At 63.8% G+C, this 111730-nt stretch carries 104 protein-coding genes and 1 riboswitch (1 of these 105 only partly in view); of the genes, 54 read left to right on the forward strand and 50 right to left on the reverse strand.

Annotation, left to right across the window (positions count from 1 at the left end; all coding sequences use genetic code 11):
* Positions 1-843, forward strand: partial view of a GcvT family protein gene (locus tag ACQK2M_RS10590; protein WP_425417769.1) — the 3' portion only. 1719 nt of this gene lie to the left of the window's left edge; the window shows 843 of its 2562 coding nt (coding positions 1720-2562); its start codon lies off the left edge, out of view; its stop codon occupies positions 841-843.
* A 17-nt stretch (positions 844-860) separates the two neighbouring features.
* Here the strand turns inward: ACQK2M_RS10590 and ACQK2M_RS10595 are convergent, their stop codons facing one another.
* Positions 861-2105: a Mur ligase family protein gene (locus ACQK2M_RS10595; RefSeq protein WP_425417770.1), complete on the reverse strand. Its 1245-nt coding sequence runs from the start codon at positions 2103-2105 to the stop codon at positions 861-863.
* Between the two features lie 205 nt (positions 2106-2310).
* On the opposite strand from ACQK2M_RS10595, the gene ACQK2M_RS10600 reads away from it, so the two are divergent.
* On the forward strand, positions 2311-3105 hold the full coding sequence (locus ACQK2M_RS10600) for a DUF1194 domain-containing protein (RefSeq protein WP_425417771.1): 795 nt from the start codon (positions 2311-2313) through the stop codon (positions 3103-3105).
* A 6-nt stretch (positions 3106-3111) separates the two neighbouring features.
* Here the strand turns inward: ACQK2M_RS10600 and ACQK2M_RS10605 are convergent, their stop codons facing one another.
* From ACQK2M_RS10605 to ACQK2M_RS10635, 7 genes are all read right to left on the reverse strand, one after another.
* A complete protein-coding gene (locus tag ACQK2M_RS10605; RefSeq protein ID WP_425417772.1) occupies positions 3112-4110 on the reverse strand; it encodes a GlxA family transcriptional regulator in 999 nt (332 codons plus the stop codon).
* A 500-nt stretch (positions 4111-4610) separates the two neighbouring features.
* The gene (locus ACQK2M_RS10610) at positions 4611-6653 is read right to left on the reverse strand and encodes an ASKHA domain-containing protein (protein WP_425417773.1); all 2043 of its coding nucleotides are present in this window, start codon (positions 6651-6653) and stop codon (positions 4611-4613) included.
* Positions 6654-6662: 9 nt separating this feature from the next.
* Positions 6663-7613, reverse strand: a complete 951-nt coding sequence (locus tag ACQK2M_RS10615) for a methyltetrahydrofolate cobalamin methyltransferase (RefSeq protein WP_425417774.1) — start codon at positions 7611-7613, stop codon at positions 6663-6665.
* Positions 7614-7625: 12 nt separating this feature from the next.
* Positions 7626-8528: a methylenetetrahydrofolate reductase gene (locus ACQK2M_RS10620; protein ID WP_425417775.1), complete on the reverse strand. Its 903-nt coding sequence runs from the start codon at positions 8526-8528 to the stop codon at positions 7626-7628.
* Positions 8525-8836 (reverse strand): virulence factor, encoded by a 312-nt coding sequence (locus ACQK2M_RS10625; protein WP_223475488.1) that lies wholly within the window; start codon positions 8834-8836, stop codon positions 8525-8527. The genes ACQK2M_RS10620 and ACQK2M_RS10625 overlap by 4 nt, the downstream gene beginning before the upstream one ends.
* A 105-nt stretch (positions 8837-8941) precedes the next feature.
* A complete protein-coding gene (locus ACQK2M_RS10630; RefSeq protein WP_223475487.1) occupies positions 8942-9592 on the reverse strand; it encodes an exopolysaccharide biosynthesis protein in 651 nt (216 codons plus the stop codon).
* Between the two features lie 82 nt (positions 9593-9674).
* Positions 9675-10298 carry a DUF1638 domain-containing protein gene (locus tag ACQK2M_RS10635; protein WP_425417776.1) on the reverse strand — a complete coding sequence of 208 codons (624 nt, stop codon included), beginning with the start codon at positions 10296-10298 and terminating at the stop codon, positions 9675-9677.
* Between the two features lie 113 nt (positions 10299-10411).
* Here ACQK2M_RS10635 and ACQK2M_RS10640 point away from each other — a divergent pair, with 113 nt between their 5' ends.
* Positions 10412-11503 (forward strand): glycosyltransferase, encoded by a 1092-nt coding sequence (locus tag ACQK2M_RS10640; RefSeq protein ID WP_425417777.1) that lies wholly within the window; start codon positions 10412-10414, stop codon positions 11501-11503.
* A gap of 15 nt (positions 11504-11518) precedes the next feature.
* Here ACQK2M_RS10640 and ACQK2M_RS10645 read toward each other — a convergent pair whose 3' ends face one another.
* The gene (locus ACQK2M_RS10645; RefSeq protein WP_425417778.1) at positions 11519-13027 is read right to left on the reverse strand and encodes a glycosyltransferase family 39 protein; all 1509 of its coding nucleotides are present in this window, start codon (positions 13025-13027) and stop codon (positions 11519-11521) included.
* 90 nt (positions 13028-13117) lie between these two features.
* A complete protein-coding gene (locus ACQK2M_RS10650) occupies positions 13118-13816 on the reverse strand; it encodes a corrinoid protein (protein WP_223475483.1) in 699 nt (232 codons plus the stop codon).
* A gap of 281 nt (positions 13817-14097) precedes the next feature.
* Between ACQK2M_RS10650 and ACQK2M_RS10655 the strand changes: the two genes are divergently transcribed.
* From ACQK2M_RS10655 to ACQK2M_RS10675, 5 genes are all read left to right on the forward strand, one after another.
* Positions 14098-15684 carry a trimethylamine methyltransferase family protein gene (locus ACQK2M_RS10655; protein WP_425417779.1) on the forward strand — a complete coding sequence of 529 codons (1587 nt, stop codon included), beginning with the start codon at positions 14098-14100 and terminating at the stop codon, positions 15682-15684.
* Positions 15685-15764: 80 nt separating this feature from the next.
* Positions 15765-16451, forward strand: a complete 687-nt coding sequence (locus tag ACQK2M_RS10660) for a hypothetical protein (RefSeq protein ID WP_425417780.1) — start codon at positions 15765-15767, stop codon at positions 16449-16451.
* 61 nt (positions 16452-16512) lie between these two features.
* Positions 16513-17097, forward strand: coding sequence for an RNA polymerase sigma factor (locus ACQK2M_RS10665; protein WP_425417781.1), 585 nt, complete (start codon positions 16513-16515; stop codon positions 17095-17097).
* On the forward strand, positions 17094-19058 hold the full coding sequence (locus tag ACQK2M_RS10670) for a vWA domain-containing protein (RefSeq protein ID WP_425417782.1): 1965 nt from the start codon (positions 17094-17096) through the stop codon (positions 19056-19058). The genes ACQK2M_RS10665 and ACQK2M_RS10670 overlap by 4 nt, the downstream gene beginning before the upstream one ends.
* A gap of 235 nt (positions 19059-19293) precedes the next feature.
* Positions 19294-19764, forward strand: coding sequence for a glyoxalase superfamily protein (locus ACQK2M_RS10675; protein WP_425417783.1), 471 nt, complete (start codon positions 19294-19296; stop codon positions 19762-19764).
* Positions 19765-19771: 7 nt separating this feature from the next.
* On the opposite strand, the gene ACQK2M_RS10680 is transcribed toward ACQK2M_RS10675, so the two are convergent.
* Complete coding sequence (locus ACQK2M_RS10680) at positions 19772-20398, reverse strand: LysE family translocator (RefSeq protein WP_425417784.1); 627 nt, start codon at positions 20396-20398, stop codon at positions 19772-19774.
* A gap of 125 nt (positions 20399-20523) precedes the next feature.
* Between ACQK2M_RS10680 and eutB the strand changes: the two genes are divergently transcribed.
* The gene (gene eutB, locus ACQK2M_RS10685) at positions 20524-21531 is read left to right on the forward strand and encodes a hydroxyectoine utilization dehydratase EutB (RefSeq protein ID WP_425417785.1); all 1008 of its coding nucleotides are present in this window, start codon (positions 20524-20526) and stop codon (positions 21529-21531) included.
* Positions 21521-22513 (forward strand): cyclodeaminase, encoded by a 993-nt coding sequence (locus ACQK2M_RS10690; protein WP_425417786.1) that lies wholly within the window; start codon positions 21521-21523, stop codon positions 22511-22513. Before eutB ends, ACQK2M_RS10690 begins: the two co-directional genes overlap by 11 nt.
* A 3-nt stretch (positions 22514-22516) precedes the next feature.
* Here ACQK2M_RS10690 and ACQK2M_RS10695 read toward each other — a convergent pair whose 3' ends face one another.
* The gene (locus ACQK2M_RS10695) at positions 22517-23164 is read right to left on the reverse strand and encodes a GIY-YIG nuclease family protein (RefSeq protein WP_425417787.1); all 648 of its coding nucleotides are present in this window, start codon (positions 23162-23164) and stop codon (positions 22517-22519) included.
* 394 nt (positions 23165-23558) lie between these two features.
* On the opposite strand from ACQK2M_RS10695, the gene ACQK2M_RS10700 reads away from it, so the two are divergent.
* From ACQK2M_RS10700 to ACQK2M_RS10715, 4 genes are read left to right on the forward strand one after another with little or no spacing between them, the layout of a single operon-like run.
* A complete protein-coding gene (locus ACQK2M_RS10700) occupies positions 23559-25181 on the forward strand; it encodes a trimethylamine methyltransferase family protein (protein ID WP_425417788.1) in 1623 nt (540 codons plus the stop codon).
* Between the two features lie 2 nt (positions 25182-25183).
* Complete coding sequence (locus ACQK2M_RS10705; RefSeq protein WP_425417789.1) at positions 25184-26440, forward strand: M24 family metallopeptidase; 1257 nt, start codon at positions 25184-25186, stop codon at positions 26438-26440.
* Positions 26441-26465: 25 nt separating this feature from the next.
* Complete coding sequence (locus tag ACQK2M_RS10710) at positions 26466-29018, forward strand: GcvT family protein (RefSeq protein WP_425417790.1); 2553 nt, start codon at positions 26466-26468, stop codon at positions 29016-29018.
* A gap of 2 nt (positions 29019-29020) precedes the next feature.
* Positions 29021-29665 (forward strand): glutathione S-transferase family protein, encoded by a 645-nt coding sequence (locus ACQK2M_RS10715; RefSeq protein WP_425417791.1) that lies wholly within the window; start codon positions 29021-29023, stop codon positions 29663-29665.
* Between the two features lie 53 nt (positions 29666-29718).
* Here ACQK2M_RS10715 and ACQK2M_RS10720 read toward each other — a convergent pair whose 3' ends face one another.
* From ACQK2M_RS10720 to ACQK2M_RS10730, 3 genes are all read right to left on the reverse strand, one after another.
* Positions 29719-30621 (reverse strand): GDSL-type esterase/lipase family protein, encoded by a 903-nt coding sequence (locus ACQK2M_RS10720; protein ID WP_425417792.1) that lies wholly within the window; start codon positions 30619-30621, stop codon positions 29719-29721.
* 100 nt (positions 30622-30721) lie between these two features.
* Positions 30722-31150 (reverse strand): DUF1801 domain-containing protein, encoded by a 429-nt coding sequence (locus tag ACQK2M_RS10725; protein ID WP_425417793.1) that lies wholly within the window; start codon positions 31148-31150, stop codon positions 30722-30724.
* Entirely contained in the window at positions 31122-33848 is a 2727-nt protein-coding gene (locus ACQK2M_RS10730) for a cation-transporting P-type ATPase (RefSeq protein WP_425417794.1), read from the reverse strand. Before ACQK2M_RS10730 ends, ACQK2M_RS10725 begins: the two co-directional genes overlap by 29 nt.
* Before the next feature lie 193 nt (positions 33849-34041).
* Here ACQK2M_RS10730 and ACQK2M_RS10735 point away from each other — a divergent pair, with 193 nt between their 5' ends.
* From ACQK2M_RS10735 to ACQK2M_RS10760, 6 genes are all read left to right on the forward strand, one after another.
* Positions 34042-34890, forward strand: a complete 849-nt coding sequence (locus ACQK2M_RS10735; RefSeq protein ID WP_425420019.1) for a UDP-2,3-diacylglucosamine diphosphatase — start codon at positions 34042-34044, stop codon at positions 34888-34890.
* A gap of 26 nt (positions 34891-34916) precedes the next feature.
* Positions 34917-36140 carry a DUF3419 family protein gene (locus ACQK2M_RS10740; RefSeq protein ID WP_425417795.1) on the forward strand — a complete coding sequence of 408 codons (1224 nt, stop codon included), beginning with the start codon at positions 34917-34919 and terminating at the stop codon, positions 36138-36140.
* A 16-nt stretch (positions 36141-36156) separates the two neighbouring features.
* Positions 36157-36831 (forward strand): class I SAM-dependent methyltransferase, encoded by a 675-nt coding sequence (locus tag ACQK2M_RS10745; RefSeq protein WP_425417796.1) that lies wholly within the window; start codon positions 36157-36159, stop codon positions 36829-36831.
* A gap of 69 nt (positions 36832-36900) precedes the next feature.
* Positions 36901-37581: a dienelactone hydrolase family protein gene (locus ACQK2M_RS10750; protein WP_425417797.1), complete on the forward strand. Its 681-nt coding sequence runs from the start codon at positions 36901-36903 to the stop codon at positions 37579-37581.
* A gap of 154 nt (positions 37582-37735) precedes the next feature.
* Positions 37736-38641, forward strand: a complete 906-nt coding sequence (locus tag ACQK2M_RS10755) for a hypothetical protein (RefSeq protein ID WP_425417798.1) — start codon at positions 37736-37738, stop codon at positions 38639-38641.
* Positions 38642-38921: 280 nt separating this feature from the next.
* Positions 38922-39818: a hypothetical protein gene (locus tag ACQK2M_RS10760; protein WP_425417799.1), complete on the forward strand. Its 897-nt coding sequence runs from the start codon at positions 38922-38924 to the stop codon at positions 39816-39818.
* Between the two features lie 7 nt (positions 39819-39825).
* Here the strand turns inward: ACQK2M_RS10760 and ACQK2M_RS10765 are convergent, their stop codons facing one another.
* Positions 39826-41172: a hypothetical protein gene (locus tag ACQK2M_RS10765; RefSeq protein WP_425417800.1), complete on the reverse strand. Its 1347-nt coding sequence runs from the start codon at positions 41170-41172 to the stop codon at positions 39826-39828.
* A gap of 261 nt (positions 41173-41433) precedes the next feature.
* On the opposite strand from ACQK2M_RS10765, the gene ACQK2M_RS10770 reads away from it, so the two are divergent.
* Positions 41434-42123: a DUF930 domain-containing protein gene (locus ACQK2M_RS10770; protein ID WP_425417801.1), complete on the forward strand. Its 690-nt coding sequence runs from the start codon at positions 41434-41436 to the stop codon at positions 42121-42123.
* Between the two features lie 92 nt (positions 42124-42215).
* A complete protein-coding gene (bmt, locus tag ACQK2M_RS10775; RefSeq protein WP_425417802.1) occupies positions 42216-43229 on the forward strand; it encodes a betaine--homocysteine S-methyltransferase in 1014 nt (337 codons plus the stop codon).
* 4 nt (positions 43230-43233) lie between these two features.
* Here bmt and ACQK2M_RS10780 read toward each other — a convergent pair whose 3' ends face one another.
* From ACQK2M_RS10780 to ACQK2M_RS10805, 6 genes are all read right to left on the reverse strand, one after another.
* Positions 43234-44268, reverse strand: a complete 1035-nt coding sequence (locus ACQK2M_RS10780) for an SDR family oxidoreductase (RefSeq protein WP_425417803.1) — start codon at positions 44266-44268, stop codon at positions 43234-43236.
* A gap of 171 nt (positions 44269-44439) precedes the next feature.
* The gene (locus tag ACQK2M_RS10785) at positions 44440-45504 is read right to left on the reverse strand and encodes a TRAP transporter substrate-binding protein (protein ID WP_223475458.1); all 1065 of its coding nucleotides are present in this window, start codon (positions 45502-45504) and stop codon (positions 44440-44442) included.
* A gap of 28 nt (positions 45505-45532) precedes the next feature.
* Positions 45533-47077, reverse strand: a complete 1545-nt coding sequence (locus tag ACQK2M_RS10790) for a TRAP transporter large permease (protein ID WP_425417804.1) — start codon at positions 47075-47077, stop codon at positions 45533-45535.
* Positions 47074-47577, reverse strand: coding sequence for a TRAP transporter small permease subunit (locus ACQK2M_RS10795; protein ID WP_425417805.1), 504 nt, complete (start codon positions 47575-47577; stop codon positions 47074-47076). Before ACQK2M_RS10795 ends, ACQK2M_RS10790 begins: the two co-directional genes overlap by 4 nt.
* Before the next feature lie 75 nt (positions 47578-47652).
* Positions 47653-48705 carry a helix-turn-helix domain-containing protein gene (locus tag ACQK2M_RS10800; RefSeq protein ID WP_425417806.1) on the reverse strand — a complete coding sequence of 351 codons (1053 nt, stop codon included), beginning with the start codon at positions 48703-48705 and terminating at the stop codon, positions 47653-47655.
* A 61-nt stretch (positions 48706-48766) separates the two neighbouring features.
* Positions 48767-49036, reverse strand: a complete 270-nt coding sequence (locus tag ACQK2M_RS10805; protein ID WP_425417807.1) for a hypothetical protein — start codon at positions 49034-49036, stop codon at positions 48767-48769.
* 472 nt (positions 49037-49508) lie between these two features.
* On the opposite strand from ACQK2M_RS10805, the gene ACQK2M_RS10810 reads away from it, so the two are divergent.
* Entirely contained in the window at positions 49509-50882 is a 1374-nt protein-coding gene (locus ACQK2M_RS10810; protein WP_425417808.1) for an aspartate aminotransferase family protein, read from the forward strand.
* A gap of 15 nt (positions 50883-50897) precedes the next feature.
* On the opposite strand, the gene ACQK2M_RS10815 is transcribed toward ACQK2M_RS10810, so the two are convergent.
* A complete protein-coding gene (locus ACQK2M_RS10815; RefSeq protein ID WP_425417809.1) occupies positions 50898-51437 on the reverse strand; it encodes a DUF922 domain-containing protein in 540 nt (179 codons plus the stop codon).
* 540 nt (positions 51438-51977) lie between these two features.
* Here ACQK2M_RS10815 and ACQK2M_RS10820 point away from each other — a divergent pair.
* The 3 genes from ACQK2M_RS10820 to ACQK2M_RS10830 are packed head-to-tail and all read left to right on the forward strand — an operon-like array spanning position 51978 to position 55288.
* Entirely contained in the window at positions 51978-52973 is a 996-nt protein-coding gene (locus tag ACQK2M_RS10820) for an ATP-binding cassette domain-containing protein (RefSeq protein WP_425417810.1), read from the forward strand.
* A complete protein-coding gene (locus ACQK2M_RS10825) occupies positions 52970-53773 on the forward strand; it encodes an ABC transporter permease (protein WP_425417811.1) in 804 nt (267 codons plus the stop codon). Before ACQK2M_RS10820 ends, ACQK2M_RS10825 begins: the two co-directional genes overlap by 4 nt.
* A gap of 60 nt (positions 53774-53833) precedes the next feature.
* Positions 53834-55288, forward strand: a complete 1455-nt coding sequence (locus ACQK2M_RS10830; RefSeq protein ID WP_425417812.1) for a cobyric acid synthase — start codon at positions 53834-53836, stop codon at positions 55286-55288.
* Between the two features lie 8 nt (positions 55289-55296).
* On the opposite strand, the gene ACQK2M_RS10835 is transcribed toward ACQK2M_RS10830, so the two are convergent.
* On the reverse strand, positions 55297-56112 hold the full coding sequence (locus tag ACQK2M_RS10835) for a GGDEF domain-containing protein (protein WP_223475448.1): 816 nt from the start codon (positions 56110-56112) through the stop codon (positions 55297-55299).
* A 186-nt stretch (positions 56113-56298) separates the two neighbouring features.
* A riboswitch (cobalamin riboswitch) is annotated at positions 56299-56529 on the forward strand.
* 105 nt (positions 56530-56634) lie between these two features.
* On the opposite strand from ACQK2M_RS10835, the gene cobU reads away from it, so the two are divergent.
* Complete coding sequence (cobU, locus tag ACQK2M_RS10840; protein ID WP_425417813.1) at positions 56635-57174, forward strand: bifunctional adenosylcobinamide kinase/adenosylcobinamide-phosphate guanylyltransferase; 540 nt, start codon at positions 56635-56637, stop codon at positions 57172-57174.
* Between the two features lie 4 nt (positions 57175-57178).
* On the forward strand, positions 57179-58234 hold the full coding sequence (gene cobW, locus ACQK2M_RS10845) for a cobalamin biosynthesis protein CobW (protein ID WP_425417814.1): 1056 nt from the start codon (positions 57179-57181) through the stop codon (positions 58232-58234).
* Between the two features lie 19 nt (positions 58235-58253).
* Here the strand turns inward: cobW and ACQK2M_RS10850 are convergent, their stop codons facing one another.
* Positions 58254-58640, reverse strand: a complete 387-nt coding sequence (locus tag ACQK2M_RS10850; RefSeq protein WP_425417815.1) for a DUF1761 domain-containing protein — start codon at positions 58638-58640, stop codon at positions 58254-58256.
* 110 nt (positions 58641-58750) lie between these two features.
* Here ACQK2M_RS10850 and cobN point away from each other — a divergent pair, with 110 nt between their 5' ends.
* From cobN to ACQK2M_RS10875, 5 genes are read left to right on the forward strand one after another with little or no spacing between them, the layout of a single operon-like run.
* Positions 58751-62449: a cobaltochelatase subunit CobN gene (gene cobN / locus ACQK2M_RS10855; RefSeq protein WP_425417816.1), complete on the forward strand. Its 3699-nt coding sequence runs from the start codon at positions 58751-58753 to the stop codon at positions 62447-62449.
* Positions 62446-62874, forward strand: coding sequence for a GNAT family N-acetyltransferase (locus tag ACQK2M_RS10860; protein WP_425417818.1), 429 nt, complete (start codon positions 62446-62448; stop codon positions 62872-62874). Before cobN ends, ACQK2M_RS10860 begins: the two co-directional genes overlap by 4 nt.
* 5 nt (positions 62875-62879) lie before the next feature.
* The gene (locus tag ACQK2M_RS10865; protein ID WP_425420020.1) at positions 62880-63311 is read left to right on the forward strand and encodes a GNAT family N-acetyltransferase; all 432 of its coding nucleotides are present in this window, start codon (positions 62880-62882) and stop codon (positions 63309-63311) included.
* Entirely contained in the window at positions 63308-63916 is a 609-nt protein-coding gene (gene cobO, locus ACQK2M_RS10870; protein ID WP_425417819.1) for a cob(I)yrinic acid a,c-diamide adenosyltransferase, read from the forward strand. Before ACQK2M_RS10865 ends, cobO begins: the two co-directional genes overlap by 4 nt.
* A gap of 1 nt (position 63917) precedes the next feature.
* Positions 63918-65171 carry an NAD(P)/FAD-dependent oxidoreductase gene (locus ACQK2M_RS10875; protein WP_425417820.1) on the forward strand — a complete coding sequence of 418 codons (1254 nt, stop codon included), beginning with the start codon at positions 63918-63920 and terminating at the stop codon, positions 65169-65171.
* Here the strand turns inward: ACQK2M_RS10875 and ACQK2M_RS10880 are convergent.
* The gene (locus ACQK2M_RS10880; protein WP_425417821.1) at positions 65138-65689 is read right to left on the reverse strand and encodes a methyltransferase family protein; all 552 of its coding nucleotides are present in this window, start codon (positions 65687-65689) and stop codon (positions 65138-65140) included. The genes ACQK2M_RS10875 and ACQK2M_RS10880 overlap by 34 nt on opposite strands.
* A 181-nt stretch (positions 65690-65870) precedes the next feature.
* On the opposite strand from ACQK2M_RS10880, the gene ACQK2M_RS10885 reads away from it, so the two are divergent.
* Positions 65871-66854: a hypothetical protein gene (locus ACQK2M_RS10885; protein ID WP_425417822.1), complete on the forward strand. Its 984-nt coding sequence runs from the start codon at positions 65871-65873 to the stop codon at positions 66852-66854.
* Between the two features lie 11 nt (positions 66855-66865).
* On the opposite strand, the gene ACQK2M_RS10890 is transcribed toward ACQK2M_RS10885, so the two are convergent.
* Entirely contained in the window at positions 66866-68443 is a 1578-nt protein-coding gene (locus tag ACQK2M_RS10890; RefSeq protein ID WP_425417823.1) for a DHA2 family efflux MFS transporter permease subunit, read from the reverse strand.
* A gap of 8 nt (positions 68444-68451) precedes the next feature.
* Positions 68452-69666, reverse strand: a complete 1215-nt coding sequence (locus ACQK2M_RS10895) for an HlyD family secretion protein (protein ID WP_425417824.1) — start codon at positions 69664-69666, stop codon at positions 68452-68454.
* A 119-nt stretch (positions 69667-69785) separates the two neighbouring features.
* Here ACQK2M_RS10895 and ACQK2M_RS10900 point away from each other — a divergent pair, with 119 nt between their 5' ends.
* Complete coding sequence (locus ACQK2M_RS10900) at positions 69786-70484, forward strand: TetR/AcrR family transcriptional regulator C-terminal domain-containing protein (protein ID WP_425417825.1); 699 nt, start codon at positions 69786-69788, stop codon at positions 70482-70484.
* Position 70485: 1 nt separating this feature from the next.
* Here ACQK2M_RS10900 and ACQK2M_RS10905 read toward each other — a convergent pair whose 3' ends face one another.
* A complete protein-coding gene (locus tag ACQK2M_RS10905; RefSeq protein ID WP_425417826.1) occupies positions 70486-71271 on the reverse strand; it encodes a TSUP family transporter in 786 nt (261 codons plus the stop codon).
* A 92-nt stretch (positions 71272-71363) separates the two neighbouring features.
* On the opposite strand from ACQK2M_RS10905, the gene ACQK2M_RS10910 reads away from it, so the two are divergent.
* The 9 genes from ACQK2M_RS10910 to ACQK2M_RS10950 all read left to right on the forward strand — a co-directional run bounded on the left by ACQK2M_RS10910 (position 71364) and on the right by ACQK2M_RS10950 (position 79051).
* Positions 71364-71789, forward strand: coding sequence for a TerB family tellurite resistance protein (locus tag ACQK2M_RS10910; protein WP_223475434.1), 426 nt, complete (start codon positions 71364-71366; stop codon positions 71787-71789).
* Positions 71790-72032: 243 nt separating this feature from the next.
* On the forward strand, positions 72033-72278 hold the full coding sequence (locus tag ACQK2M_RS10915) for a DUF6732 family protein (RefSeq protein ID WP_425417827.1): 246 nt from the start codon (positions 72033-72035) through the stop codon (positions 72276-72278).
* Between the two features lie 3 nt (positions 72279-72281).
* On the forward strand, positions 72282-73382 hold the full coding sequence (locus ACQK2M_RS10920) for a sirohydrochlorin chelatase (protein WP_425417828.1): 1101 nt from the start codon (positions 72282-72284) through the stop codon (positions 73380-73382).
* Positions 73383-73391: 9 nt separating this feature from the next.
* Positions 73392-74021, forward strand: coding sequence for a precorrin-8X methylmutase (locus ACQK2M_RS10925; protein WP_425417830.1), 630 nt, complete (start codon positions 73392-73394; stop codon positions 74019-74021).
* Complete coding sequence (gene cbiE / locus ACQK2M_RS10930) at positions 74018-75220, forward strand: precorrin-6y C5,15-methyltransferase (decarboxylating) subunit CbiE (RefSeq protein ID WP_425417831.1); 1203 nt, start codon at positions 74018-74020, stop codon at positions 75218-75220. Before ACQK2M_RS10925 ends, cbiE begins: the two co-directional genes overlap by 4 nt.
* Positions 75217-75957: a precorrin-2 C(20)-methyltransferase gene (cobI, locus tag ACQK2M_RS10935; RefSeq protein WP_425417832.1), complete on the forward strand. Its 741-nt coding sequence runs from the start codon at positions 75217-75219 to the stop codon at positions 75955-75957. Before cbiE ends, cobI begins: the two co-directional genes overlap by 4 nt.
* Positions 75947-77782: a precorrin-3B C(17)-methyltransferase gene (gene cobJ / locus ACQK2M_RS10940; protein ID WP_425417833.1), complete on the forward strand. Its 1836-nt coding sequence runs from the start codon at positions 75947-75949 to the stop codon at positions 77780-77782. Before cobI ends, cobJ begins: the two co-directional genes overlap by 11 nt.
* The gene (gene cobM / locus ACQK2M_RS10945) at positions 77779-78552 is read left to right on the forward strand and encodes a precorrin-4 C(11)-methyltransferase (protein ID WP_425417834.1); all 774 of its coding nucleotides are present in this window, start codon (positions 77779-77781) and stop codon (positions 78550-78552) included. The genes cobJ and cobM overlap by 4 nt, the downstream gene beginning before the upstream one ends.
* A gap of 202 nt (positions 78553-78754) precedes the next feature.
* Entirely contained in the window at positions 78755-79051 is a 297-nt protein-coding gene (locus ACQK2M_RS10950; RefSeq protein WP_223475426.1) for a hypothetical protein, read from the forward strand.
* Between the two features lie 13 nt (positions 79052-79064).
* Here the strand turns inward: ACQK2M_RS10950 and ACQK2M_RS10955 are convergent, their stop codons facing one another.
* Together ACQK2M_RS10955 and ACQK2M_RS10960 are read right to left on the reverse strand one after the other, a co-directional pair.
* Positions 79065-79958: a DMT family transporter gene (locus tag ACQK2M_RS10955; RefSeq protein ID WP_425417835.1), complete on the reverse strand. Its 894-nt coding sequence runs from the start codon at positions 79956-79958 to the stop codon at positions 79065-79067.
* Between the two features lie 17 nt (positions 79959-79975).
* Positions 79976-81175, reverse strand: a complete 1200-nt coding sequence (locus tag ACQK2M_RS10960) for a multidrug effflux MFS transporter (protein WP_425417836.1) — start codon at positions 81173-81175, stop codon at positions 79976-79978.
* A 388-nt stretch (positions 81176-81563) separates the two neighbouring features.
* Here ACQK2M_RS10960 and ACQK2M_RS10965 point away from each other — a divergent pair, with 388 nt between their 5' ends.
* On the forward strand, positions 81564-82511 hold the full coding sequence (locus ACQK2M_RS10965) for a LysR substrate-binding domain-containing protein (RefSeq protein WP_425417837.1): 948 nt from the start codon (positions 81564-81566) through the stop codon (positions 82509-82511).
* Here the strand turns inward: ACQK2M_RS10965 and ACQK2M_RS10970 are convergent.
* The 3 genes from ACQK2M_RS10970 to ACQK2M_RS10980 form a co-directional block, all read right to left on the reverse strand.
* Positions 82453-83562: an alpha/beta hydrolase gene (locus ACQK2M_RS10970; protein ID WP_425417838.1), complete on the reverse strand. Its 1110-nt coding sequence runs from the start codon at positions 83560-83562 to the stop codon at positions 82453-82455. The two genes, ACQK2M_RS10965 and ACQK2M_RS10970, sit on opposite strands and share 59 nt — an antisense overlap.
* A gap of 90 nt (positions 83563-83652) precedes the next feature.
* On the reverse strand, positions 83653-84336 hold the full coding sequence (locus tag ACQK2M_RS10975; RefSeq protein ID WP_425417839.1) for a cobalt-precorrin-6A reductase: 684 nt from the start codon (positions 84334-84336) through the stop codon (positions 83653-83655).
* Positions 84333-85454 (reverse strand): cobalt-precorrin-5B (C(1))-methyltransferase, encoded by a 1122-nt coding sequence (locus ACQK2M_RS10980; protein WP_425417840.1) that lies wholly within the window; start codon positions 85452-85454, stop codon positions 84333-84335. The genes ACQK2M_RS10975 and ACQK2M_RS10980 overlap by 4 nt, the downstream gene beginning before the upstream one ends.
* A 59-nt stretch (positions 85455-85513) precedes the next feature.
* Here ACQK2M_RS10980 and cobA point away from each other — a divergent pair, with 59 nt between their 5' ends.
* The 4 genes from cobA to cbiB are packed head-to-tail and all read left to right on the forward strand — an operon-like array spanning position 85514 to position 89626.
* On the forward strand, positions 85514-86353 hold the full coding sequence (cobA, locus tag ACQK2M_RS10985) for a uroporphyrinogen-III C-methyltransferase (RefSeq protein ID WP_425420021.1): 840 nt from the start codon (positions 85514-85516) through the stop codon (positions 86351-86353).
* On the forward strand, positions 86350-87639 hold the full coding sequence (locus ACQK2M_RS10990) for a cobyrinate a,c-diamide synthase (protein WP_425417841.1): 1290 nt from the start codon (positions 86350-86352) through the stop codon (positions 87637-87639). Before cobA ends, ACQK2M_RS10990 begins: the two co-directional genes overlap by 4 nt.
* The gene (gene cobD, locus ACQK2M_RS10995) at positions 87639-88649 is read left to right on the forward strand and encodes a threonine-phosphate decarboxylase CobD (protein WP_425417842.1); all 1011 of its coding nucleotides are present in this window, start codon (positions 87639-87641) and stop codon (positions 88647-88649) included. The genes ACQK2M_RS10990 and cobD overlap by 1 nt, the downstream gene beginning before the upstream one ends.
* On the forward strand, positions 88649-89626 hold the full coding sequence (gene cbiB / locus ACQK2M_RS11000; RefSeq protein WP_425417843.1) for an adenosylcobinamide-phosphate synthase CbiB: 978 nt from the start codon (positions 88649-88651) through the stop codon (positions 89624-89626). The genes cobD and cbiB overlap by 1 nt, the downstream gene beginning before the upstream one ends.
* On the opposite strand, the gene ACQK2M_RS11005 is transcribed toward cbiB, so the two are convergent.
* The 7 genes from ACQK2M_RS11005 to ACQK2M_RS11035 all read right to left on the reverse strand — a co-directional run bounded on the left by ACQK2M_RS11005 (position 89619) and on the right by ACQK2M_RS11035 (position 97852).
* Positions 89619-91250 carry an ABC transporter ATP-binding protein gene (locus ACQK2M_RS11005; protein WP_425417844.1) on the reverse strand — a complete coding sequence of 544 codons (1632 nt, stop codon included), beginning with the start codon at positions 91248-91250 and terminating at the stop codon, positions 89619-89621. The two genes, cbiB and ACQK2M_RS11005, sit on opposite strands and share 8 nt — an antisense overlap.
* Positions 91247-92134 carry an ABC transporter permease gene (locus ACQK2M_RS11010; protein WP_425417846.1) on the reverse strand — a complete coding sequence of 296 codons (888 nt, stop codon included), beginning with the start codon at positions 92132-92134 and terminating at the stop codon, positions 91247-91249. The genes ACQK2M_RS11005 and ACQK2M_RS11010 overlap by 4 nt, the downstream gene beginning before the upstream one ends.
* 1 nt (position 92135) lies before the next feature.
* On the reverse strand, positions 92136-93080 hold the full coding sequence (locus ACQK2M_RS11015; RefSeq protein WP_425417847.1) for an ABC transporter permease: 945 nt from the start codon (positions 93078-93080) through the stop codon (positions 92136-92138).
* A gap of 79 nt (positions 93081-93159) precedes the next feature.
* Positions 93160-94644, reverse strand: a complete 1485-nt coding sequence (locus ACQK2M_RS11020) for an ABC transporter substrate-binding protein (RefSeq protein ID WP_425417849.1) — start codon at positions 94642-94644, stop codon at positions 93160-93162.
* Between the two features lie 131 nt (positions 94645-94775).
* Positions 94776-95630, reverse strand: a complete 855-nt coding sequence (gene panC / locus ACQK2M_RS11025) for a pantoate--beta-alanine ligase (protein WP_425417850.1) — start codon at positions 95628-95630, stop codon at positions 94776-94778.
* Positions 95627-96469 (reverse strand): 3-methyl-2-oxobutanoate hydroxymethyltransferase, encoded by an 843-nt coding sequence (gene panB / locus ACQK2M_RS11030; RefSeq protein WP_425417851.1) that lies wholly within the window; start codon positions 96467-96469, stop codon positions 95627-95629. The genes panC and panB overlap by 4 nt, the downstream gene beginning before the upstream one ends.
* A 111-nt stretch (positions 96470-96580) precedes the next feature.
* A complete protein-coding gene (locus tag ACQK2M_RS11035; RefSeq protein WP_425420022.1) occupies positions 96581-97852 on the reverse strand; it encodes an acetylornithine deacetylase/succinyl-diaminopimelate desuccinylase family protein in 1272 nt (423 codons plus the stop codon).
* 183 nt (positions 97853-98035) lie between these two features.
* Between ACQK2M_RS11035 and ACQK2M_RS11040 the strand changes: the two genes are divergently transcribed.
* Entirely contained in the window at positions 98036-98467 is a 432-nt protein-coding gene (locus ACQK2M_RS11040; protein WP_425417852.1) for a L,D-transpeptidase, read from the forward strand.
* Between the two features lie 35 nt (positions 98468-98502).
* On the opposite strand, the gene ACQK2M_RS11045 is transcribed toward ACQK2M_RS11040, so the two are convergent.
* From ACQK2M_RS11045 to ACQK2M_RS11065, 5 genes are read right to left on the reverse strand one after another with little or no spacing between them, the layout of a single operon-like run.
* Positions 98503-99465 carry a lipid A biosynthesis lauroyl acyltransferase gene (locus tag ACQK2M_RS11045; RefSeq protein ID WP_425417853.1) on the reverse strand — a complete coding sequence of 321 codons (963 nt, stop codon included), beginning with the start codon at positions 99463-99465 and terminating at the stop codon, positions 98503-98505.
* A gap of 10 nt (positions 99466-99475) precedes the next feature.
* Positions 99476-100504 carry a zinc-binding dehydrogenase gene (locus ACQK2M_RS11050; protein ID WP_425417854.1) on the reverse strand — a complete coding sequence of 343 codons (1029 nt, stop codon included), beginning with the start codon at positions 100502-100504 and terminating at the stop codon, positions 99476-99478.
* A 35-nt stretch (positions 100505-100539) separates the two neighbouring features.
* Positions 100540-101823, reverse strand: a complete 1284-nt coding sequence (locus ACQK2M_RS11055; RefSeq protein WP_425417855.1) for a beta-ketoacyl-ACP synthase — start codon at positions 101821-101823, stop codon at positions 100540-100542.
* Positions 101820-103025, reverse strand: coding sequence for a beta-ketoacyl-ACP synthase (locus ACQK2M_RS11060; protein ID WP_425417856.1), 1206 nt, complete (start codon positions 103023-103025; stop codon positions 101820-101822). The genes ACQK2M_RS11055 and ACQK2M_RS11060 overlap by 4 nt, the downstream gene beginning before the upstream one ends.
* Before the next feature lie 27 nt (positions 103026-103052).
* A complete protein-coding gene (locus tag ACQK2M_RS11065) occupies positions 103053-103334 on the reverse strand; it encodes an acyl carrier protein (RefSeq protein WP_223475404.1) in 282 nt (93 codons plus the stop codon).
* A gap of 200 nt (positions 103335-103534) precedes the next feature.
* On the opposite strand from ACQK2M_RS11065, the gene ACQK2M_RS11070 reads away from it, so the two are divergent.
* Positions 103535-104536: an aldose epimerase family protein gene (locus ACQK2M_RS11070; protein WP_425417857.1), complete on the forward strand. Its 1002-nt coding sequence runs from the start codon at positions 103535-103537 to the stop codon at positions 104534-104536.
* On the opposite strand, the gene ACQK2M_RS11075 is transcribed toward ACQK2M_RS11070, so the two are convergent.
* Entirely contained in the window at positions 104533-105453 is a 921-nt protein-coding gene (locus ACQK2M_RS11075; protein WP_425417858.1) for a sugar kinase, read from the reverse strand. The genes ACQK2M_RS11070 and ACQK2M_RS11075 overlap by 4 nt on opposite strands.
* A 227-nt stretch (positions 105454-105680) precedes the next feature.
* Between ACQK2M_RS11075 and phnX the strand changes: the two genes are divergently transcribed.
* Both phnX and ACQK2M_RS11085 read left to right on the forward strand, forming a co-directional pair.
* Positions 105681-106514 carry a phosphonoacetaldehyde hydrolase gene (gene phnX, locus ACQK2M_RS11080; protein WP_425417859.1) on the forward strand — a complete coding sequence of 278 codons (834 nt, stop codon included), beginning with the start codon at positions 105681-105683 and terminating at the stop codon, positions 106512-106514.
* Positions 106515-106628: 114 nt separating this feature from the next.
* A complete protein-coding gene (locus ACQK2M_RS11085) occupies positions 106629-107336 on the forward strand; it encodes a DUF1045 domain-containing protein (protein ID WP_425417860.1) in 708 nt (235 codons plus the stop codon).
* Positions 107337-107346: 10 nt separating this feature from the next.
* Here ACQK2M_RS11085 and ACQK2M_RS11090 read toward each other — a convergent pair whose 3' ends face one another.
* Positions 107347-107580 (reverse strand): hypothetical protein, encoded by a 234-nt coding sequence (locus ACQK2M_RS11090; RefSeq protein WP_425417861.1) that lies wholly within the window; start codon positions 107578-107580, stop codon positions 107347-107349.
* A 4-nt stretch (positions 107581-107584) separates the two neighbouring features.
* Positions 107585-108736 (reverse strand): aromatic ring-hydroxylating oxygenase subunit alpha, encoded by a 1152-nt coding sequence (locus ACQK2M_RS11095; protein ID WP_425417862.1) that lies wholly within the window; start codon positions 108734-108736, stop codon positions 107585-107587.
* 182 nt (positions 108737-108918) lie between these two features.
* Here ACQK2M_RS11095 and ACQK2M_RS11100 point away from each other — a divergent pair, with 182 nt between their 5' ends.
* Entirely contained in the window at positions 108919-110628 is a 1710-nt protein-coding gene (locus ACQK2M_RS11100; protein ID WP_425417863.1) for an ABC transporter permease, read from the forward strand.
* Between the two features lie 66 nt (positions 110629-110694).
* Here the strand turns inward: ACQK2M_RS11100 and ACQK2M_RS11105 are convergent, their stop codons facing one another.
* Positions 110695-111723 carry a Fe(3+) ABC transporter substrate-binding protein gene (locus tag ACQK2M_RS11105; protein WP_425417864.1) on the reverse strand — a complete coding sequence of 343 codons (1029 nt, stop codon included), beginning with the start codon at positions 111721-111723 and terminating at the stop codon, positions 110695-110697.
* Positions 111724-111730: the final 7 nt, after the last annotated feature.

Consider the following 111730-nt stretch of genomic DNA (forward strand, 5'->3'; position numbering starts at 1 on the left):
ATCGATGGCGCGGATGCAGGGCCGCGCGATTTTCACTACATGCGCCGCGTGGCCGAGGAAAAAGGCTTCGACGTCACCATCACGGACGTCACCGAGAAGAATGTGACGATCGGCGTGTGGGGACCGAACGCGCGCGAGACGCTGAAGAAGGTCGTCGAGGACCCGGAGTCCATTTCACCGGAGAACTTCCCCTTTGCGGCGATAAAACCTCTGCGGATCGCGGGCAAGGACGTTACGGGTTTCCGGATTTCCTATGTTGGCGAGCAGGGCTGGGAACTGCACATGGCCTATGACGACGGCCTCGCGGTCTGGGATGCGCTTCAGGCTGCAGGGATCATGGCGTTCGGTGTCGAGACCTACGCCAACTCGCGCAGGCTGGAGAAAAGCCTGCGGCTGCAGAACGCCGATCTGCTGACCGAGTACAATCTCTACGAGGCTGATCTGGCGCGTCCGAAGGTCAAGGAAGCGGATTTCCGGGGCAAGGCCAAGCATCTGGAATACCGCGCGCGCGACCACCAGCCGGCAATGCTTTGCACGCTGGTCATGACGGATAATGTCGATTCAAAGGGCGTTGCCCGTTATCCGGTCGGCATCATGCCGGTGATGGATCCCGCGACCGGCGAGACGCTGGTCGATGAGCTCGGCCGTCGCTCCTTCACGACCTCGGTCGTCTATGGCCCGAGCATCGGCAAGAACATCGCGCTCGCCTATCTGCCGCATGCGTGGTGCGAGGAAGGGCGCAAGCTCAATGTGGAGTATTTCGGCGAGACCTATCCCGTCGAAGTGGCCGCTGTGGGCTACAAGCCGCTCTACGACCCGGAAAACCTGAAACCGCGCAGCTGACATGTCGCGCCGGCGGATCAACCGCCGGCGAAGGCCATCTTGACGAGGCGGATATAGGTCTGTGTGCCGAGGCAATAGACCGTATCGGTGCCATGTCGTGCACACAGCCGGTCCGCGAGGGCTTTGAGACCTTGCGCGTCCTCGTAGTGAATCTCGTTTTCCACGCGCCCCGCCGCCTTGGCGTTGTCGTAGTGGAGGTAGCCGCGCGTGCCAGAGAGGGCGACTTCGTAATAGGGGGTGCCTTTCTCACCGGCGAAGAAGTCCCTGATGGCGTCAGTGTCCTTGTCGTCGGGAAGGGATGCGAGAAATACCGGGGTTGTCTCGCCGATCAATCGGGACGCGAATGCCTTGTCGATGGATGACGCGCTGACACAGGCGTCGAAATAACAGCGTGTCGCGCCATCGCGCAGGATACCGAACGCCGCCGATTTGTCGTCCAGCGCGATATCCCGCGACGTTTGGCGGCCGAGAAACGCATCGGCGGCGGCGCGCGCCAGCGCCTTGTCCATTTCCAGCCACGCGGGAAGGGTCCCGCCTTTTGCCGGCACTGGAACCGCGGCGACCTTCTCCGGCTCCACGATCTTCAGCCGGTCGTTCCAGCGCCGGGTGTCTTCGTCGCAGATCAGGACGCCGGCGTTCGTTCCGGCGAACAGCTTGCTGCGCGCGACATCGGCCAGGGTGGGGCCGAGACTCGCCGGGTGCTCCATCAGGATCGAGGTGACGACCGATACCGTCGATGGAATGTTGCCGGTCTCGTCGAATTCGGCGCCACGGCCGCATTCCAGAACGAGATAGTCCGCGCCGCGTTCGTGGAAATGGTGCAGCGCCATCAACAGGAAAATGCCGTAGGGCGACAGGTAGCTCGCGCCTTCGAGGCTTTCTTCGGCGGCTTCCAGCGCCGGCTCGATCGCCGCGTACGCCGCCATGAAGTCCGCAACGGTCGAGGGCACGCCGTTGATCCGTATCCGGTCGTTGTGATCGATCTCTTCGGGCGACACGAACAGGCCGATATCCGCGCCGGTCGCTTCGCGCAGGATGTGGGCGATCATGCGCGACGTGGTTCCCTTGCCCTTGCTGCCGGTAATCCGGATGACCTTCGCGGGATCGGGAAGCAGCGAGAGTTTCCGGGCGATGTCGAGAATTATCCGCGGATCGCGAATGTCGCGGTCGTGCCGTCCTTCGACCAGCGCCTTGCGCTTCATGAAGGAGGCGTAGATGCCATCCATCACGCGGTTGAATGCGGGGTCGTCGCGGCGGGACATGATGCGTGTCCTGAAAGTTTTCGATGCGCGGACGGGCGTCAGCGCGGTTTTTCCTAGATTGGTTTCAACGGGTGGACCAGAGCAAATTCCGGTGCTTTGTGGCGACGCTGACGAATATGTGAACCAGCGAGGCGAAATGGCGCGTTTCGCTTTCTCGCGTTTGACGTATCATCCTCGCATGGCTTTCCGTGTCGCAGTCCCGGCGATGGTCGCCGTTTTTGTCACGCTTTTCGGCGCGCCTGTCCGCGCCCAGGAGCGCGTCGATGTCGCGCTGGTGCTGGCGGTCGATGTGTCGCGCTCGATGTCCTACGAGGAACTGCGCATCCAGCGCGAGGGATACGCCGCAGCGATTTCCAGTCCGCAGGTGGTTCGCGCCATCGGGCAGGGCGCTTACCGGCGCATCGCGATCACGCTGTTCGAATGGGCGGCGAACGTCCATGCCAACGAAATCATCGGCTGGACGATCATCGAGAGCCAGGCCGATGCGGATGCGGTCGCGGCCGAACTTCTGGCCACGCGCAGTTTCGGCGAGCGGCGAACGTCGATTTCCGGCGCGATTCATCACGCGACGGGGCTTCTGGAAACAGCGCCCCTGCTTGCCGACCGGCGGGTGATCGACATTTCCGGCGACGGTCCGAACAATCAGGGCGTCCCGGTGACCGAGGCGCGCGACGAGGCGGTCGCGAAAGGTATCACGATCAACGGGTTGCCGATGATGACGCGGGACGGCTTCGCCCAGCAGTTCCATATCGATGATCTGGACCGCTACTACACGAAATGCGTCATCGGCGGGCCGGGGGCCTTCATGGTGCCCGTCAATGACTGGGACCAGTTCGCGGAGGCCGTGCGTCGCAAGCTGGTCATGGAGATCGGAGAGGTGGAAGAAGCCGCGCCGCGCGTCGTGCCGGCGCAGTTTATCCTCGAAGAACCCTATGACTGCCTGATCGGCGAGAAGATCTGGCAGCAGCGCGGCTGGCAGTTCGACGATTTCGACCGGTAATCCGGATCAGGCGACCATGAGTTGCTTGCGGTCGGCGCGTTCCTGCTGCGGTGACTTGGCGTAGACCTCGCGGTAGCACTTGGAAAAGTGCGAAGCGGAGACGAAGCCGCAGGCGATCGCCACCTCGACGACCGGCATGGACGACTGGATCAGCAGATGGCGTGCGCGGTCGAGCCTGATTTCGAGATAGTAGCGCGCCGGAGAGCGACCCATTTCCTGGCGGAACAGGCGCTCGATCTGCCGGCGCGACAGGCCGACATGGTCCGCGATCTCGACCAATGACAGCGGCTCCGACAGATTGGCTTCCATCAGTTCGATGATCGTCAGGACCTTGGCGTTCTGCACGCCGAGACGCGCACGCAGCGGCAGGCGCTGGCGGTCGGTCGGATTGCGCACGCGGTCGGTCAGGACCAACTCGCAGATGCGGTTCACGGTCGCGTCGTCGAAATCGTCGCTGATGATCTTCAGCATCATGTCGAGCGCGGCCGTTCCCCCGGCGCAGGTGTAGATGCTGCCGTCGATCTCGAAGAGATCGGAGAAAACGCTGACCTGCGGGAAGGCTTCCTGGAAACCGGGCAGGTTTTCCCAGTGGATGGCGCAGCGCTTGTTGTTGAGCAGGCCGGCCGCGCCGAGCGTGTGGGCGGCGGTGCACAGCGCGCCGACCTTGACGCCGCGATTGTGTTCCTCGCGCAGCCATGCCGATAGCGACTTGGAGTGGTTGCGCTCGATATTGAGACCGCCGCAAACGAAGACGATGGACGGCCTGTGCTGGCCGAGCATCAGCTTGCGCTCGTCCTCAATGGAGGTGTCGACGGCAACCTGCACGCCGTTCGACGCGGTGACAGGCTCGCCTGTCTTGCTGGCCAGGCGCCAGGCATAGGCTTCGTAGCCGAGGACGCGATTGGCGCCGCGCAGAGGCTCGACCGCCGCGGAAAAGGCGATCATCGTGAATTCCGGCTGGAGGTAGAAGACGACTGTCTTCGGCAGCGTCGGTGCGTTCGTCATCGGGCCAACCTCGCTCCTGTTGCCTGCCACAACATGTAATGTCGTTTTCATGACAAAGAACCAGCCATATCGGGTGCGGTCAACCAAAACCGGCAGCGGTGCCGTCCGTTGGGCCGCGAAAAAATCGGGAGGGTTCGAAAGCAGTCGCCGACGCCGGTCACGCCGGGATCCTGCCGTTTGCCGGCAATTCGCCGGATTGCTGGTCCGAAAAGGGGATCATTGTTCACTCCATGCAAGTTCGCGTTCACACGGAGCAGCCATTTCGCGTCCGGATCGTTCCTACGGCGGTTTGGACACACCGTTTGGCGGGAACGGGCCAGCTATTATCAGAGCGTCTTCCGGTCGTTTGGGACCAACCGGGATAACGCACCCTCATGGACGGCTCGATCATTCCCCTATGATGGTCATGTCGGCTCGACGCGCAGAAAGTTGCGACACGAAATCGCCTTTCTGCGACATTCAGCTGTGTCGCAGAAAGGATAGATCGAAATCAGGCCGATTCAGTTCCGCGCGCGCCGGCCGCCTTCGCGTCTGCGACGGCGTCCGGGGCTGCTGCCGTCGTCATTGGCGGCGAGCGTCTTGCGGTCCGGCAGCGTGACGGCCTTTGCCAGTTCGGGGAAGGGATCGATCTTGTTGGGCAGCGCCATCGCGGCAACGAAATGGTCCTGAAATTTCGGCTCCAGCGCCGTCTCGATTTTCTCGATCTTGCACACGGTCCGCTCGATCTCGCGGCGAAAATCGCGATTGACCAGCGCCATGCGCGCACCGGTGCCGGCTGCGTTGCCGACCGCGGATACGTTCGAAAGGTCGCAATCGGGGATCAGGCCCAGCACCATGGCGTATTTCGGATCGATGAAGGAGCCGAACGCGCCGGCGAAACGGATGGCATCGACATGGTCGACACCCTGCTTGTCCATCAGGAGCTTGATGCCGGCATAAAGCGCCGCCTTGGCAAGCTGGATGGCACGGACGTCGTTCTGGGTGACCGAGATCAGCGGATCGCCGTCATTCAGCACGTAGGAGAAAGTGCGCCCGTTCTCGATGATGCGCGGCGATTTCGCGGCGAGGGCGCCGTCGATTACGCCGTCCTCCGAAATCACGCCGGCCAGATACATCTCGGCGACGACCTCAATGATGCCGGACCCGCATATGCCGGTGACGCGCGTCTGCGCGACGGCTTCGTCGAAGCCGTCCTCGTTCGACCAGAGATCGCTTCCAATCACCTTGAAGCGCGGTTCGAGCGTCTCCGGGTCGATGCGCACGCGCTCGATGGCGCCGGGCGCAGCGCGCTGGCCCGAGGAAATCTCGGCGCCCTCAAAGGCCGGCCCTGTCGGCGAGGAGGCGGCGACGACGCGGGACGAATTGCCGAGCACGATTTCGGCATTGGTGCCGACATCGACCAGGAGCATCATGTCGTCCTGCCGGTGCGGGCCTTCGGCGAGGGTCGCGGCGGCGGCGTCCGCGCCGACATGGCCGGCGATGCACGGGATGACATAGACCCGGCAGCCGGGATTGGTGTCGAGCGCCAGTTGCCCGGCCCATGTGTGGACCGCGCCGGAAACAGCGAGCGCGAAGGGCGCGCCGCCGAGCTCGGTCGGGTCGATGCCGAGGAAAAGGTGATGCATGATCGGATTGCCGACGAAGACAGCGTCGAGGATGTCGGTGCGGTTTGCGCCCGATTCGTCGCAGACCTTGCCGATCAGTCCGTCCACCGCTTCGCGCACGGCCTTCGTCATCGCTTCGCGCCCGTCCGGATTCATCATCACGTAGGAGACTCGGCTCATCAGGTCCTCGCCGAAACGGATCTGCGGATTGGATGTGCCGGCCGAGGCGATGACCTGACCCGACAGTAGCGAGACCAGATGCATGGCGATGGTCGTCGAGCCGATGTCGCAGGCGATGCCCCATGCCTCGTTGTGCAGGCCGGGCCACAGGGCGATCAGGTTGGCCTGGGCCGTTTCCTCATCCTTGTAGATCGCGGCGGTGACGCCCCATTTCCCTTTGCGAAGAATGGCTTGGACCTGCGGGTAAAGATACTGGTCGACCAGGACATCGGAAAAACCCCAGTCGCGCTCCAACGCCGCAAGGAGGCGGTCGAGATCGCCGAGCGGGGCATGCATGTCCGGTTCCTCGACCTCGACATAACAGAGCTGGGCGGCGGGTTTGCGCTCGAAGACACGCGTGTCGGCCGCCTTGCGGACGATTTGCGCGTTGATCTGCACATCCTGCGGGATATCGATGACGAGATCACCGGTGATCGTCGCGGAGCAGGAGAGGCGGCGGCCGGCCTTCAGGTCGCGTTTTTCGGCGTAGCGCTTTTCCTTCGCGCCGAACGGGGAAAGATGGTCGTTTGCCGAGGTGATGCCATGCTTGGCGAACTGGCCCTCCTGCACCACGATCTGGCAGCGCCCGCATATGCCGCGCCCGCCGCACACGCTCTCGACATAGACGCCGAGCTGCCGGGCAGCTTCCAGAACGGTCGTGCCCTCGGGAAAGCGTCCGCGCCTTCCCGAGGGCATGAAGAGAATGAGGGGGTCAGCCATGGGCTCCCGTCAGGCGCCGGCGCCGGTTCGCGCGGCGCGTCCACCGCGGCGTCCGCCGGCCGCACGGGCAGGCGCCGGAGCCGCCGCACCGTTCGCGGAGGGCTGATGGTCGCGATATGTCATGATCCAGTTTCCGCAATCCGGGTCGGTGCCGTTCAGCACGTTGGCTGCGTGGACCATCTCCATTTCCTGCGGACGGCAGGGGTTCATGATCGCCGACGTCATGCCGGACGCGATCACCATCGGGATGAAGGCGGCGTTGATGCCGTGGCGATGCGGCAGGCCGAAGGAGATGTTGGACAGGCCGCAGGTGGTGTTGACGCCGAGTTCGTTGCGCAGGCGGTAGAGCAGCTTGAAGACCTGCTGGCCGGCCGTGCCCATGGCGCCGATTGGCATGACGAGCGGATCGACCACGATGTCTTCGGCCTTGATGCCGTAATCGGCGGCGCGCTCGACGATCTTCTTGGCGACGGCGAAGCGCACGTCCGGATCGGTCGAGATGCCGGTCTCGTCATTGGAGATGGCGACGACCGGGACATCGTATTTCTTGATCAGCGGCAGGATGGCCTCGAGCTTTTCCTCCTCACCGGTCACCGAATTGACCAGCGGGCGGCCCTTGGCGACCTTCAGCGCGGCCTCGATGGCGGAGGTGACGGAGGAGTCGATCGAGAGCGGAACGTCGACCAGTTCCTGCACCATTTCCAGCGTCTTGACGAGCAGGGCCGGCTCGGTGGCGTTCGGATCGACCGCGGTGACGCCCGCATTCACGTCGAGCATCGTCGCGCCGGCGGCGACCTGAGCCAGCGCGTCGGCCTTCACCGTTTCGAAATTGCCCTCGACCATTTCTGCCGCGAGTTTCTTGCGGCCGGTCGGGTTGATGCGTTCGCCGATGACGCAAAAGGGCTGGTCGAAACCGATGACGATTTCCCGGGTGGCCGAGGCGACGATGGTGCGAGCCATTTATGGATGTTCCTACGATTTGGAGTTCATAGAAGGATATAAAGATGTCTTTATATCCCATGTGCCGCGTTCTTCAAGCCACTGCGAGGCTTTTTTGATGCCGCCGAAGGGGAAGACGTGAATCTGCTTGATGGCCGTGCCGGGCGTGGCGAGCGCATGCTTCTCGATCGGTCCGACGACGCCTTCCGGCGAATGGCTGGTCGCCAGCATGGCGAGCGAGCGGGTGTTGCGCTTGAAGAATTCGAGCGAATTGCCGACGCCGCACATGGCCGCATATTTGACCAGCGTGGTGATCTTGGCCGGGCCGGCGACGCCGAGATGGACCGGCAGATCGATGCCGTGGTCGCGAAGGCTCTCGGCCCAATCGACGAATTTCTGGCCGTCGAAACCGAACTGCGTGACAATGCGGATGCGCGCATCGGTGCGTTCGCCGAAGGATTTCTTGAGCCGGAGCGCTTCGATTGCGGCTTCCGGCGAGAAATCCGGACTGCCCTCGGGGTGCCCGGCGACGCCCATGTCGGTCACGCCGTATTTGTCGAAAAACCCGGTTTCCAGCACTTCCATGGTGGACGAGAAGTCTCCGGCCTGTTTCTCCAGCCCGCCGCCGATGACCAGCACGTCACGGACGCCGGCTTCCTCGGCCATCGCCTTGATGCGGTCTTCGAGGGCGGCCTTCGTGGTCAGGCGGCGCGAGGCGAAATGCGGCACCGGCGTGTAGCCGAGGTCGTGAACGCGCTTCGCGGCGGAAACGAGCGTCGCGTTGGTGTCGGTGCCGACATCGGTGATGTAGACGCGCACGCCGGCGGGAAACAGCCCCGGCAGGTCAGGCGATTCGGCCGCCTGTTTCGGCGAGACCTCGATGGACGCGGCGATTCTCTTCGGCGCGGCGCCCTTTTCCATGGAAACTGCATTCATTGCGCGGGTTCCTTCTCAAATCCCTCGTTGCGCACCAGCATCAACAACCGGTCCTTGTCGTAAACGGTCTCGATCTCGTTCATCGCCTTGTCGGCTTCGGCCTCGAGGTCGTCGCCGACGGCAATCGGGTCGCCCTTGCGCCATTCCGCCAGATAGGCGTCGCTGTCGCGCGCACCGACGCGCATCGCGCACATGTCGATGGCTTCGGTGAAGCGCAGCGGCAATTCGCGTTTCGCGGTCTCACGCCGTCGGCGAATGATCACCTGAGCAGGAATGTCGCGCCAGTAGACGATGATTTTGTCAGCCACGATGGCCCTCCGTGTCGGGAACAAGCAATGCCGCAAGCCGGCATGGACGGCTTGTTACGCGACGACGCGCGGCAATTCAAAAGCGACAGCGAAGGCCGGCGGCGTCTAGAGCAACCAGGAGTGGGCGAAGGCGTGCGCGACGAGCACCACGCCGATCATGATGCAGATCGCCACAACGCCGGTGATGGTGCCGACGGCCAGCCAGAAGCCGTCGCGCTCCGACAGGGCAATTCCGCAGATGAACACGGCGAGCGCCGGCAGCCAGTTTCCGAAGGGGATCGGTATAACGACCGCGATGGCGTAGACGAGGGCGATCAGGCCGACCACTTTCTCGGCACTCTTGGCGTTCGGGAACGGCCAGTAGCGCGGTCGCACCCAGTTTTCCATGCGGCGCAGGAACGGGATCAGCCAGGTGGACATGCGATGAAACGCCTTGTGGCTGAGCGAGCGATTCAGGAAGAAGCGCGGCAGCCAGACGGTCGGATAGCCGATCACCATCTGAAAAGCGACGAGCACGATCGGCACGCCGAGCAGCACGGTCGATCCGGGCGGGAATGGCAGCAGGTTGATGGCCGCGGTGAAGACCAGGAAAGTCGCGAAGGACCGGTCGGCCAGCGCGTCGCGGATGCGGCGGACAGAAACCTCGCCATGTTCCTCTTCCGCGAGTTCGCTCAGGACCTGGGAGAGCGGGCGCGGACGGCAATAGGAATGCGGAGCTTCAACCGGTTCGAATTGTTCCGGAGTCTGCTGCAACATCTTTTCAACCGCCTTCGAGGACGCTCATGGCGCGGGTATACGTCAGGTTCATGACGATAACCGGCAATTGCGACGATTTGGTTTACGATTGTGGCGCTTTTACCAGCCGGTCGGCCTGCTGCAAAGCCGGGGCCAGATCGCCGTATCCGGTCAGTTGGCGCTCGAAGGGCAGGCCCAGGAATTCGGCGGCTGCGCGGGCCTTTTCGGTCAGGTCGGGATCGTCCGTCTGCGCGATGTAGAGCACTCTTTGATAGTTGCCGAAATACATCTCGCGCAATTCGGGATGCCGATCGAGGCCAAGGGGCTTCACCAGAAACGCCTCGAAATGGCGGGCCAGGAAATCGGTGACAAAGAAGGTCGTGAGGTAGTCCCCGTCCGCCGCCTCGAAGATGTCGTTGCCGATATAGAAGGAGAAGCAGTGCGGCCCGGCGATGCGACTGACGCCATGTTCCGCGCAAACCTTGTCCAGCATGCCGCCGGTGCCGCAATCGGCGTAGCCGATGAAGATGTGCTCGTAGCCCTCGGCCCGCGCCTTGCGTATGGCCTTGTCGGTCTCCGGCGCGATATTTTCCGGATGATTGTGGTACTCGGCGGGCAGGCAGGTGAGCGAAATGTGGTCGAGGCCGTTGATCCGGCACACTTCCAGAATCTCGCGCGCAATCATGCCGCAAGCTATCACCCTGACCTTTTGTCCGTCTGCGTCCATGAGGCGTTCAGTTTTCTTCAATACCGGCATGACATAGTGTGGATAAGCGCGGTTTTCTATCGCGCAGAACACCAACAAGCCGCACACGGGTTTCAAATTCCTTGGGGACGGGAATGAAAGCGCCGGAACTTTCAGTCATACTGCCTGCCTTCAACGAGGCGAAGAACATACCTCTGATCGTCGACAAGATTGCGGCGGTCATGGGGGACACTCCGTTTGAGGTCATCGTCGTCGATGACGACAGCCCGGACGGCACGGCTGACGTGACGCGTTCGATCGGTCGCGAGAAACCCTATGTGCGATGCGTGAAGCGGATCAACCGGCGTGGCCTGTCAGGTGCCTGTATCGAGGGTATGATGGCGGCGAACGCGCCGGTCGTCGTCGTCATGGACGCCGACATGCAGCATGACGAGACGCGTCTGCCCGTCATGCTCGCCGAAATCCGCGACGGCGCCGATCTGGTGATCGGCAGCCGGTATGTCGATGGCGGCGCGGCATCCTCGGGATTCGTCAAGAAGTCCCGCGCCAAGGGCAGCGAACTGGCCACCGCGCTCGCCAACCGGATCACCGGCGCCTACACGACCGACCCGATGAGCGGCTTCTTCATGATGACGCGCGATGTCGCCGACAGGGCCGCGCGGGTCGTATCGCGCGACGGGTTCAAGATCCTGTTCGACATCGTCAGCCGCTTCGGACACGATCTGAAGATACGCGAGGTGCCGTTCCAGTTTCGCGAGCGAGTCGAAGGCGAGAGCAAGCTGGGCTTCCTCGTGACGGTGCAGTTTCTCGGTCTGTTGATCTCGCGCTACACAGGCGGGTTCATACCGGTAAAATTCCTGCTCTACGGGCTTGTCGGTTTTACCGGCCTGTTCGTGCACATGGCGACACTGCTGCTTTTGAATGCCAGTTTTGGCGTCGGTTTCGCGACCGCTCAGATCGTCGCCACATTCGCGGCGATGACCTCGAACTTCGCCTTCAACAACGAAGTCACCTACGCGCATCGCAAGCTCACCGGATGGCGTTTCGTGACCGGCCTTCTGACTTTCTACATCATCTGCGGTATCGGCGCGCTCGCCAATGTGTCGATCTCGGTCCGCCTGTTCGAATGGGATTGGTCGGCGGCGCTGGCGGGCTTCGCGGGCGCACTGATGAGCGCGGTGTTCAACTATGCGGTGACAAAGCTCGTTACCTGGCGCGACACCTAGAAAACGTCGTCCCGCTCACTGTTTTTCGACGGGAATGACGAGAAGCTCGAATTGCGGACGGCTTCCGGCCATCTGGCTTATGACCGTTGGATCTCCGGTCGGACGATAGCCGGCATTCTCCAGCAATCTTACATAGTCGCGGAGCATGCTTTCGTCGTCGCCGGCACGGGCTGGCAGAACGGCAATGGCCGTGTCGTGCGCACCCGTTTCAAGATACTGGAAATGCCGCGGGTCGGAGAGAGGGATCACGTCGATGGTTGGGCCGAGGGCATGGCCTGCCTTGGCGCCAAACACCCAGCTCTTGACGATAACCGCCGATGGCGCGCCAAGTTTCGGCCATGCCTCGGCGAGCGCCGTCCAGTCCTGCAGTTCCCGGCCGATTTCCCAATCTTGCGGCAAACCGGGAATGACCCTCCCGGCAAGCGAGTAACGGCTCTGGAGCGCGACAATCAGCGCAACTGCCGGAACGAGCGCGCAGGCGGCGCGGAATGTGAACAGGATCAATCCGCGGAATCGGTCGACATTATTCGCCGTCCAGCGCCCGGCGAGAGGAAAACCGAACATGAAGCCGCTCATCGCCCAGTGCGCCAGTGAATCGCGCGACAGAAGCGCAATGGCGAGAAAAAGAGCGGGCGGCACGATTGCAAACCAGGCGAAGAGCCGATCCGCGGTCCGTTCAGGCCGAATGAGGCCACCTAACGATGCGGTCAGGATCACCAGCCAGGTGCCAGGCAGGAGATAGATAATCTGGCCGCCCAAAACCGACAGGAAATTCACCGGATGGAGAATCCCTGAATCGGCAGAAGCGCGTCCCGCCTGGAATGTGATGGAGATCCAGTCATGAGACGCGTTCCAGACGAGCGTCGGAACGAGTCCCAGCATTGCGATCGCCAGTGTTGCCCAGAGGGTCGGCGATGCGAGCAAACGGCGGTGCGCGGGGCTCGCGATCAGGAAGATGAGGGCCGAAAGACCGAACAGGGCCGCCTGGTATTTGGAAGCCAGAGCCAGCGCAAAAAACAGCCCGGCGGAAAGCCACCGGCTCGTCCGCAATTTCGCACCCGGCGCCAGAAGATCCGGCAGGACAAGGCGTAGCGTCGCCAGGAGGGCGAGGTTCAACGGCCCGTCGGGCACGACGAAATGGCCAGCGGAGATGAAGAAGAACGGCGCGACACTGTACCAGGCGAGCGCCCAGAAGGCGGCGGAGCGGCCATAGGCGAGACGGGTGATATCCCAGATCAGCCACCCGCTGACCGCGCCGGCGAAGATGAAGGGCAGGCGGATGACGGCTACGCTTTCCGTACCCGTCAACCAGGCCATCAGGCGGGCGAGCGTGAAGGCGACGGGCGGGTGGTCGAAATAGGAAAGCGACCAGTCACGCGATACGGTGATGGCATAGGCTTCGTCGTTGGTTGCCGGAAAAACCCAGGAGATCAGGAGCCGCAGCGCGAAGAACCCGGCGATCAGGAGGAGGGCGCTCCGGACCCCCGTTTCACCGTTGGAATCGATATCGGATTGGGCTGGCATCGGTGCCTTCAACAGCGTCTCGCTATCGGCCGCAAGCAAAAAGCCCGGACTGGAAATCCGGGCTTTCGAAATCGAAGAGAAAATTCGCGATCAGGCGGTTACGTGGCTGTTGTGCTTGCGCTTCATGAACTCTTTCGCGGTCTCGACGGCGACCGCCGCGTCGCGGCAATAGGCGTCGGCGCCGACGGCTTTGCCGAACTCCTCGTTCAGCGGTGCGCCACCGACCAAGACGATCAGGTCTTCGCGAATGCCCTTTTCCTTCAGCGTGTCGATGACGACCTTCATATAGGGCATGGTGGTCGTCAGAAGAGCGGACATGCCGACGATGTCGGGCTCTTCGCGCTCGATCGCCTCGAGATAGTTCTCGACCGGATTGTTGATGCCGAGATCGACGACATCGAAACCGGCGCCTTCCATCATCATGCCGACGAGGTTCTTGCCGATGTCGTGAATGTCGCCCTTGACGGTTCCGATCACCATCTTGCCGAGCTTCGGCGCGCCGGTTTCCACGAGCAGCGGACGCAGGATGTTCATGCCCGCTTTCATCGCGTTGGCCGACAGCAGCACTTCCGGCACAAACAGGATACCGTCACGGAAATCCTCGCCGACGATACGCATGCCTTCGACGAGGGCTTCGGTCAGCACTTCGTAGGGCGCCCAGCCGCGATCCAGCAGGATCTGCGTCGCCTCGACGATCTCCTCCCTCAGGCCGTCATACAGATCGTCATGCATCTGCTGGACGAGTTCGTCGTCGGACAATTCGGAGAGGATGATTTCATCGTCGGACATGTGCGGTAATTTCCCGATAGCGTGAGACGCGGCAGTGCCTGCCGAGGTTTAACAGGATTTTGAATCGGAAATCATAAAAAAAGCGCTTCAAATGCGACGGCCTCAAATGCTTTTGCGACCGTGTCAATTTCGTGTTCCCGCGATGCGCAAGATGGCTCATTGTCGCGGCAGCGTCAAAGCCTGCCGCGAATTGAAGGGCCTGAATCACCACTCGCCATCATTGTCGATCCTCACAAGCCGGGGCCGGCGGTTCCGGCACGCAGTGTTTTCAGGGTGAGACCATGTCAGATTCGGCAACGGAAACGGACCAGTCGGGCGCGGAAGGCGCACGCGGACGGGGCGGGCGGCGCGCATCGGGCGGAGCGGCCGCAAGGCGGGCGGCGCGCAGCGGCGGCCAGCGTTCGCCGGCGATGCCGAACATCACGCGGCGGGTGCCGGTTTACGAGGTGCTCGACGAGGAAGCGATCTCGACCATCGAGGCGAATGCGGACATGGTCCTCGAGGAAATCGGAATCGAGTTCCGCGATGACGAGGAAGCGCTGAAGCTCTGGAAGGACGCGGGCGCGGACATCAAGGGCCAGCGCATCCATTTTCCGAAGGGTTTGTGCCGGGACCTTCTCAAGACCGCGCCCTCCGTCTTCACACAGCATGCCCGCAACCCGGAGCGGAACGTTCAGATCGGCGGAGACGCGACCGTCTTCGCGCCGGTCTACGGGCCGCCCTTCGTGCGCGATCTAGACGGCGAGCGCCGCTACGCGACGATCGAGGATTTCCGCAATTTCGTGAAGCTGGCCTATATGGCGCCATCCATGCACCATTCTGGCGGGACGGTGTGCGAACCGGTCGACATTCCGGTCAACAAGCGCCATCTCGACATGGTCTACAGCCACATCCGCTATTCGGACAAACCCTTCATGGGGTCGGTGACCGCGCCGGAACGCGCAGAAGATACGGTGGCGATGTGCAAGATCCTGTTCGGCGACGATTTCGTAGAGAACAACACGGTCGTCACGAACCTCATCAACGCCAATTCGCCGATGGTGTTCGACGATACGATGCTGGGCGCGGCCAAGGTCTATGCGCGCCACAACCAGGCCTGCATCATCTCGCCCTTCATCCTCGCCGGCGCCATGAGCCCGGTGACCATCGCCGGCACGCTGACGCAGGTGCTTGCCGAAGTGCTCGCGGGCGCCGCATTCACGCAGCTCGTTCGGCCGGGCGCGCCGGTCCTGTTCGGCACGTTCGCCGCCTCGATTTCCATGCAGTCGGGTGCGCCGACTTTCGGAACGCCGGAACCGTCTCTCGTCTCCTATGGCGCGGCCCAGCTGGCGCGGCGTCTTGGACTGCCGTTCAGAACGGGCGGTTCGCTGTGCGGCTCGAAGATCCCGGACGCGCAGGCGGCGCATGAAAGTGCGACGACCTTGAACATGACGCTGCTCGCCGGCACGAATTTCGCCCTGCACTCCGCCGGTTGGCTGGAAGGCGGCCTCGTCGCCTCCTATGAGAAGTTCATGATCGACGTCGACCAGCTCGGCATGCAGCAGCGCTTTGCGGAGGGCATCGACATGAGCGCCAACGGCCAGGCGCTGGATGCGATTCGCGAAGTCGGACCCGGAAGCCACTATCTCGGCTGCGATCACACGCGGGCCAATTTCGAGAACGCCTTCTACCGCTCGCTTATCGCCGACAACAATTCCTTCGAGCAGTGGGATATCGAGGGGCGCAAATCGGCCGACCAGCGCGCCAATGCGCTGGCGCGACAGTGGCTGGACAGCTACCAGGCCCCCGATCTCGACCCGGCCATCGACGAGGCGCTGCAGGACTTCATCCGTCAGCGCAAGGAATCGATGCCCGACGCGTTCAGTTGAAAGAAGCCCGTGGACGGCCGGGCTAAAGTGGCCGACATCATCCACGACGAAGTCTGGCGCGTCGGCCGGCGCGACGCGGAATGACCGAAGAAGCCCGGCTCGACAGACTCGACGCGGCGCTCGCGACGTATGGGTTGATCCGTCGTGGCGGGTTCGCATTCACCGAGGCGGACACCGCGCCGCCCGCGTTGGGGGACATGCCGGCGCGCAGCGTCATTCTCGTCGGTCATGGAGGCGGCAGCATCTGGCCGCATTTCCGCGCATGGCTCGCGGCGCTGGACGTACCGCCGGATGATCCGCTCGATACGTGGTCGCGCGCGGTGATCGAACCGGTCGCCGCCCGTTTCGGCGCGCGCGCGGTATTTCCTTTCGAGAAACCCTGGCTTCCCTTTCAGCAATGGGCGATTCGGGCAGAAGGTCTGAAACCGTCGCCGCTCGGAATCCTGATGCATCCGGAGTTCGGCCTCTGGCACGCCTATCGCGGCGCGCTGCTGTTCGATGTCGATATTCCGGCTCATCCGCCTGTCAATCCGATTCATGTCTGCGCCCTATGTGACGGAAAACCCTGCATGAATGCCTGTCCGGCAGGTGCCGTCACCGAGGCCGCGTTCGATGTTGCCGCGTGCGGCGGATATCTTTCTTCCGGCGGCGCCTGTCGCGATGCGGGCTGCCTTGCACGGGCTGCCTGTCCGGTCGGCCGCCCATATGGCGCGGCGCAAACCGCCTTTCACATGACGGCGCGCCTGCGCGGTCTCGACGGCCAATAAAAAAGTTTTGCGCCGACCCAAGGATCGTCGATAACGCATCGTCTTAAGGGCGATGATGACGATGCAAGCGGATGTCGTTTCACATACGGGCGCGATTGCCGGCGACGGAGATCAGGCGCTTGCCGCACGCGCGAGCAATGGCGACCGCGAGGCTTTCGCCTGCCTGCTCGAACGCCACTATGCCACTATCCATCGGATTGCCTGGCGATGGTGTGGCGACGCAGCGGATGCGGACGACATAGCGCAGGACGTTTCCATCAAGCTTGCGCGCGCGATTTCCGGATGGCGCGCCGAGGCATCGTTTCCGTCCTGGCTTTACCGCATCGTGCTCAACACGGTGCGGGATCGCCAGCGGGCCCGCGCTTCGGAGCGCCGGCGCGTCGAGGCCTACGCCGTGCAGGCCACGGTCGACGCGCAGGGGGGCGAGGGAGCCGATGGCGATCCGGCCACACGTCTCTGGTCGGCTGTCGGCTCCCTTCCCGAACGCCAGCGCGACGCCGTGCTTCTGGTGCATGGCGAAGGGCTGAGCCACGACGAGGCCGCGGGCGTGATGGGCGTCTCGGAAGGGACCGTGTCGTTTCACATTCACGAGGCGAAAAAGAAACTGAGGGCGATCATGCAAAAGCCCGAGGATGAAGTGTCATGACAGACGAATTCGATCTCGACATTCTCAAGAAGGTTCCGGCGCCTCAGCCGGATGCGGGCAAGCGCGATGCCGCCATGCGCGAGGCGCTGTCGGCCTTCGACGCCGAAAAAAAAACTGCGGGCACCCAAGGATCGGCCGCCGGCTCCCGTCTCATGACCATACTGCAACGGTCATGGAGCACGACAATGACAGCAATGACGAAGGGCCGGCTGATGTCCGGCACGGCAATCGCCGGGATTCTGGCGGTTCCGCTTGCCGGTTACCTCGCCTTCGCGGTGATGAACGAGGGATACCGCCCCGGTTTCGCCGACACGGCCCCGGTCGATATCGCGCAAGGGGTCCCGCCGAGCCTGGACGACACGATGGTGCTGGGGCGTAATCAGGCGTCGGGTGCCTATCGCGAGGCCGAGGAAAGCGACGCGGCAATCGTGCTTGGAGAGGCTCTGCCGGCTCCGATGCCGACGGCGCCGTCCTTTGCCAAACGCACGCTTGTCGGCGACGGCTCCGCCAAGATCGCGCCGGGCATGGAACGTCTGCGCCGCGACCGGTTCGAGACATACGAGACCAGCAGCGTCCGCGCCGTTCTCGAAGATCCCGTCTCGACCTTCTCGATCGATGTCGATACCGCGTCATACTCGGTGGTCCGCCGGGCCATCATGGAAGGCCGGCTGCCCGATCCGGACAGCGTTCGCGTCGAAGAGCTGATCAACTACTTCAACTATGCCTATCCGCTTCCCGAGAACCGCAGCGCGCCGTTCGGGGTCAATGTCTCGGTCTCGCCGACTCCGTGGAACCCGGACACGAAGCTGATGCATATCGGCATTCAGGGCTTCGACATCGAGCCCGAAAATCGCCCTGCGGCGAACCTCGTATTCCTGATCGACGTTTCGGGATCGATGGACGAAGCGGACAAGCTGCCGCTTCTCAAAAGCGGGTTCCGCCTGCTGCTCGACAAGCTGGACGAGCGCGACACGATCTCCATCGTCACCTATGCGGGCAATGCGGGTACGGTTCTCGAACCGACCAGCGCGTCGGAACGCGATAAGATCCTGCATGCCATCGATACGCTGGAGCCGGGCGGAACGACCGCCGGGGCGGCGGGAATCGAGGAAGCCTACAGGCTTGCCCGTGAGGCGCGTATCGAGGGTGGCGTCAACCGCGTCATGCTGGCGACCGACGGCGACTTCAATGTCGGCGCGACGTCCGACGAGGAATTGAAACGGATGATCGAGGACCGCCGCGACGACGGCATCTTCCTGTCGGTCTTTGGTTTCGGCAAGGGCAATTACAACGACCAGCTCATGCAGGTCCTCGCCCAGAACGGCAACGGCACGGCGGCCTATGTCGACACGCTGGCCGAGGCGCAGAAGACGTTGGTGGAAGAGGCGGGCTCGACGCTTTTCCCGATCGCCAAGGACGTGAAGATCCAGGTCGAGTTCAATCCGCAGACCGTCGCCGAGTACCGGCTGATCGGCTACGAGACGAGGGCGCTGAAGCGCGAGGACTTCAACAACGACCGCGTCGATGCCGGCGATATCGGCTCGGGTCATTCGGTCACCGCTATCTATGAGATCACGCCGGTCGGAAGCCCGGCGGTGCAAAACGATCCGTTGCGCTACGGGTCGGCCGAAAAGCCCGCCGCCGATACGGCCGCGTCGTCTGGCGAATATGCGTTCCTGAAACTGCGCTACAAGCTGCCGGACGAAACGCAGAGCCACCTGATGACGACGCCGATCGGGCATGAATTCGACCGGGCGCGGCTCGCGTCGCTCTCGACGGATGCGCGCTTCTCGATCGCCGTGGCGGCGTTCGGCCAGAAGCTCCGGGATACGGACGCGGTGGCGGACTATTCATGGGACGAGATCAGGGACCTCGCGGCCGGCGCGCGGGGCGAGGATCCCTTCGGTTACCGCAGCGAGTTTCTGCGGTTGGTCGGATTGGCGGAGAGCCTTGACCGCTGATCCATACTCACGCCCGGCGTTCGCCTCCTGCGCCGGGCGTTTTTCTTTTCGTTGACCTCGCTTGCCGGTTGCCGTATTGGGCCGCGCAGGGCACGAGGCGCCCGCCGCTCACCGGTTATCCGATGGTGAAGCCTCCCGGCGCAGGTCGGTCTTCGAGCAGACCCGTTTCAACGCGGTCCTGCGGCAATGTGAGCCCCGCATTCCATGACCGCATGAGCAGAACGGAACTGCAATCATGCCAGAGACATCTCTTTCCGGGACTGGGCGTCCCCGGACCATCGACGAAGCCAAGCAGCGCGCGAAGGCGCTTCGCAAGGCGATGAACGCGAACGGCGTCAAGATCAGCTATGGACAGGCGCTGGAACGCGTGGCCGCCGAAGTCGGCTATCGCGACTGGAACACCGCTGTCGCCCGATTGTCGAATGAACCGCCATTCTCCATCCAGGTGGGCGACATCGTGAGCGGCACCTATCTCAAGCAGCCCTTCACCGCCGAAGTCCTCGCCGTGGAACTGATCGGCGGCGGCAGCCACTACCGCGTGACGCTTCACCTCGAAGAGGCGGTGGATGTCGTGACCTTCGACAGTTTCTCGGCTTTCCGCCAACGTGTTCAGGGAACGGTCGACGATACCGGAGTTTCGCCTTCGCGGACCAGTGACGGCGAGCCGCATCTGGTGATCCGGCCGCTCGTCTCCGCCTTTGCCTGACCTAAGGTCAGGCGGTGACGAGCCGAACACCGACCATGAAGAAGAAGGCGCCGAAAGCGGCTTCGATCCAGCGCGTGGCGCGGCGGTATATCGCCTGCGCCCCGCGCGAGGAGAACAGGACGGCGTAGAGGCCGTAGATCGTGAAGGATGACAGGCCGGCCGCGATGCAGAACTCGATGATCGCAAACGGTGAGGCCTTCGAGGAGACGACGAAGACCGAGATTGATGCCCAGAACAGCGCCGATTTCGGGTTCATCAGGCAAACGCCGAGGCCGCGCGCATAGGAGGCGAGGGGCGAGAGCCGGCGCGTATCCGGCCGGATTGCGCCCGGCGTGTTGCGCCATGCCGCGCGCAGCGAGCGAAAGCCGAGATAGACCAGATAGGACCCGCCCGCGAGTTTCAGCGCCATGAAGGCCGGCGGATAGACGGTGAAGACCGCCGCAACGCCGAATGCGGAAGCGAGCGACCAGATGAATGTTCCGGTCGCGACACCGGCCACCACCAGCAGTCCAGCCTTGCGGCCGTGGCCGAGCGCGGTCGATGCCGTCGCGACAAGGTTCGGGCCGGGCGCGGCGATGGCGACGACCAGCATGAGCCAGGCGGTCAGCAGGATCGAAAAGGTCTCGTTTTCCATGGCGTGTTCCTCGGTTCGGCTCTACGCCGGATTTTCTGGGCTGGCGAGAGAAAATCGGTGCTCGTCGCGCGGGAAATGGAGCCGCGGCATTGACTTGTCCCGTCCGGCCATGCGCCATTCGGCGGATGAACCTGACGCTTGCCGATATCCTTGCCGCGCAAAACACCATTGCCGGGATCGCCGCCGACACGCCGCTTGTGCCTTCGCCTTTCATGTCGGCTCGGTGCGGACAGGAATTCCTTCTCAAGCTGGAAATCGCCCAGCCGATCGGCGCATTCAAGCTGCGTGGCGCAGTGAACGCGATCGCGAATCTTGCCGAGGACGTTGCCGGCGTGACTTGCTGTTCGACCGGCAATCACGGGCGCGGCGTCGCCTTTGCGGCGGCGCAGCGCGGCATGCGCGCCGTGGTGTGTATGTCGTCCATGGTCCCGAAGGCCAAGGTGGACGGTATCCGTGCGCTCGGCGCCGAGGTTCACATCGCCGGCACCAGCCAGGACGATGCGCAATCGGAAAGTTTGCGCCTGTGCGAGACGGACGGCCTTGCCGAAATATCGCCGTTCGACGATCCGTTCGTGATTGCCGGGCAGGGGACCATCGGCCTCGAACTTCTTGCGGCGCGGCCCGATCTGGAGGCGATCCTCGTGCCGCTCTCGGGCGGCGGGCTCGCCGGCGGGATCGCGCTTGCCGCCAAGACGATCCGGCCGGACATCCGCGTGATCGGAATTTCCATGGATCGGGGCGCGGCGATGCACGAGTCGATCCGGGCCGGTCATCCGGTCGAGGTGACGGAGGTCGAGAGCCTGGCGGACTCGCTTGGCGGCGGCATAGGAATGGACAACCGGCTCTCGTTTTCGCTTTGCCGCGATTACCTCGACGGGACGGTGCTGGTGAGCGAGGAGGAGATATATACGGCCATGCAGACCCTTTACTACGAAGACAGGATCGTCGCCGAGGGCGGATCGGTGGTCGGCCTTGCGGCGATGCTGGCGGGCAAGCTTCCATCATTTTCCGGGCCGGTGGCGACTGTCGTGACCGGACGCAATCTCGATATGTCGGTCTTTAGCTGGGTCGTGAATGGCGAGGATGTCACGTTGGGCAACACGGTGGTGCGGGGCAAGACCTATGGCGCATGAGGTGCTGATCGCCACGGAGGCGGATCTCAGACAGGCGGTGAAACTGGATCTCGCAGCCGTCGAGACAGTCGAGCGCGCATTCGCGGCGCTGGCGACCGGTGAGGTCGTGATGCCGCCGATCCTTTCGATGGAGCTTGAGGCCGCCAATGGCGAGGTCGACGTCAAGACCGCCTATATACCGGGCTTCGACGGGTTTGCGATCAAGGTCAGCCCGGGCTTTTTCGACAATCCGAAGCTCGGGCTGCCTAGCCTGAACGGGCTTATGATGCTCTTCTCCGCGAAGACGGGGCTGGTCGATGCGCTGTTTCTCGACAATGGCTACCTGACCGATGTGCGCACGGCGGCCGCGGGCGCGGTGGCGGCGAAATACATGGCGCCGGAGATTGTGGAGACGGCGGGCGTGATCGGCACCGGCGTGCAGGCGCGCCTGCAAATCGCCGCGGCGCATCTCGTTCGGCCTTTTTCCCGTGTCCTGGTCTGGGGGCGAGACGGGGAGAAGGCGAGAGCCTGTGCGGAAGACATCGCGCGGATGCTGCCCGTGACCGCGGAAGCGGTGGACGATCCGGCGCGGCTGGTCGCGGAAAGCCAACTCGTCGTTACGACGACGCCGGCGCGCGAGCCGGTCCTGAAGGTGCAATGGCTGCATCCCGGTCTGCATGTGACCGCAATGGGCTCCGACCAGGCCGGCAAGAACGAGATCGACCCGGCGGCGCTTGGCGCAGCCGATCTCTATGTCTGTGACCGGGTGAGCCAGTGCGAAAAGCTCGGCGAGTTGCGCTCGGCTGTCGAGGCTGGAGTGTGGTCGCACGGGACGACGCCGGAACTGGGGGATGTCGTCGCCGACAAAGTGGCGGGTCGTCCGTCGGCCGATGCGGTGACCATCTGCGACCTGACCGGCACGGGTGCGCAGGACACCGCGATCGCGACACATGCCTTCAAAGCGATCCGCGCCGCCGGGGCGGGGACGCCGTTTTCGACCTGAGCGTTAGATCCAGCCGGCCAGCGACACGACGGCAAGCGTGGCGCACACCAAGGCAAGGCCGCCGGCGCCGATCGCGACGAGCCTCGTCTTGCGGCAACGGGCTTCCAGCGCCATGCCCTGCACCTGCAATTCGCCGATCAGGTCCTCCTGCCGCGCGATGGTCGCGTCCTTGTCGCCGAATTGCTGCTGGTAGCGGCGTATCTTTTTCTGCAGGTCGCCGAGTTCGCCATTCAGGATGGTGAAGCTCTTGTGACGGCTGCGGAAATCCCTCTCCATCTTCTTGAGCATGTCGACATGCTTGCGGAAGATCACGCCGGTGATCTGGGCGTTTGTGTAGTCGTAGCCGATCAGTTGAACGGCGGCAGCGATTGCCTCTTCCGGGTCGATCGCGAAGCGATTGGATTCGCGTGACAGGCGCTTGGGCGCGAGCTTCAGCAGCAGGTTCTTTTCGACCTCGTGCCGGTCGGGGACATGGACGGCGAATTCCACCTTGCAGGGGATCGGCTCCGTTGAATCGAAATGCTCGTAGCGATACTTGCCGACTTCGCGACTGGTCGAGCCGACCTTCACGCTGCCGGGCGCTTCCGGGCAACTCAGTATGTAGACGTAACCTGTGGTCAGTTCGATTCGTGCATGCGAATCCGCTGCCATTCTCCTCGCGCGCGGCCTTTTCGGCCCGCTCCCCCAGTTTGCCCGATATCCTGCTAGCAAATTCCTGCCGCCGTTCAAAACTGTATTCGCGGATCGAGCGATGAAAGATATTTCCGTGTGTCGCGTTTCGGCACAGTGGAGATTACCGGTTTACTGTCGGTGGACATCGATGCAGGAGAACAAAATTCTCCTTTCGTTGCCTCACGTGTCGGTTGTCCCGGAAAAAATAAGGGGTTCGACCGAGGAGGATGGATGGGGATGTTCCCGATAGGTGATGGCGATCTCGGTCCGTTAACTCAGGGTGATGTCGTTTAACCCGTTGTCGCGGTCGGATTTCTTGCGTCCGCGTTCTGAGAATATGCTGTGATGCCGCTTTGACCCGCCGGAGAAGCGCATGCCGAAAGATCCGCCGCCCGAGCCAGAGATGACGAGCGACATGCTCGTCACCGAGGCTGTTGCCGAGGCGGTGCCCGACGAAGCGCCGGCCCGACTGCGCAAGCGGGGCGGACGCGCCGGGAACACACGGCGCGGCGGAGCGGCGATCCGGCAGTTGCCCTGGACCGATGTGATCAACACGGACCGGCCGACCGAGCCGCTTCCGCCCGAGGGCGTCGCCGCGATCCATGACGGGGCGATGCGGGTACTCGAAGAGATCGGTATCGAGTTTCTCCATCCCGAAGCCATCGAACGGCTTCGAGAGGCCGGCTGCAAGGTTGAGGGCGAGAATGTGCGCATGGACCGCGACTTCGTCATGGAAATGCTCGGCAAGGCTCCGCGGGAATTCACGCTGACACCGCGCAACCCGGACAGGGCGATCACCATCGGCGGCAGGCACATGGTGTTCGGCAACATTTCCTCGCCGCCCAACTGCTCCGATATCGAGCGCGGCCGCCGCAGCGGCAACCGGCACGACTACCGCGAACTGCTCAAACTGCTGCAGTATTTCAATTGCATCCATTTCGCAGGCGGTTACCCGGTCGAACCGATCGACATCCACCCATCCATCCGCCATCTCGACTGCCTTTTCGACAAGCTGACGCTGACCGACAAGGTGGCGCATGCCTACGCGCTGGGCACCGAACGTATGGAAGACGTCATCGAGATGGTGCGTATCGCGGGCGGGCTCTCGCATGAGGCGTTCGACGCCGCGCCGCATATGTATACCAACATCAACTCGACCTCGCCGCTGAAGCATGACTGGCCGATGCTCGACGGCGCCATGCGGCTTGCGCGACGCGGCCAGCCGACCATCGTTACGCCGTTTACGCTGGCCGGCGCGATGGCGCCGGTGACCATGGTCGGCGCGGTGACACAGTCCATTGCGGAGGCATTGGCTGCGATCGCGCTGCTGCAGTGGATCAAGCCCGGCGTCGGGGTCGGCATCGGGACGTTTACCTCCAATGTCGACATGAAAACCGGCGCGCCTGCCTTCGGCACGCCGGACTACGTTCGGGCGACGCAGATCACCGGCCAGATGGCGCGGTTCTACCAACTGCCGCTGCGGTCATCCAACACCTGCGCGGCCAACACGCCGGACAATCAGGCGACATGGGAATCCATGATGTCGATGTGGGCGGCCGTCACGTCGGGCACGAACATGGTCTATCACGCTGCCGGCTGGCTGGAGGGCGGTCTGTGCGCTTCCTACGAGAAGTTCGTCATGGATTGCGAGGTCCTGCAGCAGTTCATCTCCTATTTCGAGCCGCTGACCACCGGGCCGGATGATATCGCGGTCGATGCGATCCGCGAGGTCGGGCCCGGTGGACATTTCTTCGGAATCCAGCACACGCAGGACCGCTACGAGACGGCATTCTATTCGCCCTTCCTGTCGGACTGGTCGAACTTCGAGAACTGGGAAGAGCGCGGCGCGGTGACGACCGTTGAACGGGCCAACAAGGTCTGCAAGCAGATCCTCGCCGAATACGAGGAACCGCCGATGGATGAGGGCATTCGCGAGGAACTCGAAGCCTTCGTGGAAAAGCGCAAGCGCGAAGGCGGGGCGCCGACGGATTTTTGACCATGACAATGTTCGACTGGCATGCGGAGCGCAGCGATCTGGACGGGATCGCATTGCTAGACACGGAAACCACAGACGCGGAGATCGATCTCGTTGCCGTGCGCACCTACCGGCAGGGCCGCGTGCGCGCCAAGATGGCAGAGTTTGGTATCGCGGCGCTTGTGCTGACGGATGCCGTCAACATCCGATATGCCACCGGCACCCGGAACATGCAGGTCTTCACTTCGCGCAACCAGCCATCGCGTTACCTGGTGCTGACGCAGGACCGCTCGATCCTGCACGAATTCACCGGCGCGGAGCATCTGGGCGAGGGATTCGAAACGGTCGATGAGGTGCGCCCGTCGATGACGGCGAGTTTCGTTGCCGCCGGGGAGCATATCGCCGAGCGCGAAAAGGCATGGGCGCGCGCGATGGGCGCACTGCTCAGGGAACTGGTCGGCCCGGGCGAGAAAATCGGCATCGAGCGGATCAATGCCGGTGTCGCCATCGCGCTTGGCGGAGAGGGCTTCGAGATCGTCGACGCGCAGCAGCCAGTGGAACTGGCGCGCGCCATCAAGTCGGCGGAAGAGATGAAATGCGTGAACGCCTCGCTGCGCGCGACGGAGGTCGGCGTGGCGCGGCTGCGCGAGGCGATCCGGCCGGGTCTGACGGAAAACGAGTTGTGGTCGGTGCTGCACCAGGCGGTGATCGCCCAGGGCGGCGACTACGTGGAAACGCGGCTTCTGAACTCCGGCGGGCGAACGAATCCCTGGTTCCAGGAGACGGGTTCGAAGGTGATCGGCGAAAATGAGCTGATCGCGCTCGATACCGACGTGGTCGGCTGCCACGGCTATTATTCCGACTTCTCGCGCACGTTCCACGCCGGACCCGGCAAGCCGAGCGAGACGCAGCGCGAACTCTACAAGACAGCCCACGAGCAGGTGCATCACAATATGGGCATCATCCGGCCCGGCATGACATTTCGCGATTATGCCGAGGCCGCCTGGGACATCCCGGCAAAATACCACGCCCACCGCTATTACCTTTCCGCGCATGGCTGCGGGATGACCGGGGAGTACCCGTATCTCTACCATCGGGGCGACTTCGTCGACGCGGGCTATGACGGCGTGATCGAGCCTGGCATGACGCTCTGCGTCGAGAGTTTCATTGGCGAGGAGGACAAGGGCGAGGGCGTCAAGCTCGAACAGCAAATCCTCGTCACCGACACCGGCATCGAATTGCTGTCACGCTTTCCCTTCGAGGAAAGCCTGTTGGCGTAGTGGATTGGAACAGCAGGGGATTGCAATGAAAACCAATACGCGTGTGGTCGTCATCGGTGGCGGTGTCGTCGGGTGTTCGGTGCTGTATCACCTCGCCAAGGCGGGATGGACCGACATCATGCTGATCGAGCGGTCGGAATTGACGTCCGGTTCATCGTGGCACGCGGCCGGCGGTTTCCACACGCTGAACGGCGATCCGAACGTCGCCAAGCTTCAGGCCTATACGGTAGGGCTCTACAAGGAACTCGAAGAGATTTCCGGCCAGCCCTGCGGTCTGCACCTGACGGGCGGCGTGATGCTGGCGGAAAGCCCGGAGCGCATGGATTTCCTGCGTACCCTGCATGCCAAGGGCCGGCATCTCGGCATGCAGACCGAACTGATCACGCCGTCCGAGGCGAAGGCGATGTTCCCGCTGATGGACGAGAGCAATTTCGTCGGCGCGCTGTGGGACCCGGTGGAAGGCCATCTCGACCCGTCCGGAACCACGCACGCCTATGCCCGCGCCGCACGCGTTCTGGGGGCGGAGATCGTGCTGCGCAATCCGGTGAAGGATCTCACGCAGGATCCCGACGGCACCTGGAATGTGGTGACCGAGCAGGGCACGGTCAGATGCGAGCATGTCGTCAATGCCGGCGGGCTTTGGGCGCGCGAGGTGGGCCGCATGGTCGGGCTCGAACTTCCGCTGCTCGCCATGGAGCACATGTATCTCCTGACCGAGGACATGCCCGAGGTCATCGAGTTCAACGAGACCTACGGGCGCGAACTGATCCACGCGATGGATTTTCGCGGCGAGATCTACACCCGGCAGGAGCGGCAGGGCATGCTGCTCGGCACCTATGAGCAGGCCTGCGTGCCGTGGTCGCCGAAGGTCACGCCATGGGATTTCGGCCATGAATTGCTGCAGCCCGATATCGAGCGTATCGCGCCGTCGCTGGAGATCGGCTTCAAGCATTTCCCGCCCTATGAGCGGGCCGGCATCAAGCAGATCATCAATGGCCCCTTCACCTTCGCGCCCGACGGCAATCCGCTGGTCGGCCCCGTTCGCGGGCTGACGAATTTCTGGTCGGCCTGCGCCGTGATGGCCGGTTTCTCGCAGGGCGGCGGCGTCGGGCTGACGCTTGCAAACTGGATGACGACGGGCGATCCGGGCGCGGATGTCTGGGGCATGGACGTCGCGCGCTTCGGCGAGTGGGCGACGCTGCGCTACACCAATGCCAAGGTGCGCGAGAACTATTCGCGGCGTTTCCGCATTCGCTATCCCAACGAGGAACTGCCGGCAGCCCGCCCGCACCAGACCACGCCGCTCTACGACACGATGATCGAGAACAATGCCGTGATGGGCGACAGTTGGGCGCTGGAAACGCCTTTGTGGTTCGCGCCGTCGAAGGAAGAGGCGCATGACGTCATCTCCTTCCACAGGTCCAATGATTTCAAGCATGTGGGCGAAGAGGTGAAGGCGGTGCGCGAGGCGGTCGGTGTCTCCGAGATCGCCAATTTCGCAAAATACGAGGTGAGCGGGCCGGGGGCGGAGGCTTTCCTCAACCGGCTGATGACCAATGTCATGCCGAAGACCGGTCGGCTCGTGCTGACACCGATGCTGAACGAGTTCGGCAAGCTGATCGGCGACTTCACGATTGCCAAGGCCGGCGAGGACCGGTTCATGATCTGGGGATCGTCGGCGGCGCAAATCTATCACATGCGCTGGTTCGAGCGGCATCTACCAGAGGACCGCTCCGTCGCGATCCATCGCTTCGACCAGACGCTGGTCGGGCTGACCATTGCCGGGCCGAAATCGCGCGCGGTGCTGGAGAAGCTGACCGACGAGGACGTGTCGAACGACGCCTTCCGCTTCATGGACTTCCGCGAGATGGCGGTCGGCGGTGCACCCTGCATGGTCAACCGTATCTCCTATACCGGCGATCTCGGCTACGAAATCTGGATGTCGCCGACCTATGAGCGTCTGGTCTATGCGGCGATCAAGCAGGCCGGCGAGGAATTCGGCATCCGCGATTTCGGCATGCGGGCGTTACTGTCTATGCGGCTCGAAAAGAACTTCCCGACCTGGGGCCACGAGCTTCGTCCGATCTACGGGCCTTATGAGGGTGCCATGGACCGGTTCGTGAAACTGTCGAAGAACGATTTCATCGGCCGGGAACAGGCTGCCGCGGAAAAGGCCGACGGGCCGAAGCGTCGCCGCGTCTCCTTCATCATCGAGGCGGGCACGGCCGATGTGATGCATGACGAGCCGGTCTGGGCAAAGGTGGGCGATACGGATTATGGGACCATCGACCCGCCGCATGCCGCCGGGCCGAAACGCTTCGACGCCGACAACAACGAATTCGAGCATCCGGGTATGAAGCAAATCGTCGATGGCGACTGGCGCGTGGTCGGCTGGGTGACGTCCGGCGGTTACGCCCATGGGGTCGGCCTGTCGATGGCGCAGGGCTACGTGCCGGCCGCGCTGGCCGATACGGCGGAAGAGGGGATGTTCGAAATCGAGATCCTGGGCGTGCGCTGTCCGGCGCGGATCGCCGTCGAACCGCCGTTCGATCCGAGTGGCGAGCGCATGCGGGGATAGCGATGTACCGTCTCTACTGGGCGGAGGGGACGGCCAGTTTCGCCCCGCAGGCGGTGCTGGAGGAAGCCGGGCTGGCCTATGAGCTGGTGCGGATCGACACCACCAGGGGCGAGCATAGCAAGCCCGATTATCTGGCGATCAATCCGGCGGGCAGGGTGCCGGCCCTGGAATTGCCGGATGGCGCTATCCTCACGGAATCCGCGGCAATCTCGCTCTATCTCGCGGAACGTCATGGACTGGAAGAGATCGCGCCCGCCGTGATGGACCCGGATCGCGGCACATTCCTGCGCTGGCTGTTCTATCTGGCCGTGACGCTGCAGGAAGCCTACAAGCCGTTCTATTATCCCGAGCGCTGGTCTGCCGATCCCGGCGACAGGCCGCGTATCAGGGCGCGCGCAACCGAACGGATCATCGAGTGCTGGCAGCCGGTCGAGGCGCACCTTGCCGCCAATGGCCCATATCACCTCGGCGAGCGGTTCAGCCTCGCCGATATCTTCGTCCTGATGAACTCCACCTGGCATGTCACGCCGGAGCAGCTGGTCGAGCGGTTTCCGGCGGTTGGCCGGTGCATCGCTCTGGCGTCCGAAAGGCCGGTGATCGCGCGTTGCCTGGCGCAGCAGAAAAGGGTCAGCGTCGGGCGTCTTTGAATTCCGGAAAGCCATCGGCATTGATCGCGACGCGCGCCAAAAGATGATCAGCGTTACGGAGCAGTTTCGCGATATCGGTCGTAGAGCGCCGAAAGCCACTTCCGTGCCATGATCTGGCTGCCCCAGACATTGGGATGGATACCGTCGGGCAACGCCGTTTCCGGCGCATCGAGCGTCCACTCGAGGATCGCGGCATGCATGTCGACGAGAACGACGCGTTCGGTCCACATTCCGCCGCCATCGGGCGCTGACCGCAGGGCGTCGATGCCCGGTTCCAGCGCCTCGTTATACGCGACGACATTAGCGTCGAAGGCCCTCGCGTCGCCGGTCATCGGGATCAGTTGCGCGAGGAGGACGGTCGCTTCCGTTGTCTTCAGAATTTCGCGAACAAGCTCGATTGTGCGTTCGGCGACGCGCTGCCCGCGGATTTCCGGCGGTTCAGCATCGGGACGGTGGACCGGATCCCACAGATCGTTGGTTCCGCCATGCAGCAGCACGAAATCCGGTTCGGGTCCGGCGGCGAGGCAAAAACGGAAATTCTCGATGATGGAGGTCCGCGGGCCGTTCCAGCCGTCGAGCGTCGCGCCGCTCCAGCCGCAGTGGTTGCGCTGGTCGGCGGGCATGGCCGGCGGTTCCGGCGATGGGCTGACGGCGTGAAGGTCGTCTCCGAATGCGCCGGTGAAGCGAAAAAGCGCGGCAAAGACGTGATCGTTCGCCATCTGCCGGCGATAGCCGCCCCAGGCCGCGCGCCGGGTTCTCTGCATGTCGGTGATCGAATCTCCGAGCGGCAGGACCGTTTTTCGCGGCCCGGATTTTCCGCTTTCTACAAGGTCGCGCAGCGCTTCCGGGACCGGGGGCAGGTCGGGCGCATCAGCGGCATGAGATGGCAGGGCGCATAAGGACAGCACCGCCAGGATGGCGGCGGTCATTCCGGTGGTGATGGAGCATGCGGGCATCGAAACCTGCCGTTTGACGCGGGGCGATCGTGGAACGGCGGTCACCATGCACCGGTGTGCCTTTATCCTTCGTTGATGGCGTGGCGCTGGGGCGGCCTGTCTATGACGGGCTGACCGGCCATCGTGTTGCGAGGTCATCGAGACCGGCGCGGATCAACGCCTCGAGAACCGATTCATCGATGTCGGCCAGCTTGTTGATATACAGGCATGATTTGCCGAGCTTGTGCTTGCCGAGGCGGGCGAGGATGTCGCCGAAATCTGCGTAACCCGGCATGATGTAGACGACGAGGCTGGTCTTGCGCGGGCTGAAGCCGGTGGCGAGGAAATCGCCCTCTCTCCCGCTGTCATAGACATAGTGATATGCGCCATATCCGATTATCGACGGTCCCCAGAGGCGGGGCTGCCAGCCGGTGACGCGCCGGAACAGACGATCGAGCGCCAACGCATCGTCGCGTTTGCGGGCCGGCTCGACCCCGGCGAGAATATCCGCAACGCTTGCCTCAGTCGGTCTGGTCTTGTTTTCCGTCATTGTGGGCACGGGCCCTCCCGGCGATGCTTAGCCGAAGCTGTTTCTCCACCTCGATAATGGCGAACAATAGCACGCCGATCCCGACAACGAGGACCCCGTCGAAGAACGGCACTGCTTCTGTTGCAAAGATGCGCTGCAACGGGCCGAGATAGGTCATCGCGAACTGGGCGGCGGTGACGGTGACCACCGTGCCCCAGACGAAGCGCGTGCCTTTTACGGCCTGCCATGTGAGCGAGGTTCCGTAGATGTTGCGGATGAAGAACAGATAGGCGATTTCCATCACGACCAGCGTGTTGAGCGCGATGGTGCGGGCCAGTTCGATCGAGTGGCCCCGGTCGATCGCGTAGGCGTAGATGCCGAAGACACCGGCGAAGAACAGGCCCGAGACGAGCACGATCTGCCATGCCATCTGGCCGGTCAGCAGCGGTTCGTCGCGCGGGCGCGGTGGCCGGCGCATGGTGTTTTCCTCCGTCGGCTCGAAGGCGAGCGCCATGCCGAGGGTGATCGCCGTGATAAGGTTGACCCAGAGAATCTGGACAGGCGTGATCGGCAGCGTCATGCCGAAAAGCAGGGCGACGACGATGGTGATTGCTTCGCCGGCATTGGTCGGCAGGGTCCAGCTGATCACCTTCTTGATGTTGTCGTAGACAGTCCGGCCCTCGCGCACGGCGGCGACGATGGATGCGAAATTGTCGTCGGCGAGCACCAGTTCGGCCGCTTCCTTGGCGGCTTCGCTGCCCTTGCGGCCCATGGCGATGCCGGCATCGGCGCGTTTCAGCGCCGGCGCGTCGTTGACGCCATCTCCCGTCATCGCAACCGTGATGCCCTTGGACTGAAGCGCCATGACGAGCCGCAATTTGTGCTCGGGCGTGGTGCGCGCGAAGATATCCACGGAGGAAACCGCAGCGGCGAGGTCCGCATCGTCCATTTCGTCCAGTTGTCGGCCGGTCAGGACATCGTCGGGGTTTTCGAGCCCGATCAGCCTTCCGATCGCCGCGGCCGTTCCTGCATGGTCGCCGGTGATCATCTTGACCCGGATTCCGGCTCGCCGGCATTCGGCCACGGCCTCGATCGATTCCGTGCGTGGCGGGTCGATCAGGCCGACCAGACCGACAAGGACGAGGCCTCCTTCGACATCGGCGAAGCCGACGGCGGTCTGTTCCCGCTCGACCTCCCGCGTCGCGATCGCGAGGACCCGCTGGCCCTGTGCGGCCATGTTGTCGGCGGTTTCGGTCCAGTAAGCCTCGTCGAGCGCTTCTCCGTTCCCCGATGCGCCACGCTGTTCGGCGCACATGGCAAGCACCTGTTCCGGCGCACCCTTGACGAAGATGTCGGCATGGCCGGGATGATCGTGGTGCAGGGTCGCCATGAATTTGTGGCGTGAATCGAAGGGTATCTGGTCGGTGCGGGTGCGTGCCGACAGCTCCCTGCGGACGTCGACACCCACCTTGCCGGCGAGCGCCAGCAGGGCACCCTCCATCGGATCGCCCTCGACGGTCCAGAAACCCTCGCGGCTGTGCAGGGACGCGTCGTTGCAGGACGCGGCAGCGCGGGCCAGTTCGGCGAGGTGCAGGTGGTCGCGTCCGTTGACGCGGTTGTCGGCGAGCCAGACTGATCCTTCAGGGTCGTAGCCGCTGCCGTCGAAGGAGAAGAAGTGGCCGGTCACCGCGACGGAGGCGACCATCATCTCATTTCGGGTCAGCGTGCCGGTCTTGTCCGTGCAAATGACGGATACGGAGCCGAGCGTCTCGATCGCCGGAAGCCGGCGCACGATGGCATTGCGCCGGGCCATCGCCTGGACACCGACGGCAAGCGTGATCGTCAGTACGGCAGGTAGGCCTTCCGGGATGGCTGCGACCGACAGGCCGACCACGGCCATGAACATCTCGGTGAATTCGTAATGCTCGACGAAGTAGCCGAAAGCGAGCAGGACGGCAGCGATCAGCAGGATCAGGAGCGTCAGCCATTTGGCGAAGACGTTCATCTGGCGCACCAGCGGTGTCGTCAGAACCTCTACCGTGGCGAGCAGGCTGCTGATACGGCCGATCTCCGTCGCGGCGCCGGTCGAGACCACGAGGCCGCGACCCTGACCCGCGGTCACCATCGTGCCGCTATAGGCCATCGAGGAGCGGTCGCCGAGCGCGGCGTCCTGCGCAACGGGAGCGGTGGACTTGTCCGAGGGAACGGATTCGCCTGTGAGAATCGCCTCCTGGATTTGCAGGCCGCTGGCGCGTATCAGCCGCAGGTCGGCAGGCACCTTGTCGCCGGCTTCCAGCAGCACGATGTCGCCCGGCACGAGCTCTTCGGCCGGGATGCTCTTGCGCTCGCCGTCGCGCAGAACGGCGGCGTGCGGCGCGAGCATGCCGCGTATGGACTCCATCGCCTTCTCGGCCCGGCCTTCCTGGATGAAGCCGATCACCGCATTGGCGATCACGACCGCGAGGATCACCGCCATGTCCACGAAGTGCTGCATCGCCATGGTGATGACGGCAGAGCCGATCAGCACGTAGATCAGGATGTTGTGGAAGTGGGCGAGGAAACGCAGCACCACGTTCTGTCTCGGCGGTTGAGGCAGGCGATTGGGGCCGTGCGTTTCCAGGCGAGCGGCGGCCTCGGCGGACTCCAGCCCGCCTGCCGATGACTCGAGCGTCTCCAGGCAGGCATCGATGTCGGCCGCATGGCAGTCTGTCGTCGTCACGTGGCGTCTCCGCTTTGGGGTCGAAGATTACCCGCCCGGGCCGTTGCCGTCACCCGAAGCGGCGCGTCGGTCATGCTTAAAGTCATATCGTGGCGGGCGTGCGTGCGAAACAGGGCGTCTTCTGCGACCAGACAGCACAGGCTTGCGACCCGGCTGTCACATGCCTGACACGCGACTCTGGAATTGGGATTTCATGCAGACGCACGAGCCCGACGACATGGTCCAGGAAAAGCGATTCCGCACTCTCTTTCTGTCCGATATCCATCTCGGCACGCGTGGATGCCGGGCTGACATGCTGCTCGATTTCCTGCGCGAATACGATGCCGAGCGGATCTACCTAGTCGGTGACATCTTCGACGGCTGGCGGCTGAAGCGCGGCTGGTACTGGCCGCAGGCGCATAATGACGTGGTGCAGAAGCTTCTGCGCAAGGCGCGCAAGGGCGCCGAGATCATCTATGTGCCGGGCAATCACGACGAGATCATGCGGCATTATCTCGGCACGCATTTCGGCGGCATCGAGGTCAGGGACCGCGATATTCACGAGACCGCCGACGGCAAGAAGCTGCTCATCATCCATGGCGACCAGTTCGATATGGTCGTCGTCAACGCCAGATGGCTCGCCCATGTCGGTGACGCGGCCTATACGGTCGCGCTGGCGGTGAACTTCTGGTTCAACTGGCTGCGCAGACTCTGGGGCGGGCAGTACTGGTCGCTTTCCAAATGGGCCAAGCTGCGCGTCAAGCAGGCGGTCAATTTCATCGGAGCCTATGAGTCGATCCTCGTCGCGGAAGCGGCGAAATCCGATGTCGATGGCGTGGTTTGCGGCCACATCCACCATGCCGCGCTGACCGAGATGAATGGCATTCGCTACGTCAATACCGGCGACTGGGTCGAAAGCTGCACGGCGATCACCGAGGATTTCGACGGCACGCTGCGGCTGGTCGACTGGTCTGCGATCGTGCGCGAGCGCAGTCGGCCGAAACTGCAAACCGCATTGCCGGCACCGGCGGAAAAGGCCAAGCCGCAAAAAACCGCGGCCTGAGCGTCCCAACAGGAAAGCAAGACACGATGAGCGATGCGCTAACCGTCAAGGAACAACTTGGCGCCGCCGTTCACCAGAACGCGGCCCTGTCGAAGACGGGACTTCTGGAACGCATTTTTTCCAATGCCTTCAATGGCCTCGTCTATCCACAGATCTGGGAGGACCCGGAGGTGGACATGGCGGCGCTGGACATCCAGTCGGACCATCATCTCGTCTGCATCGCGTCGGGCGGCTGCAATTTGATGAGCTACCTGACCGCCGGGCCGGCGTCGATCACGGCGGTGGACCTGTCGCCGGCGCATGTCGCGCTCAATCGCATGAAGCTGGCGGCTGCGCGGACACTGCCGGATCATCGCCAGTTCTACTCGCTGTTCGGCCATGCCAATCGGAAGGGCAATTCGGAATTGTTCGACCGGCTTGTGGCGCCGCTCTGCGATACGGCGACAGTCGACTACTGGAATGCGCGGCGCGGTCTTGCCGGCCGTCGCATCGACATGTTCGAGCGCGGCTTTTACCGGTATGGCATGCTTGGGCGGTTCATCGGCATGGCGCATGTCCTGGCGCGGCTCTCAGGTGTCGATCTGCGCTCCTATCTGCAATGCCGGTCGATGGAAGAGCAGGCGGCCTGGTTCGAGGCCAATCTGGCGCCGGTGTTCGACACGCGGATCGTCAAGTGGCTCGCCGGGAACAAGGCGACCCTGATCGGCCTCGGCATTCCGCCGCAGCAATATGATGCGCTGGCCGGGGCTGCCGGCGGCGACATGCTGGCTGTGTTGAAGGAACGGACGCGGGCGCTGTTCTGCGACTTTCCTTTGTCGGAAAACTATTTTGCCTGGCAGGCGGTCAATCGCGCCTATGGCGAGAACGGGCCGGTGCCGCCCTATCTGAAAGCCGGGAATTTCGCCGCGCTGAAGCAGCATGCCGAGCGCGCGACGATCGAGAACCGCTCGCTGACCGACCTCCTCGCAGAAATGCCGGCGGGCTCGAAACACGGCTACTCGCTGCTCGACGCGGTCGACTGGATGACGGATCGGCAGTTGAACGATCTGTGGTCGCAGATCACCCGCACGGCGGCGCCGGGCGCACGCGTGATTTTCCGTACCGCCGGTCTTCCGACCATCCTGCCGGGCCGTGTCGACGACCGGGTTCTCGGTCGCTGGACCTACCATGCGGAGCAATCCGCCACATGGACCCGCGCGGACCGCTCCGCCATTTACGGCGGTTTCCATCTCTATACGCTCGACGGTTAGGCGGATGGCGCAGGCGATGCGGAACGTGCAAGTGGAAACGCCGTCGCAGACGCATGGCGGACTGATGGATGCGATCTATCGCCGACAACGCCATGTCTACGATTTGACGCGCAAATACTATCTGCTCGGCCGCGACCGGCTTCTCGACGATCTCGACGCGGGCGAGGGAATGACGGTTCTGGAATCGGCCTGCGGCACGGGCCGCAATCTGATCGTCGCCGCGAAGCGATATCCGAATGCGCGATTCTACGGCTTCGATATTTCAGCGGAAATGCTCAAGCAGGCGCGCCGAAATATCGAGAAGGCGGGTCTCGTCGAGCGCATTGTTCTGTCGCAGGGCGACGCGACCGATTTCGATCCGCGAGCGATGTTCGGCATCGCCTCCTTCGACCGCGTTTTCATCTCTTATGCGCTGTCGATGATCCCGCCATGGCGGGCGGCGGTTTCGGAGGCCTTGGCGCATATGGCGCCCGGCGGAAGCCTTCACGTGGTCGACTTCGGCGGACAAGACCGTTTGCCCCATTGGTTCCGTGCAGCGCTCGTCGCCTGGCTGTCAAAGTTCCATGTCGAACCGCGCAGCGACCTGGAGCAGGTGTTGCGCGAAGCGGCAGTCGGATGCGGCGGTACGCTCGACTTCGAATCCCTTCATCGCGACTATGCCCGCTACGGCGTGATCCGGCTGCCGGCCTGAGCTTGCTGCTGGACCGGACCGCCAGCTTGCCCTATCAGGACATCGGCGAGCCGTAAGCGAGGAAGAAACATGCCGTCCATCACCCTGACAGCGTCCGATGAATTCGAACTGGGCGCCTATCGCGCCGATCCCGCGAGCGTGCCGCTTGGCGGGATAGTCGTCATCCAGGAGATTTTCGGCGTCAATTCGCATATCCGGTCGGTTTGCGACCGCCTCGCCGAGGCGGGCTATGCGGCAATCGCCCCGGCGCTCTTCGACCGTGTCGAGCGTGATTTCGAATCCGGCTATTCGCCCGAGGAAGTCGAGCGCGCGCGCGGCTTCCTGAAATCTCCCGACTGGGACGCATTCCTTCTCGATATCGAGGCGGCGCGGGTCGCGCTTGCCGGGGCGGGCGAGACGGGCATTGTCGGTTTCTGTCTCGGCGGATCGCTGGCCTATCTTGCCGCTGCCCGGCTGGACGGTTTTTCGGCGGCTGTCGGTTTCTACGGCGGGCGGATCGCCGATTTCGCCGACGAAGCGCCACGCTGCCCGGTGCAATTGCATTACGGCTCCGAGGACCAGGGCATCCCGATGAGCAATGTGGACACGGTCCGCGAAAAACGCCCGGACTGCGAAATCTTCGTCTATGAAGGCGCGGGCCACGGCTTCAATTGCGACGAGCGGGCAAGCTACCATCCGGAAGCCGCAAAGCTGGCCTGGGGCCGTACGATGGATTTCCTCGAAGAGAATATCCAGCCGCATTCGCAGTAATGGTTCCGTAGTGTCACGCAGAATGTGTGACTTTTTTGCCAAAGGCGCTGTAAAACTCGCCGGTGCCCCGGTTCGTTGCCCTCCGAGTTCTTGCGGGAGCAGTGAGGCGTGAGTACGAATCCGACTCAGATTGTTTCATCAGAGGGGATTTATCATGGCATCGCGTCGCCATCATTTCGGCAACACGGTATTCAGCGCAACACTCGCCGCTTTGGTTGGCGTTACAGTCGCAATCGCGTTTGCACCGGGCGAGGCTTCGGCCGATCCGGCGGTCTCCAAGGTGAACTGGAAGCTGGATGTTTCCGGCGGTGGCGCCGAGCCCGGCTATGATTTTGGCGGGATTCCCTTCAGCAGCGGCGACATCGAGACGGTGTTCAAGGTGCGCGGCGCGGTATCGATTCCGATCGCCTATTCCTACGGCCTGCAGCTCGATGGCGCGGTCGGAAGCTATGACGGCAGCGTGTTCGGCCACGGCGCGGCTCACCTGTTCTGGCGCGATCCGGACGTTGCGTTGTTTGGCGGTTATGCCAGCTGGACGCACTGGAACGGCATCGATGCCTATCGTGTCGGTATCGAGGGCGAGTATTACGCCGGCAACGTTACGCTGTCGGGCCTGATCGGCTCCGAGTTCGGCGACGTCGATAACGAACTCTTCTCCTATGCGGAATTGTCTTTCTACGCGATGGACGACCTGAAGCTGTCGATCGGTCACCACTACGCGCCGGAAGTCGGGCACATGCTGACGACGGGTGCCGAGTACCAGTTCCGTTCGACGCCGTCGGCGGGCTACGCGGTCTATGCCGAGGCTGATTTCGGCGAGAACGGCTACCAGTCGATCTTCGGCGGCTTCAAGATGTATTTCGGCGACTCCAAGAGCCTCATCCGCCGTCACCGCGAGGACGATCCGGACTTCCGCGACGATCTGGGCAGCGTGATTTCCTGCGTGGATAATAGCGATTTGGGGCAGGAGCTTTCCACGCAGGATATAGAAACACCCATAAAAAGGGAGCCTTACGGCTATCCCTGCAGCGACGACTTCGAAAATCGGGAACCACTGTAATACTGCTGGTCAGAGTCATTCGGATTTGAACTGCTCGCATTTTCTTTAGCGGCCGGACTTGTCCGGCCGCTTTTCGTTTGCGCGAACCTTTACTTCGACGGTGTCGCAGAGGCATTCGCAGTAATCGGTTCCGCTTCGACACCAGGAACGTGTGACTTTTTTGCCGAAGGGGCGGTAAAAATTGCCGGGTGCCACGGTCCGTTGCTATCCGGTTTCTTGCGGGTGACGTTACGTAGGGGTAGGATTCCGAGACGGTTCGTATCATCAGAGGGGATTTGTCATGGCATCGCGTCGCCATCTTTTAGGCAACACGGCATTGACCGCAACACTCGCCGCTTTGGTTGGTGTTACAGGCGCAATCGCAATTGCACCGGGCGCGGCTTCGGCCGATCCGGCGGTCTCCAAGGTGAACTGGAAACTGGATGTTTCCGGCGGTGGCGCCGAGCCCGGCTATAATCTTGGCGGGATTCCCTTTAGCAGCGGCGACATCGAGACGGTGTTCAAGGTGCGTGGCGCGGTATCGATTCCGATCGCCTATTCCTACGGACTGCAGCTCGATGGCGCGGTCGGCAGTTATGACGGCAGCGTGTTCGGCCATGGTGCGGCTCACCTGTTCTGGCGCGACCCGGATGTCGCGTTGTTCGGCGGCTATGCAAGCTGGACACACTGGAACGGCGTCGATGCCTATCGTGTCGGTATCGAGGGCGAATATTACGCCGGCAACGTTACCCTGTCGGGCCTGATCGGCTCCGAATTCGGCGACGTCGATAACGAACTCTTCTCCTATGCGGAATTGTCTTTCTACGCGATGGACGACCTGAAGCTGTCGATCGGTCACCACTACGCGCCGGAAGTCGGGCACATGCTGACGACGGGTGCCGAGTACCAGTTCCGTTCGACGCCGTCGGCGGGCTACGCGGTCTATGCCGAGGCTGATTTCGGCGAGAACGGCTACCAGTCGATCTTCGGCGGCTTCAAGATGTATTTCGGCGACTCCAAGAGCCTCATCCGCCGTCACCGCGAGGACGATCCGGACTTCCGCGACGATCTGGGCAGCGTGATTTCCTGCCTGGATGATGGAGGCGACGAGATCCCCGCCTACGATGATGGAGCTTTCTACGGCTATCCCTGTAGCGGCGACTTCATGGAGAAAGGGAAGGAAGGACCAATAGAATAGCCAAGCGTCAGAGGCATTCGCTTCTGAATTGCTCGTGTTTTCGGCGGCCGGACTTGTCCGGCCGTTTTTCTTTTGAGCGGTTTTTTACTTCGACTGTCTCGCCGAGGGATTCGGAGATGAGCGGAGCAAGACTCGCGTCTTCCGCCGGCGTTTGACCAGCGTCCTCGGTCTCGACATGCACCTCGATCGCCCCGATACCGGTTTGAACGACCTGCCACCGGCCCGGCCCGAACCGAGCGTCGAGTTCGCTCTCCGGCAGCTTCGGAAACAGCTTGTCACCGTTCGACCGGGTGAAGCGGTTGCGCGCGCGGCCGTCGATGGCGCTGACCGCCGGAAGCGACCGACCGCAGGCGCAGGATTTGTCGCTCAGCGTGATATAATCTCCGGTCGCGTAACGGATCAGCGGCATGTGGAAATTGAAGAAACCCGTGGCCATGATCTGGCCGGTCTCTCCGGCGCGCGCGGGCCGTCCGTCGTCGGCAATGACCTCGATGAATGCGCTCTCGGCGGCAAGGTGATAGACCGGCGCCTCGTTGCAGGCGAAAAGCACGATGCCGATCTCGCGCGAACTGAGGAAATCCACCGGCTCGACACCGAAAACCCGCGCACAATCCGCTCTCACGCCCGGCGTGCAGCGCTCCGCGCTCGTCATGAGGCCGGTCAGCGGCAGCGTCTCGCCGATCCGTTCCAGTTCCAGTGCGATCTCGCGCGCATTGGTCGCCCAGGTGAAAAGGTTACGCGGCTGGCGCCTGACCAGCCACTCGACCTGGTCGGCGAGCGGCGTGTTGATGTCGAGCATCGCGTAGTCACCGGAGCCGAGCCCGTAGGACCAGTCGGGCAGCGACCTGCCTTCCGGATAGGCGGCGACGCCGAGATAGTCGATCCGCATGTCGCAGAGACGGCCGTCTGTATCCAGGCCGTGATCCTGGAACAGGCGCATCGCGTGGGCGGCATCGGCGACCTGCGTCGCCTGGCTCTTCTCGAAGAAGAACGGCGTGCCGCTGGAGCCGGTCGTTCTGTCGGGTCTGGCTGTCCCCGCATCGGCCGGCGTTTCCCTGGCCTTGAGCGTCTCGGAATTCGCCTGTGCCGTGGCGCGATCGAGAATCGGCACCTCGAGCCAACGCGAGAGATCCAGATGGTCCTCGGCGTCGAAGGCAGCATCGAAACGGTTTGCGTAGAAGGGCACGTTGCGGCGCGCGTGGCGCACCAGTTCCTCCACGCGACGAGCCTGGAACCCGACCAGTTGCCGCAACGGGCGTCTCTCAAGGTCGCGCAGCCGTTGCAGGAACCGCGCGGCCTGCCGGCTGATCATGCTTGGTTGCGGCTTCGGGTCTGGCGGCGTGGGATCGGACATGTGCGGTCGGCGGTTGAGACTAGCAGGGAGTCGTAGCCAATCTGGCGCGCCGAAGCCAGCGCTGTGCGGCCGATTGGCCCGGCGTCAAAACCCGCCTTGTTTCCGCCGTCGCGCTGTTTCAATCCTCATTTCATGGTGGATGGCAGCAGCGGTGATGGCGCGCTTCCGGTGAAGGCGAATGACGGCTTGGCGCCTGGGGCGGCCGAGTTGTCGTTGCGTATCGACCAGCCTGCGCGGGCAGGGTCTCCGCGGCGCGCGATAGTGCTTTCCATTGCTTTGCATGTGGCGCTGCTCGCTGTGGCGGTTTTGCTGATCCAGCCGCATGCGATCCGCAAGACGCCGGAACGCCGCGTCAATGTCGAGATGGTCGATGCACGCGATTTCGAGGCCACTCTCGCGCCGCCGGTCCCGGTCTTGCCGGAGCCTGCCATGGCCGTTCCCTCCGGTCCGCCCGACCTACCCGCGCCGGACTGGCTGCAGCCGGACAGCGCTGCGCCATCCCCGGTTCCCGAGCGGGCTCTGCCAGCGGGGCTCGCCCTCAGGGAAGACGGCATGTATGTCGCGAAACGCTTCCTGTCCGCGAAGGCGCTGAATGATCCGCGCAGCGCGGAAGCGAAAGCCGCGCTGCCGATGATGCAGTCCGACGAGCGCTTGCTGCAATTGTGCAATATCGAGGCGCTGGAGCAGGTCGCCGCGCTGGACGACGCCTTCAGGCCGGACCTGATCGTCTCCTATGCGATGGACGATGTGCGCGTCGGCGCGGCGGCGGCCAAGGCTCCCGGCGCGGCGGTGCGCAATGGCGGCCACTGGTTCAACCTCGCCTTCGAATGCACCGTCACGCCCGATCTCGAAGAGGTTGCGGCCTTCGCCTTCCAGCTTGGCGAGGAGATTCCCGAGGAGGAATGGGAGAGCCACAATCTCGTGTCGGGCGGCGACCTCGACAAGCACTGACAACGTCGTGATCCTGATCGGGCGGCAATTCGGCATTGCATACATATAACGGGTTCTTTATATCGTTATATGTTTCAGCAAAGGTGGCTTTCATGTCCAATCCGCTTTCCGATCTCATCGCCGAAAAGGGCGCGCTTCTTGCCGATGGCGCGATGGGGACCAATCTCTTCGACATGGGGCTCGCGGCGGGCGAGGCGCCGGAACTCTGGAACACGGACCAGCCGGAAAAGATCCGCGACCTGCATCAGGGCTTCGTCGATGCCGGCTCGGATATCATCCTGACCAACTCCTTTGGCGGCACGCGTTACCGGCTGAAGCTGCATGACGCGCAGGACCGTGTGTATGAACTGAACAGGAAAGCGGCGGAGCTTGCGCGTGGCGTGGCCGACAAGGCCGGACGCAAGGTCATCGTCGCCGGGTCCGTCGGGCCGACCGGCGAATTGCTGGTGCCGCTCGGTTCGCTCACATTCGAGGATGCGGTAGAAGCGTTCCGCGAGCAGATCGTCGGCCTGAAGGATGGCGGCGCGGATGTCGCATGGATCGAGACCATGTCCTCGCCCGATGAAATTCGTGCGGCGGCGGAAGGCGCGATCGCGGCCGGCATGCCCTACACCTTCACCGGCTCCTTCGACACCGCCGGCAAGACCATGATGGGGCTTTCGCCGAAGGACATTTTCGGGGTCACGGCGACCGAGCCGGAACAGCCGGTCGCGCTCGGTGCGAATTGCGGCGTCGGCGCGCCGGATATCCTGTCTTCGCTGCTCGACATGAGCGAAGCCAATCCGGGGGCCACGCTGATCGTGAAGGGCAATTGCGGCATCCCGCAGTTTCAGGGCGAGAAGATCGTCTATTCCGGTACGCCGGAACTGATGGCGGATTACGTGCATCTGGCCATCGACGCGGGCGCAAAGATCATCGGTGGCTGCTGCGGCACCTCATGCGACCACCTCAAGGCGATGCGCGTGGCGCTGGACCATCACCAACAAGGCGCGCGGCCGACGCTAGACGAGGTCGTGGCGAAGATCGGGCCGCTGAAGAACAAGTCGGCGAGCGAAGGCGCGGATGCGCCGCGCAGGGAGCGTCGGGGCGGCCGCCGGCGCGCCTGACGGCTCAAACCAGATCGTTTTCGACAATGTAGGCCGCGCCCGCGCGAACTGCTTCGTCGGCGGGAATGAACTCCATACCGAGGACTTCTTTTGCCCGGGCATTGTCGACGAGGCGCTTGCGGCCGAGCAACGGCACGGCGGCTTTTATCTCATTGTCGAACAGGCCGAGCAGGCGAACCAGCCAGTTCGGCGCGCGCCGGGTGACGATCTTGCGGTCGGGGAATTGTGCCGCAACGACATCCGCGATTTCAGGCATCCAGAGAAAGCCGGCCGAGCCGATAAATCGATGGCCGATGCTGTCCTCCGTACCGATCGCGCGGACATGCATGGCCGCGATGTCACGGACATCGACACACAGGAGTCCGATGTTGGGGAGCGCCGGGTCCTTCGATCCGACGAGACGCTGCAGCAGGCCTAGTGAAGAGCCGAAATGCCGGTCCAGGGGCGGGCCAAGGACCATGCCGGGATTGATGGCCGTCAGTTGCATCCCCGGCGCCTCGTCGCGCACGAAGTCCCAGGCGGCCCGTTCGGCAAGAGTCTTCGATTTCGAATAGGCCGAGATGGTGGGGCTCTCGACATCCGACCAGTCGGTTTCGTCGAACAGCTTGCCGTCAGGCACGCCGTCTTGTTCCAAAACGGATACGATCGATGATGTGAGGATCACGCGGTTCACGCCGGCCGCCTTCGCGGCGCGCAGGGCGCGCAGCGTTCCGTCGACGGCGGGGCGGATCAGGTCATTTTCGTCGCGGGGCTGGCTGATGGGGAAGGGGGATGCGGTGTGCACCAGCGTATCGACGCCTTGCAGCGCCTCGTCCCATCCCTTGTCGGCAAGGAGATCGAGCTCGACGAAGGTCAGGCGCTCGTCCAGTCCGGCCGGGTCGGTCAGATGCGGACGGACCGCGTCCGTGACTTCGCTGGCGCGGTTCATCGAGCGCAGTGAGCCGCGCACCGTGTATCCCGCCTCGAGCAATTGCAGCGCGATATGCTTGGCGATGAAACCTGAAGCTCCGGTCAGAGGGACTGTCGTCTTGTCCGGCATGTTGCTCTCCTCCTGCTTGACGTTGTCAAGATAGATAGGGTCGGTTCCTTCAGTGTCCAGAGGAATGATTGCCTTTCATCGATCCGGACGGGGAGTCGAAGGCTTTGCGCGTATATACGAAAACGCCCTCCCGGCGGGCCGGGAGGGCGTTGTTTGGCGTTGTCGGCGCGGTCAGGCGCGGCCGGCGAGCATCGGTTCGGTCATCGCCGCGCTGTAGGCGATGGCCTGGCCGAGAAACGCGTCGTAGCTTTCCACCACGGTCGCCACGTCGGCGTTCTGGCCCTTGAGCTCTTCCTTGACTTCCTCCCATGCGCCGCGCATCGCGGTGACCACTTCTTCGGGGAAGTTCAGGAATTCGACGCCGCCGTCCTTCAATTGCTGCATCGCCTGGGCGTTGAAGTAGTCGAACTGGGCATGCATCTCGAGCGCTGCTGCGTAGGACGCCGCTTCGCAGATTGCCTGGAGATCGGCCGGCAGTTCGGCCCAGGCATCGGAGTTGAAGACGACCGCGACGCCGGCGCCCGGCTCGGCATAGGCCGGCACGTAGCAAAGGTTCGTGATCTTCTGCAGGCCGAAAGCCTGGTCGAGCATCGGGCCGACCCATTCTGCGGCGTCGATCGTGCCGGACTGCAGGGCCTGGAAGATCTCCGTCGGCGGCATCAGAACGGCGTTGACGCCGAGCTTGCGCAGCATCTCGCCACCGAGTCCTGCGATGCGCATGTTCAGCCCCTTGAGATCGTCGAGGCTTTCGATGCGATTCTTGAACCAGCCGCCGGACTGGGTGTTGGAGTTGCCGCAATAAAACGGCGTGAGGTTGCGCTGGGCGTAGATGTCGTTCCAGATTTCCTGGCCGCCGCCCCACTTGATCCAGGCGAACTGCTCGTTCGAGGTCATGCCGAATGGCACGCCGGTATACCAGTGCAGCGCGGGGTTCTTGCCGGCGGCGTAGTAGGTCGGGCCATGGCCGACCGGCACGTTGCCCTGCTGCACGGCATCTTCGACGCCGAAGGGCGGCACGAGTTCGCCGGCGCCGTAGACGGTCAGTTCCAGGCGGCCGTCGGACATCTGGCCGACGAGTTCCGCGAAGCGCGTGACGTTGGTTCCGACGCCCGGCGCCGCCTTGGGAAAGGCCGAAGCCATGTTCCACTGGACCTTGCCCTGCGCGATGGCGGGGGCCGCGAGCGTGGATGCCGCGGCGATGCCTGCGCCGCTGGTCAGGAATGTTCTGCGTTTCATGATGCCTCCCTGAGGTTGGTTGGATTTTCTAGCCAAAGATCACATGCGGCAGCCATGTGGCAAGCTCCGGAAACGCCGCAAGGATGGCGAGCGCGATCAATTGCAGGATCACGAATGGGATGACGCCACGGTAGATATCGATCGTGGTGATGCTGCGCGGCGCGGCGGAGCGGAAGTAAAACAGCGCGAAGCCGAAGGGCGGCGTCAGGAAGGATGTCTGCAGGTTCATCGCCATCAGAACGCCGAACCAGACGGGCGAAATATCGGTTCCGAGCACGGCCGGTCCGAGCAGGGGCACCACGACATAGATGATCTCGACGGCTTCCAGAATGAAACCGAGGAAGAAGACCAGCAGCATGATGATCGCGAGCGCCGCGAAATGGCCGCCGGGCAGGTGGCCGATTAGTTCGGTAACAAGGTGATCGCCGCCGAAGCCGCGGAAGACCAGCGACAGAAGCGAAGCCGCGATGACGATGCCGAATACCATGCCGGAGATCTTTATGGTTTCCATCAGCGCCGAACGGAGCGTGTCCTTGCGCCACAGCCGGACTGCGGCGGCGAGCGTGCCGATGGCGATCAGTGCGCCGGCGGCGACGGCGAACAGCCCCGCGACGCCGCTGCCCGTATTACGGCCGAGACCCGCAACCTGAAGCGCGACGAGTGCGAAGGCGGCAAGGCCCGTCGCCACGATCAGAACCCGTTCTGCGCGGTGCGGCGCGGCCTTGAAGGCGGCCAGCAGCATGGCGCCGATCGCGCCCAGGCCGGCGGCTTCGGTGGCGGTGGCGATGCCGCCTAGGATCGATCCGAGAACGGCTAGGATCAGCAGCATCGGCGGCAGGAAGGTGGTGGCGATCTCGGTGCGGGAGACGCGTTCGGCCTGCCGGCGCGGCGGCGCATCGGCGCGCGGGCGCAGCGCAAAGAAGAGATAGAGCGCGTAGAGCCCGACAAGGACGAGACCCGGGATCAAGGCGCCCGCGAACAGGTCGCCGACGGAGACCGGCTGCGGCGCGAAATTACCCGCCTTCTGCTGGGCTTCGAGATAGGTGTTACCGATCTGGTCGCCGAGCAGGACGAGCAGGATCGAGGGCGGGATGATCTGGCCAAGCGTGCCTGATGCGCAGATCAGGCCGCTTGCCTGACGCTTCGAGATCCCCGCGTCGAGCATCGGCTTGAGGCCGACCAGCACCAGCATGACGACGGTCGCCCCGATGATCCCCGTCGCCGCCGCGATCATGGCCGAGAAGAACAGGACGGACAGGCCCATGCCGCGCGTGCTGCCGCCCATCATGCGCGCGAGGACGCCCAGCATGTCCTCGGCGAGGCGGGCGCGTTCGAGCAGGACGCCCATCAGGACGAAAAGCGGCACCGCCATCAGCAGGTTGTTCGACATGATGCCCCAGACGCGCGCCGGGAAGAAGGACAGGAAGCCGAGATCGAACGCGCCGAAAAGGTGGCCGATAACGGCGGTCACGAGAGGGACGCCGGCGATGGCCAGCATCGCCGGAATGCCGCTGAGGATCCCGGCGAACAGGCCGAGGACCATCAGGGCGAGAAAGATCTCGTGCGCCGTCACCCGAGCAGTTCCCTGGCCGGGCGCGGGCGCAGCACGGCGGCGATGCCCTGGAGAATGGTCAGCGTCGCGGCGACCGGCAAAGCCGTCTTGACGAGGAACAGCCCGCCGAGGCCGCCGGTTTCGATCGATCCCTCGCGGATCTGCCAGCTATAAGCGAGTTCCGGCCAGTAGGCCCAGACGATCAACCCGAATGCGGGGATCAGGAAAAGCACGAGCGCGACGCGATCCGCCCAGGCGACATAGCGGTCGCCGAGCGCCTCGGAGACGATCTCGACGCGCACATGGCCGTCGCGGGCGAGGCAGACCGGCACGGAGAACACCAGCAGCACGGCGAAGGCGTAGCCCGCCAGTTCCTGAAGTTCGATGAAGCCGGTGCCGAAGCCGTAGCGCAGCACCACGATCGCGAGGACGGCGGAAACCAGCACGATCGCTGCCAGCCCGCAGACGACGCTGGCGACGATATCGAGTATGGAACACAAGGCGAGGAAACGCTGGCGCATCGAGAGCCCGTTGGAAAAGACCGGCGAACTCCAACCATTCCCCGACGCGACAGTCAATGCGCGAGGGCGCGGCACTCACGAGGTCGCGAGCGCCTTTTCCCTGTATTGCGATGGGCTCATTCCTATGCGTTCTCGGAAAGCGCGGTTGAATGGTGCGAGCGAGGAATACCCCAGATCGAAAGCCAGGCTGGTGATCTGTTCGCGCGCGGTTTCGGGCTCGGAAAGCCGGCGGCGTGCCTCCTCTATTCGGTGATCGTTGATGAAGGCGGCAAAGTTGCGGTAGCCGAGGCCCTTGTTGATCAGGCGGCGCAGACGGTGTTCCGGCATGTTCATGCGGTTCGCCAATTCGCCGATGGTCAGGCCGGAATTGAGATAGATGCCCTCGTTCATGAGCTTTTCCAGCCGTGCCAGATCGAACCGGTCGGCTGCCGAATTCGTGCCATTGGGCTGTGGAGCCGACGCGACCGGCTGGGGGAAAAGCGATTTGCGAATGCCGGCGATACCGAAGGCGAAGGCCGCGCTCACACAGAGCAGCATCGCAGCGATAGCCGGCGACGCGAAACCGCCGCGCAGGTTGAAAAGCTCGTAGACCTCGATCACGCCGATGGCGAGGCAGACCAGCGGTACGAGAAAGACGACGATACCGGTAAACTGACGCCGCGCCGCCACGAGGTCGTCGCGCAGATTGCAGCGGGTCATGCGCAGTATATGCACCATGAGCGCCAGCACGATGGCCAGATGCGCAAGCTTCGATGCCTGTTCCGTCGCCGGAAAGGGGAAGCAGACAAGGAAGAGGGCCGCGATCGCGACCGGTGGCGCGGCCATCCATGTCCTGAAGGCGAATTCGTCGTCGAACAGCGCCATGATGAACAGCCAGAAATAAGCCGGCGACAGCATCGCGAGGAGCTTGAGCGGAACGTAGGCGGGGCCGAGCAGGCCCTGAAGCGGCTCGACCGACAACATGGCGTAGATGCCCGCGCCGAGTGCGAAAAGCGCGCCGAAGACGTTGACTTCTCGCAGAGGGCGTGTGGCGAGGAGGAGGCCGGCCATCAGCAAGGTGATGCCGGTTGCCCCGCCGCGAAGGGCATAGTCCGCTATCAGCGCTATGGGGATGGCTTGCTGTTCCATGGGCCCATAGATAGGCGATCCGCCGGCGCGCGAAAAGCTGCCGGCGGCGCGGATGTCGAAATCAGAATCCGAAAGCCGGGTTGACCGGCGCAGACGGGAAGTGCGGCTGATTCTCCCCGTGGGTCACGCGGCAGACAATGCCGGCCTTCGGGTCGGTCGGATCGCAGTTGCGGCTGGCGACGGGAACCGAGCCGGTCGTGCGGGTGTCGATCATGACCTGTTCCGGGTTCTTCGCCTCTTCCGCGAAGGCCGGCGCAAAGGCGGCGGTTGCCGTTGCGAGGCCGAGAAATGCGGCTGCGGCGAGATGTATTGTACGGGTTCCGGTGTTCATCGAACTATCCTTTCTTTCCTTACGCCGGGAGGTCGCGGCGGCGTTGCTCACATGTGGGGGATCGGCGGCCGGCTGGCCGCGCGGATTTCGGAATCGTCGGGCGATTTCCGGAATCGATCGGAGGTTTTCGGAATCGAACAGCGCACCGCCGCTACCGCGCGGTCTCGACTTTCGGATCGTTGAAGCCAACGCCTAAGGATCGAGGATCAAGCCGAGAAATCGCGAATCGGGAAGCGTCCGGACGGCGGTACGGGGGCTTATGCCGGGCGTTTCCCGTCGGTCCTCCAATCGTGGTGCTTGCAAGGCGGCAAGGGCCTGCTAATTTCCCTGCATGAACCCGAACCCGTCACCGCGCACGCTTCATGCCGAATTGCTGATCCTGTGCGCCCGCATCGGCTATTCGCCCCCTCCCGTCTCCTGACCGCGACCCTGGCGCCGGCAGGCGTGTCATCCGTCCAATCAGGAGAAATTCATGACCTATCAGAACTATTCGGTCGATCAGCTGCGCGCGATCGACAATGCGCATCACCTTCATCCCTTTACCGACCACAAGGACCTGCGCGAAGCGGGCACGCGTGTGATCACACGTGCCGACGGTCCGTTCGTCTACGACTCGGAAGGCAACGAGATCCTCGACGGCATGGCCGGGCTTTGGTGCGTCAATGCCGGTTATGGCCGCGAGGAACTGGTGGAGGCCGCCGCCGAGCAGATGCGGGAACTGCCTTATTACAATTCCTTCTTCCGCTGCACGACGCCGACGCCGTCGCTTCTCGCGCAGAAGCTCGCCGAGATCGCGCCTGACCATATCAACCAGGTCTTCTATGGCTCGTCCGGTTCTGAATCCAACGACACCGCCTTGCGTCTCGTGCGCCATTACTGGGCGCTGGAGGGCAAGCCGGAAAAGAACATCGTGATCTCGCGCAACTGGGCCTATCATGGGTCGACCATCGCCGGGACTTCGCTCGGCGGCATGACGGCGATGCACGAACAGCTCCATGGCGCGGTGCCGAATATCCGCCACGTCATGTGCCCCTATGCATACGAACTCGCAGAGCCGGGCGAGAGCGAGTATGATTTTGGCGTGCGCGCGGCGAAGGCGGTCGAGGATGCGATCATCGAGGCCGGGCCCGAGAATGTCGCCGCTTTCATCGGCGAGCCGATCCAGGGTGCCGGCGGCGTCAAGATTCCGCCGGAGAGCTATTGGCCGGAGATCCAGCGCATCTGCGAAAAATACGACGTGCTGCTGATGCTCGACGAGGTGATTACCGGCTATGGACGAACGGGCGAGTGGTTCGCGGCGCAGTCGATGAGCATCAAGCCCGATACGATGACGACCGCGAAAGGGCTGACCTCGGGCTACCAGCCGCTTTCTGCGCTTCTGGTCGGCGACCGGATCGCCTCGACATTGGTGGAAAAGGGCGGCGAGTTCAATCACGGCTACACCTATTCCGGGCATCCGGTGGCCTGCGCCGTGGCGTTGAAGAATATCGAGATCATCGCGCGCGAGGGTCTGATCGACCGCGTTCGCGACGAGACCGGCCCCTATCTGCGCGAGGCGCTCACCGCAGCCCTGGGCGACCATCCGATGGTCGGCGAGATACGCACATTCGGCCTGCTGGCAGCGATCGAGGTGGTGAAGGATCGCGACACGCGCGAGCGCTTCCAGCCGGAAGGTTCCGCGCCCGTCGTGATCCGCGACCATGCCATCGCCAACGGGCTGATGATGCGCGCCGTGATGGACACCATGATCATGTCCCCGCCGCTGATCTGGACGAAGGCCACGATCGACATGGCGGCAGAACGGGTTCGTGCCGGGTTCGATCTCGCGGCGAAGGAACTGCGTTAAGGGCCTGAAAAGGCGTCAGTCGAACAGGGCGGACAAGCGCTTCTGCTCGGCTGCGTCGAAGGCGAGTTGCGCCCGGTTGTGGGCGTTGCGGTTGCGCTTGAGAACTCGCTGGGCGGCCTTGTCCAGCGCGTCGCAGCTCGATTTCGGCGACAGGGCTTCGAGTTCTTCGCCGATCTTCTGGGCATATTCCTCCGCGATGGCGACGTGCTGTTCCTCGTGCTCGCGGGCATAGGCCGAAAGATGTCTCCAGGCGATGCGCAGTTCGGGGTCCGAGCTTCGCATGTGGTCGCGCCAGCGCGGCAGTGTCAGGTTGGCTTCGATGCGGAATTTCGCCTGCCGGTAGGCGCAGCCCTTGTCGGTCTCGTCATAGGAAACCGCGACCGGTACGAACTTGATCGCAGCGGACGCCAGAGCGTGTCCCTTGAGTGGCCCCTTGGATGCAATCTCGCGATCGAGATCCGCGCCAGTGGCGCCGGCGATGCTGTAATAGGTCGTCGTGACGCGCGTCTGCGTCGACGTACAGGCGGCAACTGCCAGAACGGCGACGGTTGCCAACCCGATTTTCCTGATGAAACCCTGGTGCATGCGACTTTGGTTCCCGGACCTCTCCCTTGCCCATCAATACCCAATATATTCGCGCGAACCAGCCTTATTCGCACTTAAGATGAACGGCGCGTGTTGGCGAAAACGCCGCGATGACGGGGCGCATGCGGGCGCGGGGCCGCCCCATGGTTCGAAATGTGCGTTTGTTAATTGAGAAAAATGCCGGATTTAGATTTGCTTAAGGTCTCAATAACCTCGTGGTAACCCTGTTGCCCGTAATGTCCGGGTCGAGGCGAGCGACAAGACGCCTCGATCTCCGGAGAAGGTACTGCGTACCGGAGCCTCGTTCTTCCGCCGCGTTTTTGGCGGACTCCAGATACCGGATTTCCGGTGACCGCATGTGACGTCCGCGTTGCCTGCGGTTTTGGTGATGGCATCCCGTTCACGAAAGATTTTACGCGACCGCCTCGGCAGGGCTGCCGGGATGGACTATAGGCTCGCCCCACGAGCGGCCGGCACACGGCTTTTTTCTATGGATGCGGAAACTCCGGCATGAATTCTCCAGACACGACGGACCCCCGCGGCACCGCCGCGCTCGCGATCTCCGCGCGTGGCCTCGTCAAGACATTCGGAAAGCTGCAGGCGGTTGCTGGAATCGATCTCGACGTTCCGCGCGGCATGATTTTCGCGGTACTCGGGCCGAACGGGGCGGGAAAGACGACGTTGATCCGCATGCTTGCGACCCTGATCGCGCCGGACGAAGGCAAAGCGACGGTGATGGGTCACGATCTGCGTGACGAAGCGGACGCTGTCCGGTCTTCAATTGCCTTGACCGGCCAGTTCGCGTCACTCGACGAGGATCTGACAGGCCGGGAAAACCTGCTTCTTCTGGCGCGGCTGTGGGGATTCCGGGGCCGTCAGGCAACCGGTCGGGCGAGGGACCTGCTCGAGGCATTCAACCTGTCCGACGCGGCGAACAAGCAGGTGAAGGACTATTCCGGCGGCATGCGGAGACGACTGGATATCGCGGCCTCCCTGATCGTGACACCCGGCGTGCTTTTTCTCGACGAACCCACGACCGGGCTCGACCCCGTGGCGCGCCAGGGTGTTTGGCGAATGATCCGGGACCTTGCGCGTTCGGGCGTCACCATCCTTTTGACGACGCAGTATCTGGAGGAAGCGGACCAGCTGGCGGCGCGTATCGCGGTGATCGACCGCGGCCGGAAGATCGCCGAGGGGACCAGCCGCGAGCTCAAGGCGACGATCGGCTCGGGTTTCCTTCATGTGGCGCTTGGCGACGCATCGGATATCGACCGCGCGGCGGATTTGCTGGAGGCGAAGCTTGGACATCCGCCGAAACGAAATGTCGAGGGCGGCGCGCTGTCCATTATGGCCGATACGCCGAATGCCGCGAACGAAGCTGTCGCCGCACTGATGGCGGACGGTATCGCCGTGACCGATTTCTCGATGGGCACTCCCAGTCTCGACGAGGTGTTCTTCGCGCTGACCGGTGATCCGGCGGAGCCGGAAAAGGAGCAGGCATCATGAATGACATCACGCCCGCGACGCTGAAACATGTCGAGCGGCCGGCGCGTCCCGGCGGCATGTCGAACGCGCTTGTCTTCGGCTGGCGCGCGATCCTGAAGTTCAAACATGTTCCCGAACAGCTTTTCGACCTGATCATGACGCCGATCATGTTCACGCTCCTCTTCACCTTCGTGTTCGGTGGAGCGCTGGCGGGATCGACGGACAATTATCTTCAGTTCTTCCTGCCGGGTATCCTCGTGCAGACGGTGGTTTTCAACTCGGTCTATTCGGGCATGGGGTTGAGCACGGATCTGGGCAAAGGGCTCTTCGAGCGATTTCGGTCGCTGCCCATCTGGCCGCTCGCGCCGTTTGCCGGCCTCATGGTCGGCGACGTGCTGCGCCATTTTATCGCCGGTTCCATCATTCTCACGATTGGACTGATGTTGGGTTATCGGGCCGAAGCGGGCGTGTTCGGCGTGATCGGCGCTTTTCTGCTGCTTTTCGCCGTGGGCTTCGGCTTTGGCTGGGTCTTCATCCTGATGGGATTGCTGATCCGCACGCCGATGACGGTGATGACGATCGGCTTCACACTGATCTTTCCGCTGGTCTTCGCCTCCAACATCATGGTCGAGCCGGAGACGATGCCGGACTGGCTGCGAGCCTTCGTCGATCATAATCCGATTTCCTTCATAACGACGGCATTGCGCGGCCTGATGGGCGGCGGCGTGACCTTCCAGCAGATCCTGCTGGCGCTGATCGCACCGGTCCTGCTGACAGTCGTGCTCGCGCCGGCCAGTCTCGTCGCCTATCGGCGCAAGTAGGAAGGGCCGGGCCGCAAACGTGCCTTTCCAGCGCGACCGCGTTCCGGTAGCGAGTGGCGCATGACCAGGGCCATCATGTTTCAGGGGACGGGTTCAGATGTCGGCAAGACTGTGCTGGTCGCCGGCCTGTGCCGGCTGTTGACCAATCGCGGCCTTTCCGTGCGTCCGTTCAAGCCGCAGAACATGTCCAACAATGCCGCCGTCGCCGAAGATGGCGGGGAGATCGGCCGAGCGCAGTGGCTGCAGGCGCTGGCCTGCCGGGTGCCGCCATCCGTCGACATGAACCCGGTGCTCCTCAAGCCGCAAAGCGAGACCGGCAGTCAGGTCGTGGTGCATGGCAGGGTGCGGGGCGCGGCCCGGGGCCGGGATTACCAGAAACTCAAGCCGGAGCTTCTCGGCGCGGTGCTCGAAAGCTACGAGCGCATCCGTGCCGGCGCGGATGTCGTGATCGCCGAGGGGGCTGGGTCACCCGCCGAGGTCAATCTGCGCGCGGGCGATATTGCCAATATGGGGTTCGCGACGGCGGCCGACGTTCCGGTGATCCTGGTTGGCGACATTGACCGGGGCGGGGTAATCGCGTCGCTGGTCGGCACGCATGCGATCCTGCCCGAGACCGATCGCGCCATGATCGCGGGATTCCTGATCAACAAGTTTCGCGGTGATGTCAGCCTGTTTGATGACGGGTTGACGGCAATCACGCGCCATACGGGCTGGCGGTCATTCGGCGTCCTTCCGTGGTTGAAGCAGGCGGGACGACTTCCGGCCGAGGATTCGGTGGCGCTTGAGCGGATGGCCGCGATCTCAGGGGGCGGAGCGAAGATCGCCGTGCCGATACTCGACCGTGTCGCCAATTTCGATGACCTAGACCCGCTTGTTGGAGAACCGGGTGTCGATGTCGTCATGGTGCGGGCCGGAGAGCGCATCCCGGCAGATGCGGCCGCGATCGTCATTCCCGGTTCGAAATCCACAATCGCGGATCTCATCCGCTTCCGGGAGAACGGATGGGACCGGGAGATCGCTGCCCATGTCGCGCGTGGCGGTCAGGTAGTCGGCGTGTGCGGCGGATACCAGATGCTCGGCAAGCAGGTTCGCGATCCGCTCGGTATCGAGGGCGACATCAGGGAAACAGAAGGGCTCGGCCTGCTCGATGTCGTAACGGAGATGGCGCCCGAAAAACGGGTCGAGACCGTTTCGGCGCGCTCACCGGTTTTCGATGTCGACCTAACGGGATATGAGATCCATCTCGGCGTGACCTCAGGGCCGGATTGCGCGCGCCCGGCCGCGCTGATCGACGGCAAGCCGGATGGCGCAGTCTCGGAGGACGGCCGCATTTTCGGCACCTATCTGCATGGTCTGTTCGACAGCGGCGCTTTCCGGGCGGCCTGGCTCGATAGTCTTGGCGTCGTCTCCGACGGTGGCGACCATCGTAGCCGCGTCGAGGCTGCGCTCGACGAAATTGCGGGGGAGATGGAACGCCATCTCGACGTGGAGGCTATCCTGGAGGCGGCGCGGTAGCTCTAGCCTCAGGCGGCGTCGGAATCGTCGAGGCCGGATTTTTCCTCGGGTGTGTGCCAGATCCCCGGCAAGCCGTTGAACTCGCACTGGTTGCGGCCACCGCGCTTGGCCCGGTAGAGCGCGAAATCGGCGCCCTGGAAGATCGCCCCGAAATCGGCCTCCTGCGGATACAGCGCTCCGCCGATGGAAGCGGTCACGCGAATGACCTTGCCCTCGAAATAGGACTTGTTTTCCTCCAGTGCCGTGCGGATCCGCTCTGCCGCTTCCACGGCGCCGGTCGGGCCCGCGCCGAGCAAATAGACCGCGAATTCCTCACCACCGATGCGTGCAACGTGGTCACGCTCGAACACGTTTCCGACGATGCATACAGCGACCATGCGCAGGACGTGATCGCCCGCTGCGTGACCATGCGTGTCGTTGATCGTCTTGAAGTGGTCGATGTCGATCAGGATCAGGGCATCGTCATCGGCGCCCGCCTCGCGGGGCTCCCCGGACCGGTCGCGCACGATCTTTTCCAGCGCCGTGCGATTGAGCAGCCCCGTCAGTCCGTCGCGCCGTGCGATTTCCTTCAGCTGGCTGTTCATCGTGCTCAGCCGCATCGTCATGGAAAAGAAGATCGCAATGAAAGGCATTGCGACAATCAGTGTCACGAGGAAGCCGTAGACCAGCAGGCGATGGCCGAATCTCGCATATATTTCAGGGAAATAGTGGCCGTACATCACCTGGGTAACGATAGCGGCGAGGAAGGCTACAATGAGGGACCACAGCAACGTTTTGCGCAGCGAGGCGCGGAGATCGCGGGGGATGAATATGCGGTCCAGCATCGATGCCTTGCAAAATGAAAATGAATTTGAATATGGGCCTGTTTAGACGGGATGGGCCGCCATGCGTAGTCTCGTCCTGCTTTTCCCGACAAATCGTAACAAGGTTGGTTAACGTTAGGTAAATACTCTGAGACTTTCGGCGACCGGCCTTGTCGCAATCGCGATTGACTTGCGATGTCCGCGCGGCCTAACTGGCCGTGTCATGGTTCTCGCTCCGGTCGAGCGGCGCGGGACGAAGAGGGAATGTGACGGACGGACCCAAGCAGGGCGTCCACATCACAGCCGACCCCGCGACTGTAGAATGGCGCGGCGCCCGCTGCTCCGGTCAATCCGGAGCGCCACTGGAGACATCCGGGAAGGCAGGGGGCCGAATCACAGGCCATGAGCCAGGAGACCTGCCATGACGACGTGCCGATGGGGCGGGGAGCTCCCGAACGGACCGGGTCTCAAGCCGGATGCGGCGTCATGGGGGAGGCCTGAGGTCTGAACGGGATACCCGCGTGAGCGAACGGGAGCCGTTCCATGCCGACAGATACTGCCTTCGGGGCTCTTGCGGGCGTCACGCTGGTCCTCGGCGGCGCGCGCTCGGGCAAGTCGGCCTTTGCGGAGCGGCTGGTCGAGGCGAGTGGCCTCGCTCCCGTCTACCTGGCGACGGGGCAGGTCCATGACGACGAGATGCGAGAGCGTATCGACCACCACAGGGCGCGGCGCGGGCCGGACTGGATGACGGTCGAGGAACCGGACGATCTCGAGGGCGCGCTTGCGCGCGAGGCGCAGCCGGGCCGGGCGTTGCTGGTCGATTGCCTGACCCTTTGGGTCACAAATCTGATGATGGCCGGAGCCGATATCGCGGCGCGAAGCGCGCGGCTGCGCGCCGTGCTCGACGGCATCGAAAGCCCGGTCGTGCTGGTTTCCAACGAGGTTGGGCTCGGAATCGTGCCGGAAAACGCGATGGCGCGCGCGTTCCGCGACCATGCGGGCCGGCTGCACCAGGACATCGCCGCCTCGGCGGACACAGTTTATTTCATCGCGGCAGGCCTGCCGCTGAAAATGAAGGGATAACACCATGCAATCGAAGATTCCCGCCACGGTGATCACCGGCTTTCTCGGCGCCGGCAAGACCACTATGATCCGCAATCTGCTGGAGAATGCCGGCGGGCGAAAGATCGCGCTGATCATCAATGAATTCGGCGACCTTGGCGTCGATGGCGAGGTGCTGAAGGGGTGCGGCATCGAGACTTGCGGCGAGGACGATATCGTCGAACTCAACAATGGCTGCATCTGCTGCACTGTCGCCGATGATTTCATTCCGACCATGACGAAGCTGCTCGAGCGCGAGAACAGGCCGGACCACATCGTCATCGAGACGTCGGGCCTGGCATTGCCGCAGCCGCTTGTGGCGGCCTTCAACTGGCCGGAGATCAAGACGGCGGTGACGGTCGACGGTGTGGTGACGGTAGTTGATGCCGCGGCAGTGTCGGAAGGACGTTTCGCCGACGATCACGACCGGCTGGAGGCGCAGCGCGCCGCCGACGAGGCGCTCGATCACGAAAGCCCGCTGGAGGAACTGTTCGAGGACCAGATCCGCGCCGCCGACATGGTCGTGCTCAACAAGGCGGATCTGATCGACGATGTTCGGCTGGAAGCGGTAAAGGCGAGTGTCGCCGGACAGACTGACCGCGCGCTGAACATCATCCACGCCACGCATGGCCGTCTGCCCGCCGACGTGCTGCTCGGAATGGATTCTGCGACGGAAGACCAGATCGCCCTGCGCAAGTCGCATCACGAGATGGAACATGAAAACGGCGAGGATCACGACCACGATCACGACGAATTCGAGAGCTTCGTCGCCGAGACCGGGTCCATCTCGGACCCTGCCGCCTTCGTTGCGGGCCTGAAAGAAATCATCGCGCATCACGACGTGCTGCGCCTGAAGGGGTTCTGCGACGTGCCGGGCAAGCCGATGCGGCTCGTGGTGCAAGCTGTCGGCCAGCGCATCGAGACCTATTTCGACCGGCCCTGGCGGGACGGCGAGACGCGGTCAACGAAACTGGTGGTCATCGGCCTGCACGACATCGACCAGGCGGCAATCGGCGAGGCCATCGCCGATGCGGTTGGCTAAGATGATGGCGGTCGCGGCGTCAGAATATCGCCTGGGCGATGAACATGATCACGGCGGCGACCAGCCAGTAGCCGACGTCGATGGCAATGACTGTGCCGGATTTCTTGGTGAACATGCCGCCCGACGCCTGCAAGGCGCAAAAGGCGACAACCGCGAGCATGAAGGTCATCAAGTGGCCTCCGGCCGCCATGACGCCGACGAACCAAGACAGAAGCAGCAGGCCGATCGCCTGCGTGACCATCGCGCCAACCGGCATGGACTGCGCCGTGCCGAGCTCGACGCCGTGACCGGCCGCCCATGTCTTGCCGAACAGCATCGGCGAGAACCACAGCCAGCCCGCGAGAAACGCCACGATCGCACCGGCGATAACGCCGAGCCAGCTCACACCCATCGTAATTTCACCCATGATCGCTCCCCCCCGTCATTGAATAAATTCAACTTATCGGTTGAGTTTCAACGGGGGCCCCACGGAAGGCAACACACAAGCGCGTTACCGGTGGGCGGGGCGGTGTACTGATGCATCTGCTGCTGGCACAGAAGGGGTTGATTTCGGACGGTGACGGCGAGGCGATCGATCTCGGCCAGAAGCCGGGCGATATCTGCGTCCTGTCTGCCGCCGACACGGAACTGGCGAGCCTTGCGAAGGCGCATTCGCCGGCGGGGCCGAGCCTGCGCCTCGTCAACCTTTTGCAGCTCAAGCACCCGATGTCGGTCGATAGCTGGGTCGAGCGAACCGGGCAGCATGCGAAGCTGATCGTCATTCGCATCCTCGGTGGCGCAGGCTACTGGCCTTACGGGCTGGAGGCGATCCATGCGGCGGCGGTGGCGCAGGGCGTGAAACTCGCGGTGCTTCCCGGCGACGACAAGCCCGATCCGGGCCTGACGCGCTTTTGCACGCTGGACGCTGAAAACTGTGAAACGCTGTGGCGATTCCTGATCGAGGGCGGCGCGGAGAATGCGCGCGGCTTTCTCGATGCCTGCGGCGATATACTCGCCGGGCGTGCCATCGAGGCCGAAGCCGCGCCATTGCTCAAGGCTGGCGTGTTAGGCGAGAAGACCGGGGGAGAGGCCGGCACTGTCGCCATCGTTTTCTATCGCGCGCTCGTGCAGTCGGGGCAGACCGCGCCGATCGAGGTGCTGGCGAGGGCGCTCGGTCAGAAAGGCCTGGCAGTGCTGCCGGTCTATGTCTCCAGCCTGAAGGACCCGGTTTCGGCCGCGACGGTCGAGGGGCTGTTCGATACGCACCGGCCGGATGTCGTGCTGAACGCGACCGGCTTCGCGGTGTCCGCGCCGGGCGCGGACCGGACCCCGACGGTGCTTGAGCGCGACGGTTTGCCGGTCATCCAGGTGGTTCTGTCGAGCTCGCCGCGTGCGGTCTGGGAAGCGTCTCCGCAGGGGCTCAATGCACGTGACCTCGCGATGAATGTCGCGCTGCCGGAGGTCGACGGGCGGGTGCTGTCGCGCGCGGTTTCGTTCAAGAGCGCGAGCGCCTGGGACGAGCGCACCGAGTGCAACATCGTCACGCATGAGCCGGTCGCCGACCGAGTGGAATTCGTCGCGAAACTGGCGGAGCGCTGGGTGCGTCTCAGGCGCAAACCGGCAGCGGAGAAACGCGTGGCCCTCGTGCTCGCCAATTATCCGAACCGCGACGGGCGTCTGGCCAATGGTGTCGGGCTCGATACGCCTGCGGGGACCATCGCGACGCTTCGCGCCATGGCGGAAGCGGGCCTGCCGGTGAGCGATATCCCGGCGGACGGCGACGCGCTGATCGATCATCTGAAGAAGGGGCCGACCAACGCGATCTCCGATGCGCGCGAAATCCGCGAGACGATTTCGCTGAGTCATTACAAGGCTTTCCTCGCGACGCTTCCGAAAGCGATTCAGGCGCAGGTGGCCGAACGATGGGGCGCGCCGGAACATGATCCGTTCTTCCGAGACGGTGTCTTCGCGCTGCCGCTGGCGCGGTTCGGCGATACGCTGGTCGGCATCCAGCCTGCGCGTGGCTACAACGTCGATCCGAAGGAAACCTACCATTCTCCGGACCTCGTTCCGCCGCATGGCTATCTCGCCTTCTATGGCTTCCTGCGCGACGTGTACGGTGCCGACGCGGTGGTCCATATGGGCAAGCACGGCAATCTCGAATGGCTGCCCGGAAAGGCGTTGGCGCTGTCGGAGACATGCTGGCCGGAGGCGGTGTTTGGCCCGCTGCCGCATGTCTATCCTTTCATCGTCAACGATCCGGGCGAGGGAACGCAGGCCAAGCGGCGGACGTCGGCCGTCATCATCGATCATCTGACCCCGCCGCTGACGCGGGCCGAAAGCTATGGCCCGTTGAAAGATCTCGAAGCGCTGGTCGACGAATATTATGAAGCGGCCGGTGGTGATCCGCGACGGCTGAAAGTGCTGAAGGTCCGCATTCTCGATCTGGTGCGCGATATCGGCCTCGATCACGATGCCGGGATCGCAGAAAGCGACGAGGCTGACACTGCGCTCGAAAAGCTCGACGCTTATCTGTGTGACCTGAAGGAGATGCAGATTCGCGACGGGCTGCATATCTTCGGCCGCGCACCGGAAGGACGGCTGCTGACCGATCTCGTCACCGCGCTGGCGCGTGTGCCGCGCGGGCTTGGCGAAGGCGAGGACCAGAGCCTCCAGCGGGCGATCGCGGCGGATCTCGCCCTTGATTTCGATCCGCTCGATTGTTCGATGGGCGCGCCCTGGACGGGCCCGACGCCGGCTATCCTGGAAGCCGTTTCGGACGACCCGTGGCGAACCGCGGGCGACACGGTGGAGCGGGTCGAATTGCTGGCCGCGAAGCTGGTCGGATGCGAGACCGAATGCCCCGACGGTTGGGTCTGCACGCGAACGGTTCTGGACGGGATCGATACGCGGCTGCGACCTTCGGTCGAAACTTGCGGCAAGGCGGAGATCGAGGGGTTGATGCAGGCGCTTGCCGGGCGGTTCGTCGAGCCGGGGCCGTCGGGTGCGCCGACGCGCGGGCGGCCCGACGTGTTGCCGACCGGGCGCAATTTCTACTCCGTCGACAGCCGCGCGGTGCCCACCGAGACCGCATGGGAACTGGGGCGCAAATCCGCCGAGTTGCTGGTAACGCGCTACACGCAGGATCACGGCGATTGGCCGGTTTCCTTCGGGCTGACCGCATGGGGCACGTCGAACATGCGCACCGGCGGCGACGACATCGCGCAGGCCATGGCGCTGATCGGCGCTAAGCCGGTCTGGGACGGGATTTCCAGGCGGGTGACGGGTTTCGAGGTGATCCCCGTCGCAAAGCTCGGACGGCCTCGCGTTGACGTGACGCTGCGCATCTCCGGGTTCTTCCGTGACGCCTTCCCCGACCAGATCGCGTTGTTCGACAAGGCTGTTCGGGCCATCGGCGCACTGGATGAAGATGAAGGCGACAATCCGGTTGCGGCAAGAATGCGCGCGGAAGCCCTTCGGTTGGCGGAAGACGGCGAGGATGCGGAAACGGCGGCGCGGCGAGCGGGCTATCGCGTCTTCGGCTCGAAGCCGGGTTCCTATGGCGCGGGCTTGCAGGCGCTGATCGACGAGAAGGGCTGGGGCGACCGATCCGACCTCGCCGAAGCCTATCTGGTATGGGGCGGCTATGCCTATGGCGCGCAGGCCGAAGGCAGCGCCGAGCGGGGTTTGTTCGAAGAGCGGCTGAAAGGCATGCAGGCGGTCGTTCAAAACCAGGACAATCGCGAGCACGACCTGCTCGATTCCGACGATTACTACCAGTTCGAGGGCGGCATGACTGCGGCGGTCGAGACGCTGACGGGCGAGAAGCCGGCAATCTACCATAACGACCATTCACGGCCGGAAAAGCCGGTGGTGCGCACGCTGGAAGAGGAGATCGGCCGTGTCGTGCGGGCACGCGTGGTCAATCCGAAATGGATCGCCGGTGTCATGCGGCACGGCTACAAGGGCGCTTTCGAGATGGCGGCCACGGTCGACTACATGTTCGCTTTTGCCGCGACGACGGGCGCGGTGCGCGACCATCATTTCGAGGCGGTCTATCAGGCATTCCTGATGGACGATGACGTGCGCGCGTTCATCGCGGAGAAGAACCCGGATGCGTTGCGCGAAATCGCCGACAGAATGCGCGAGGCGATCGAGCGGGGGCTGTGGACGCCGAAGAGCAATTCAGCGATGTTCGCGCTGAATGAAATCGTCGAGGACAATGCGCCGGCATGACCGAAATCAGGACCACGGAGAACGCGGCCGAGTTGCAACTCAGGCTCGATCGCCTGCTTGACGACGGGGCGGAGGCGGCTGGCCATCCGTTCAATCCGCAGGCCGTCGGTTTCGAGGCGAGGGACAGTGACGGGACATTTCTCGGCGGAATCTATGGATGGGGCCAGCTTGGATGGTTCTTCGTCAAGCTGCTGGCGCTTGCGCCGGAAGCGCGCAAACGCGGTGTTGGCGGCAAGCTCCTTGCAAAGGCCGAAGAGCACGCGCGCTCGGAGGGCCTGTCAGGCGTTTATCTCGACACCTATGTTTTTCAGGCGCCGGCTTTCTACGCGAAGATGGGCTACGAAGAGATCGGCCGCCTTCCGGCGGTTGGCGATCATCCGCAACGCGTGTGGTTCGCGAAGATGCTCGGGGAGGTCCGGTCGTGAGCGTCATGATCGAGCCGGTCACCGGTGATACCGGAGCCTTTGTCAGCGAGGTCCTTGAAACGCTGGACGAAGCAGCACGGGCGCTCGGCAAGCCCTTCGAGGAGGATGGCGTCAATCTGCGTGCGAGCGACGGCGATGGCGGCTTCCTTGGCGGCCTCAACGCAGAGACGTTGCAGGGCTGGCTCTATGTGAAGTTCCTCGCCGTGTCGCAGCAGGCGCGTTCGCTCGGCGTGGGGCGGAAGCTGATAGAGGAAGCCGAGGCGGAAGCCCGGAGACGCGGCCTCGCAGGGGTCTATGTCGACACGTTCGATTTCCAGGCGCCGGGCTTCTATGTGAAATGCGGATATGCGGAAATCGGTCGCCTGCCGACGGTTGGCGGCCGGCCGCAGCGCATCTGGTTCTCGAAGAATTTCGACGCGACGGAGATTGATCAATGAACGATGACAGCGAACGCCACGCAGCCAAGATGGCGAAGAAGAAGGCGGCGCGTGACAAGATCATGGCCACCAAGACCGAGGAAAAGGGCCTCGTCATCGTCCATACCGGCAAGGGCAAGGGCAAGTCGACGGCGGCTTTCGGGATGATCTTCCGCCATATTGCCCATGGCCGAAAATGCGCTGTGGTGCAGTTCATCAAGGGCGGCATGGAGACCGGCGAACGCAACCTGATCGAAACGCATTTTTCCGATATCTGCTCCTTCCACACGATGGGCGAGGGCTTCACCTGGGAAACCCAGAACAAGGAGCGCGACATCGAGATGGCGAAAGCCGCCTGGGAGAAGGCCAAGGAACTGATCCGCGACGCGAGCAACACGATGGTGCTGCTCGACGAGATCAACATTGCGCTTCGCTACGACTACATCGACACGGCCGAAGTGGTCGAATTCCTTAAAACCGAGAAACCCGAGATGACACATGTCGTCCTCACCGGCCGCAACGCCTCTGAAGAGCTGATCGAGGCGGCCGATCTCGTGACAGAGATGGAACTGGTCAAGCACCCGTTCCGCTCCGGCATCAAGGCGCAGATCGGGATCGAGTACTGACATGGCGAATGACGCACTGGTGCTGGGAGCTGGCATGGCGGGGGTCGCGACGGCGATCCACCTCCTGAAAAGAGGCGTTTCGGTCACGCTGGTCGACCGGCGGGAGCCGGGCGAAGAGACGAGCTATGGCAATGCGGGCATCATCCAGCGCGAGGGCATTCACCCTTATCTCTTCCCGCGCGATCTTCGCTCGATCATCGAGGTCGCGCTCAAACTGCGCACCGATGCGGATTATCACTTCTCGTCGCTGCCGGCGGTCGCGCCGTTCCTGTGGCGATATTTCATGTCGTCGAACAAGGACAGCGCCCGACGCACGCTTGCCGCCAATATCCCGATCTTCGCGCATTGCCTGGAGGCGCACCAGGCGCTAATGGACGAGGCGGGCTCGTCGGCGCTGGTCGCCAAGCGCGGCTGGATACGCCTGTTTCGCGAAACCGGCGGGATTGCCGCGGCGGAGGCGGAAGCCCGCGAGTTGCGCGAACTCGGCATCGATGCCGCCATGATCACCATGCAGGAACTGGGCGATCTTGAGCCGCATCTGGAAAAGGCGAAACTCGAGGGCGCGCTGCATTACCGCGATCCGTGGACGTGCAGCGATCCCGGCGCGCTGGTCAAATCCTATGCGGGTCTGTTCGAGAAACTCGGCGGCGCCTTCATTCAGGCCGAGATTACGGGCATCGCGCGGCGCGACGGCAAGTGGGCGGTGGCGACGACCGGACCGGAACTGTCCGCCGAACAGGTGGCGGTGACGCTCGGCCCGTGGTCGAAGCGGATGATGGACGAGGCGGGCCTGAAACTGCCGATGGGCGTCAAGCGTGGCTACCACCAGCACTTCGCGGCCGAGGGTAACGCCTATCTGTCGCGACCGGTTCTCGATACCGATGTCGGTTATGTCATGGCGCCGATGGCGCGTGGTATCCGGCTGACCTCGGGCGCCGAGTTCGCGCGTCAGGACGCGCCCAAGACGCCGGTGCAATTGCGCCGGGTGTTGCCGCAGGCGCGTGAGTTGTTCCCGCTCGGCGAGAGCGTCGACGAGGAGCCGTGGCTTGGCTCGCGTCCGGTCTTTCCGGACATGCTGCCGGTCGTCGGACCGGCTCCGGGCATGGCGGGCCTGTGGCTGCATTTTGGTCATGCCCATCACGGTTTCACGCTCGGGCCCGCGACCGGCGAACTGACCGCGCAGATGATGACAGGCGAGACGCCGTTCTGCGATCCCGCGCCCTACAGTCCCCAGCGTTTCACGCGGGCGCGATAGGCGGCGTAGGGCTCGCCATAGGTGCGGGCGAGCCAGCGTTCCTCGCAAGGGACGGCGAAGATGTAGAGGGCCGCGAGCGAGCCCGCCGCGATTGCCGCCGGCCATGACGCCGCGAGCAGCGTCCAGCCGAGGCAAAGCGCCAGATTGGAGAGATAGGTGGGATTGCGGACAAGCGCGAAGGGGCCGTCGGTGACAAGGCCCCGATCCGCGCCCATCGACTGGTCGAGGCCCAGTTTCACGATCGCATAGGAGCTTGCCGAGCTTGCGGCAAATGCGAGCGGAAATCCAATGCCCCAGCGAATCCAGCCGGGCCAGTCCCAGCCGTTCCACCCAAGGCGGCCCGCCAGATAGGCGGAGCCGATCGCCGCAGCCGTGACGCTCCAGGTCACGATCCGCGCTTTCCAGCCGAATTTCACGGGTGGCCAGATCGGATTTTGCGGGTGCTGATCGGACCTCCAGATGATGGCTGCGACAGCCAGGCAGCAGGCTGCGGAAAAGAGCGCGAAAGCCATGTCCATCGTCGAATTTCTCCAGGCCTGAGTTCTTTCGAAGATAGCGGCGGCCATCGATGCGCCAAGGGTTCGATCCCAAAATTTTAGGGGTCTTGCCAAGACAATTGACGGGCTTGCCTTAACCATCCGGTCATCCTGCTCGCTTACCTTATGAAGCTCTGCCCCAACGCGCAGGGATGGAGCGGACATGAATTTTGTAGCCCGGATGAAGAACGCCGGCCTGGAAACGGCCACCGAATGCACGTTGCTCTATGCCGACATGCCCCGGCTGGACGCGGCGGATTTCGTGGCGCGCCTCGAACAGGCAATCGGGCCCAATGCCGCAGTCTCCGATATCCGGGATCATGCCGCCGGTTCCACGCGGTTTCTCTCCTTCATGGCCGGCGGTTGCGCGGTCGCCATAGAGGCGAGCAAGGATACCAGGCCCGCTTCGGTTTATTTCGAGGCGCTGGACTGGCCGATGCTCCACCGTACCTTTCCGGAGGCCGAGGAGGCGGTGCGCAATCATACTGCGCATATCCAGATCGCGGTCGAAGCCGAATATGATGCGGTCGCCAATGCACTTGGCATGCGCGCCGTCAATACGAGCTTCACGCGCAGCACTCTGGCAGGGCGTGCCGCGGCGGCGATTTGCCGGACGGCCCTACCACTCGCGATCCACTGGAAACACAGCGAGATGCTTTTCAAGCCCGGACCGTTCCTCAGGGAACTGGAGACCGAGCCAGTCGAGATCTTTGTCAAGGTGACGCCGTTTTCCAGCAACCGGATGATCGACGGCGTGCGCACCGTCGGCGGATCGACACGCGGCGCGGCCGATCTGCTCGGCTGCGAAGTCGTGCTGGAGGAAGCACCGGTACCGGTCGATTGGGTGATGCGGACGCTGCACTGCTTCGTGGCGCGTTGCCATTCCGAGGGACGTTACCTGCCGCATCTAGCGACCTATGCGCCGGGCAAGGGCGATATCATGATCGTGCGCCATCTCGATTCCACGCCGGAGATCGACACCCCGCATGTGTCGCTTGAGGTCAGGCGGGCCGACGAGTTCGGCTTCGATGCAACCGAAGCCGACGATCTTGCGCTGGCCAAGGTCAAGAAACCGGATTGGGACGGCCGGGATCGGCGTCAGCGCCCCCAAAGCGCCAAGCCGTTCGGCCGTCGCGGTCTCGCCTAGCCTAGCCTCTGTCAGTGCCCGGCGGGCGCGCCGCCTGACGGCGGTTTCTTCATCGCCAGCGCGCCGAGCGCAAGACCGGCGAACAGCATTGTCTGTATCCACGACACGTCGGCGAAGGCCATCACCCATGCCTGCTGTTGAACCATCCCGGTTAGCTGGTTGTGCGCGGCGTCAGCTCCAGACAGGCCGCTCGCATCGAAATTCGCCGCCAGATTGTCCAGCGTTTCCATCGCGGTGTGGTTTGCCGATGTCACGGTTTCGGCGATGCGCGCATAATGCAGGTCGGAGCGGTCCGAGAGCAGTGTCGTGATGGCGGCGAGGCCGACGGCGCCGCCGAGATTGCGGGTCAGGTTGAACAGACCGGACGCGCTTTTCAGCCGGTCGACGGGCAGGGTGCCCAGCGCGAGATTCGTGATGGTCACCATGCAGAACATCAGCGACGCCCCGCGAATGATCTGCGGCAAGAACAGCTCCCAGAAATCCCATTCGGCGTCGATCGGCGTCAGCATCCATGTGCTCACCCCGAACCCCAGGAAACCGAGCAGCAGCATGATGCGCGGATCGACCCTGGCCGACAGGGCCCCCGACATCGGCGCACACAGGAACATGGCGACGCCTGTGACAAAAACCGTCTCGCCGATCATGAGCGAATCGTAGCCGCGAATACGTCCGAGATAGAGCGGGTAGAGATAGGTCAGGCCGTAAAGGCCGATCCCCATGACGAATGAAAAGACCGAACCGAAGGCGAAATTGATGTTTCGAAAAGCGCCGAGGTCGACGACCGGGAAGCTCGCGGTGAAGGCGCGATAGAAGAACAGGATCGCACCGATCGTCATGACGATCGAGAAGATCAGAATCGTCTCGTCGGCCAGCCAGTCATTGGCGGGACCTTCCTCTAGGACGAATTCGAGCGCGCCGAGGAACACGGCCATGCCGATAAAGCCGAGCCAGTCGAAGGACTTGGCGAGGTTGAATTCCGGCTCGTCGAAATCGATCAGCAACCAGGCAAGCGCGGCGACAATGACGCCGGGGCCGAGATTGATCAGGAACAGCCAGTGCCAGGAAAAGTAGCTTGAAAGATAACCGCCGACCGTGGGCCCAATCGTGGGCGCGAGCGTTGCGACGAGGCCGATCACGGGGGCGATGATCGCCTGTTTCGAGCGAGGAAAGATAGTGTAGGCCGCCGCGAAAACCGACGGGATCATGCCGCCGCCGATAAAGCCCTGGATCGCGCGGTAGACGATCATCTGATCGATGTTCGTCGCCGTCGCGGCCAGCACGCTGGCGGCGGTGAAGCCGGCGGCCGAGACGGTGAAGAGGATGCGGGTCGACAGGATGCGCGCCAGCGTGCCCGACAGCGGGATCATGATCACCTCGGCGATCAGATAGCTGGTCTGCACCCAGGAGATTTCGTCGGCGCCTGCGTTGAGCCCGGCCTGGATTTCGGCGAGCGAGGCCGAGACGATCTGGATGTCGAGAATCGCCATGAACATGCCGAAAACCATCGCGAGGAACGCGATCAGCCGGCGCGGATCGATGCGCTCCTCGGCGGGGGCGCCAGGAGCATCGCTGTAGGTCGCGTCGGCCATGACCTGTTCTACTCTGCGGAGACCGTTTCGACGGCGTAGCCGCCCGTGCGCGTATCGATATCGACGACCACGCTGAGACCGGCGCGCAGCCGGCCTTGCTCGACGGCTTCGGCGGGCAGGGCGATCCGCACTGGCACGCGCTGCACGACTTTCGTGAAGTTGCCGGTGGCGTTGTTGGGCGGCAGCAGCGAGAAGATCGAGCCGGTCGCCGGTGAGATCGAGACGACCGTGCCCTCGATGGGCTCGTCCTCATAGGCATCGACATGGATGGCGACTTTCTCGCCGGGTTCGATGCGCGCGAGCTGGGTTTCCTTGAAATTGGCGTCGACATAGAGCCCGCTCGACGGAACCAGCGCCGCAAGCCGTCGGCCGGTGGTGACGAGGTCGCCTTCCTGTACGTCGAGATTGCCGATCATGCCGTCATAGGGCGCGCGCAGCACGGTGAAGGAGAGATCGCGGTCCGCCTTGTCGGCGGCGAGTTGCATGGAGGTCAGTGCGCTCTCGGCCTCGGCCCTTTGGGCGCGAAGCACCGCGATATTGGCATTGGCGGACTGGATGCCGGCCGAAGCGCCGGAAAGGTTCGCCTTTGCCTGTTCCCAGGCGGCTTCGGCGGAGTCGAGCGCCGCGCCGGTCGCATGGCCTTTGGCGTTGAGCGCCTTCGCCCGGTCGAGTGCGGCACGGGCGTTTGCCTCTGCGGCGGCGACCGCTTCCTGTTGCGCTTCCGCCTGGGCGAGGGCGGCTTGCGCGCCCGCGATCTGGGCGTCGATGCGGTCGAGTGTGAGTTTCTGCGTTGCGATCTGGGCTTTCGCCTGGTCGGCCGCGATGCGGTAGTCGCCGTCGTCGAGCGTGACGAGCGGATCGCCCGCCTTCACATACTGGTTGGCGGTGACATTGACCGTATCGACGTAACCGGACACCTTCGGCGCGATGGTGGCGATGTCGCCGCCGACATAGGCATTGTCGGTCGATTCGATGAAGCGCCCGACGGTCCACCATTCCTGGCCGTACCAGCCGCCTGCTGCGAGCGCCAGGAGCGCGACCCCGGCGAGAACCACGCGCCGCCGGCCGCCGCGTTTGGGCGTCTGCGGAACGGTATCGCCTTTCGCGGCTTCGGTCTCTCGCGCGGCGTCGTGCGGGAAGGTCTTCACCTCGGCCGTCCGCGACGTCTCGGTGCCGGAATTCGCAGTCGTTTCTTCGCTGTTAGCTGATCCCGAAACGGACATGGCTGCCTACTCGGTAATTAAATTGAACCGAACCGTTCGGTTCGAATTGACATAAATGCATGGGCGCGCCATATCAAGTGGAAATCGAACCGGGTGGTTCGATTCTTGTCGAGGACCGAATGCCGACATCGTTGAAAAGCGCTGAAAGCCTGAAGAAAGCCATGCATGCCGCCGGCAGTGCGCCGAGCCGCCGGGTGGCCGGGCAGGATCCGGCGAAGCGCCAGCAGATCCTCGACGGCGCGCGGAGCGTCTTCCTGCGAGTCGGTTTTGACGGGGCGAGCATGAATGCTATCACCCGCGAGGCCGGCGTCTCGAAGGGTACGATCTATGTATATTTCGAGAACAAGGAAGATCTCTTCGGCGCGCTCATCGAACGCGAGCGCCGGACGAAGCTCGCCATGCTGACGGAGACGCTCAACGAGCGAGGCACCGTTCGTGAAACGCTGATACGCTACGGGATGGCGCTCGCGACCCTGTTGACGTCGAAGCAGCTGACGCGCGTGCAAAGGATGGTGATCGGCATTACCGAACGCATGCCCGAACTCGGCAAATTGTTCTTCGATACAGGTCCGGATTCGGGGAAGGGGCATCTGGTCGCCTATTTCGACCGGCAGACCGAGGCCGGAACTCTCGACATTCCCGACTGTGAACTGGCCGCGCAGCAGTTTTTTGCCCTGTGTTCGGGTGGCCTGACCCGCAAGTGTATCTTCGGCGCGCTGGACGCGCCGCCCGACGAGGAATTGATCGCCCGCGCGGTGGACAGCGGCGTCGACATGTTTCTTGCCTATTACGGGACGGATGCCCTGAAGAGGGCCTGACCTAGAGGCCCAGCCAGAGCCTCAGCGGGTGAGTGGGATCGCTGACCAGTTTGACCGCCAGCGCGAGGCAGGTGATCACGAGCAGCGGCTTGATGATGCGTGCGCCGCCTTTCATCGCCACGCGCGAACCGACCTGCGCGCCCGCGAACTGCGCGGCGCCCATGATCAGGCCGATCTTCCAGAAAACCGCGCCGGCGAAGGCGAACAGCACGAGCCCGCCGACATTGGAAGCGAGATTCAGAAGCTTGGTATGGGCAGTGGATCGCAGCAAGCCGTAACCGGCGAGCGCCACGAAGGCTAGCATGAAGAATGAACCCGTGCCGGGGCCGAACAGCCCGTCATAGAAACCGATCAGCGGAACGATGGTGAAGCCGAAGAGGGCCGGGCTCATTCGCCGGGCCCGATCGATGTCGTCGAGCCCCGGGCGCAGCAGGAAGTAGAAGGCGATCGCGACTAGCAGGACAGGCAATACTGCGCCGAATATCCGGCCGGGCAGTACGGTGGCGGTCAGCGCGCCGAGGATGCTCCCGGCAAAGGCGAGCAGGGCCGGCAGCGCCTGCGTTTTCAGATCGACATGGCCGTGGCGGGCATAGCTCCAGGTCGCTGACGCCGCGCCGAACATGCCCTGCAGCTTGTTGGTGCCGAGCGCGTAGACTGGCGGTGCGCCGGCCAGCAGGAGCGCTGGGATTGTAATGAGCCCGCCGCCGCCGGCGATGGAATCGACAAACCCCGCCAGGAAGGCGGCGAGGACGAGGAGCGCGACGATTTCGGACGGGAATTCGAACATGGTGATTTTCCTTCGGCGCTAGACCACAGCGCCGCGATTTGCGCAAGCGGCGACTCAGGGTAGTCTCGCCGTGCGCAAGGAGGCGCGGATCGATGGCATTTGCCTGGCTTGAAGCTTTGAAATCGCGGCTGGAAAAGGAAAAGGTGGTTCGGCTCGTCGCCAACGACCCGGCCCTGACCGCGGAATTGTTGCTGCTGTTCAAGGTCATCCTCGCCGACGGTGAAGTCAGGCAGGGCGAACTCGACATCTTCAAGCGGATCTGCCGGGACAGTTTCGGCCTCGACCCGGACGCCATGGACGGCGTCTATGAATACATGCAGGATTTCGCCTACGAGACGTCTCCCGCCCAGGCTGCCGCGGTCTTTGCCGAGCTGCCGATGGAGCGGCGGCAGCGTCTTCTCGACCGCATGATCGCGATCGCGGAGGCCGACAGCGAGATCGACCGGCGCGAGGAACGCTTCCTGGCGCGCATCGCCGATTTGCTGGGTTTCGACATCACCGAAATACGCCGGAGCTGATCGGCGTCGCAATTTCCGTTTTGAAGGTCGCGCATCGAATTGACCCTGCCGGGCCGGACGCCTAGGGTGCGCCTCGTTATCGGCAGTGCCTCGACGCGTTCGGGGCCGAGAGGTGTCCGTTGCAGCCGACCCAAACCGGGGGTGTCGCAGCAGAACTGCCGCTAGGTCCTGGCATTCGCCGGCGTCATGCCGGAAGCCGCGCATTTGGCGATAACGGAAAACCGGACCTTGAGGACGAGAATCATGAAATCTGCAACGGGCCTTGCCGTTCTATTGGCGTCACTCGCCGCGACGCCCGCTTCCGCGCATCTGGGCCATGTCGGCGAGGTCGCTGGCCACAGCCACTGGATCGGGCTGGCCGCCGCCGGTGCTGCCGCTGCGATCGCGGCCGCCGTATCGACGCTCGGCAAGAAGAAAGACGCCGAGCGCAAGGAAGACGAGACGCAAGCCGAGGACGCGGCGGGCGACGAAACACCGGCAGAGGCCTGAGACATGCTCAAAGGTATTTCGGGCGCACCGCGCTACGGCATCATGGTTTGCGGCCACGGCAGCCGCAATCAGAACGCGGTCGGGGAGTTCTCCAAGCTGGCGCTTCGGCTGCGCGAGCGCTTTCCGCAATGGCCGGTCGATTACGGCTATCTGGAATTCGCCAATCCCGTCCTGCACAAGGGGCTGGATGCGCTGAAGGAGAAGGGCGTCGACCATATCCTCGCGGTGCCGGGCATGCTTTTCGCCGCCGGCCACGCCAAGAACGACCTGCCTTCCGTGCTGAACAGCTATCAGGCGAAAAACCCTGATGTCAGAATCGATTACGGCCGCGAGCTCGGTATCGACCTGAAGATGATCCGCGCGGCGGGCGAGCGTGTCAGGGAGGCGCTCAACGCCTGCGAGAGCGACGTGCCGATGGAGGAGACCATGCTGGTCGTCGTCGGACGTGGCGCATCCGATCCGGACGCCAATTCCAACGTGGCGAAGGTCATGCGGATGCTCTGGGAAGGCCTCGGCTTCGGCTGGGCGGAGACTGCCTATTCGGGCGTCACCTTCCCGCTGGTCAAGCCGGCGCTCCAGCATGCCGCGAAGCTCGGCTACCGGCGTATCGTCGTGTTTCCCTATTTCCTGTTCACCGGCGTTCTGGTGAAGCGGATCTATTCGCAAACCGACGAGGTGGCGGCTGAGCATCCGGAGATCGATTTCGTCAAGGCGCCCTATCTCAACGACCACGATCTGGTGATCGAAACCTTCGTCGATCGCGTGCGCGAGATCCTCGATGGCGCCAACAACATGAACTGCCAGATGTGCAAATATCGCGAGCAGGTGCTCGGCTTCGAGGCCGAAGTCGGTCAGGCGCAGGAAAGCCATCACCACCATGTCGAGGGTGTGGGTGGCGCGCCGGAGAATTGTCCTTGTGCGGGCGATTGCAATGGCGATTGCCGCGACGAGGCTTTCTGCAAGGAACACGGCATCGAGTGGACGCCGGTGCATAGCCATGATCACGACCATGATCACGGGCACGAGCATCACCACCATCATCACCCCTATCCGCATGCCGCTCACCCGCTCGGGCCGAAAAGCATGGAAAAAAGCAGGGGCTGAAGCCTTCCGATGCTGGACTATCTGCGCGACCCGGCGGCGATCTATCGCGAGAGCTTCGCCACCATCGAGCGCGAGGCGGAGATTGCGCGCTTCGGCGCGGATGAGCGCGCCGTCGCCATCCGGATGATCCATGCGTGCGGCATGACCGATCTTGCCGACGATATCGTGATTTCGCCGAGTGCGGCGGAGGCCGGAAGGCGCGCGCTTGCCGAGGGCGCGGCGATCATATGTGACGTCGAGATGGTGCGGCGCGGCATCATCCGCAGCCGCCTCACTAAGGACAATGCGGTGCTGTGCGAGGTTGGCGGTGAGTCTGCCCGCGCGACGGCGAAAGAAATCGGCTCGACCGTTTCCGCCGGCGGGATCGAGGTGCTCGAGGGCCGCATTGCCGGCAGCGTCGTGGTGATCGGCAACGCACCAACCGCCCTTTTTCACCTGCTCGAGATGCTGGGGCGGGGCGCAGCGGCGCCGGCTCTGATCATTGGCTGCCCGGTCGGGTTCGTCGGCGCGGTCGAGAGCAAGGAAGCGCTGATCGGGCATCGACCCGAGGTACCATTCATCACTGTGCGCGGTCGGCGAGGCGGATCGGCCATCGCAGCCGCTGCTTTGAACGCCCTTGCCGGAGGCAACCAGACATGACCGCGCCATGGCTGCATATCATCGGCATCGGCGAGGACAGCATGGCCGGCTTGTCGGCCGAGGGACGGCGGCTGGTCGAACAGGCCGAGGTGATCGTCGGCGGAGACCGGCATCATTCGCTGGCGCCGAACGTTGCCGCGGAGCGGATCGCATGGCCGTCGCCCTTCGACGCGATGATCGAAGAGATCAGGCGGCACAAGGGGAGGCGGGTAGTCGTGCTGGTGACGGGCGATCCTCTGTGGTTCTCCGTCGGCGCGAGAATACTCAAGGGCATCCCGCGCGAGGAGATCGTCTTCCACCCTCAATTGTCGGCGTTCCAGTTCGCCTCCTGTCGCATGGGCTGGTCGCTCGCCGATGTCGAAACGCTGACCGTACATGGCCGCGCGGCCGAACAGATCGTGCCGTGGTTTGCCCCGGGCGTGCGGATGCTGCTTCTGACCAAGGACCGGACATCGCCGGAGACTGTCGCGAAGCTCCTGACAGCGCGCGGCTACGGGCCGTCGAGGCTGACCGTTCTGGCCGCGCTTGGCGGACCGAACGAGGCCCGTTTCGAGGGCGTCGCCGAAGGCTGGACCCCCGAGGTGCCTGATTTCCACGTATTGGCCGTCCAATGCGTCGCGGGCCCGGACGCTCAAATCCTGCCGCGTACCGGCCTGCCGGACGATGTATTCGTCCATGACGGCAAGATCACCAAGCGCACCCAGCGCGCGCTGGCGCTGTCCAAGCTGGTGCCGGTGCGTGACGGCGTTCTCTGGGATGTCGGCTGCGGTTGCGGTTCGGTTGCCATTGAATGGATGCGCGCCGGCCGCGAGGCGCGCGCAATCGGCATCGAGCCGCAGGAAAAACGCCGCGCCATGGCCGAGGAAAACGCGCTTCGGCTCGGCGCGCCGAAATTGAAACTTATCGACGGGACCGCCCCGGATGCGCTTGCCGGCCTGCCGGCGCCCGATGCGGTGTTCATCGGTGGCGGTATTTCACGCGAAACGATCGCGGCATGCGTGGATGCACTGAAACCGCATTGCAGGCTCGTCGCCCATGCGGTGACGCTGGAAAGCGAAGCGGTCCTGTTGTCGGCCTTTGAAGAATTTGGCGGCGAGTTGCAGCGCATCGCGGTGGAAACGGCCGAGCCGGTCGGTCCTTTCAAGGGGTGGAAGCCTTCGATGGCGGTCGTTCAGTGGGCATGGGTCAAGCGATCATGAGGGGCACACTTTACGGGCTCGGCGTCGGGCCGGGCGATCCGGAACTGCTGACGCTGAAAGCGCATCGCATCCTGAAGGAAGCGCCGGTCGTCGCCTATCCAGCGCCTGACAGCGGCGAGAGTTTCGCGCGCGCCATCGTTGCCGAAACGCTCTCACCCTTCCAGCACGAGATTCCGATTATTGTGCCGATGCGCACGCAGCGTTTCCCGGCGGCTGAAATCTATGACGAAGCGGCAAGCGAAATCGCGGCGCATCTCGATAAGGGCCACGACGTGGCGGTCCTGTGCGAAGGCGATCCCTTCTTCTACGGCTCTTTCATGTACCTCTTCGAACGGCTCGGCGGCGACTATCCGACCGAGATCGTTCCCGGCGTTTCCTCCGTCATGGCCTCGGCCGCGGCGCTGCGGCGGCCGATCGCCGCGCGAAACGATGTCCTGACGGTCATCCCGGGACCTTTGCCGGACGCCGAAATGGAAGCCCGCATCGGCGCTGCCGACGCAGTCGCGATCATGAAGGTCGGGCGTCACCTCGCGCGCATCCGTTCGGTGATCGAAAGGATGGGCCTGCTGGCCGATGCCGGATATTGCGAGCGGGTGAGCCTTCCGGAGGAAAAAATCCTGCCGCTTGAATCCGTTACGGCCGACACCGCACCCTATTTCTCGATGATCCTGATCTACAAGGGCGCGGAGGACTGGATCCGCGCGCTTCCTGCCGGAAAGCCCCCCGATGTCCGCTGAACCCCTGTCGCCCGCCATCGTCATCCTGAGCGATGCGGCGATGCCTGTCGCCGAGACCATCCGCAACACGACCGGCGGGGTGATCCATGCGGCACGCCGGCGTGTGGCGCCTGCGGATGGCGTCGTGCTGTTCGACGATACGAAAGCGCATATGCAGGCGCTGTTCCTCGATCGCGTGCCGATCGTCGCTGTGATGGCGTCGGGCGCGGTCATCCGCATTCTCGCGCCGCTCCTGGCGGCAAAGCGGGAGGAGCCGCCGGTGATCGCTGTCGCCGAGGACGGGCATACATCCGTTCCGCTGCTTGGCGGCCATCATGGCGCGAACCGCATGGCCGAGGAGATTGCCTTCGCGCTTGGCGGCATGGCGGCGATAACGACAGCCGGCGACCTGCGCTTCGGGGTGGCGCTGGATGCCCCGCCCGAGGGGTATGCGCTCGCCAATCCGGAGGCCGCGAAAGACGTGATGGCGGACCTGCTCGTCGGCGCGGATGCCGTGCTGGACGGCGAGGCGCAATGGCTATCCGGGAGCGGCCTGCCGCTGGCGGGCAATGGCGCGGTGACGCTCAGCGTGACCGACCGGCTCCGTGCGCCCGGCGACCGCGAACTGGTCTACCATCCAAGCCGTCTGGCATTGGGACTCGGTTGCGAACGCGGCTGCGATCCGGAGGAAGCCTGGGCACTCGCGCGCGAAACGCTGGCCGATGCCGGGCTTGCCGAACAGGCGGTGGGCGTTGTCTGCTCGCTTGACCTGAAGGCGGACGAGGCGGCCGTCCATCGCGTCGCAAGCCAATTGGGCGTTCCAGCCCGGTTCTTCGACGCCGTGACGCTGGAGGCGGAGACCGCGCGCCTCGCCAATCCGTCGGATGTCGTTTTTACCGAGGTCGGATGCCACGGCGTGGCCGAAGGCGCGGCGCTGGCGGCTGTCGGGCCACAGGGCGAACTGATCGTCGAAAAGAAGAAATCCGCCCGCGCCACATGTGCGGTCGCGCGCGCGCCGCAACCTCTGCTCGTCGATGTTCTGCCGGGCCGGGCGCGCGGCACGCTCTATGTCGTCGGCATCGGGCCTGGTTCGGAGGGGTGGCGCTCACCGGAAGTCAGCCGCATGGTCGGCGCGGCGACCGATCTCGTCGGCTACTCGCTCTATCTCGACCTTCTGGGTCCCCTTGCGACGGGGCGAAAGCGGCACGATTTCGATCTCGGCAAGGAGGAGGACCGCGTTCGTCACGCCATGGAACTGGCCGGCGAGGGCAAGGATGTCGCGCTGGTCTGCTCGGGCGATGCCGGTATCTACGCCATGGCGACGCTGGTCTTCGAACTGATCGACAAGAAAGGCGTAAGCGATGCGGCGCGTCGCATCGCGATCCAGGTCTCGCCGGGTATTTCCGCGCTCCAGGCCGCCGCCGCGCGGGCCGGTGCACCGTTGGGGCATGATTTCTGCACGATCTCGCTGTCGGACCTGCTGACGCCTTGGGAGGACATCCAGCGCCGTGTGCGCGCGGCGGGCGAGGGCGATTTCGTCGTCGCCTTCTACAATCCGGTCTCGCGCAAGCGCCGCACCCAGCTTGCCTGGGCGCGCGACGAATTGCTGAAGCACCGTCCGGCAGAGACGCCGGTCATCCTGGCCACCAATCTGGGGCGCGAAGGTGAGCAGGTACGCATCGTGCAGCTCGGAGAGCTGAACGTCGATGATGTCGACATGCTGACCGTTGTCGTCGTCGGCTCCTCCGACAGCCGGACGGTGGCAACCGGAGACGGAAAAAGCTGGGTCTACACGCCACGCGGCTACTCCGGGAAGACCGGCACGAAAATGGGGACAGTGGAATGACCGTCTATTTCATCGGTGCCGGACCGGGCGCTCCGGACCTGATCACGGTGCGCGGGCTTCGCCTGATCGAGCGCTGTCCTGTCTGCCTTTACGCCGGTTCGCTGGTTCCCGAGGAGATCGTGCAGGCTGCACCATCGGATGCGAAGGTCATGGACACCGCGCCGATGCATCTCGACCAGATCGTCGAGGAAATGCGGGTCGCCCATGAGGCCGGAAGGGACGTGGCGCGGGTGCATTCGGGTGACCCGTCGATTTACGGTGCCGTCGCCGAACAGATGCGCCGCCTCGATGCGCTCGGTATCGACTACGAGGTCGTACCCGGCGTTCCGGCCTTTGCGGGGGCGGCGGCAAAGCTGAAGACGGAACTGACCCTGCCGGAAATCGCGCAGACGATCATCGTCACCCGCACCGGCATGAAGGCGTCATCGATGCCCGAGGGCGAGCAACTGGAGGTGCTGGGCCAATCGGGCGCGACGCTCGCCATCCACCTGTCGATTCGCAATCTCGACTATGTCCGCAGGTCGCTGGAGCCCTATTACGGGGCGGATTGTCCCGTCGTGATCGCCTATCGCGCGACATGGCCGGATGAACTCTATATCCGCACCACGCTCGCCGAAATGCGCGAGCATGTGCGCGAGGCCAAGATCACCCGTACCGCGCTGATCTTCGTCGGCAAGGTGTTCGGCGAGGCCGAATTCCGGGATTCGGATCTCTACAATTCGGACTTCTCGCATGTGCTGCGCAACCGCGGGAAGAAAAAGGCGGGTTGAGTGCGATTGACGGGTGTCATTGGAGGTCTGGCGCATTGTCGACATCTTGAGCGCCTAGATCGTGGCCGGGCGCGGCATGGGACGATGTGCGGTTCGGCATGCGCTATTGCGCCGATTTTGAGAAGCTCGCCATCGAAGGTGGCCCAGACTGGATCGGAAGCGGTCTCAAGGCGTTTCCCATCCTCATGAAAGGAGTATCATCATGACCATCAAGGAAACCGTCGCGGAACTGCGCGAGAAAATGGAAGAGCTGCAGCACCGGGTCGCCGCCAAGGCGGCTGAGTTCCGTACCGACGAGCGCGTGCCGGCCGAACATCGCGCTCGCATCGATTCCATGCAGGCGCAGGCCGGCGCGGTGAAGGAACGGCTGCCGGGCGAGGAAGGCTCGGCGTGGGACGCCATCAAGGAAGAGGTCAAGCGCGACATGGATGCGCTCGCTCGCGATTTCGAGCACACCGTCTCCTATATCGACAATCACTATCGCGAGCAGGACAAGTAGGGCCGAGCGGTTTTCAGGCGGCGAAGATCAGGCTGGAACCGGCGATCACGAGGAGTGCGCCGAGCCAGGCCATCGCCGCCGGACGTTCGCCGGTCCTGATCCAGATCAGCGGCAGGATCCATGCGGGCGTGGTCGACGACAGCGTCGCGACGATGCCAACCTTGCCGCCGGATAGCGCGAACAGCACCAGCGTCATGCCGATTCCCATAGCGGCGATGCCGGAAACGCCGATCAGCACTGCGGTGCGCATCGTCAGTTTCGCCTTGGCCTGAACCTGCCTGATGCCGGTCGCCATCAGCAGCGAAAGGCAGACCACGGCGACCATCACGCGCAGCGCGGAAGCCGATGCCGGATCGACCCCGGTCTCCATGACCGGTCGCGCGATCAGCGAACCCACCGACTGGCACAAGGCCGCTGCGAGGCCGAGGGCCACGCCGACGGCGAGCGATCCCTTGACGGATTCCCACGTGTCGAGTTGCGAGCGGCGTTTGCCGAAGACGATGGCGAGGATCACGCCCGCAAAGACGATGGCGATGCCGACGATCTTCTGGGCAACGATTGTTTCGCCGAGAAACAGCCAGCCGAGGACGGCCGAAAAGGGCGCATTGGTCGAGAACAGGATGTTCGAGCGGCGCGGCCCCATCCGGTTCATGGTCAGGAACAGGCAGGTATCGCCAAGAAAGATACCGATGAAGCCGGACAGCGCCAGCGGCAGGAGATGCTCAGGCTGAAGCGTGCGCCAGCCACCGGTGGCCGCCACGAACATCGCCAGCATCACCAGCACGATCGCCATGCGTATCCGGTTGAAGGCGATTGCGCCAAGCTGGGAGGACGGCCCGGCGGCGATGACCGCCGAGAACGCCCATGTCATTGCCGCGGCGAGGGCCGCCAGTTCGAATGCGCTCATTCAGTCGCGCCTCACGATCAGGCGGGGGCGCCGGTTTGCGGCGCGGCGCGCAGCGTGACGACCGCCAGCGTCGCCGCGACGACCGCGCAAAGCGCGATGGAAGCCACCATTGGAAGCGACGTGCCGTCGAAGAACGGAGCGGTCGCGACAATCATGACGCCGCCGGACACCATCTGCAGCGTGCCGCCGAGCGAGGAGGCGAGACCTGCCTTGTCACCGTGGTCGTCCAGCGCCATGACCATGACGGGAGCCATGACGAGGCCGAAAAAGGCATATCCGATGAAGAGCATGCCCATCAGAACTGCGAGCGAATCCTGTCCGGCCAGCGTCAGCGCGAGCAGTATCAGCGCGGTAATCGCGAAGCCGCTGGTGGCGATCAGAATCATGCGGGTCATGCCGAACCGGTCGCCGAGCGTCGGTGCGACCTGCGACGCGCCGAAGAAGCCGATGGCATTGACCGCGAAGGCGAGGCTGAACTGCACGGAACTCAGCCCGTACTGGCCGGTATAGACAAAGGAAGCGGTCGACAGGAAGACGAAGAAACTCGCCATGCCAAAACCGCCGATCAAAGTCAGGCCGATGAATTTCGGATCCGTCAGCAAAGTGCGCATGCCGGCGAGCAGCAGGCGCGGGCGCACCGGCACGCGCTTTTCGGCGGGCAGGGTCTCGGGCAGCTGTGTCGCGGTCAGGATCATCGACAATATCGCGGCGCCGGCCAGCACCTCGAAGATCAGCCGCCAGCCCGACAGCGCGATCAGGCCGGAGCCGGCGAGCGGCGCGAGCATCGGCGAAACGGAGATCACCAGCATGATGAGTGCCATCATGCGTGTTGCCTGACTGCCGGTATAGAGATCGCGGACGATGGCGCGGGGCACGACCATAACCGTCGCGGCGCCCATCGCCTGGACGAAGCGGCCGGCGGCGAGCCATCCGATCGTGGGTGCCCAGGCACAGGCAAGCGAGCCGACGATGAAAATCCCCAGACCGATAAAGATCGGTGCCTTGCGACCAATCCAGTCCGCCAGCGGGCCATAGACGAGCTGGGCCACGCCGAAGGCGATGAAATAGGCGGTCAGTGTCGTCTGGGTCGCCGCGATGGTGGTTTCCAGATCGTCCGCAATCACCGGCAGGGCGGGCAGATACATGTCGATGGCGAACGGGCCGACCCAGGCAAGCAGGCCTAGGACGATAGCCGAACGCAAAAATCCGGGCTGCATGAGAGCCTCCGAAAAAAGAAAATCGAGTGTGTGGGTAATGGCCGCGCCGGCGGCTAAGCGCCGCAGCGCTACCTACATCGAATTTTTTACGGAGACCAGAGCCGGTCACGGAAAACCGCGTTCTCCTGTCATGCCCTGACGGCCGGGGCCGTCAGGCTTTTCTGTTTCGCGCGGTGCCGAAAGGTAGGTCCGCGAGCTCATCCGGGCTCATGCCTCGGATCGCCGGATGCGAAAGCGGATCGCATCCGCAGGTGGTGGTGTTGGCCGCTCGCGGTGCGGGTCGCCAGTGGGTGAGTATGTAGATAAGCTTCATCATGCTTGGCGTTATGCGCCTGAATATAATGCAAAGAAATCGACATCTTCTCCATTATGATTTAGAAAAACTGAAATGAGAAACTTGAACAGGGTGCATGTCACGAGCCTCCGCGCAGTGGAAGCTGTCGGCAGGTTGGGCAATCTCGCGGCGGCCGCGGATGAGCTTGGCGTGACGCCGGGCGCTGTCAGCCAGCAGGTCCAGCGCGCCGAGGAGGCGCTCGGCCGGTCGCTGTTTTCACGCGAGGCGAAGGGGTTGCGCCTGACGCCGCTCGGTGTGGAGGTCTGCGAAAGACTGACCGCCGGCATGCGCGAACTGTCGCGCGGCGTGGCGCTGGCCGAGCGCCGCGCGCATGGCGTCCTGACGATCTCGATCGCCCCGATCTTCGCTTCGAAATGGCTTGTCTGGAAGCTCGACGGATTCCGCAAGATCGATCCTGGTATCCGTGTGCGTATTGACGCCGATGTCGGTCTGGTCGATCCGAACACAGCCGATGTCGATGCCTGCATTCGCGTCGGCAGGGGGAAATATCCGGGCGTGAAGGCCGAGTGGATGCTGGACCAGGAGGTCTTTCCGGTTTGCAATCCGCGACTCGCGCAAAGCCTGAAGAAGCCCTCGGACCTGGCAACTGTGCCGATCATTCGCGATCGATACGCGATGTTCGAATGGGATGTCTGGCTGAAGCCGAACGGGCTGGACGCGTCGATCCTCGGCGAAGGGCCGGTTTATTCCGATGGTGCGCTTGGCCTCGATGCGGCGATCGCCGGGCAGGGCGTCTTTCTCGCCTGGGAGCCGCTGGCGAGCTATGCGCTCGCCTCGGGCCAGGCGGTCGCGCCGTTTCCCGACCGCTATCCGACCGGCGAATCCTACTGGTTCGTCACCGGCGAGACGGCGCGCGGAAACCCTCATGTGACGCGGTTTCGCGATTGGCTGACCGCGGAACTGCAATCCTCGGTCGGCGGCATCAGCGGACGCCCGCAGCCTTCGCTGGAAGATACACGACGCCCGCCAGAAGATCGCTGAGATTGCCGAGCGCGGTGTCGATGGAGGTTTCGCTGTTCAGCGAATCGCGTCCGAGAAGTCCGCTCTGCGCCAGATCGATCAGAACGGGAGAGGATGCGAATGTGCTGTGGTTCAGCGAACGTCGGCCGGCACCCTGTTCCGAAAGGTCGATTACCGCGATTCCGTTTTTGCGGAGCGCGTCGATATCGACACCTTCGCCGACGCGCGGATGGCCGCCGCGAACGCGGTTTGAAAGGTTGAGAGCGCGGTCCTTGCTGGAGACCATCACCGCGAAGGAAGAGGGCATCGGGTCGATTTGCGATACCTGCTGCCAGAAGACATCGACGTCGATATCCGGCGCGGCAAGCAGAACGGCGTCGATGCGGCGGAGCAGTGCCTTGTCGCCGGAGATCGAGATCTCGTGCAGGGCCTCCATCGTCAGGAGCGCCCCCATCGAATGCCCCAGGATAATGATCCGGTCGGCCTTGCTGCCGGCGAGGAGACGCAGCGTCTTGACGAGGCTGCCGCGCGCGAACTGGGCGCTGTCGCGGTCGTAGAGATAGAGCGGCGTCTTGCCGGCGGACGGCCAGGAGAAATTCACGGCCGCGGCGTCGATCTTGTAGTCGTGCAGAAACTGCGCCTGCCGGTAGACGCCTTCGGCGAAGTCGGTGTTGAACCCGTGAACGAAGACGAATGCAGTCCTTTCACCGGGCGAGAATTCGAGCAGACGCTCATCGAGCCGCGAAACGAATCCGGGCGCCGTCAGATCCCGGTCGACCGCGACGGCGGCGAACTGGCGGGAGAAATCCGGCTTGCGCGTGGGCATCGGCAGCGTTCCCGCCTCGCGCTCGGGCGGAACGGAGACCGTGATCTCGGCGAAACCGAGGACGTCGGAGCGGCCTCCGGAATACACCACGAGCGGATCGTCGCTCGGCGCGCGTGCGGTGGCGACAAAGATATCCTCGGTCACCAGTGGGGCTGTCGCGCCTGTCACCAGCGGGAGCAATTCCGGCCCGGAAGCGCATCCTCCGAGAAAAAGCGCCATGACCATGAATGCGAATTTACGCTTCATCCCGTGTCGTCCGATTGCCGATGCATCAGCGCTAGCGGATCGCCGGAAAATCGGCAAGCGGGTGCGCGGGGTTGAGCCGCCAGCCACCGATCACGTTTCCTGACGGTTGACCATGATCACCGGCAGGCCGAGGGCGCGTGCGGCCTCGATTTTCGCGTAAGCGCCGCTGCCGCCGGAATTGCGGCAGACGATGTGGGTCACGCGATGTTTTGTGAGAAGGGCTGCTTCCTCTCCAGCGGCCGCGCCGGGCAGGCCGATGACCAGGTCATGATCGGGCACGGCGAGCGGCGTTTCCGGCGGATCGACCATGCGGACGATGAAATGCACATCCGCGCGATCGGTAAAAGGAGCGATATGCTGGCGCCCGAGCGCCAGCAGGGCACATGCCCCGGCAGGGATCGCGTCGCGCGCTTCCTCCAGCGATGCGACCTCGATCCAATTGTCGTCGGGCTCCCGCCGCCATGGCGGGCGCATGCGCGTTTCGAGCCGCACACCGGCCTGTTGCGCCGCGCGCTTCGCGTTTTGCGAAATGGCTGTCGCGAAGGGGTGCGTAGCGTCGATCAGCCGCGTCACCTGTTGCGCGCGCATATAATCCGCCAGCCCCTCCGCGCCGCCGAAGCCGCCGATGCGTACCTCGCCCGCGACCGGTTTTGGCTCGCGCGTGCGCCCTGCAAGCGAGGTCACCACGCGCCAGTCCGGATGATCGCGAACCAGTTCCGCCGCCAGTGTTGCGGCCTCCTTCGTTCCGCCAAGGATCAGGATCGTCTCCGTCATGCGAAATCCGTCCTCGCGAGGATGTTGCCCTTGCGGTCGGTGACGATGACCTCCACCGCGACAGGCGCGCCGCGAAGCGTTTCAATCGCGATCGCGCGTGCCCGTTCCGCGATAGGGGCGGCGAGGTCGATGTCGTTTTCCGTTGCCAGTTCAAGGGCTTCCTGTGCCGTGTTGGCAGATTGAATCCGTGCGCCTTGCGCCGGATCCAGTCTGGCGTTCAGCGCCTCGGCCAGAAGGAAGTCCATGTCGACCTGGCTGCGGCCCGAATGCAGGTCCAGCGCGCCTTGCGCCATTTTTGTCAGCTTGGCGAAACCGCCGGCAATCGTGAGCTTCGGCACGGGGTGGGCGCGCAGATATTTCAGTAGCCCGCCCGCGAAGTCACCCATATCGAGCAATGCGGTCTCCGGCAGGCCGTAGATCGCCTGCGCTGCCGCTTCGGATGTCGAACCGGTCGCGCCGAGCACGTGGTCGAGGCCTTCCGCGCGGGCGACATCGATGCCGCGATGAATGGAGTGGATCCAGGCCGAGCACGAAAAGGGGTGCACGATGCCGGTCGTGCCTAGGATCGAGATGCCGCCGAGAATGCCGAGGCGCGGGTTCCACGTCTTGGCGGCGAGGGCGTCGCCGCCCGGCACCGAGATGGAAATCTCGATATCCGGGGCGATCCCGTGTTCCGCGCAAAGCGCCTCCACCTCGGCCGTCATCAATTGTCGCGGAACCGGATTGATCGCCGGTTCGCCTGGCTGGATGGGGAGGCCGGCCTTTGTCACCATGCCGACGCCGTCGCCAGCGCGAAAAGAGATGCCGGTTCCAGGCGCAGCGTGCGAGATGCGGGCGATTATGGTCGCGCCATGCGTGACATCCGGATCGTCTCCGGCATCCTTGACGATGCCGACCTCTGCGAAATTCTCGCCGAGCGTCTCGTGCGCCAGCGGGAAGGCGGGTGTCTCGCCCTTTGGCAGGGTTATGGAGACAGGGTCGGGAAACTGCCCGGTCAGAAGCGCGGTGAGCGCGGCCTTGGTGGCGGCGGTGGCGCAGGCGCCCGTCGTCCAGCCGCGCCGGAGCGGTCCGCCCGGCTTGCGGGGTGTCGCACCGATTTCGGCTTTGCCCGTGACCATGGCGGTCTTATAGGTGACGGAATGACGGCGCGAAAGCGGGAAGGAACGAGAGCGTGAGCATGGAGGTCATGGACGGATTGCCCCGGTTCGAGGCTGGCCATGTCTGGCTCGTGGGCGCGGGGCCGGGCGATCCCGGCCTTTTGACGCTTCATGCGGTGAACGCGCTGAAACAGGCCGACGTGATCGTGCATGACGCGCTGGTCAATGCCGAGTGCCTCGCGCTGGCCGGGCCGGGCGCGGTGCTCGAATATGCGGGAAAACGCGGCGGCAAGCCGTCGCCGAAACAGCGGGACATTTCGCTGCGCCTTGTCGAACTTGCCAGGGCGGGCAAGCGTGTCCTGCGCTTGAAGGGCGGCGATCCCTTCGTGTTCGGTCGTGGCGGCGAGGAGGCGCTGACGCTGGTCGAGCATGGTGTGCCCTTTCGCATCGTGCCCGGCGTGACGGCGGGAATCGGCGGGCTTGCCTATGCCGGTATCCCGGTCACGCATCGCGAGACCAACCACAATGTCACCTTCCTGACCGGGCACGACGCGACCGGCGTCATGCCTGACGCGATCGACTGGGCAGGCGTGGCGCGGGGTTCTCCGGTCATCGTCATGTATATGGCGATGAAACATATCGGCACGATCTCCGCGCGCCTGATCGCCGAGGGGCGCTCGCCGGAGGAGCCGATGGCCTTTGTCTGCAATGCGACGACGGCGCAGCAGCAGGTACTTGAAACGACGCTTGCGCGCGCAGAAGCGGACGTGGCGGGCGCGGGTCTTTCGCCGCCGGCCATTGTTGTCGTCGGCGAGGTCGTGCGCATGCGCGCGGCGCTCGACTGGCTCGGCGCGCTGAACGATGGCCGTGTGCTCCAGAGCGATCCGCTCGGGAATCGGTCCAGGGACCGGTCGGCATGAGAGGATTTCTCGTCGCCGCGCCGCATTCCGGCTCGGGCAAGACGACGGTAACGCTCGGGCTGTTGCGCGCGCTGCGTGACCGAGACCTGCGTGCCGTCTCGGCCAAGGCCGGGCCGGACTATATCGATCCGGCCTTCCATGCCGCGGCGACCGGCGAGGACTGCGTCAATCTCGATCCCTGGGCGATGCGGCCGGCGCTGCTTCGGTCTTTGTCCTGGCGCTTTCTCGGCGCCGGCGACATCGCCGTGGTGGAAGCCATGATGGGGCTCTTCGACGGAGCGGCGGACGGGACGGGAAGCGCGGCGGACCTCGCTGCGGCGCTGCGACTGCCCGTTATCCTCGTCATCGACGCGTCGCGCATGGCGCACTCCGTTGCGGCTCTGGTGAAAGGCTATCGCGATCATCGCCCCGACGTGCCGTTTGCGGGTGTCATCCTCAACCGTGTCGGCAGTCCGCGCCATGAGACGATGCTCCGCGCGGCACTGGAGGAGGCGGACATCCGTGTCTTCGGCGCTGTCCCGGGAGACAGCGCGCTGAGCCTGCCGTCGCGCCATCTCGGGCTGGTACAGGCCGGAGAGCACGAGGCGCTGGGAGATTTCATCGCCCGGGCCGCCTCGATGGTCGGAGACAATTGCGACATGGACGCGCTCATGGCGCTCGCCACGGAGCCGAACGAGCCGCGCGACGCGGCCGAACTGCCGCCGCTCGGCCAGAGGATCGCGGTCGCGCGCGACGAGGCGTTCGCCTTTGCCTATCCGCATCTTCTGACCGGCTGGCAGCGGCAGGGAGCGCAGCTTTCTTTCTTCTCGCCGCTCGCCGATGAGGGGCCTGAGCCGGACGCCGACGCGGTGTTCCTGCCGGGGGGCTATCCGGAACTGCATGCCGGCCGGATCGCGGCGGCGGCGACATGTCTCGACGGGCTGCGCATGGCGGCCAATCACGGCAAGCCGGTCTATGGGGAATGCGGTGGTTACATGGTGCTCGGCGAGGGTCTGATCGACGCCGACGGCGAAAGACATGCCATGGCGGGACTGTTGCCGGTCGTAACCAGCTATGCGCAGCGCAAGCGCCATCTCGGCTACCGCCGGCTGCAGCCGCTTGGCGGCTCGCCATGGGCCCTGCCGCTCACCGCGCACGAGTTTCATTATTCGTCGCTCGTATCGGAAGGCGAGGGCGAGCGGCTTTTCGCGGTCCGCGACGCGCGCGGCGAAGACCTTGGCGAGGCAGGGCTTCAGCGCGGCTCCGTCTGCGGGTCCTATATGCACGTAATCGACAGGGCGGACTGATGGAGACGATCCGGCATGGCGGCGCGCTGGACCGCGCCATCGCGACATATGGCGGCGAGCGGGGCGCCTGGCTCGACCTGTCGACCGGGATCAACCCCGTTGCCTATCCAATACCCGAGTTGGATGCCGCAATCTGGCAGCGCCTTCCCGACGAGAGCCAGATGGAAGACTGCCTGCAGGCGGCGCGGGAGTATTACGGCATTCCGCAAGAGGCCGGAATCCTCGCCGCGCCGGGTACGCAGGCGATCATCCAGTGGCTTCCCCTCCTGTTCAACTATCTCGACCGGGTATCGATCGTCTCGCCGACCTATGGCGAGTATGCGGGCGTGTTTCGCATGACCGGCGTCTCGGTCGCGACGCCCGGCGGCTTGCCGGACGAGCCCGATGCGACGGACCTGCTCGTCGTCGGCCAGCCGAACAACCCGGACGGGCGGACGTGGCCGGCGGATGCGATCCTGCCCTTCGCCTCCGGCCGTCGCGTCGCCATTGTCGATGAGGCGTTCGCCGACTTCGCGCCGGAGCATTCCATTGTTTCGCGGACCGGCGGGCGGGGTCTCATGGTGCTGCGCTCCTTCGGCAAGTTCTTCGGGCTTGCCGGCGTTCGGCTTGGTTTCGCGATTGGAGACCCTGACGTAATCGCTGCGCTACAGACAATGATCGGGCCCTGGGCCGTGCCGGGCCCGGCGCTCGCCATTGGTGCGCGCGCATTCCGCGATCGGGACTGGATCGCCGACACGCGGTCGCGGCTTGAAACCGACAGCGCGCGCCTTGCCGCGATGCTGGAACGGCACGGTTTCACCCTCATCGGGCGTACCGGCCTGTTCGTCACCGCGCGTCACGCGGCGGCGGGACGGGTCGCGGATGCCCTGGGACGTCGCCATATCCTTGTTCGGGAATTCGACCACGACGCCGAGTGGATGCGCTTCGGATTGCCGGGGATGGACCATGAATTCGCCCGGCTCGATTCCGCTCTTGCCGAAACGGCTGCGGCGATGCAGAACCCCGGGTAATGTTGGAAGCCAGCAGCCTTGCCATATTGCTCATTGCACTCATTCTGGACCGCCTGATCGGCGATCCCGACTGGCTGTGGTCTCGTGTGCCCCATCCGGTCGTGTGGTTCGGCAAGCTGATCGATCTTTTCGAGCGCAATTTCAACAATGAGGAGAGTTCGGGTTCGGCCCGTGCGCGCGCCGGTTTCCTGATCACACTCCTTCTGGTGGCATTCGCCGTCGTCGTCGGGCGCTGGCTCGACCTGCTGCTTGGCTGGACCGGGGTTGCCGGTCTCGTCATCGAGACGCTTGTGGTGATGGTCCTGCTGGCGCAGAAATCGCTCGTCGTGCATGTGCGTGCCGTGCAGACGGCATTGCGCGAAGAGGGCCTTGAAGGCGGCCGGAACGCCGTGTCGCAGATCGTCGGACGCGATCCGGAAACGCTCGACGACTCTGGCGTTGCGCGGGCGAGCATCGAGAGTTTGGCGGAAAACGCCTCTGACGGCGTGATCGCGCCGGCCTTCTGGTACGCGCTGTTCGGGTTGCCCGGCCTGTTCGCCTACAAGCTCATCAATACGGCGGATTCGATGATCGGGCACCGCAATGAACGCTATCTCGCCTTCGGGCGCGCTGCCGCGAAGCTGGACGATGTCGTCAACTGGATCCCGGCGCGGCTCTCCGGCATCCTCATCGCCATTGCCGACGGAAGCCTGCGCGGGCTGAAACGGGCGCGCCGGACCTTCGCGGTGACCTTCCGCGACGCGCGGCTGCACCGTTCGCCTAATGCCGGCTGGCCGGAAAGCGCCATGGCTGCGGCGACGGGCGTGGCGCTTGGCGGGCCGCGCAGCTATGGCGGCGAAATCACCGACGATCCCTATCTCAACGTCGCGGGCCGGCACTTCGTGTCCGAAAAGGATATTGGCGTGGCAATCGCGGTCTTCTGGCGAAGCATGACGATTCTGGCGGCTCTGGTGGCGATACTCGCCATTCTCATGTGATTTTCGCAGAGCGCCGCTCAATGGCCCGCTTCAGGTCGGGCGCGGCGGCGATCAGGCGTTGCGTGACTTCCGAGGCTGGACGGTCGAGCACATCAACCGTCCTTCCCGTCTCCACGATCTTTCCGTGATCCATCACCAGCACGTCATGCGTGATGGCGCGCGCGACCGTCAGGTCATGGGTGATGAACAGGAAGGCGAGGCCGAGATCGTCGTTCAGCTTGGCGAAAAGATCGAGGATCTGGGCGCGGATCGACACGTCGAGCGCGGAGACCGGCTCGTCGGCGACGACCAGTTTCGGCCGGGTGATGATGGCGCGCGCGATGGCGAGGCGCTGGCGCTGGCCACCGGAGAATTCGTGCGGGTACTTGTCCATGTCGGAGGCCTGCATGCCGACCTCGACCAGCGCTTCCGTCACCCGGTCCCGCTTCTCTGACCGTCCCATCCGCTCATCCATCAGGTGCAGCGGTTCTGCGACTGACGAAAGGACCTTCTGGCGCGGGTCGAAGGAGCCGTAAGGGTCCTGAAAAACGACCTGCATCTCACGGCGCGCCGGTCGCAGGGCGTGCTCGTCCAAAGACGAGGTCTCCATTCCGTCGAAACGAATTGCGCCCGATGTCGGGCGGTCGAGCGCGAGAATCATGCGCGCAAGCGTTGACTTGCCGCAGCCCGACTGCCCGACCAGCGCCACCGAATGGCCGGAGCGGATCGAAAAGGAGACCCCGTCGACCGCGCGCACCGGTTCGCCGCGCGAGAAGAACCCGGTGCGATGGCCCGGAAAATGGCGCGCCACATTGTCCAGTTCGAGCAGGCGGTTGTCGCCATCGGGCGGTGTCTGTGCGTTCGCCCAAGCCGGTACGTGAACGGAGGCTTCGGCAAGGCGCTTCGTGTAGGGGTGCTTCTGCTCGCGCAGCACCGTGGCGGTTTCCCCGGCCTCCTGCACCGCGCCGTGGCGCAGGATCGTGATGCGGTCGGCCATGTCGGCGACGACGCCGAGGTCGTGGCTGATCAGGACTAACCCCATGCCGTTTTCCTCGACGAGGCTACGCAGCAGGTCGAGGATCTGTTTCTGCAGGACGACGTCGAGCGCCGTCGTGGGTTCGTCGGCGATCAGCAGCTTCGGATGCAGCGCGCAGGCAATGGCGATGACAACGCGCTGGCGCTGGCCGCCGGACAGTTCGTGTGGATAGCGCGAAAGCGGAAACCGGTTTTGTGGCAGGCCGACACGCTCGAGCATGTCGCGGGCGCGAGCCTCGGCCTCCGCGCGGCTTACGCGGCGATGGAACCGGATGCCTTCAGCGACCTGCTCTCCAATGGTCTTGACCGGATTGAGCGCGGTCATCGGTTCCTGGAAGACCATACCGATATCGTCGCCGCGCAATTCGCACATGCGTTCCTCGGAGGCGGTCAGCAAATCCTCGCCGTTGAAGCTGATGCGTCCGGCGGGTCGCGCCGCGTGCGGCAGGAGGCGCATCACCGCCTGAGCGGTCATCGACTTGCCCGACCCCGATTCTCCGACCAGTCCGACCACCTCGCCGGCCTTCACCGTCAGGTCGATGTCCCTGAGGATCGGTGTGTCGCCGATGGCCAGCGACAGATTGGCTATGTCGAGGACGGGTGCGCTCATCGCTGGCGCCGCAATCTGGGATCGAGCACGTCCCGCAGTCCGTCGCCAAGCAAGTTCAGCCCGAGCACGGTGATGATGATCGCAAAGCCCGGCACGATCGCCATGTGGGGTGCGATGGTCATCATGGTCTGCGCCTCGAACAGCATGCGTCCCCAACTGGGCGCGGGCGGCTGCGTGCCGAGGCCGACATAGGAAAGGCCGGCTTCGGCCAGGATGCCAAGCGAGAACTGGATCGTGCCCTGTACAAGCAGGAGATTGGCGATGTTCGGCACGATGTGCTGCACCGTGATCAGCCCGGCGCGCTTGCCCGACGCACGGGCGGCGAGGATGAATTCGCGCGGCCACAGCGCCAATGCTCCGCCGCGCGCGACGCGGGCGAAGACGGGAATGTTGAAGATGCCGATGGCGATGATCGCATTGATCGCGCCGGGTCCGAAGATCGCGGTGATCATCACCGCCGATAACAGCGCGGGAAAGGCGAAGACGATGTCGGAGGCTCGCATCAGCACCTCGTCCACCACACCGCGTTTCGCCGCGGCGTAAGTTCCGAGCGGGACGCCGATGGCAATGCCGATACCCACCGCGATCAGCGCGACGGCGATGGAATTGCGCGAGCCGACCATGATCATCGACAGGATGTCTCGGCCGAAATGGTCGGTGCCCAGAAGGTGTGTTGAGGAGAGGCCCTGCAACCGGTCTGCGATTACCAGTTTCGTCACGTCGTAGGGCGTCCAGACGACGGAGACCAGCGCGACGGCAATGACGAACAGGGTGATGACCGCGCCGGCCAGGAAGGAGCGATTGGCGAGCGCCTTGCGGATGAACCGCCGCCAGTCCTCGTGCTCGGTGGCGACCAGTTCGCCTTCGATACCGCCATTCGCCATGTCAGCGCCGCCTCAGGCGCGGATCCGCCCAGGCATAGGCGAGATCGACAAGGAAATTGACGATGACGACGGTGGCTACCAGCAGGACGACGACGCTTTCCACGACGATCAGGTCGCGCTGGGTGATCGCCTGGAACACGAGGCGGCCGAGGCCGGGCAGGTAGAACACGTTTTCGATGATGATCGTGCCGGCCAGCAGGAAGGAGAATTGCAGGCCGAGGATCGTCAGGACCGGGATCAGCGCATTGCGCAGCGCATGCCGCCACAACACCGCGTTGGCCGGCAGGCCCTTGGCGCGGGCGGTGCGGATATAGTCCTCGCTCATCACGTCGAGGAGGGCGGAGCGGGTGACGCGCGCGAGGATGGCGGCCTGGGGCAGGGCGAGAGCGATGGCCGGCAGGAGCAGGGCGGAAAGCGCGGTCCAAAGGCCGGCGTCCCAGCCGGGAAAGCCGCCGGCCGGAACCCAGCGCAGCGCGACCGCGAAGACATAGACCAGCAACAGCGCGAACCAGAAATTGGGAATGGCGATGCCGAGCTGAGTTGCTGCCATGACGCCGGTGTCGGCTGCGGTCCCGCGGCGCGCGGCGGAGAAGATGCCGACGGGCAGCGCGATGGCCGTCGACAGGAACAGCGCCATCACGGCGAGCGGCAGCGATACGACGAGGCGGTCGCGGACGAGATCGATGACGGGCACGGAGTAGGTGTAGGACCGGCCGAAATCACCGGTCAGCAGACCGCCGATCCAGGCGAAGTAGCGAGGTATGAGCGGCTGGTCGAGGCCCATTTGCTGGCGCAGCGCGGCGATCGCGTCCTCGGTTGCATTCATGCCGAGCATCAGCCGGGCCGGGTCTCCGGGCACGATCTCCAGAACCGCGAAGACGATGACGCTCGCCGCGAGAAGCGTGATCAGAACGATGAGGATGCGGCGCAGCGCGTAGGACAGCATGAGCAGAGATTAGCGGTCGCCGGGACCAAGAAAAAGGCGGGCACCGACTGCCCGCCTGTGTTTCTGAATGGCGACTGTCCTATTCGGTCCAGTGGACGGCGGACAGGTCGTTGGCCTGCAAGGGCGCATTGTGCCACAGACCTTCCAGCTTGGCGTCCCAGATGCCGATCTTTGGAAGCTCGAACAGGAAGCCGTTGACCGCGTCATTGGCGATGATTTCCTGCGCCTTCCGCAGGAGCGCATAGCGCGCATCCTCGTCCGAGGTGGCGTCGAGCTCGGCCATCACGGCGTTGAACGCGTCGGAGTGGTAGTCGAAATAATAGTCGTCGCGGGCATAGATGCCGATGTCGTTCGGCTCGGTATGCGAGACGATGGACAGGTCATAGTCCTTGCCCTTGAAAACCTGGTCGAGCCACTGGGCCCATTCGACAGGGATGATCTCCAGATCGATGCCGACATCGCGCAACTGGGCGGCGATGATCTCGCCGCCGCGCCGCGCATAGGCCGGCGGCGGCAATTTCAGCGTCGCCTTGAAACCGTCCGGATAGCCGGCCGCGGCAAGCAGCTCCTTCGATTTTTCCGGATTGTAGCGGTAGGTTTCGACGAGTTCGACATAGGCCGGGTTATGCGGCGCGAAATGCGTGCCGATCGGCGTGCCGAAACCGAACATCGCGCCGTCGATGATCGCCTGGCGGTCGAGCGCATGCGCGATGGCCTGACGGACTTCCAGCTTGTCGAAGGGTTCCTTACCATTGTTCGTCGAGAGGACCGTTTCTCCCTCGGTGGAGCCTATGACGACAGCGAAGCGCGGATCGCCCTCGAACTGCACGACCGCCTCCGGTGCGGGGAAGGACGGGAAGGCCTGGATGTCGCCGGCAAGCAGCGCCGCCGTGGCGGCTGCCGGGTCGGAGATGAAGCGATAGGTGACCTTGTCGAGCGCCACCGCTTCACCCCAGTAGTCCGGGTTTTTGACCAGTGTCGCGGACGATCCCTGTGCCCAGGTCTCGAATTTGAATGGACCGGTGCCGACCGGTTTTTCCTTGTTGGTCTTGGCCGATTCCGGCGCGACGATCACCGCGTCGCCCCAGCCCAGATTGTAGAGGAACGATCCCTGCGGCTGGCTCAGCGTCACCTTGACTGTCAGATCGTCGACGGCCTCGACCGAGTCGATGGCCGAGAACAGCGCCTTCTGCGCATTGGTCGAGTCGTCCGCACGGGCGCGGTCGAGCGTGAAGACCACGTCACCGGCGTCGAGCGCGGTGCCGTCATGGAAGGTGACGCCGTCCTGGAGCGTGAATGTGTAGGTCAGGCCGTCATCGGACACGGTCCAGCTTTCGGCGAGCGAGGGCAGAGCCGCTCCGTCGGGGCCGATGCGCGTCAGGCCCTGGAAAATGTTCTGGTAGACGATGTCGTCGATCGCGCCGGCCGCGCCCGCCGTCGGGTCGAGATGCGGCGGTTCCAGCTGGATCGCCAGCGTCAGGTCCGTGCGTGCGGCAAAGGCCGATGTCGTGAGTGCGAGCGCAAGCGCCGCACCGGCGAGAAGGGTAGTGGTCTTGGCTGTCATGTACGAACCTCCCGAGTATCGCTTCCGGATTTATACAGGACACGAGCGGCTTGTCAGCAATCGAATGTGCCGTCGCGGTCGCCTTGCCGGAACCCGGTACTGTCTGTCGGTCCGACGGAAAGCCGAAATGGTTACGTTCCGGGCAACACCGGCACGTTGTCGATCAGTCGGACATCGTCCATTTTTGCGGCGGCAAGAAGCCGCGCGGGGCGGTCCAGCGTCGTGATCGGGGCGAGGTCGTCCGCGCCGCGCAGTTCCAGATATTCGATGGATGCGAAGCCGGATGTTTCCAGCAATCCTATTGCGGCCTCGATTGAATCCTGCGGGTTCGCTCCCCGGGAGATCGCCTCGGCCGTCTGGACGAGCGCGCGTGGCAGCGCGACGGCCTTTTCGCGTCCCTCGGGCGACAGAAGGCGATTTCGCGAGGACATGGCGAGACCATCCGCCTCGCGGATCGTTGGACAGCCGATTACATCGATCGGAATGTCCAGGTCGGATGCCATGCGGCGCACGACCTGAAGCTGCTGGTAGTCCTTTTCGCCGAAATAGGCGCAATCCGCGCCCGTTTGCAGGAACAGTTTGCAGACGACGGTCGCGACGCCGTCGAAATGACCGGGTCGAAAGCTGCCGCACAGGGAATCGGTGATCCCGGAGACCGAGATCGTCGTTGCGAAACCTGCGGGATAGATCTCTTTGACGTCCGGCGCGTAAAGGATATCCGGCCCGATTTCTTCCAGGAGCGTGCGGTCGTCTTCCTCGGTGCGTGGGTACTTCTGGAGGTCGTTCTGGTCGTTGAACTGTTTCGGATTGACGAACAGCGTGACGATGACCTTGTCGCACTCGGCGGCTGCACGGCGAACCAGGCTCAGATGCCCCTCATGCAGCGCGCCCATGGTCGGAACTGCTCCGATCCGGAGGCCGTCCTTGCGCCATGCAGTGGCTTGCGCGCGCAGATCCGCGCGGCTGCGGACGATCTCGGGCTTCACGTGTCGTGGTCTCCAGCGGGCGATGTCTTGTCGGGAAACACGTGCTCGGGCGCCGGGAAGCTACGGTCACGCACCTCTCTTGCATATGCCGCAAGCGCCGTGTCCGCCGCTTCACCCAAAGTCGCGTAACGCTTGACGAATTTCGGCTTGAATGCCGTGAACATTCCGAGCAGGTCGTCGATTACGAGGACCTGGCCGTCGCATCCGGCTGACGCGCCGATTCCGATCGTCGGAATGTCGATCGCCCCGGTGATCTCGTCGGCGAGGCTTGCCGGTATCTTCTCCAACACGATGGAAAACGCGCCAGCTCGCGTGACAGCGATAGCGTCCTCGAGAACGCGCCGGGAATCCTCGCCCTGTCCCTGGGGCCGGTATCCTCCGAAGACTTTGACGGATTGCGGCGTGAGGCCGACATGGGCCATGACCGGAATGCCCCGGTGGACCAGAAACGCGATTGTCTCCGCCATGTGAACCCCGCCCTCCAGCTTCACCGCGTCCGCGCCGGTTTCGCGAATGATGGTCGATGCGTTGCGGAAAGCCTGCTCGGGTGTCTCTTCGTAGCTGCCGAACGGCATGTCGATGACCAGGAGCGCCTGCTTCACGCCCCGGCGCGCGGCCTTGCCGTGCATGATCATCATTTCGAGGGTCACTTCAGTCGTGGACTGGAGCCCGTGAAGGACCATGCCGACGCTGTCACCCACAAGGACAAGATCGCAGTGCCGGTCCGCGATTTCCGCCATCGGCGTCGTGTATGCCGTCGTGCAGACGATGGGCTCGCCGCCCTTTCGCGCGCGTAGGCCGGGGACGGTTATGGATGAGGCTTCGCGAGTAGCCGACAAAGCATTGCTTTCGTTGGACTGGAGTCGGCTTTGTCTATTCGGTCGCTGACTTTTGCGCAAGAAGCGGCAGGCCAAGCAACTGATATGTTACGGATTTTTCCTTCTATTGGACTATTCTGAAGCCAATCCGAGAAGCTCCTCGAGCGCCAGCGCCATGACCTGCGCCGATTGCACCATGTCGGCGATGCCGACCCATTCGTCGGGCCTGTGCGCGAGGTCGAGAATGCCGGGCCCGTAGGCGACGCAATCGTAAAGATGGCCGAGCCGGGCGATGTGCTTCTGATCGTAGGTGCCGGGCGAAATGACGTAGTCCGGCTCGCGGTCGAAGATCGTCTGGATGCCGTGCGCGACGGCCGTCGCCACAGGCGCATCCTTCTCGGTCATGAGCGGCATCACCTCCATGATGTCGCTGATCGTGTAGTCGAAGTTCGGCCGTGTCGCCTTCAGGTCGTCCAAAATGGCGAGAACCTCTCCCTTGACCTCGGAGATCGCCTCCTCGAGCAGGAAACGGCGGTCGATTGTCAGGCGGCAGGAATCCGGAACGTTGGGGGAGGGCAGGCCGGTGTAGTCGTCGGTCTGGCCGCCATGAATGGCGTTGATGTTCATCGTCGAGCGGCGCGCGCCTTCCGGAACGACGGGCATGCGGGTCTGCTTGGCGTCGAGGGCGGGAAACAGCTTTTCCTCGAAGGCGGCGAGCAGGGCGCCCATGTGCCGGACGGCGCAGTCGCCGAGGAACGGCATGGAGCCATGGGCGATCTCGCCCTTTGTTTCGATCTCCGCCCACCAAACGCCGCGATGGCCGAGGCAGACGCGATCCTTGTTGAGCGGTTCCGGAATGATGACGTGGTCGACGCGGGGTTTCGAGAAATAGCCCTTTCGCGCGAGGTGGGCGACGCCACCGAAGCCGCCGGATTCCTCGTCGACCGTGCCGGATATCTCGATGGCGCCGGCATAATCGGGATATTGCTCGATGAATGCCTCGACGGCGATGACCGAGGCGGCGAGCCCGCCCTTCATGTCGCATGCGCCCCGCCCATAGACACGGCCATCGCGCACGACGCCCTCGAACGGATCCACCGCCCAGCCGTCGCCCGCCTCGACCACGTCGATATGCGAATTGAAATGGACGCAGGGTCCGGGGCGTTTGCCCGCGCGGCGCGCGATGATATTGGTGCGCGGATAGCGGTCCGTATCGCCCGGCTCGCCTTCGCCGCGCACATATTCGATCTCGAAACCCGACTTTGACAGCCGTGCGCCGAGATATTCCGCGCAGGGCGTATAGGCTTCGCCGGGCGGATTGACTGTCGGAAAACGGATCAGGTCTCGGGTCAGCGAGACGAGTTCGTCTTCACGGCTCGCGATCGATTCCAGCATCGGTTTCATGGGACTCATTGATGACCAGAATTCGCCGCAGGGCAAGATCACACCGCGCGGGACATCCGCACAATCGCTGATGTCCCCGAAGTAACCCTTTGTTACAATCCCGATGTTATTTTGACCGAGGGGTAAAGGAAGGCTAGTGTTCGCTACAGGGGCGGCAGTCTTCGGAGTATAGGAGTAAGTCGAGTGAAACGTTTTCTCGCGAGCGTGGTCCTTGCGGCCGCAGTCGTCGTGTCGGGGGCAACTGCCAGTCTGGCGAACCGCCTCGTCGCGCATGTCGATATTTCCAGGCAAACCATGACTGTCAAGAAGGACGGGCGGACGCTTTACAACTGGCGGGTCAGCACCGCGCGCAAAGGCTACCGCACGCCGACGGGCAAGTGGAGCCCGACGCGCATGCACAAGATGTGGCACTCGCGTAAATACAACATGTCGCCGATGCCTTATTCGATCTTTTTCTATGGCGGATATGCCATCCACGGCACGAATGCGGTGAAAGCGCTCGGCAGGCCAGCATCGCATGGCTGCATTCGTCTGGATACCGGCAATGCCCGCAAGCTCTACCAGCTGACCAAGCAGGTTGGCCCACGCAACATGCGCGTCGTCATCACGCACTGAGCGGATTGACGAATGTCACAGACGAGGCCGGCTGTTCAGCCGGCCTTTTTCTTGCCCGTCGATCTCGATCGTGATGCTTCCCGGATGGCCCATCGACGGTGCGCCCACAGCCACTGGTCCGGATATTCGCGCACCCAGCGTTCGACGATATCGTTAAGCAACTGGGCAGAGGCGTTGATATCGATCTCCCCCTGCTCATTGCGTGGCAGTTCGATCGCTTCCTCGAGCTCGACACGAAAACGACCTCCGGGGAGGCGGACGCACCGGGCCGGATAAACGGGCACGTCGTATTGGCGCGCCAGTTTCGGGAGCAGCGGATTGGTTTTCACGGGGCGGCCAAAAAACGTGCCCGGGACGCCGCGATCGAATTTCTGATCGACCAGCACGCCCACGCTGCCGCCCTTGTCGAGCGCGCGCGCCAACCCCCAGGCAGCACCTGCCTTCGAGGGGACGAGATGTCCCATGGCCGTCCGACGCGCCGCGAGGAGGCGTTTGGCGACGTAGGGATTGTTGGGCGGGCGGAACAACGCCGTGACATCCAGGCCGTAGGTCGCCGCACAGACCGTCAGCAATTCGAAGTTTCCGGTATGGGCGGAGAAGAAGATGCAGGATTCGTTGCGGTCGTGAAGGCGCCTGAAGATCTCCTCTCCCTTGACCTCGATCAGGCCTTCCCCCGGTTGTTCCGGATCGTAGTCGATCAGGGATTCCAGATAGGCGTATTCCGCGCCGAGCCGGAAAAGACTGCGCCACGATTTGCGCGCAATATCCCGGATCTCGGCTTCGCTCTTTTCGGGAAAGGCCAGGCGCAGGTTTTCCAGTACCAATCCGTGGCGGCCGCTGATCGGGCCGAGGAGTTGGCCGAGCTCTGCACCGACCATGATGGCCTGGCGCGCCGGCAGAAGCCGTGCGATGGCGAGCAGGGCGAATACCAGTTGCGCGACCAGCCAGTACCGGACGCGGGCAACAACCTTCAGCGCGCCTAGAACGGATTTCCTCATCGGCACTCCGCTATCCGACCTTGAGGACGATCTTTCCGAAGACGTCTCGGGTTTCCATTCGCGCCAGCGCAGCCGCTATGCCGTCGAAATCGACCTCGGTATCGACAACGGGATGGACGATGCCGCGCGCCATCTTCTGCATGGCGTTCGCCATGTTCTCCATGCGGCAGCCGAATGACCCGATGATGCGGAACTGTTGCTGAAAGAGCATCATCAGGTTCATCTGCGTCGAAACGCCGGAGGTCGAGCCGCAGGTGACCAGTCGGCCGCCGCGCTTCAGCGACAGCATGGAGCCGGCCCAGGTATCCGCGCCGACATGTTCGAAGACGACATCGACGCCCTTCTTCTTCGTCAGCTTGCGGACGACGCCCTCGAACCGGTCTTCGCGATAGTTGATCACGTGGTCGGCGCCGAGCGCTTTCGCCGGCTCGATCTTGGCGTCCGATCCGACGGTCGTAATGACAGTGCAACCCATCTTCCTGGCAAGCTGGATCGCCGCCGTGCCGATTCCCGAACCGCCGGCATGCACCAGGACGGTTTCGCCGGGCTGAAGCGCCGCATTGTCAAAAAGCATATGCTCGACCGTGCCGAACGTGATCGGCGCGAGCGCGGCACCGGTCTCATCGACGCCGGGCGGGGCGGGGACGAGGTTGCGCGCCGGCAGGTTGATCATCTCCTGGGCGAACCCGTCGAGATGGAAGCCGTGCACGCCCGCGACATTCTCGCACAGATTGTCGCGCCCTTCCGTGCAGGGGCCGCACAGGCCGCAGGTGTGGGCGCCGAAGATCGAGACGAGCTGGCCCGGTTTCAGACCGGCCACGCCATGGCCGATCGTATCGACATAGCCCGACGCTTCCGCGCCAATGACGAGCGGCATCTTGCGCTTGGCGAAGGCCATGCCACGCCAGCCCCAAACGTCGATGTGATTGAGCGCGACCTTGGATATCCGCACGGTGACCTCGCCGATGCCGGGTGGCGGCGGCGGCGGCAAATCCGCTTCGACAAGCTTGCGATCTTCCACGAGCTGCAATGCCCGCATGGCAGTTCCTTCCCGAGCCTTTTGATGGCGGTGGCTTAAGCGGGTTCAGCCGCTATGACAAGGCAGGTGTTCTGGCCGCCGAAACCGAAGGAATTCGACAGGACACGCCCGACCTTCGCCTCCCGCTTCGCGTTCGGCACCACGTCGAGTTCGATCGCCGGATCGGGATTGAGGTGGTTGATGGTCGGCGGAAGCGTGCCCGTGCGGATGGTCATCAGCGAGAACACCGCCTCGATCGCGCCGGCGGCCGTCAGGGTGTGTCCGATCATCGACTTGTTGGAAGAGATCGGGATCGACGCCATTGCGTCGCCGAAGACCGTCGACAGCGACAGACTTTCCATCTTGTCGTTTTCCGGCGTCGAGGTGCCATGGGCGTTGATGTAGTCGATATCGTCGGTCGCGACCCCGGCATCGTCGAGTGCGGCGCGCACGGCGGCGATGGCCGGCGACCCGTCCGGCTTGGAACGGGTGCGATGGAAGTCGTCGGCCCATTCGCCGCACCCTTCCAGGATGCCGAGAATCGTGGCGCCGCGCGCTTTTGCGCTTTCCAGCGATTCCATCACGAAAGCGCCTGCGCCCTCGGCCATGACGAAGCCGTCGCGATCTTTCGAGAACGGTTTGGAGGCCTTTTCCGGCACGTCGTTCTGGGTCGATAGGGCGGAGAGGAGCGAGAAGCGGATGAGTGCCTCGGCGGTCACCGAGCCGTCGGTGCCGACGGATACGACGCGGTCGGCCTCGCCGCGGCGAATCGCCTCCGCACCGAGCTGTATCGCCGTCGCGCCGGAGGCGCAGGCGGTCGACAGGGTGATCGGCAGGCCGCGTGAGCCGATGCGGCGTTGCAGCCGACCCGCAACAGTGCCGAATTGACCGGAGCGGAAGAATTCCTCGTGCACGCCGGTCCGAGCGGCCAGAAGCATGCGGTCGTAACCGGCTTCGCTGTCACCGGCTTTGGCGCCTTCGCTGTCGAGCGCAAGGCGCTGCCGCCATTCCAGTTCGACGGGTGGTGCGGCCAGAAACAGCGGGCCGCCGAAATCGTCGGCGGAAAGCCCCGATTCCCCGATCGCCTCGAGTACGGCTGCCTCGGCGAGGGCATAAGTCAGCGCCGTCGAACCGGCCTCAGGCGGGGTCATGAAATCGACCGTCCCGGCGATCTTGGTGCGAAGATGTTCGGTCGGGAACCGGCTGATGGCGTGAATGCCGGATTGGCCGTCTGTCAGTTTCGCCCAGTTTTCGTCCTTGCCCGCCCCGAGCGGCGAGACGACGCCCGCGCCGGTTATCGCGACGATTGGCCGTCCGGCATGATCGAGTGTTCTGGTCATGCGCCGGCTCCGTCGGCTTTGGTCACAATCGCCATGCCTTCGGCCGCATCGAAACCGACCGTGACCACGCCGATCGATTTCGGCGCGTCGCTTGTCTTCGCTTCGAAACTGTCGTCGAGAACGGGAATTGCCTCGCCCTTCGAGAGCGACAGGGCGGCAAGCGCGACGGCGAGCGGAAATTGCGCCTCGCACAGATGGCCCGTCGCCGTCGATACGCCGCGTACCGGGGTGTCCGGCAGGCTTTCCGAAAGAAAGGCTTTCTCGTCGGCAGTGCGTGCGTGGCTGCCGGAGGCGGCGGAAACGATCATGTCGGTGTCGGCGATTGCGATCTCTCCGGCGAGCCTGTCCAGCCGCTTGCGGGTTTCCGCCGAATCCGTCGGCCCGAGATCGGCCGCGACATTTCCTATCGCGGCATAGATCCGCGCGCCGCGTGCTTGCGCATGGGCGCGGCTTTCCAGCGTCAGGAAGGCGCCACCGGACCCCGTCACGACGCCGCCGCCTTCGCTCCGCGCGCGCTGCCATACCGGACGCCATGGATCACGCATCAAGTAGCGGCCGAGTTCGTAGCTGAGCAGCATGTCGGGATGTTCGGTGTTGTAGGCGCCGCCGACAAGCAGATGCGTGCTCTGACCCGAGCGTATGCGCGCCGCGGCGGACTGGATGGCGGAGATGCCCGAGCCTTCCTCGCCCATGAAGGTGCGCGAGGACCCCGTGACCTTGTGGACGATGGAGATGTTGCCCGCGAGCAGGTTGGATAGCTGGGCCAGGAAAAGCGTCGGACGCAGTTCACTGGTCAGCACCTCGTTGATGATGGTGCCTGTGTCCGTCTCTCCGGCCGCGATCCGGCCAAGGATGATCGTATCGACATCCACATCGCGTTCGCCACCGCCTGCGGCGACCACGAGGTCCATCGTGGCGCAAAGCGCTTCGTTGCCCTTGATTCCGGCATCCTCCAGCGCGAGGCCGGCGGTGTATGTGCCGATGCGCTGCCAGGCTTCCATCTGGCGCTGATCGCCACGCTTGGCGATCTGCCGAGACCAGTCGACCTCGGGGACCGGATGGACGGCATAGGGCGCGAAACGCTCGCTATCGATCGTCGGGGCGTCGAACGCGCATAGCGCCTCCCAATTGGCGTCCGCCCCCTCGCCAAGCGAGGTAAGCAGGCCAATGCCTGTGATGACGACGTCGTCTGGGCTGGACATCGGTTGCTTCTCGCGGGAAACGGGGCGTCAGGCGGCCTTGGCGGCCACGAGTTCGTCGATCTTGGCGCAAAGGTTCTTCAGGACGAAATACTCTTCGGTCGCAACCTTGCCGTCATTGACATCCTGGGTCCACTGTTCGAGCGGAATCTTGATGCCGAATTCCTTGTCGATGGCGAAGACGATATCGAGGAAATCGAGGCTGTCGATGCCGAGATCGTCGATCGTGTGGCTTTCCGGGGTGATCGACTCGCGTTCGATTTCGCTCGTGTCTGCGATGATGTCGGCGACTTTGTCGAATGTGGTTGACACTGTAGGGTCCTTCGCTTGCAGGCGCCCGGCCGGGGAGGAAGTGGCGCCGTGTCATTCGTTCTCGGCGCTCTCTAGCGTGTTTGAGCGCCAAGGAAAAGGCCGTAGTCGCCGACACTTGCAACCCTGAGGCGAAAATGAATGTGGTTTCGCGTCGCAGCTCGTCGTAGACAAGGCGAAGATGAGTCGGAGGACGGGTTTTGGTGGAAGTCTGGGGAAGTCTGGCGAGTGGCGAACCGGTGCATCGGGTTGCGCTTGCGGGGGGTGGCCTGACCGCGCAGGTCATGACGCGGGGTGCGGCGATCCAGAGCCTTTTTCTCGACGGTCATGACGCGCCTCTCGTGCTCGGATTCGACCGAATCGAGGACTACGAGACCCATTCTCCCTATTTCGGCGCGACCGCTGGGCGCTTCGCCAACCGGATCGCCGGAGCGCGGTTCACGCTCGACGGCGCGGAATACCGGCTCGACTCGAACGACCACGGTCATTGCCTGCATGGCGGGTCGCGTGGTTTTTCCGAGCGGCTGTGGACAATCGAGGACCACGGGCGAAGCCATGTGGTCCTGCGTCTCGACAGCACGGATGGCGATATGGGCTTTCCGGGTGCGGTGACGGCGCGCTGCCGCTACGAACTGGCCGGGGAAGGCGAGTTGCGCGTGACGCTTACCGCCGAGACCGAAGCGCCGACGGTTTGTGCGATGGCGCATCACAGCTATTTTAACCTGGAGGATGGGGGCGCCGGCCCCGTCACCGGCCACGAGATCGCGATCGATGCAGACCGCTATCTGCCTGTGGATGAAACCCTCATTCCGCTCGGTGCGCCGATGCCGGTCGAGGAGACACGGTTTGATTTTCGCGACATGAAGCGCGTTGATGCTTATGGAGCCGCCGCCGACTACGATCACAATTTCTGTCTGAATGGCGCGGAGGGCAGGGTGCGGCAGGTGGCCGAGTTGTACGCGCCGCGCTCTGGCGTTTCCATGACCGTCACGACTGCGGAACCGGGCCTGCAATGGTTCACCGCCCCGTCCATGCAAATGACCGTCCCCGGTCTCGGCGGGCGTATTTACGGCAATCATGCCGGCATGTGTCTCGAAACGCAGAAATGGCCGGATGCACCGAACCGGCCGGACTATCCGAGCGCCGTTCTGCGGCCGGGTGAAATCCGCGAGCAGGCGAGCGTCTACAGGTTCTCGAAACGCTAGAAGCGTAACTCGGCGAGCGAATCCATCGGCATCAGGGCGCCGTAGTGGCGGATCACCTTCGCTGCGACCGTGTGTCCGAAAAGCGCGGCCTCGCTTGCGTCGCGCCCGGCCAGCCGCGCGGCGAGATAGGCGCCGTTGAAGCTGTCACCAGCACCCGTCGTGTCGAGGGGTTCGACGGATCGCGGCGGCGCAACCGGCTCGGTCCTGAGATCGACCGCGACGAGCGCGGCGTCTCCACCCGACTTGACGACGATCTCGCCCGGACCCTGATGGCGAATTCGTTCGACCGTTTCGCCGGGTGACGCATCGCCAAACAGGGCCTGTTCGTCGTCAAAGGTCGGCAGAACGATGGACGAGACCGCATAGCCGGCATTGATCGCCGTTCTGGCCGCGCCGATATCGGCCCACAGTCGCGGCCGGTAGTTGGGGTCGAAAGCGACGACCGAAACGCGCGACCGGGCGGACTCGATGATCGAAAGGAGATCGTCGCGGGCGCGTTCGGCGAGGATCGCGAGCGTTATCCCGGAAAAATAGATCAGGCCTGCGCCATGGAGACTCTCCGTAAGCTTGTCTCGATCGTCGGCGAGACAGCGGGCGGCGGCGCTTTCGCGCCAGTAGGTGAAGGAGCGTTCGCCATGCGCATCCAGCGTGATGGCGTAGAGGCCCGGAACGCGCCCCGGGATGACCGGGCTGTTGGCGATGCCAATGCCGTAATGACGCAGAAAGGCGATCTGTTCGCGCGAGAAGGGGTCGTCGCCGAAGGCGGACACATAGTCGGTCTCCGCCGATTGCGGGGAGAGAGCGCGCAGATACCACAGCGTGTTGAGCGTGTCGCCGGCGAAGCCCTGCCGCCATGTCGTGCCTTCGCGGCCGGACAGTTCGATCATGCTTTCGCCAATGGAGACGATACGGGTCATGTTCCTGCTCGCTGGTCGAGACGGTTCGTTGGCGCGATACAGCATGGCCGACCCGGCTTGGCAAGAATGCCCGGCGCGCGATGACGGATTTGTGTCGAAGTGCTTTGTCGCGTGGCCATTTCGCTCGTGTTTTCAGTCTGGTTCGCCGATGGTTTTCCACTGTCGTATGAATGTCATCTGCGGCGGTAGAATAGGCGCAACCGAAGTGGGGCAGGCGGTCGGTCATCATGCATGTAAAGGCTGTGATCTTCGATTGGGCCGGGACGCTGGTCGATTTCGGCTCGCTGGCGCCGGTGCTCGCCTTGCAGCGGGTCTTCGAGGAATCCGGTATCGCGATAACGGTCGAGGACGTTCGCGCCGACATGGGGCTCGGCAAGCTCGACCATATCCGCGCAATCGGCGCGAAGCCGCGCGTCGCGCGCGCCTGGGCCGATGTCCGCGGCGGCGCGGAATTCCAGGAAAGCGACGCTGAAGGGCTGCACGAGCGGTTCCGAACGCTGAACCGTCATATCGCCAGCGAACGCGGCAAGCTGATCAGCGGCGTTCCCAAGGTCTGCCGGACGTTGCGCGAACGCGGCATCGCGATCGGCAGCACTACCGGTTATTCGCGCGACATCATGGAGCCGGTCATCTCGGTCGCGCGGGCGCAGGGCTTCGAGGCGGATGTGGTCGTTTGCGCGGACGATGTTTCGGAGTCGCGCCCTTCGCCGCTGGCGATGTATCAAGCCATGGTTTCGCTCGGCGTCTATCCCGCATCCGCGATCATCAAGGTCGACGATACGATACCCGGGCTGATGGAAGGCAAGGCAGCCGGTGCCTGGACCGTCGGAATCAGCGAGACGGGCAACGAGATGGGAATGGCGGAGGAGGCGTTCGCGGCGCTCCCGGCCCGCGAAAGGCTCGATCTCGCCAATGCCGCCGCCAAGCGGCTGACCGATGCCGGTGCCGACTATGTCATCGGCTCGGTGGCCGATCTTGTCGGAATCGTCGATGACATCAATGAAAGGCTTGCCGACGGAGAGCGGCCCGAATTGCTCGAATACGAAACGGAAGCGGTCTGACAGGCGATTTCGGCCCGAATATTACGCCGGATAAATAAGCCCGCGAAATTTCGCATGGTTGTCACAAGGTTGGCGTAGCAGGATCGAACCGGTTCAGGAGCCTGATTCGCAGCCATGCGCTACGCCATCTACTTTACGCCACCAAGGGATCACCCGCTGACGCGCGCCGCGTCGAGCTGGCTCGGGCGCGATGCGTTTTCCGGGCTGACGCTGCCGCATGCGGAGCGGACGGGCCTCGCGCTGGGTGAACTGGCCTATTTCACCGCTGTTCCGCGCCGCTACGGGTTCCATGGCACGCTGAAAGCGCCGTTCCGGCTCGCCGACGGTTACACCGAGGCCGACCTGTCCGCGGCCGTGCGGACATTTGCCGAGGATGTCGAACCGGTGACGATCGACCGTGTCGCGGTCGCGCGGCTCGGCGGTTTCTTCGCGATCGTGCCCGAGGAACCGAACAGTGTGCTCGCCGAGTTTGCCGGCAGGGTGGTCGCGGTTTTCGACAAGCTTCGCGCGCCGCTGACCGAGAAGGAATTCCAGCGGCGGGATCCCGAACGTCTATCGACCTCTCAACTGCGCAACCTGCAGAACTGGGGCTACCCTTACGTCTTCGACGACTTCCGCTTCCATATGACGCTGACAGGCCATGTGGAGCCGGACGACAGGCCGCGCCTCCATGCGGCGCTGGACAGGCACTTCAGCCATGTACTGTCCGAGCCGCTGGAGATCGATCATCTGGCCATCTTCGTCGAACGCGAAACCGGCGCGCCGTTCGAGGTGCACTCGATGTATCCCATCGAGCCTGTCGGCAAGCGCCGTTTCGCCTAGCCTTCTTGTATCAAAGCCTTGCGCGTTCGCGCAGCAGGCCGCCGAAGCGGTCGGCCTCTTGTGCGCCCGCTTCGAGCGCGAACACATAGGCCTGCGTCCAGAAAAAACAGGCCGCATCGGCGTCGCCGGCCGCACTCAGCAGGTCCGCCGCTTCTCCGTATAGCTGTGCGAGACGCGGTCCGTCCTGCGCCGCGTGCGCGGCGAGGAGGGCTGTGTCTAGATCGCCGAGCGCGGGATGCGGCATCGCGTTACCGGGCCAGTTGGGTGGCGACCCAGTGGTGGAACATGTGGGTCGGGCTGTCCATGACGGGCGAAAAGCGCCCGCCGTCGAAATCGACCGCGTGCCGTCCCTGCTGCATGCCTTCGACGACGAAGACATCTTCTTCGAAGACCTCTTTCCACTGCGTCGTGTTGCGGTTGCGCAAGGCCTGGTAGCCGGGCCCGACCGATGCCTCGTCGTGATAGTAGATCTCGACGTGCTCGATTGTCCGATCGACCGAGATCGGCTCCAGCAGGATCGCGAAGGAATGGTCGCGATGCACGCCGAACAGCACGTTCGGGTAAAGCGCGATGTACTCGGCGGCTGTGTCCCATTTCGGGCCCAGTTTCGGCGCGTCGCCGAAAACCTGTCCGTTCTCGCCCGCCATTTGCCGGTAGACCATCGTGCCCTGGCCGGAAAACGCGCCCGGTTCCTCGATGTGATAGTGATCCTCGAGCCGGGAATAGCTGTTCAGGCCGGGATGCACCCATGGCAGGTGGTAGCTCTCGCAGTAGTTCTCGACGGCGAGTTTCCAGTTGGTGGCGACATCGAGCGCGAAGCCGGAATCGGCGCCGGAATGATGAAGCGGCATTTCGAATTCTTTCCAGCGGTCGACCGCCTTCGAATGTGCCTCTTCGAAGGGTAGCGCATCGCCGGAAATGTTGACGAAGACCACGTCGCGCCAGACATGCGACCGCACTTCGATCAGGCCCAGTTCGTCGCGGCGGATGGCCTCATGGGCATTATGGCCCGGTCCGCCGACATGCGGGGTCGCTTTCAACGCGCCGTCGAGGTCGTAGCACCAGGAATGGTATGCGCATCGGATCGCGCCGCGAATGCGCCCCGGTTCGCGTACCAGGATCATGCCGCGATGGCGGCAGATGTTCTGGAACACCCTTACATTGCCGTCACGTCCGCGGATGATGACGAGCGGCTGACCGAGGAAGGTCTGCGGCTTGGCATCGCCGTTCTCGGGAACGTCCTTGGCGAAGCCTATGCCGGCCCAATTGTCAAAAAATACACGTTCCCTGTCGGCCTCGAACCATGCCGGATCGATATAGTGCCGGTTCGACAGCCCGTTCGCCGTCGCCACGGGTTGGAGAACACGGGACAGATCCGCATCCGTCAGCCGCTGGTCCATGCCATACCTCCACGTGTTTCCTGCTTGTGGAATGGATTTTGCGGTAGCGAATCCGGTTTGGACATGCGGATTTGAGAAATCTCCATGTCCAAACGCGACGCCGGGTGGCGATTGACCTCAAAACCTGTTTGACATACTCCACTTTATCCAGACCCAACCAAATCGGGCTATCGACACCGGCCGTGTTCCAATTTCCCCTGAAAACGCTCGCCTGGATCGGCGCGGGACTTTGCATCGTCCCGATCGCCGCGGTCGGCGTGACCGCGCTCGGCGGCACACTCGAGACGTGGTCGGGGCTCTGGGAAACGGTGATGCCCCGCTATATCTGGAACACGATCCAGCTCTCGCTGCTGGTCGCGATCGGCACAGCGGCGACGGGAACCGGGGCGGCCTGGCTGGTCACGATGTGCCGCTTTCCGGGTAGTCGGATCCTCGAGATTGTGCTCGCGTTGCCGCTGGCCTTTCCCGGCTACGTGCTGGCTTACGCCTATACCGACTTGCTCGATCATCCGGGTCCAGTACAGACGGCGCTCAGGGCGTTAACGGGCTGGGGACCGCGCGATTACTGGTTCCCGGAAATCCGGTCGCTGCAGGGTGCGGCGCTGATGTTGATCTTCGTGCTCTATCCCTATGTCTACCTGCTGGCGCGGGCGGCGTTTCTGCGGCAGTCGCCGACGGCCTATTTCGCCGCGCGCACGATGGGGCACGGACCGTGGAGCGCCTTTCTCCGGGTGAGTCTGCCCGTGGCGCGACCTGCCATCGCCGGCGGCACGATCCTGGCGCTGATGGAGACCATCGCGGATTTCGGCACGGTCGCCCATTTCGGCGTTCAGACATTCGCGACAGGCATCTACCAGGCCTGGTTTTCGATGGGAGACCGCGCGGCGGCCTCGCAGCTTGCCTTCTGCCTGATGTTGGCGGCGCTTTTTCTGGTCGTTCTGGAATCCAGCCAGCGCGGCGGGGCCAAGCACCATCAGGCCGGCAATCGCAACGAGGCCATGACGCTGCATTATCTATCAGGATGGCGAGCGCTGGCGGCGATCCTGGCCTGCCTGATCCCGGTCATGGCGGGGTTCGTCATCCCGCTGATCGTATTGTTCGAAATGGCGGTCTCCTCCGGGCAAAACCCGTTCGAGGCGCGCTATCTCGATTTCACAATCAATTCGCTGACCCTTGCCGGCGTCGCCGCGATCCTGACGGTGATCGGCGCGGTGATCGTCGGTTATCGCGTCCGGCTGGCGCCGGGCAGGGCGGCCTCCATCACCAAGACCTTGTCGGGTATCGGCTATGCGTTGCCCGGATCGGTGATCGCCGTCGGGCTGCTGGTGCCTTTCGCGCGGCTCGACAACACAATCGACGCCTTCATGCGCGAGCATTTCGATATCTCGACCGGGCTCCTCTTCACCGGCTCCATCGCGCTTCTGGTGATGACTTATATCGTGCGGTTCATGGCGGCGGCCTTGTCGGCGTTCGATACGGGCATCAGCCAGATCAGGCCGAATGTGGACGCCGTGGCGCGTACGCTCGGCTCCGGCACGCTCGGTATGCTGCTGCGCATTCACTTGCCGCTCATGCGCGCGAGTCTTCTGACGGCCGTGCTGATCGTCTTCGTCGATACGATGAAGGAACTGCCGGCGACGCTGATCCTGCGCCCGTTCAATTTCGACACGTTGGCCGTGCAGGCGCACCGGCTCGCTTCCGACGAGCGCCTGGCGCAAGCGGCGGTGCCGTCGCTGGTCATCGTCGCATTCGGTCTCCTGCCGGTGATCCTGCTGTGCCGGACCATCGCCCAGACACAGCAGACCCGCATGCTGACGCGGCCGCGCATGCCGTTTTCCGGCCCGCGTCCGGCCGGTTCGGGAGACCAGTCCCTGGCAACCGCCGCGCAATGAAAAACCGCCTGAAACCAATGGCCTCAGGCGGTTCGCGAAGAGTTTGATTCAGGCCGTTTCGGCGTCTTACTTGAAGCCGACGGTGTTGAAGATGTTCTGTGCCTCGGTCTGGAATTCACCCAGCGCATGCAGGTTCAGGTCGTCGCGCTTGAACGTGCCGAGCTGGGTGACCGAAGCCGACAGCCCGACACCCTCGACGACCGGATACTCGTCATTGCCGGACGCGAAATACTCCTGCGCGGAATCGGAGGAGAGATATTCGAGGAAGCGGATTGCGTTGTCACGGTTTGGCGCGTTCGTCAGCACGCCGGCCGCCGAGACGTTCACATGGGTGCCATTGCCGTCCTGGTCGGGGAAGACCCAGCCGATCCCGTCGGTTCCCTCGCTCAGCCCGTCGACTTCGATGCGCAGTGCACGCGCGAAATAATAGGTGTTGGCGACGGCGATGTCGCATTCGCCGGAAACAAGGCCCCTGAGCTGGTCAGTGTCGCCACCCTGCGGCTGCCGGGCGAGGTTGTTCTTGAGGCCCTCGACCCAGGCTTCCGCCTCCTCAGGACCGTTTTCAGCGATGCGTGAGGCGAGCAGCGAGAGATTGTAGATGTTGGTCGCGGAGCGAATGCAGATCTGGCCCTTGTATTTCGGATCGGCGAGGTCGGCATAGGTCTGCGGCGGCTCGCTGACGCGGTCCTTGGCATAGAAGATGATGCGCGCGCGCGTGGAGAAGCCGAACCAGAGATTGTCCGGATGCTGCAACTCGGCCGGGATGCGTTCTTCCAGGATATCGCTTTCGACCGGCGAGAGCAGGTCGGCGTCGGCGGCGCGCCAGATGCGGCCGGCATCGACCGTGATGAGCACGTCCGCCGGGCTGTTGGCGCCTTCCGCCTTGAGCCGTTCGATCAGCTCATCCGCATTGCCCTCGATCCGATTGACCTGGATGCCCGTCTCTTTCTCGAAGTCGGAATAGAGCTTCTCGTCGGTGTCGTAGTGACGCGACGAGTAGAGGTTGACCTCGCCCTCTGCCCGCGCGGCCGATGCGACCGGAAGCGCGACGGAGGTTGAAAGAACGGCGGTGAGGATGCGCATGCGCAACGTCATGAGGGGC

Source organism: Oricola indica, from assembly GCF_965227485.1.
Classification (GTDB): Bacteria; Pseudomonadota; Alphaproteobacteria; order Rhizobiales; family Rhizobiaceae; genus Oricola; species Oricola indica.

What these genes read in the sequence shown, in the direction of transcription:
- ACQK2M_RS10595 (WP_425417770.1), bottom strand. Translation starts at nt 2,105, where the DNA reads ATGTCCCGCCGCGACGACCCCGCATTCAACCGCGTGATGGATGGCATC.
- ACQK2M_RS10600 (WP_425417771.1), top strand. Translation starts at nt 2,311, where the DNA reads ATGGTCGCCGTTTTTGTCACGCTTTTCGGCGCGCCTGTCCGCGCCCAG.
- ACQK2M_RS10605 (WP_425417772.1), bottom strand. Translation starts at nt 4,110, where the DNA reads ATGACGAACGCACCGACGCTGCCGAAGACAGTCGTCTTCTACCTCCAG.
- ACQK2M_RS10610 (WP_425417773.1), bottom strand. Translation starts at nt 6,653, where the DNA reads ATGGCTGACCCCCTCATTCTCTTCATGCCCTCGGGAAGGCGCGGACGC.
- ACQK2M_RS10615 (WP_425417774.1), bottom strand. Translation starts at nt 7,613, where the DNA reads ATGGCTCGCACCATCGTCGCCTCGGCCACCCGGGAAATCGTCATCGGT.
- ACQK2M_RS10620 (WP_425417775.1), bottom strand. Translation starts at nt 8,528, where the DNA reads ATGAATGCAGTTTCCATGGAAAAGGGCGCCGCGCCGAAGAGAATCGCC.
- ACQK2M_RS10630 (WP_223475487.1), bottom strand. Translation starts at nt 9,592, where the DNA reads ATGTTGCAGCAGACTCCGGAACAATTCGAACCGGTTGAAGCTCCGCAT.
- ACQK2M_RS10635 (WP_425417776.1), bottom strand. Translation starts at nt 10,298, where the DNA reads ATGGACGCAGACGGACAAAAGGTCAGGGTGATAGCTTGCGGCATGATT.
- ACQK2M_RS10640 (WP_425417777.1), top strand. Translation starts at nt 10,412, where the DNA reads ATGAAAGCGCCGGAACTTTCAGTCATACTGCCTGCCTTCAACGAGGCG.
- ACQK2M_RS10645 (WP_425417778.1), bottom strand. Translation starts at nt 13,027, where the DNA reads ATGCCAGCCCAATCCGATATCGATTCCAACGGTGAAACGGGGGTCCGG.
- ACQK2M_RS10650 (WP_223475483.1), bottom strand. Translation starts at nt 13,816, where the DNA reads ATGTCCGACGATGAAATCATCCTCTCCGAATTGTCCGACGACGAACTC.
- ACQK2M_RS10655 (WP_425417779.1), top strand. Translation starts at nt 14,098, where the DNA reads ATGTCAGATTCGGCAACGGAAACGGACCAGTCGGGCGCGGAAGGCGCA.
- ACQK2M_RS10660 (WP_425417780.1), top strand. Translation starts at nt 15,765, where the DNA reads ATGACCGAAGAAGCCCGGCTCGACAGACTCGACGCGGCGCTCGCGACG.
- ACQK2M_RS10665 (WP_425417781.1), top strand. Translation starts at nt 16,513, where the DNA reads ATGCAAGCGGATGTCGTTTCACATACGGGCGCGATTGCCGGCGACGGA.
- ACQK2M_RS10670 (WP_425417782.1), top strand. Translation starts at nt 17,094, where the DNA reads ATGACAGACGAATTCGATCTCGACATTCTCAAGAAGGTTCCGGCGCCT.
- ACQK2M_RS10675 (WP_425417783.1), top strand. Translation starts at nt 19,294, where the DNA reads ATGCCAGAGACATCTCTTTCCGGGACTGGGCGTCCCCGGACCATCGAC.
- ACQK2M_RS10680 (WP_425417784.1), bottom strand. Translation starts at nt 20,398, where the DNA reads ATGGAAAACGAGACCTTTTCGATCCTGCTGACCGCCTGGCTCATGCTG.
- eutB (WP_425417785.1), top strand. Translation starts at nt 20,524, where the DNA reads ATGAACCTGACGCTTGCCGATATCCTTGCCGCGCAAAACACCATTGCC.
- ACQK2M_RS10690 (WP_425417786.1), top strand. Translation starts at nt 21,521, where the DNA reads ATGGCGCATGAGGTGCTGATCGCCACGGAGGCGGATCTCAGACAGGCG.
- ACQK2M_RS10695 (WP_425417787.1), bottom strand. Translation starts at nt 23,164, where the DNA reads ATGGCAGCGGATTCGCATGCACGAATCGAACTGACCACAGGTTACGTC.
- ACQK2M_RS10700 (WP_425417788.1), top strand. Translation starts at nt 23,559, where the DNA reads ATGCCGAAAGATCCGCCGCCCGAGCCAGAGATGACGAGCGACATGCTC.
- ACQK2M_RS10705 (WP_425417789.1), top strand. Translation starts at nt 25,184, where the DNA reads ATGACAATGTTCGACTGGCATGCGGAGCGCAGCGATCTGGACGGGATC.
- ACQK2M_RS10710 (WP_425417790.1), top strand. Translation starts at nt 26,466, where the DNA reads ATGAAAACCAATACGCGTGTGGTCGTCATCGGTGGCGGTGTCGTCGGG.
- ACQK2M_RS10715 (WP_425417791.1), top strand. Translation starts at nt 29,021, where the DNA reads ATGTACCGTCTCTACTGGGCGGAGGGGACGGCCAGTTTCGCCCCGCAG.
- ACQK2M_RS10720 (WP_425417792.1), bottom strand. Translation starts at nt 30,621, where the DNA reads ATGCCCGCATGCTCCATCACCACCGGAATGACCGCCGCCATCCTGGCG.
- ACQK2M_RS10725 (WP_425417793.1), bottom strand. Translation starts at nt 31,150, where the DNA reads ATGACGGAAAACAAGACCAGACCGACTGAGGCAAGCGTTGCGGATATT.
- ACQK2M_RS10735 (WP_425420019.1), top strand. Translation starts at nt 34,042, where the DNA reads ATGCAGACGCACGAGCCCGACGACATGGTCCAGGAAAAGCGATTCCGC.
- ACQK2M_RS10740 (WP_425417795.1), top strand. Translation starts at nt 34,917, where the DNA reads ATGAGCGATGCGCTAACCGTCAAGGAACAACTTGGCGCCGCCGTTCAC.
- ACQK2M_RS10745 (WP_425417796.1), top strand. Translation starts at nt 36,157, where the DNA reads ATGCGGAACGTGCAAGTGGAAACGCCGTCGCAGACGCATGGCGGACTG.
- ACQK2M_RS10750 (WP_425417797.1), top strand. Translation starts at nt 36,901, where the DNA reads ATGCCGTCCATCACCCTGACAGCGTCCGATGAATTCGAACTGGGCGCC.
- ACQK2M_RS10755 (WP_425417798.1), top strand. Translation starts at nt 37,736, where the DNA reads ATGGCATCGCGTCGCCATCATTTCGGCAACACGGTATTCAGCGCAACA.
- ACQK2M_RS10760 (WP_425417799.1), top strand. Translation starts at nt 38,922, where the DNA reads ATGGCATCGCGTCGCCATCTTTTAGGCAACACGGCATTGACCGCAACA.
- ACQK2M_RS10765 (WP_425417800.1), bottom strand. Translation starts at nt 41,172, where the DNA reads ATGTCCGATCCCACGCCGCCAGACCCGAAGCCGCAACCAAGCATGATC.
- bmt (WP_425417802.1), top strand. Translation starts at nt 42,216, where the DNA reads ATGTCCAATCCGCTTTCCGATCTCATCGCCGAAAAGGGCGCGCTTCTT.
- ACQK2M_RS10780 (WP_425417803.1), bottom strand. Translation starts at nt 44,268, where the DNA reads ATGCCGGACAAGACGACAGTCCCTCTGACCGGAGCTTCAGGTTTCATC.
- ACQK2M_RS10785 (WP_223475458.1), bottom strand. Translation starts at nt 45,504, where the DNA reads ATGAAACGCAGAACATTCCTGACCAGCGGCGCAGGCATCGCCGCGGCA.
- ACQK2M_RS10795 (WP_425417805.1), bottom strand. Translation starts at nt 47,577, where the DNA reads ATGCGCCAGCGTTTCCTCGCCTTGTGTTCCATACTCGATATCGTCGCC.
- ACQK2M_RS10800 (WP_425417806.1), bottom strand. Translation starts at nt 48,705, where the DNA reads ATGGAACAGCAAGCCATCCCCATAGCGCTGATAGCGGACTATGCCCTT.
- ACQK2M_RS10805 (WP_425417807.1), bottom strand. Translation starts at nt 49,036, where the DNA reads ATGAACACCGGAACCCGTACAATACATCTCGCCGCAGCCGCATTTCTC.
- ACQK2M_RS10810 (WP_425417808.1), top strand. Translation starts at nt 49,509, where the DNA reads ATGACCTATCAGAACTATTCGGTCGATCAGCTGCGCGCGATCGACAAT.
- ACQK2M_RS10820 (WP_425417810.1), top strand. Translation starts at nt 51,978, where the DNA reads ATGAATTCTCCAGACACGACGGACCCCCGCGGCACCGCCGCGCTCGCG.
- ACQK2M_RS10825 (WP_425417811.1), top strand. Translation starts at nt 52,970, where the DNA reads ATGAATGACATCACGCCCGCGACGCTGAAACATGTCGAGCGGCCGGCG.
- ACQK2M_RS10830 (WP_425417812.1), top strand. Translation starts at nt 53,834, where the DNA reads ATGACCAGGGCCATCATGTTTCAGGGGACGGGTTCAGATGTCGGCAAG.
- ACQK2M_RS10835 (WP_223475448.1), bottom strand. Translation starts at nt 56,112, where the DNA reads ATGCTGGACCGCATATTCATCCCCCGCGATCTCCGCGCCTCGCTGCGC.
- cobU (WP_425417813.1), top strand. Translation starts at nt 56,635, where the DNA reads ATGCCGACAGATACTGCCTTCGGGGCTCTTGCGGGCGTCACGCTGGTC.
- cobW (WP_425417814.1), top strand. Translation starts at nt 57,179, where the DNA reads ATGCAATCGAAGATTCCCGCCACGGTGATCACCGGCTTTCTCGGCGCC.
- ACQK2M_RS10850 (WP_425417815.1), bottom strand. Translation starts at nt 58,640, where the DNA reads ATGGGTGAAATTACGATGGGTGTGAGCTGGCTCGGCGTTATCGCCGGT.
- cobN (WP_425417816.1), top strand. Translation starts at nt 58,751, where the DNA reads ATGCATCTGCTGCTGGCACAGAAGGGGTTGATTTCGGACGGTGACGGC.
- ACQK2M_RS10860 (WP_425417818.1), top strand. Translation starts at nt 62,446, where the DNA reads ATGACCGAAATCAGGACCACGGAGAACGCGGCCGAGTTGCAACTCAGG.
- ACQK2M_RS10865 (WP_425420020.1), top strand. Translation starts at nt 62,880, where the DNA reads ATGATCGAGCCGGTCACCGGTGATACCGGAGCCTTTGTCAGCGAGGTC.
- cobO (WP_425417819.1), top strand. Translation starts at nt 63,308, where the DNA reads ATGAACGATGACAGCGAACGCCACGCAGCCAAGATGGCGAAGAAGAAG.
- ACQK2M_RS10875 (WP_425417820.1), top strand. Translation starts at nt 63,918, where the DNA reads ATGGCGAATGACGCACTGGTGCTGGGAGCTGGCATGGCGGGGGTCGCG.
- ACQK2M_RS10880 (WP_425417821.1), bottom strand. Translation starts at nt 65,689, where the DNA reads ATGGACATGGCTTTCGCGCTCTTTTCCGCAGCCTGCTGCCTGGCTGTC.
- ACQK2M_RS10885 (WP_425417822.1), top strand. Translation starts at nt 65,871, where the DNA reads ATGAATTTTGTAGCCCGGATGAAGAACGCCGGCCTGGAAACGGCCACC.
- ACQK2M_RS10890 (WP_425417823.1), bottom strand. Translation starts at nt 68,443, where the DNA reads ATGGCCGACGCGACCTACAGCGATGCTCCTGGCGCCCCCGCCGAGGAG.
- ACQK2M_RS10895 (WP_425417824.1), bottom strand. Translation starts at nt 69,666, where the DNA reads ATGTCCGTTTCGGGATCAGCTAACAGCGAAGAAACGACTGCGAATTCC.
- ACQK2M_RS10900 (WP_425417825.1), top strand. Translation starts at nt 69,786, where the DNA reads ATGCCGACATCGTTGAAAAGCGCTGAAAGCCTGAAGAAAGCCATGCAT.
- ACQK2M_RS10905 (WP_425417826.1), bottom strand. Translation starts at nt 71,271, where the DNA reads ATGTTCGAATTCCCGTCCGAAATCGTCGCGCTCCTCGTCCTCGCCGCC.
- ACQK2M_RS10910 (WP_223475434.1), top strand. Translation starts at nt 71,364, where the DNA reads ATGGCATTTGCCTGGCTTGAAGCTTTGAAATCGCGGCTGGAAAAGGAA.
- ACQK2M_RS10915 (WP_425417827.1), top strand. Translation starts at nt 72,033, where the DNA reads ATGAAATCTGCAACGGGCCTTGCCGTTCTATTGGCGTCACTCGCCGCG.
- ACQK2M_RS10920 (WP_425417828.1), top strand. Translation starts at nt 72,282, where the DNA reads ATGCTCAAAGGTATTTCGGGCGCACCGCGCTACGGCATCATGGTTTGC.
- ACQK2M_RS10925 (WP_425417830.1), top strand. Translation starts at nt 73,392, where the DNA reads ATGCTGGACTATCTGCGCGACCCGGCGGCGATCTATCGCGAGAGCTTC.
- cbiE (WP_425417831.1), top strand. Translation starts at nt 74,018, where the DNA reads ATGACCGCGCCATGGCTGCATATCATCGGCATCGGCGAGGACAGCATG.
- cobI (WP_425417832.1), top strand. Translation starts at nt 75,217, where the DNA reads ATGAGGGGCACACTTTACGGGCTCGGCGTCGGGCCGGGCGATCCGGAA.
- cobJ (WP_425417833.1), top strand. Translation starts at nt 75,947, where the DNA reads ATGTCCGCTGAACCCCTGTCGCCCGCCATCGTCATCCTGAGCGATGCG.
- cobM (WP_425417834.1), top strand. Translation starts at nt 77,779, where the DNA reads ATGACCGTCTATTTCATCGGTGCCGGACCGGGCGCTCCGGACCTGATC.
- ACQK2M_RS10950 (WP_223475426.1), top strand. Translation starts at nt 78,755, where the DNA reads ATGACCATCAAGGAAACCGTCGCGGAACTGCGCGAGAAAATGGAAGAG.
- ACQK2M_RS10955 (WP_425417835.1), bottom strand. Translation starts at nt 79,958, where the DNA reads ATGAGCGCATTCGAACTGGCGGCCCTCGCCGCGGCAATGACATGGGCG.
- ACQK2M_RS10960 (WP_425417836.1), bottom strand. Translation starts at nt 81,175, where the DNA reads ATGCAGCCCGGATTTTTGCGTTCGGCTATCGTCCTAGGCCTGCTTGCC.
- ACQK2M_RS10965 (WP_425417837.1), top strand. Translation starts at nt 81,564, where the DNA reads ATGAGAAACTTGAACAGGGTGCATGTCACGAGCCTCCGCGCAGTGGAA.
- ACQK2M_RS10970 (WP_425417838.1), bottom strand. Translation starts at nt 83,562, where the DNA reads ATGAAGCGTAAATTCGCATTCATGGTCATGGCGCTTTTTCTCGGAGGA.
- ACQK2M_RS10975 (WP_425417839.1), bottom strand. Translation starts at nt 84,336, where the DNA reads ATGACGGAGACGATCCTGATCCTTGGCGGAACGAAGGAGGCCGCAACA.
- ACQK2M_RS10980 (WP_425417840.1), bottom strand. Translation starts at nt 85,454, where the DNA reads ATGGTCACGGGCAAAGCCGAAATCGGTGCGACACCCCGCAAGCCGGGC.
- cobA (WP_425420021.1), top strand. Translation starts at nt 85,514, where the DNA reads ATGGAGGTCATGGACGGATTGCCCCGGTTCGAGGCTGGCCATGTCTGG.
- ACQK2M_RS10990 (WP_425417841.1), top strand. Translation starts at nt 86,350, where the DNA reads ATGAGAGGATTTCTCGTCGCCGCGCCGCATTCCGGCTCGGGCAAGACG.
- cobD (WP_425417842.1), top strand. Translation starts at nt 87,639, where the DNA reads ATGGAGACGATCCGGCATGGCGGCGCGCTGGACCGCGCCATCGCGACA.
- cbiB (WP_425417843.1), top strand. Translation starts at nt 88,649, where the DNA reads ATGTTGGAAGCCAGCAGCCTTGCCATATTGCTCATTGCACTCATTCTG.
- ACQK2M_RS11005 (WP_425417844.1), bottom strand. Translation starts at nt 91,250, where the DNA reads ATGAGCGCACCCGTCCTCGACATAGCCAATCTGTCGCTGGCCATCGGC.
- ACQK2M_RS11010 (WP_425417846.1), bottom strand. Translation starts at nt 92,134, where the DNA reads ATGGCGAATGGCGGTATCGAAGGCGAACTGGTCGCCACCGAGCACGAG.
- ACQK2M_RS11015 (WP_425417847.1), bottom strand. Translation starts at nt 93,080, where the DNA reads ATGCTGTCCTACGCGCTGCGCCGCATCCTCATCGTTCTGATCACGCTT.
- ACQK2M_RS11020 (WP_425417849.1), bottom strand. Translation starts at nt 94,644, where the DNA reads ATGACAGCCAAGACCACTACCCTTCTCGCCGGTGCGGCGCTTGCGCTC.
- ACQK2M_RS11035 (WP_425420022.1), bottom strand. Translation starts at nt 97,852, where the DNA reads ATGAAACCGATGCTGGAATCGATCGCGAGCCGTGAAGACGAACTCGTC.
- ACQK2M_RS11045 (WP_425417853.1), bottom strand. Translation starts at nt 99,465, where the DNA reads ATGAGGAAATCCGTTCTAGGCGCGCTGAAGGTTGTTGCCCGCGTCCGG.
- ACQK2M_RS11050 (WP_425417854.1), bottom strand. Translation starts at nt 100,504, where the DNA reads ATGCGGGCATTGCAGCTCGTGGAAGATCGCAAGCTTGTCGAAGCGGAT.
- ACQK2M_RS11055 (WP_425417855.1), bottom strand. Translation starts at nt 101,823, where the DNA reads ATGACCAGAACACTCGATCATGCCGGACGGCCAATCGTCGCGATAACC.
- ACQK2M_RS11060 (WP_425417856.1), bottom strand. Translation starts at nt 103,025, where the DNA reads ATGTCCAGCCCAGACGACGTCGTCATCACAGGCATTGGCCTGCTTACC.
- ACQK2M_RS11075 (WP_425417858.1), bottom strand. Translation starts at nt 105,453, where the DNA reads ATGACCCGTATCGTCTCCATTGGCGAAAGCATGATCGAACTGTCCGGC.
- phnX (WP_425417859.1), top strand. Translation starts at nt 105,681, where the DNA reads ATGCATGTAAAGGCTGTGATCTTCGATTGGGCCGGGACGCTGGTCGAT.
- ACQK2M_RS11085 (WP_425417860.1), top strand. Translation starts at nt 106,629, where the DNA reads ATGCGCTACGCCATCTACTTTACGCCACCAAGGGATCACCCGCTGACG.
- ACQK2M_RS11090 (WP_425417861.1), bottom strand. Translation starts at nt 107,580, where the DNA reads ATGCCGCATCCCGCGCTCGGCGATCTAGACACAGCCCTCCTCGCCGCG.
- ACQK2M_RS11095 (WP_425417862.1), bottom strand. Translation starts at nt 108,736, where the DNA reads ATGGACCAGCGGCTGACGGATGCGGATCTGTCCCGTGTTCTCCAACCC.
- ACQK2M_RS11105 (WP_425417864.1), bottom strand. Translation starts at nt 111,723, where the DNA reads ATGACGTTGCGCATGCGCATCCTCACCGCCGTTCTTTCAACCTCCGTC.